120 protein-coding genes (3 of these 120 only partly in view) are annotated in these 114,449 nt (G+C 44.0%); 47 read left to right on the top strand and 73 right to left on the bottom strand.

The window, feature by feature from the left end; translation table 11 throughout:
- On the top strand, position 1 holds a 1-nt sliver of the coding sequence (locus H4K34_RS13445; RefSeq protein ID WP_210757906.1) for a C40 family peptidase. Its footprint begins 578 nt before the window's first position; only 1 of the gene's 579 nt is visible here; the start codon falls outside the window, past its left edge; the stop codon is cut by the window's left edge — 1 of its three bases falls inside, at position 1.
- On the opposite strand, the gene H4K34_RS13440 is transcribed toward H4K34_RS13445, so the two are convergent.
- From H4K34_RS13440 to rpsA, 8 genes are all read right to left on the bottom strand, one after another.
- Positions 1-420: the 5' portion of a YciI family protein gene (locus H4K34_RS13440; protein WP_210757905.1), read on the bottom strand. Its footprint begins 3 nt before the window's first position; only the first 420 of its 423 coding nucleotides appear in the window; its start codon is at positions 418-420; the stop codon falls past the left edge of the window. The genes H4K34_RS13445 and H4K34_RS13440 overlap by 4 nt on opposite strands.
- 4 nt (positions 421-424) lie before the next feature.
- Positions 425-955 (bottom strand): DUF192 domain-containing protein, encoded by a 531-nt coding sequence (locus H4K34_RS13435; RefSeq protein ID WP_210757904.1) that lies wholly within the window; start codon positions 953-955, stop codon positions 425-427.
- On the bottom strand, positions 942-2,021 hold the full coding sequence (locus H4K34_RS13430; RefSeq protein ID WP_210757903.1) for a prolipoprotein diacylglyceryl transferase: 1,080 nt from the start codon (positions 2,019-2,021) through the stop codon (positions 942-944). The genes H4K34_RS13435 and H4K34_RS13430 overlap by 14 nt, the downstream gene beginning before the upstream one ends.
- Before the next feature lie 34 nt (positions 2,022-2,055).
- Positions 2,056-3,519, bottom strand: a complete 1,464-nt coding sequence (locus H4K34_RS13425; protein ID WP_210757902.1) for a tetratricopeptide repeat protein — start codon at positions 3,517-3,519, stop codon at positions 2,056-2,058.
- Positions 3,520-3,562: 43 nt separating this feature from the next.
- On the bottom strand, positions 3,563-4,339 hold the full coding sequence (locus tag H4K34_RS13420; RefSeq protein ID WP_210757901.1) for a zinc ribbon domain-containing protein: 777 nt from the start codon (positions 4,337-4,339) through the stop codon (positions 3,563-3,565).
- Between the two features lie 4 nt (positions 4,340-4,343).
- Positions 4,344-5,435, bottom strand: coding sequence for a Nif3-like dinuclear metal center hexameric protein (locus H4K34_RS13415; RefSeq protein WP_210757900.1), 1,092 nt, complete (start codon positions 5,433-5,435; stop codon positions 4,344-4,346).
- A gap of 23 nt (positions 5,436-5,458) precedes the next feature.
- Positions 5,459-7,183, bottom strand: a complete 1,725-nt coding sequence (locus tag H4K34_RS13410; protein ID WP_210757899.1) for a sensor histidine kinase — start codon at positions 7,181-7,183, stop codon at positions 5,459-5,461.
- Between the two features lie 162 nt (positions 7,184-7,345).
- Positions 7,346-9,253 (bottom strand): 30S ribosomal protein S1, encoded by a 1,908-nt coding sequence (gene rpsA / locus H4K34_RS13405; protein ID WP_210757898.1) that lies wholly within the window; start codon positions 9,251-9,253, stop codon positions 7,346-7,348.
- Between the two features lie 217 nt (positions 9,254-9,470).
- Here rpsA and H4K34_RS13400 point away from each other — a divergent pair, with 217 nt between their 5' ends.
- Positions 9,471-10,838 carry a hypothetical protein gene (locus tag H4K34_RS13400; RefSeq protein WP_210757897.1) on the top strand — a complete coding sequence of 456 codons (1,368 nt, stop codon included), beginning with the start codon at positions 9,471-9,473 and terminating at the stop codon, positions 10,836-10,838.
- Between the two features lie 50 nt (positions 10,839-10,888).
- Here H4K34_RS13400 and H4K34_RS13395 read toward each other — a convergent pair whose 3' ends face one another.
- The 37 genes from H4K34_RS13395 to H4K34_RS13215 all read right to left on the bottom strand — a co-directional run bounded on the left by H4K34_RS13395 (position 10,889) and on the right by H4K34_RS13215 (position 35,196).
- Positions 10,889-12,193: a citrate (Si)-synthase, eukaryotic gene (locus tag H4K34_RS13395; protein ID WP_210757896.1), complete on the bottom strand. Its 1,305-nt coding sequence runs from the start codon at positions 12,191-12,193 to the stop codon at positions 10,889-10,891.
- Between the two features lie 9 nt (positions 12,194-12,202).
- The gene (eno, locus tag H4K34_RS13390) at positions 12,203-13,486 is read right to left on the bottom strand and encodes a phosphopyruvate hydratase (RefSeq protein WP_210757895.1); all 1,284 of its coding nucleotides are present in this window, start codon (positions 13,484-13,486) and stop codon (positions 12,203-12,205) included.
- 3 nt (positions 13,487-13,489) lie between these two features.
- Positions 13,490-14,599, bottom strand: coding sequence for a glutamine-hydrolyzing carbamoyl-phosphate synthase small subunit (carA, locus tag H4K34_RS13385; protein WP_210757894.1), 1,110 nt, complete (start codon positions 14,597-14,599; stop codon positions 13,490-13,492).
- Between the two features lie 103 nt (positions 14,600-14,702).
- Positions 14,703-15,275, bottom strand: a complete 573-nt coding sequence (gene rplQ, locus H4K34_RS13380; protein WP_210757893.1) for a 50S ribosomal protein L17 — start codon at positions 15,273-15,275, stop codon at positions 14,703-14,705.
- A gap of 7 nt (positions 15,276-15,282) precedes the next feature.
- Positions 15,283-16,275, bottom strand: a complete 993-nt coding sequence (locus H4K34_RS13375) for a DNA-directed RNA polymerase subunit alpha (RefSeq protein ID WP_210757892.1) — start codon at positions 16,273-16,275, stop codon at positions 15,283-15,285.
- Positions 16,276-16,299: 24 nt separating this feature from the next.
- On the bottom strand, positions 16,300-16,905 hold the full coding sequence (gene rpsD, locus H4K34_RS13370) for a 30S ribosomal protein S4 (RefSeq protein WP_210757891.1): 606 nt from the start codon (positions 16,903-16,905) through the stop codon (positions 16,300-16,302).
- Between the two features lie 23 nt (positions 16,906-16,928).
- Complete coding sequence (gene rpsK, locus H4K34_RS13365) at positions 16,929-17,321, bottom strand: 30S ribosomal protein S11 (RefSeq protein ID WP_210757890.1); 393 nt, start codon at positions 17,319-17,321, stop codon at positions 16,929-16,931.
- 12 nt (positions 17,322-17,333) lie between these two features.
- Complete coding sequence (rpsM, locus tag H4K34_RS13360; RefSeq protein ID WP_210757889.1) at positions 17,334-17,711, bottom strand: 30S ribosomal protein S13; 378 nt, start codon at positions 17,709-17,711, stop codon at positions 17,334-17,336.
- Between the two features lie 12 nt (positions 17,712-17,723).
- Positions 17,724-17,840 carry a type B 50S ribosomal protein L36 gene (gene ykgO, locus H4K34_RS13355; protein WP_210757888.1) on the bottom strand — a complete coding sequence of 39 codons (117 nt, stop codon included), beginning with the start codon at positions 17,838-17,840 and terminating at the stop codon, positions 17,724-17,726.
- A 4-nt stretch (positions 17,841-17,844) separates the two neighbouring features.
- Positions 17,845-18,060, bottom strand: a complete 216-nt coding sequence (infA, locus tag H4K34_RS13350; protein WP_210757887.1) for a translation initiation factor IF-1 — start codon at positions 18,058-18,060, stop codon at positions 17,845-17,847.
- Between the two features lie 13 nt (positions 18,061-18,073).
- Positions 18,074-19,417 (bottom strand): preprotein translocase subunit SecY, encoded by a 1,344-nt coding sequence (gene secY, locus H4K34_RS13345; RefSeq protein WP_210757886.1) that lies wholly within the window; start codon positions 19,415-19,417, stop codon positions 18,074-18,076.
- A gap of 9 nt (positions 19,418-19,426) precedes the next feature.
- The gene (gene rplO / locus H4K34_RS13340; protein ID WP_210757885.1) at positions 19,427-19,876 is read right to left on the bottom strand and encodes a 50S ribosomal protein L15; all 450 of its coding nucleotides are present in this window, start codon (positions 19,874-19,876) and stop codon (positions 19,427-19,429) included.
- Between the two features lie 24 nt (positions 19,877-19,900).
- Positions 19,901-20,083, bottom strand: coding sequence for a 50S ribosomal protein L30 (rpmD, locus tag H4K34_RS13335; protein ID WP_210757884.1), 183 nt, complete (start codon positions 20,081-20,083; stop codon positions 19,901-19,903).
- Between the two features lie 11 nt (positions 20,084-20,094).
- Complete coding sequence (rpsE, locus tag H4K34_RS13330; protein WP_210757883.1) at positions 20,095-20,619, bottom strand: 30S ribosomal protein S5; 525 nt, start codon at positions 20,617-20,619, stop codon at positions 20,095-20,097.
- Between the two features lie 9 nt (positions 20,620-20,628).
- Positions 20,629-20,982 (bottom strand): 50S ribosomal protein L18, encoded by a 354-nt coding sequence (gene rplR / locus H4K34_RS13325; protein ID WP_210757882.1) that lies wholly within the window; start codon positions 20,980-20,982, stop codon positions 20,629-20,631.
- A gap of 7 nt (positions 20,983-20,989) precedes the next feature.
- Positions 20,990-21,541: a 50S ribosomal protein L6 gene (gene rplF, locus H4K34_RS13320; protein ID WP_210757881.1), complete on the bottom strand. Its 552-nt coding sequence runs from the start codon at positions 21,539-21,541 to the stop codon at positions 20,990-20,992.
- A gap of 10 nt (positions 21,542-21,551) precedes the next feature.
- Positions 21,552-21,950, bottom strand: coding sequence for a 30S ribosomal protein S8 (gene rpsH, locus H4K34_RS13315; protein ID WP_210757880.1), 399 nt, complete (start codon positions 21,948-21,950; stop codon positions 21,552-21,554).
- A 12-nt stretch (positions 21,951-21,962) separates the two neighbouring features.
- Positions 21,963-22,232, bottom strand: coding sequence for a 30S ribosomal protein S14 (rpsN, locus tag H4K34_RS13310; RefSeq protein WP_210757879.1), 270 nt, complete (start codon positions 22,230-22,232; stop codon positions 21,963-21,965).
- Positions 22,233-22,235: 3 nt separating this feature from the next.
- Complete coding sequence (gene rplE / locus H4K34_RS13305) at positions 22,236-22,784, bottom strand: 50S ribosomal protein L5 (protein WP_210757878.1); 549 nt, start codon at positions 22,782-22,784, stop codon at positions 22,236-22,238.
- Complete coding sequence (rplX, locus tag H4K34_RS13300; RefSeq protein WP_210757877.1) at positions 22,784-23,104, bottom strand: 50S ribosomal protein L24; 321 nt, start codon at positions 23,102-23,104, stop codon at positions 22,784-22,786. The genes rplE and rplX overlap by 1 nt, the downstream gene beginning before the upstream one ends.
- A gap of 11 nt (positions 23,105-23,115) precedes the next feature.
- A complete protein-coding gene (gene rplN, locus H4K34_RS13295; protein WP_210757876.1) occupies positions 23,116-23,484 on the bottom strand; it encodes a 50S ribosomal protein L14 in 369 nt (122 codons plus the stop codon).
- A 3-nt stretch (positions 23,485-23,487) separates the two neighbouring features.
- Positions 23,488-23,748 (bottom strand): 30S ribosomal protein S17, encoded by a 261-nt coding sequence (gene rpsQ, locus H4K34_RS13290; protein WP_210757875.1) that lies wholly within the window; start codon positions 23,746-23,748, stop codon positions 23,488-23,490.
- Positions 23,749-23,762: 14 nt separating this feature from the next.
- Positions 23,763-23,963 carry a 50S ribosomal protein L29 gene (rpmC, locus tag H4K34_RS13285; protein ID WP_210757874.1) on the bottom strand — a complete coding sequence of 67 codons (201 nt, stop codon included), beginning with the start codon at positions 23,961-23,963 and terminating at the stop codon, positions 23,763-23,765.
- A 13-nt stretch (positions 23,964-23,976) separates the two neighbouring features.
- A complete protein-coding gene (gene rplP, locus H4K34_RS13280) occupies positions 23,977-24,399 on the bottom strand; it encodes a 50S ribosomal protein L16 (protein WP_210757873.1) in 423 nt (140 codons plus the stop codon).
- A 24-nt stretch (positions 24,400-24,423) separates the two neighbouring features.
- On the bottom strand, positions 24,424-25,149 hold the full coding sequence (rpsC, locus tag H4K34_RS13275; RefSeq protein WP_210757872.1) for a 30S ribosomal protein S3: 726 nt from the start codon (positions 25,147-25,149) through the stop codon (positions 24,424-24,426).
- 4 nt (positions 25,150-25,153) lie between these two features.
- Positions 25,154-25,588, bottom strand: coding sequence for a 50S ribosomal protein L22 (gene rplV / locus H4K34_RS13270; RefSeq protein ID WP_210757871.1), 435 nt, complete (start codon positions 25,586-25,588; stop codon positions 25,154-25,156).
- A gap of 9 nt (positions 25,589-25,597) precedes the next feature.
- On the bottom strand, positions 25,598-25,879 hold the full coding sequence (gene rpsS / locus H4K34_RS13265; RefSeq protein ID WP_210757870.1) for a 30S ribosomal protein S19: 282 nt from the start codon (positions 25,877-25,879) through the stop codon (positions 25,598-25,600).
- Between the two features lie 6 nt (positions 25,880-25,885).
- A complete protein-coding gene (rplB, locus tag H4K34_RS13260; RefSeq protein ID WP_210757869.1) occupies positions 25,886-26,710 on the bottom strand; it encodes a 50S ribosomal protein L2 in 825 nt (274 codons plus the stop codon).
- A 2-nt stretch (positions 26,711-26,712) separates the two neighbouring features.
- On the bottom strand, positions 26,713-27,003 hold the full coding sequence (rplW, locus tag H4K34_RS13255) for a 50S ribosomal protein L23 (protein ID WP_210757868.1): 291 nt from the start codon (positions 27,001-27,003) through the stop codon (positions 26,713-26,715).
- Between the two features lie 6 nt (positions 27,004-27,009).
- The gene (gene rplD, locus H4K34_RS13250) at positions 27,010-27,636 is read right to left on the bottom strand and encodes a 50S ribosomal protein L4 (protein WP_210757867.1); all 627 of its coding nucleotides are present in this window, start codon (positions 27,634-27,636) and stop codon (positions 27,010-27,012) included.
- Complete coding sequence (gene rplC, locus H4K34_RS13245; RefSeq protein WP_210757866.1) at positions 27,636-28,262, bottom strand: 50S ribosomal protein L3; 627 nt, start codon at positions 28,260-28,262, stop codon at positions 27,636-27,638. Before rplC ends, rplD begins: the two co-directional genes overlap by 1 nt.
- Before the next feature lie 31 nt (positions 28,263-28,293).
- A complete protein-coding gene (rpsJ, locus tag H4K34_RS13240; protein WP_210757865.1) occupies positions 28,294-28,599 on the bottom strand; it encodes a 30S ribosomal protein S10 in 306 nt (101 codons plus the stop codon).
- A gap of 13 nt (positions 28,600-28,612) precedes the next feature.
- The gene (gene fusA / locus H4K34_RS13235; RefSeq protein WP_210757864.1) at positions 28,613-30,715 is read right to left on the bottom strand and encodes an elongation factor G; all 2,103 of its coding nucleotides are present in this window, start codon (positions 30,713-30,715) and stop codon (positions 28,613-28,615) included.
- Positions 30,716-30,740: 25 nt separating this feature from the next.
- A complete protein-coding gene (gene rpsG / locus H4K34_RS13230; RefSeq protein WP_210757863.1) occupies positions 30,741-31,214 on the bottom strand; it encodes a 30S ribosomal protein S7 in 474 nt (157 codons plus the stop codon).
- 21 nt (positions 31,215-31,235) lie between these two features.
- Positions 31,236-31,616, bottom strand: coding sequence for a 30S ribosomal protein S12 (rpsL, locus tag H4K34_RS13225; protein ID WP_210757862.1), 381 nt, complete (start codon positions 31,614-31,616; stop codon positions 31,236-31,238).
- A 178-nt stretch (positions 31,617-31,794) separates the two neighbouring features.
- Entirely contained in the window at positions 31,795-32,484 is a 690-nt protein-coding gene (locus H4K34_RS13220) for a hypothetical protein (RefSeq protein ID WP_210757861.1), read from the bottom strand.
- Between the two features lie 243 nt (positions 32,485-32,727).
- Entirely contained in the window at positions 32,728-35,196 is a 2,469-nt protein-coding gene (locus H4K34_RS13215) for a T9SS type A sorting domain-containing protein (RefSeq protein WP_210757860.1), read from the bottom strand.
- A gap of 123 nt (positions 35,197-35,319) precedes the next feature.
- Here H4K34_RS13215 and H4K34_RS13210 point away from each other — a divergent pair, with 123 nt between their 5' ends.
- The 6 genes from H4K34_RS13210 (at position 35,320) to H4K34_RS13185 (ending at position 46,174) form a co-directional block, all read left to right on the top strand.
- On the top strand, positions 35,320-35,991 hold the full coding sequence (locus tag H4K34_RS13210) for a hypothetical protein (protein WP_210757859.1): 672 nt from the start codon (positions 35,320-35,322) through the stop codon (positions 35,989-35,991).
- 83 nt (positions 35,992-36,074) lie between these two features.
- Positions 36,075-38,417, top strand: a complete 2,343-nt coding sequence (locus H4K34_RS13205; RefSeq protein WP_210757858.1) for an ATP-dependent helicase — start codon at positions 36,075-36,077, stop codon at positions 38,415-38,417.
- A gap of 208 nt (positions 38,418-38,625) precedes the next feature.
- Positions 38,626-39,261 carry a DUF4290 domain-containing protein gene (locus tag H4K34_RS13200; RefSeq protein WP_210757857.1) on the top strand — a complete coding sequence of 212 codons (636 nt, stop codon included), beginning with the start codon at positions 38,626-38,628 and terminating at the stop codon, positions 39,259-39,261.
- 4 nt (positions 39,262-39,265) lie between these two features.
- Complete coding sequence (murA, locus tag H4K34_RS13195) at positions 39,266-40,573, top strand: UDP-N-acetylglucosamine 1-carboxyvinyltransferase (RefSeq protein ID WP_210757856.1); 1,308 nt, start codon at positions 39,266-39,268, stop codon at positions 40,571-40,573.
- A gap of 9 nt (positions 40,574-40,582) precedes the next feature.
- Entirely contained in the window at positions 40,583-41,137 is a 555-nt protein-coding gene (locus H4K34_RS13190) for a peroxiredoxin family protein (RefSeq protein ID WP_210757855.1), read from the top strand.
- A gap of 306 nt (positions 41,138-41,443) precedes the next feature.
- Positions 41,444-46,174, top strand: a complete 4,731-nt coding sequence (locus H4K34_RS13185) for a T9SS type A sorting domain-containing protein (RefSeq protein ID WP_210757854.1) — start codon at positions 41,444-41,446, stop codon at positions 46,172-46,174.
- 79 nt (positions 46,175-46,253) lie between these two features.
- On the opposite strand, the gene H4K34_RS13180 is transcribed toward H4K34_RS13185, so the two are convergent.
- Both H4K34_RS13180 and H4K34_RS13175 read right to left on the bottom strand, forming a co-directional pair.
- The gene (locus tag H4K34_RS13180; RefSeq protein ID WP_210757853.1) at positions 46,254-47,855 is read right to left on the bottom strand and encodes a tetratricopeptide repeat protein; all 1,602 of its coding nucleotides are present in this window, start codon (positions 47,853-47,855) and stop codon (positions 46,254-46,256) included.
- Positions 47,852-48,790, bottom strand: coding sequence for a hypothetical protein (locus H4K34_RS13175; protein ID WP_210757852.1), 939 nt, complete (start codon positions 48,788-48,790; stop codon positions 47,852-47,854). The genes H4K34_RS13180 and H4K34_RS13175 overlap by 4 nt, the downstream gene beginning before the upstream one ends.
- Positions 48,791-48,879: 89 nt before the next feature.
- On the opposite strand from H4K34_RS13175, the gene H4K34_RS13170 reads away from it, so the two are divergent.
- The 8 genes from H4K34_RS13170 to H4K34_RS13135 are packed head-to-tail and all read left to right on the top strand — an operon-like array spanning position 48,880 to position 56,030.
- Complete coding sequence (locus tag H4K34_RS13170) at positions 48,880-49,461, top strand: nucleotide exchange factor GrpE (protein WP_210757851.1); 582 nt, start codon at positions 48,880-48,882, stop codon at positions 49,459-49,461.
- Positions 49,462-49,469: 8 nt separating this feature from the next.
- Positions 49,470-50,609, top strand: a complete 1,140-nt coding sequence (gene dnaJ, locus H4K34_RS13165; RefSeq protein ID WP_210757850.1) for a molecular chaperone DnaJ — start codon at positions 49,470-49,472, stop codon at positions 50,607-50,609.
- Position 50,610: 1 nt separating this feature from the next.
- Entirely contained in the window at positions 50,611-51,504 is an 894-nt protein-coding gene (locus H4K34_RS13160) for an ABC transporter ATP-binding protein (RefSeq protein WP_210757849.1), read from the top strand.
- The gene (locus H4K34_RS13155; protein ID WP_210757848.1) at positions 51,501-52,814 is read left to right on the top strand and encodes an ABC transporter permease; all 1,314 of its coding nucleotides are present in this window, start codon (positions 51,501-51,503) and stop codon (positions 52,812-52,814) included. The genes H4K34_RS13160 and H4K34_RS13155 overlap by 4 nt, the downstream gene beginning before the upstream one ends.
- Positions 52,814-53,665 (top strand): mechanosensitive ion channel family protein, encoded by an 852-nt coding sequence (locus H4K34_RS13150; RefSeq protein ID WP_210757847.1) that lies wholly within the window; start codon positions 52,814-52,816, stop codon positions 53,663-53,665. Before H4K34_RS13155 ends, H4K34_RS13150 begins: the two co-directional genes overlap by 1 nt.
- On the top strand, positions 53,662-54,606 hold the full coding sequence (locus H4K34_RS13145; RefSeq protein WP_210757846.1) for a Ppx/GppA phosphatase family protein: 945 nt from the start codon (positions 53,662-53,664) through the stop codon (positions 54,604-54,606). The genes H4K34_RS13150 and H4K34_RS13145 overlap by 4 nt, the downstream gene beginning before the upstream one ends.
- Positions 54,585-55,748, top strand: a complete 1,164-nt coding sequence (locus H4K34_RS13140; protein WP_210757845.1) for a sigma-54-dependent transcriptional regulator — start codon at positions 54,585-54,587, stop codon at positions 55,746-55,748. The genes H4K34_RS13145 and H4K34_RS13140 overlap by 22 nt, the downstream gene beginning before the upstream one ends.
- A 51-nt stretch (positions 55,749-55,799) precedes the next feature.
- Positions 55,800-56,030, top strand: coding sequence for a hypothetical protein (locus H4K34_RS13135; protein ID WP_210757844.1), 231 nt, complete (start codon positions 55,800-55,802; stop codon positions 56,028-56,030).
- Here the strand turns inward: H4K34_RS13135 and H4K34_RS13130 are convergent.
- From H4K34_RS13130 to H4K34_RS13120, 3 genes are read right to left on the bottom strand one after another with little or no spacing between them, the layout of a single operon-like run.
- The gene (locus tag H4K34_RS13130) at positions 56,027-56,401 is read right to left on the bottom strand and encodes a DoxX family protein (protein WP_210757843.1); all 375 of its coding nucleotides are present in this window, start codon (positions 56,399-56,401) and stop codon (positions 56,027-56,029) included. The genes H4K34_RS13135 and H4K34_RS13130 overlap by 4 nt on opposite strands.
- Positions 56,402-56,411: 10 nt before the next feature.
- The gene (locus H4K34_RS13125; protein ID WP_210757842.1) at positions 56,412-56,873 is read right to left on the bottom strand and encodes an SRPBCC family protein; all 462 of its coding nucleotides are present in this window, start codon (positions 56,871-56,873) and stop codon (positions 56,412-56,414) included.
- A 2-nt stretch (positions 56,874-56,875) separates the two neighbouring features.
- Positions 56,876-57,205, bottom strand: coding sequence for an ArsR/SmtB family transcription factor (locus H4K34_RS13120; protein WP_210757841.1), 330 nt, complete (start codon positions 57,203-57,205; stop codon positions 56,876-56,878).
- 1,851 nt (positions 57,206-59,056) lie between these two features.
- Between H4K34_RS13120 and H4K34_RS13115 the strand changes: the two genes are divergently transcribed.
- The 16 genes from H4K34_RS13115 to H4K34_RS13040 all read left to right on the top strand — a co-directional run bounded on the left by H4K34_RS13115 (position 59,057) and on the right by H4K34_RS13040 (position 70,997).
- Positions 59,057-59,485, top strand: coding sequence for a hypothetical protein (locus H4K34_RS13115; RefSeq protein ID WP_210757840.1), 429 nt, complete (start codon positions 59,057-59,059; stop codon positions 59,483-59,485).
- A gap of 118 nt (positions 59,486-59,603) precedes the next feature.
- Complete coding sequence (locus tag H4K34_RS13110) at positions 59,604-60,335, top strand: hypothetical protein (RefSeq protein WP_210757839.1); 732 nt, start codon at positions 59,604-59,606, stop codon at positions 60,333-60,335.
- A gap of 46 nt (positions 60,336-60,381) precedes the next feature.
- Positions 60,382-61,218 carry an RHS repeat domain-containing protein gene (locus H4K34_RS13105; protein ID WP_210757838.1) on the top strand — a complete coding sequence of 279 codons (837 nt, stop codon included), beginning with the start codon at positions 60,382-60,384 and terminating at the stop codon, positions 61,216-61,218.
- 178 nt (positions 61,219-61,396) lie between these two features.
- On the top strand, positions 61,397-61,912 hold the full coding sequence (locus tag H4K34_RS13100) for a hypothetical protein (RefSeq protein ID WP_210757837.1): 516 nt from the start codon (positions 61,397-61,399) through the stop codon (positions 61,910-61,912).
- Between the two features lie 27 nt (positions 61,913-61,939).
- Positions 61,940-62,227, top strand: a complete 288-nt coding sequence (locus H4K34_RS13095; protein WP_210757836.1) for a hypothetical protein — start codon at positions 61,940-61,942, stop codon at positions 62,225-62,227.
- A 108-nt stretch (positions 62,228-62,335) separates the two neighbouring features.
- Positions 62,336-62,749 carry a hypothetical protein gene (locus H4K34_RS13090; protein WP_210757835.1) on the top strand — a complete coding sequence of 138 codons (414 nt, stop codon included), beginning with the start codon at positions 62,336-62,338 and terminating at the stop codon, positions 62,747-62,749.
- 644 nt (positions 62,750-63,393) lie between these two features.
- On the top strand, positions 63,394-63,648 hold the full coding sequence (locus H4K34_RS13085; RefSeq protein WP_210757834.1) for a ribbon-helix-helix domain-containing protein: 255 nt from the start codon (positions 63,394-63,396) through the stop codon (positions 63,646-63,648).
- The gene (locus H4K34_RS13080) at positions 63,626-63,916 is read left to right on the top strand and encodes a type II toxin-antitoxin system RelE/ParE family toxin (protein WP_210757833.1); all 291 of its coding nucleotides are present in this window, start codon (positions 63,626-63,628) and stop codon (positions 63,914-63,916) included. Before H4K34_RS13085 ends, H4K34_RS13080 begins: the two co-directional genes overlap by 23 nt.
- A 36-nt stretch (positions 63,917-63,952) precedes the next feature.
- Positions 63,953-64,315 carry a hypothetical protein gene (locus tag H4K34_RS13075; RefSeq protein ID WP_210757832.1) on the top strand — a complete coding sequence of 121 codons (363 nt, stop codon included), beginning with the start codon at positions 63,953-63,955 and terminating at the stop codon, positions 64,313-64,315.
- Between the two features lie 812 nt (positions 64,316-65,127).
- Complete coding sequence (locus tag H4K34_RS13070; RefSeq protein WP_210757831.1) at positions 65,128-66,486, top strand: MATE family efflux transporter; 1,359 nt, start codon at positions 65,128-65,130, stop codon at positions 66,484-66,486.
- Positions 66,464-67,021: a biotin transporter BioY gene (locus H4K34_RS13065; RefSeq protein WP_210757830.1), complete on the top strand. Its 558-nt coding sequence runs from the start codon at positions 66,464-66,466 to the stop codon at positions 67,019-67,021. The genes H4K34_RS13070 and H4K34_RS13065 overlap by 23 nt, the downstream gene beginning before the upstream one ends.
- Positions 67,008-68,075, top strand: coding sequence for a glycosyltransferase family 4 protein (locus tag H4K34_RS13060; protein ID WP_210757829.1), 1,068 nt, complete (start codon positions 67,008-67,010; stop codon positions 68,073-68,075). The genes H4K34_RS13065 and H4K34_RS13060 overlap by 14 nt, the downstream gene beginning before the upstream one ends.
- Positions 68,072-69,172 carry a DUF1972 domain-containing protein gene (locus H4K34_RS13055; RefSeq protein ID WP_210757828.1) on the top strand — a complete coding sequence of 367 codons (1,101 nt, stop codon included), beginning with the start codon at positions 68,072-68,074 and terminating at the stop codon, positions 69,170-69,172. The genes H4K34_RS13060 and H4K34_RS13055 overlap by 4 nt, the downstream gene beginning before the upstream one ends.
- Entirely contained in the window at positions 69,169-70,047 is an 879-nt protein-coding gene (locus H4K34_RS13050) for a cation diffusion facilitator family transporter (protein WP_210757827.1), read from the top strand. The genes H4K34_RS13055 and H4K34_RS13050 overlap by 4 nt, the downstream gene beginning before the upstream one ends.
- A gap of 53 nt (positions 70,048-70,100) precedes the next feature.
- Positions 70,101-70,733 carry a Crp/Fnr family transcriptional regulator gene (locus H4K34_RS13045; protein ID WP_210757826.1) on the top strand — a complete coding sequence of 211 codons (633 nt, stop codon included), beginning with the start codon at positions 70,101-70,103 and terminating at the stop codon, positions 70,731-70,733.
- Between the two features lie 63 nt (positions 70,734-70,796).
- Positions 70,797-70,997: a YgaP family membrane protein gene (locus H4K34_RS13040; protein ID WP_210757825.1), complete on the top strand. Its 201-nt coding sequence runs from the start codon at positions 70,797-70,799 to the stop codon at positions 70,995-70,997.
- Between the two features lie 36 nt (positions 70,998-71,033).
- Here the strand turns inward: H4K34_RS13040 and H4K34_RS13035 are convergent, their stop codons facing one another.
- The 4 genes from H4K34_RS13035 to recG all read right to left on the bottom strand — a co-directional run bounded on the left by H4K34_RS13035 (position 71,034) and on the right by recG (position 77,450).
- Positions 71,034-72,392 carry an exopolysaccharide biosynthesis polyprenyl glycosylphosphotransferase gene (locus tag H4K34_RS13035; protein WP_210757824.1) on the bottom strand — a complete coding sequence of 453 codons (1,359 nt, stop codon included), beginning with the start codon at positions 72,390-72,392 and terminating at the stop codon, positions 71,034-71,036.
- Positions 72,393-72,394: 2 nt separating this feature from the next.
- The gene (locus H4K34_RS13030) at positions 72,395-74,707 is read right to left on the bottom strand and encodes a M1 family metallopeptidase (protein ID WP_210757823.1); all 2,313 of its coding nucleotides are present in this window, start codon (positions 74,705-74,707) and stop codon (positions 72,395-72,397) included.
- A 29-nt stretch (positions 74,708-74,736) separates the two neighbouring features.
- Positions 74,737-75,282, bottom strand: a complete 546-nt coding sequence (locus H4K34_RS13025; RefSeq protein WP_210757822.1) for a hypothetical protein — start codon at positions 75,280-75,282, stop codon at positions 74,737-74,739.
- Between the two features lie 65 nt (positions 75,283-75,347).
- On the bottom strand, positions 75,348-77,450 hold the full coding sequence (gene recG, locus H4K34_RS13020; RefSeq protein WP_210757821.1) for an ATP-dependent DNA helicase RecG: 2,103 nt from the start codon (positions 77,448-77,450) through the stop codon (positions 75,348-75,350).
- 89 nt (positions 77,451-77,539) lie between these two features.
- Between recG and H4K34_RS13015 the strand changes: the two genes are divergently transcribed.
- From H4K34_RS13015 to H4K34_RS13005, 3 genes are all read left to right on the top strand, one after another.
- On the top strand, positions 77,540-79,585 hold the full coding sequence (locus tag H4K34_RS13015) for a T9SS type A sorting domain-containing protein (RefSeq protein WP_210757820.1): 2,046 nt from the start codon (positions 77,540-77,542) through the stop codon (positions 79,583-79,585).
- Positions 79,586-79,657: 72 nt separating this feature from the next.
- Entirely contained in the window at positions 79,658-80,455 is a 798-nt protein-coding gene (locus H4K34_RS13010) for an ABC transporter permease (RefSeq protein ID WP_210757819.1), read from the top strand.
- Positions 80,452-81,582 carry an ABC transporter ATP-binding protein gene (locus tag H4K34_RS13005; protein ID WP_210757818.1) on the top strand — a complete coding sequence of 377 codons (1,131 nt, stop codon included), beginning with the start codon at positions 80,452-80,454 and terminating at the stop codon, positions 81,580-81,582. Before H4K34_RS13010 ends, H4K34_RS13005 begins: the two co-directional genes overlap by 4 nt.
- Here the strand turns inward: H4K34_RS13005 and H4K34_RS13000 are convergent.
- Both H4K34_RS13000 and H4K34_RS12995 read right to left on the bottom strand, forming a co-directional pair.
- Positions 81,579-81,872, bottom strand: a complete 294-nt coding sequence (locus H4K34_RS13000; RefSeq protein ID WP_210757817.1) for a hypothetical protein — start codon at positions 81,870-81,872, stop codon at positions 81,579-81,581. The two genes, H4K34_RS13005 and H4K34_RS13000, sit on opposite strands and share 4 nt — an antisense overlap.
- Positions 81,873-81,941: 69 nt before the next feature.
- Positions 81,942-82,658 (bottom strand): sulfotransferase family 2 domain-containing protein, encoded by a 717-nt coding sequence (locus H4K34_RS12995; RefSeq protein WP_281384588.1) that lies wholly within the window; start codon positions 82,656-82,658, stop codon positions 81,942-81,944.
- A gap of 8 nt (positions 82,659-82,666) precedes the next feature.
- Between H4K34_RS12995 and H4K34_RS12990 the strand changes: the two genes are divergently transcribed.
- Genes H4K34_RS12990 through H4K34_RS12980 form a run of 3 tightly spaced genes read left to right on the top strand, consistent with a single transcriptional unit; the run spans position 82,667 to position 85,208 of the window.
- Entirely contained in the window at positions 82,667-83,314 is a 648-nt protein-coding gene (locus H4K34_RS12990) for a sulfotransferase family protein (RefSeq protein ID WP_210757815.1), read from the top strand.
- Complete coding sequence (locus tag H4K34_RS12985) at positions 83,314-84,342, top strand: glycosyltransferase family 2 protein (RefSeq protein WP_210757814.1); 1,029 nt, start codon at positions 83,314-83,316, stop codon at positions 84,340-84,342. The genes H4K34_RS12990 and H4K34_RS12985 overlap by 1 nt, the downstream gene beginning before the upstream one ends.
- The gene (locus tag H4K34_RS12980) at positions 84,339-85,208 is read left to right on the top strand and encodes a glycosyltransferase family 2 protein (protein ID WP_210757813.1); all 870 of its coding nucleotides are present in this window, start codon (positions 84,339-84,341) and stop codon (positions 85,206-85,208) included. Before H4K34_RS12985 ends, H4K34_RS12980 begins: the two co-directional genes overlap by 4 nt.
- Here H4K34_RS12980 and H4K34_RS12975 read toward each other — a convergent pair.
- Positions 85,205-87,106: an O-antigen ligase family protein gene (locus H4K34_RS12975; RefSeq protein WP_210757812.1), complete on the bottom strand. Its 1,902-nt coding sequence runs from the start codon at positions 87,104-87,106 to the stop codon at positions 85,205-85,207. The genes H4K34_RS12980 and H4K34_RS12975 overlap by 4 nt on opposite strands.
- Positions 87,107-87,184: 78 nt before the next feature.
- On the opposite strand from H4K34_RS12975, the gene H4K34_RS12970 reads away from it, so the two are divergent.
- The gene (locus H4K34_RS12970) at positions 87,185-87,769 is read left to right on the top strand and encodes a YqaA family protein (RefSeq protein WP_210757811.1); all 585 of its coding nucleotides are present in this window, start codon (positions 87,185-87,187) and stop codon (positions 87,767-87,769) included.
- 51 nt (positions 87,770-87,820) lie between these two features.
- A complete protein-coding gene (locus H4K34_RS12965) occupies positions 87,821-89,008 on the top strand; it encodes an aspartate aminotransferase family protein (RefSeq protein WP_210757810.1) in 1,188 nt (395 codons plus the stop codon).
- Between the two features lie 72 nt (positions 89,009-89,080).
- On the opposite strand, the gene H4K34_RS12960 is transcribed toward H4K34_RS12965, so the two are convergent.
- From H4K34_RS12960 to H4K34_RS12945, 4 genes are all read right to left on the bottom strand, one after another.
- A complete protein-coding gene (locus tag H4K34_RS12960; protein WP_210757809.1) occupies positions 89,081-89,791 on the bottom strand; it encodes a hypothetical protein in 711 nt (236 codons plus the stop codon).
- A 198-nt stretch (positions 89,792-89,989) separates the two neighbouring features.
- Entirely contained in the window at positions 89,990-90,358 is a 369-nt protein-coding gene (locus tag H4K34_RS12955; protein ID WP_210757808.1) for a response regulator, read from the bottom strand.
- A 2-nt stretch (positions 90,359-90,360) separates the two neighbouring features.
- On the bottom strand, positions 90,361-92,310 hold the full coding sequence (locus H4K34_RS12950; protein WP_210757807.1) for an ATP-binding protein: 1,950 nt from the start codon (positions 92,308-92,310) through the stop codon (positions 90,361-90,363).
- Between the two features lie 106 nt (positions 92,311-92,416).
- Entirely contained in the window at positions 92,417-93,826 is a 1,410-nt protein-coding gene (locus H4K34_RS12945; RefSeq protein ID WP_210757806.1) for an FAD-binding oxidoreductase, read from the bottom strand.
- A 47-nt stretch (positions 93,827-93,873) separates the two neighbouring features.
- On the opposite strand from H4K34_RS12945, the gene H4K34_RS12940 reads away from it, so the two are divergent.
- The 7 genes from H4K34_RS12940 to H4K34_RS12910 all read left to right on the top strand — a co-directional run bounded on the left by H4K34_RS12940 (position 93,874) and on the right by H4K34_RS12910 (position 101,135).
- A complete protein-coding gene (locus H4K34_RS12940; protein ID WP_210757805.1) occupies positions 93,874-96,054 on the top strand; it encodes a S9 family peptidase in 2,181 nt (726 codons plus the stop codon).
- Between the two features lie 60 nt (positions 96,055-96,114).
- Positions 96,115-98,019: a peptide MFS transporter gene (locus tag H4K34_RS12935; protein ID WP_210757804.1), complete on the top strand. Its 1,905-nt coding sequence runs from the start codon at positions 96,115-96,117 to the stop codon at positions 98,017-98,019.
- A gap of 163 nt (positions 98,020-98,182) precedes the next feature.
- Positions 98,183-98,674 (top strand): hypothetical protein, encoded by a 492-nt coding sequence (locus tag H4K34_RS12930; RefSeq protein ID WP_210757803.1) that lies wholly within the window; start codon positions 98,183-98,185, stop codon positions 98,672-98,674.
- A 35-nt stretch (positions 98,675-98,709) separates the two neighbouring features.
- Complete coding sequence (locus H4K34_RS12925) at positions 98,710-99,429, top strand: SIMPL domain-containing protein (protein ID WP_210757802.1); 720 nt, start codon at positions 98,710-98,712, stop codon at positions 99,427-99,429.
- A gap of 70 nt (positions 99,430-99,499) precedes the next feature.
- Entirely contained in the window at positions 99,500-100,054 is a 555-nt protein-coding gene (locus H4K34_RS12920) for a DUF4738 domain-containing protein (RefSeq protein ID WP_210757801.1), read from the top strand.
- A gap of 166 nt (positions 100,055-100,220) precedes the next feature.
- Complete coding sequence (locus tag H4K34_RS12915; RefSeq protein WP_210757800.1) at positions 100,221-100,691, top strand: Dps family protein; 471 nt, start codon at positions 100,221-100,223, stop codon at positions 100,689-100,691.
- Positions 100,692-100,745: 54 nt separating this feature from the next.
- Positions 100,746-101,135: an acyl-CoA thioesterase gene (locus H4K34_RS12910; protein ID WP_210757799.1), complete on the top strand. Its 390-nt coding sequence runs from the start codon at positions 100,746-100,748 to the stop codon at positions 101,133-101,135.
- Here H4K34_RS12910 and H4K34_RS12905 read toward each other — a convergent pair.
- From H4K34_RS12905 to H4K34_RS12850, 12 genes are all read right to left on the bottom strand, one after another.
- A complete protein-coding gene (locus tag H4K34_RS12905; RefSeq protein ID WP_210757798.1) occupies positions 101,132-102,190 on the bottom strand; it encodes a cytochrome-c peroxidase in 1,059 nt (352 codons plus the stop codon). The genes H4K34_RS12910 and H4K34_RS12905 overlap by 4 nt on opposite strands.
- A complete protein-coding gene (locus H4K34_RS12900) occupies positions 102,174-102,971 on the bottom strand; it encodes an MbnP family protein (RefSeq protein ID WP_210757797.1) in 798 nt (265 codons plus the stop codon). The genes H4K34_RS12905 and H4K34_RS12900 overlap by 17 nt, the downstream gene beginning before the upstream one ends.
- A gap of 49 nt (positions 102,972-103,020) precedes the next feature.
- Positions 103,021-103,389 (bottom strand): hypothetical protein, encoded by a 369-nt coding sequence (locus H4K34_RS12895; RefSeq protein ID WP_210757796.1) that lies wholly within the window; start codon positions 103,387-103,389, stop codon positions 103,021-103,023.
- Positions 103,390-103,551: 162 nt separating this feature from the next.
- The gene (acs, locus tag H4K34_RS12890; protein WP_210757795.1) at positions 103,552-105,456 is read right to left on the bottom strand and encodes an acetate--CoA ligase; all 1,905 of its coding nucleotides are present in this window, start codon (positions 105,454-105,456) and stop codon (positions 103,552-103,554) included.
- Between the two features lie 2 nt (positions 105,457-105,458).
- The gene (locus H4K34_RS12885) at positions 105,459-107,351 is read right to left on the bottom strand and encodes an acetate--CoA ligase (RefSeq protein WP_210757794.1); all 1,893 of its coding nucleotides are present in this window, start codon (positions 107,349-107,351) and stop codon (positions 105,459-105,461) included.
- A 4-nt stretch (positions 107,352-107,355) separates the two neighbouring features.
- Positions 107,356-107,712: a response regulator transcription factor gene (locus H4K34_RS12880; RefSeq protein WP_210757793.1), complete on the bottom strand. Its 357-nt coding sequence runs from the start codon at positions 107,710-107,712 to the stop codon at positions 107,356-107,358.
- Positions 107,705-110,389 carry a sodium:solute symporter family transporter gene (locus H4K34_RS12875; RefSeq protein ID WP_210757792.1) on the bottom strand — a complete coding sequence of 895 codons (2,685 nt, stop codon included), beginning with the start codon at positions 110,387-110,389 and terminating at the stop codon, positions 107,705-107,707. Before H4K34_RS12875 ends, H4K34_RS12880 begins: the two co-directional genes overlap by 8 nt.
- A complete protein-coding gene (locus H4K34_RS12870) occupies positions 110,389-110,565 on the bottom strand; it encodes a hypothetical protein (protein WP_210757791.1) in 177 nt (58 codons plus the stop codon). The genes H4K34_RS12875 and H4K34_RS12870 overlap by 1 nt, the downstream gene beginning before the upstream one ends.
- A gap of 127 nt (positions 110,566-110,692) precedes the next feature.
- Positions 110,693-112,480, bottom strand: a complete 1,788-nt coding sequence (locus tag H4K34_RS12865) for a sodium:solute symporter family protein (RefSeq protein ID WP_210757790.1) — start codon at positions 112,478-112,480, stop codon at positions 110,693-110,695.
- A 17-nt stretch (positions 112,481-112,497) separates the two neighbouring features.
- On the bottom strand, positions 112,498-112,758 hold the full coding sequence (locus H4K34_RS12860) for a DUF4212 domain-containing protein (protein WP_210757789.1): 261 nt from the start codon (positions 112,756-112,758) through the stop codon (positions 112,498-112,500).
- A gap of 106 nt (positions 112,759-112,864) precedes the next feature.
- Positions 112,865-114,181: a hypothetical protein gene (locus H4K34_RS12855; protein WP_246452120.1), complete on the bottom strand. Its 1,317-nt coding sequence runs from the start codon at positions 114,179-114,181 to the stop codon at positions 112,865-112,867.
- Between the two features lie 127 nt (positions 114,182-114,308).
- A protein-coding gene (locus H4K34_RS12850) for an IS1/IS1595 family N-terminal zinc-binding domain-containing protein (protein ID WP_210757788.1) crosses the window boundary here: on the bottom strand, positions 114,309-114,449 show its final stretch. 279 nt of this gene lie beyond the right edge of the window; 141 of the gene's 420 nt are visible here — the last part of the coding sequence; its start codon lies beyond the right edge, outside the window; it ends in the stop codon at positions 114,309-114,311.

Below are 114,449 nucleotides of genomic sequence, written 5' to 3'. Positions count from 1 at the left end.
ACGCAATTTACTTCCTACCGCTGCCCACCAAGGGTGAATTTCATAGCTCAATCGATTGGCCCTTACGGCAGGATCTGCCTTTACACAGGCTTCGGCAGCTTCCATAGTAGGAACTCGTAAAACCACGATTCCTCTTAAATCCGTATCATCGCCCATGGGGCCAGCCAAATCCAACTGACCAATATTGGCCAGCGAATCCATGTGGGCTAAATGGGCGGTCTGAATTTTCAACGCTTCGGCTTGATCTTGACTGCGCTCCGTGCCTCTTTTCAAAAAAACTAAGAAGTACTTTTTCATGAGGTAAGTGGTATCTCCTTCTTGCATTTTAAAGGTTTCGAAACCTTCTGCATCCACTTCTACCTGAGCCTGCCCCGCAATGCTAAAGAGCATCAAGGCCAATAATATACCGAGCTTTTTCATGCCCTTAATGTAGGCGATTCCAGCGAATTTTTTGGCCTTTCACTAAAGCCAGCTCATCACTTAGGCCACCTTTCACTTCTAAAACCAAAGAGGCAGGACCTTCACTAGGCAAGGAAGTTTCATCTAAAGGCTTCGCATTTTTTTGGATACTTACAATCTCCATATCATCATTAATGAAGATGATATCCAGAGGAACATAGGTGTTCTTCATATAGAAGGAACGTGGGGCCTCGCTACCCATAATGAAAAGCATTCCCATATTGCGATCCATGCTTTTGCGGTACATCATACCATACTGGATTTCAGCTACCGATTCGGCTAATTCAATATCCAGGTTCATCAAGACATCGGTACCGGAAGTATCAAGAATAGCTAATTCCGCTTCCTTGGTAAAAGGAGGTTCTGCCTTGGAAGGTGCTACCTGGCGATCACTGGAGCGACCACTTGTTCCTTTAGGAATTACCGAAATTACAATCCACAAGCCCAGGGCGATTAATAGTACAATCGCAATGATGCGCTGCTTATTCTTTTTCATTCTTCAATTTTTTAGCGAAAATGCTGAAATACAAACCGGCAATCACCAGCGGTATACTTAAACTCTGACCAATATTAAAAGCACGTCCTTCTTCGGCGCTTACTTGATTCTCCTTCAAAAATTCGATTGCAAAGCGGAAGCCAAAGACCAAGATTAAGAAAAGTCCGAAGAGCATACCTACCCTTTGACGAACATCGGCCACCAAATACAAACGAGCCAGGATAAAGAAGATGGCCAGATAGGCCAGGGCTTCAAAAATTTGGGTGGGTCGGCGAGGATAACCGCGAGCCTCAATGGTTCCTACGAGAGTTTCAGACTCGTCCCATTCGAATTCATTTCCGGTAATCACCAAGTTTTTATCCTCTTTACTAGCGCTTGCCAATAAGGGTTTTATATGATCTAAAAAGCTCTCTTGCGCCCTTGCTCGGTTGCCGATCTTAGGATTGAAATGAACTTCTACATCGTAAATGGGATAGGTAATCGAATCGGTAATCTCATATTCCTCTTTTTCGATGAATTCTACCCCATCAATCCACTGTCCATTGGTATTTAAAATACGATCACGCACCGGATTGGTAAAGACCATTTCCCAAGCGGAGTTAGAGACATCCCCATAAATTTCGGAGTTCGCAAAATTGCCTAAACGAATAAAACATCCGGCCAAAGCCACGGTAATAACCACCCGATCTAATATCCATAAAGTAGACTTATCCAGTACTTTCTTAGAATAGATAATCATGGCGATAATAATGGCTACCGCCGCTCCATGACTGGCTAATCCACCTTCCCACACTTTAATAATATCCCAGGGATGCTGCGAATAATAATCCCATTGGTAAAAGAAAACATGGCCTAAACGAGCACCTACAATCGTGGCCACCACGGTATAGGTAAGCAGGGTATCCAGCTTTTCGATGGGAATACCTTCACGCTTAAATATTCGCTTCATGATGAAGTATCCCAGCACGAAGCCTAATGCAAAGAGCAGGCTATAATAGCGGAGGGTAAAAAATCCCAGGTCAATTCCGCGACCCGCGTCCCAAGTGATACTCAGCAGTTGATCCATCTTTATGATTTGCTGGGGAAATTATGAAATTCATCTAAGGCAAACGCTCTAATCCGGCTTTTGCTTTTTGTTGTACACCTTCGTGAAATGGGTAGCCTTCTAAGGCCAAAGCCTCTTTGAAATAGCGCTTGCTTTGGGACCAATTTCCCTTATGCTCAAACAAAATGGCAACCTGCAAGGTACTATTGGCCAAACTAAAGCTTACCGGATCCTGATATTCCATTGCCTTTAAAAAGGCCGGAATCGCCTGATCAATCAATCCTAATTCCTGTAAGGCTCGCGCTCTGCGGTAATGGTATTCTTGTCGCTCCCAATTTTTACGGCAGCAATCTTCCACTCCTTCGGGTTTGAGGTTCTCTACGATTCGCGCATAGCGACCCGCATCAAAATCCAATCGAGCTTTAATCAGTGCTAAGTTAAAGCCGCGAATCGCCTCATCAAGCGCCTGCTTATCGGAGCCCGTAAGGGTTTCCGGTTCCTGCATTATCTTTTGTCGATAGGCCTCAGCTTCCGACTTCTGTCCATTTAATAAATGATACCAAGCTAGATAGCGATAAGCTGATTTGCGATGTTCCTCATCCTTGGCCGTCTTTAAAAATAAGGTCAGGTGCTTATAAGCCTCTTCTGGCTTGATCATTAAAGCGACCTTACCAGTATAGTATTCAAAGAATGGAACTTCTAAATAATCTTCGCTTAGAGGACGATTTTGCAATAGCTTTAAAGCTTCACTGGCATCGCCCGATCGAAGTTTCTGCTGAGCCTCCAAATAGGTGAAGAAGGAGGAAGCTTCTACATCCATACCTAGGGTGTACAAACTAACCTGCTCTTCGGTCTCGAGCTCGTAGTTCACATAGGCATAAACAAAGCCAAAATAATCGCGATGGAATTTCAATTTAGGATCGGCCAGGCTATAGTAATAAGCCTTGCGGATCATTTTTAATCCTTCTTCGATATTGCCTTTAAAGCCAAATAAGGAAGCCACCGATTTATAATCCGAAGGCAAGCTACCTACCGCGGTTTGAAGAACCCCAAAGGGAATAAGCGTGGGAATAAAATTGGGAAATTCACGGAGGTTATCATCCAATAAATTATAGGCGCGGTAAAAACCCCATGCCGCCTTAATATTGTTTTTGTACTTACCGTGAATGCCACTGCGTCCCAAAGCCATTTCGGCTAAGAATACACGCTTGTAGGGCTCTGTATCCGAGAGTTCTTCTACCCGACCAAAGAGCTTATCCAGTCGAGCCTCATTATTGGAATACCATTCTTCATTCTCCACGAAAAAACCACGGATACAAAGAGCAGCCGCTTCCAAATAATCCGGAACTCGATTGCCGGGATTAGCCTTGCGCTCCCGAGTCAAGATTTGATGGAGATCGCCATAGCGAAGTTCGGCAATCGCCTTGATGCCGTCTTCCATAGCCTTATTGAATTCCACCTTTTGTGCGGTGCCTGAAAACAAGGCCAGGCTAAAAATGAGTAGGTAAAAATGTCGCATAAAAAAAGGGATCGCTAAGGATCCCTCAAAGATGCAATATGATTTACTTTTTAGAAGTAAAAAGCTTCTCCATTTTCTCTTCCTCTTCCCGAGCTAATTCGGGGTCAACCAGAATACGACCAGAGTGCTCATCGGTGATGATTTTCTTCCGGGCGGCAATTTCTAACTGACGTTGGGGAGGAATGGTAAAGAATGAACCACCGGAAGCACCACGCTCAACCGGCACAACGGCCAAGCCATTGCGAGCACTGTTACGCAAACGAGTATAGGCTTTCAATAAGCGCTCCTCGATTACTTTTTGTTGCTTGGTAGACTCTTTTAAAAGAAGATCTTCTTCCTCTTGAGTTTCCTTAAGAATGCTATCCAACTCACTTTTCTTGAACTCCAAGTGAGATTTTCGCTCGGCTAATTTCTCATCAGCACCGGCAATAGCTTCTTTCTTATTATCGATTTTGGCTTTAAACTCTTTAATGCGTTTTTCAGCCAATTGAATTTCCAATTCCTGGAATTCGATTTCTTTAGAAAGTGCATCAAACTCGCGATTGTTGCGAACGTTTTTCTGCTGCGACTCGTATTTCTTGATCTTCTCCTCAGAGTCTTTGATCAGGTTTTTCTTGGCTTTCACCTCCTGGTCCAACTCGTCGATATCGACGTTTAACTTTTCGACACGGGTTTCCAATCCACCAATCTCATCCTCAAGGTCTTCTACCTCTAAAGGTAGTTCCCCGCGGATGCTGCGGATTTTATCAATTCGGGAATCAATGAGCTGAAGATCGTAGAGAGCGCGTAACTTTTCTTCAACAGTAACTTCTTTAGCCATAGAGCTATAAATAATTGATCGGGTTGGTACTGTTTTCCGTTAAAAGAACGGCAAAATTAGGGAATTTTTTCCGCAAATATTCGGCAATCAGGCCGATAGTGTATTGTTCATTCTCATAATGACCAATATCAGCAATAAGTATCTGGTTATCAGCCTCAAAAAATTGATGATATTTAAAGTCGGAACTTAGAAACAAATCGGCTCCAATTGCTTTTGCTCTGGATAAGAGGAAACTACCGCTTCCTCCGCACCAAGCAATTCTTTTGATTTCATCCTTATGAGCTTGAGTATAGCGTACTACACCGCCAAAAGTTTGCTTGATTTGCTTCAAAAATTGTTCGCTTGAAATGGCTTCTGCTAAATCGCCATACATCCCGGAACCAATTTCCTGATGGGCATTTTCAATGGCATAGATCTCATAAGCTACCTCCTCATAGGGATGATTCAGCTGCATAGCTTTTAAAACGCCAGATAGCTTTGCTTCTTCCACCAAAACTTCTAATCGAAACTCCTCTTCTTGATGCAAGCTTCCGATTTCACCTATGCTAGGATTGGCTTTTGCAGAAGCTCGAAAAGTCCCCTTCCCTTCCGATCGAAAACTACATTGATCATAGTTTCCAATATTTCCAGCCCCAGCCGCCCATAAAGCTTCGCTAAGTGACTGAACACTGCTGTTAGGCACGAAGACTACCAATTTCTTTAAAATGCCAGTACGTGGCGCTAAAATCTTGGGATTAGCAATACCCAACCTACGACCAATCTCCGCATTCACTCCACTAGATACATTATCCAAATTGGTGTGTAAGGCGTAAATGGCAATATTATTCTGAATGGCCTTAATCAGTGCTCGCTCTGCATCGTTCTTGCCGGTAAGAGACTTCAGGCCTCCGAAAATCAAAGGATGATGACTAACAATCATCTGCGCCCCTTTTTGCAGGGCTTCATCCACAATGGCTTCGGTTATATCGAGAGAAACCAATACCTGATCCAGCTCACTCTCCTTTTGACCAAATAGTAATTTGCTGTTATCATAGGACTCCTGATAAGCTAAGGGAGCCCAGTCTTCTAAAACACGAATAATTTCCGCTATTTGCATCTTTCTAATCTTGCTCTGCGAAGCTAGAAAACTATTCGGCAATTAGTGCCCTGACCTTCGATGCTGTCTATTTCGAAATCCGCTTCCAGCTTATGACAGGCATCGCGAACAATGGTTAAACCAAGTCCACCTCCGCTTTCGCGATGAGTTCCCTGGGTGCTGATGCGCATCTCCCAGCGAATAATCTCCAAATTCGCCTCACTAATTCCACGGCCATTATCGGATACCTCCAAAACCTTGCGGTCCTTTCGCTGATAGTTCTTCAAGACTAAGCGTCCGCCCTTCTCACTGAATTTAAGGGCATTGCTTATTAAATTGAAAAGGGTGGTTTGTACCAAAAAGCGATCGGCATACAAGTTCTTTAATTGAATATCCAGCTCAAAACTCACTTCCTTGGCACGAGCCACTGCTTTAAAATGACTTAATACATCTTCATAGAAAGCATGTACGTCAAAATTGATAGGATTCAGTTTAAAATCAGCGCGGTTCACATTGATCCAAGCCACCGTATTATCCAATAGTTTATTGGTACTCTCTGCTGCTGCTTTGATAGGACCCAACATTTCCTTCAGCTCGGTCACATTCAAATCCCCTTCTTCAAAAGCATCCAGGGTTCCTATTAATTGCCCAAGAGGAGTACGGATATCATGCGATAAAATGGAAAGCATTCGACCACGCGTAGCCGCCACTTCGGCGATGGCTCTATTGCGTTCGCGGGTATTGCGATTAATGCGGTATATCAAAAAGATGATAATGCCCGCCAATACAATAATGACAATTAAAATATAGGTCTGACGCTTACTGTCCTGCAAGGCTATGCTAAGTTCTTGAGCATTAAGTTCGGCATCTTTCAGTCGAACCTGAGTTTCAAGTTTTTGCAAGTCTGATGCGCCTCTTATCGAATCCATTTGCGCCAAATGCTTGGTATAGTCCTTCATTAAATTGAAGGCAGAGAGATAATCTTTTTGATAGGCCTTGGCATCCGCCTGAAGCTTGTAAAAACGAGCCTTTTGGGTAATTGACACATTTCGACCGCCGTCCTTCATTAGGCTTTCCAACTTGGGCAGATAGCGCACAATGATATCCTGTCGACCAATTTCATTGGCCCGCATTAGCACTTCCTCCAAAGCTTTAATTCGATAAACTACTGAGAACTTTGACCTTTCTATATGAAGAAGAATATCAGGGTACCGCACTAAAAACTCCATCGAATCCATAAGATCGATACTCGCCACATTCACCTGGGCATATAGGTATGAGTTTGTTCGAAGATGCGGAATCAGGCTATCAATCAGCTCCAAGCCACGTTCTGGAGTGCCAAATTTCTTATAGAGCAAACCTAATATATAGGTATGACGCATCTCTTCGGTTTTGGAAACCGAATCAGGATAATAGGAACGAGCCCAATTTAAATTGGCGAAAGCTCCAGCGGAGTCTTCAGTGCTATAGTAAATGGAAGCCAGATAAGTATAGGCATTTACCACACCGGAGGAATCTGAAATCTGTTTGTAGACCGACAGTGCTCGGCGATGATATTGCATAGCCACAGAATAGACCTCTAACTGACCAAAGGCCTTGCCCAGGTTTAATAAGGTACGACCATAATGCCTGTTTAGAGTGTCCCCCAAGGGCCAGTCGGCAATATTGGACTGCCCCATATAAATAAGCTCTTCATACAATCCTTTTGCATAAAGATTATTCAGGGAATCCACATTCTCCTCCATGCTAAGTTGAGCCTGCGAACTCAAGCTAAACAGGAGCAAGAATGAACGAAGAAAAAAGAGATTGACTTTCAAGTTAAAACAGATCCGAATCCTATCAGAGCCCTAATATATCTCAATTTTAGCCATAAAAAAACCCCGGTTCAAGTATAAAACCAGAACCGGGGTCGAATATGACTTAAATCGGTATTAACCGTTCTTTTCGTCGTCTTCCATTTGCTCTTTCAGCTTGCTTAAAGCATCAAGGTCACCTAAGGTAGAACGCTCTACATTAGAGTTGATCACTTTAACGGCTTTCTTAGCTTGAACGCGATCGGCTTTCTGCTTATCGGCTTTCACTTGTTTGTGAAGCTCGGTATGAGAAGCTACCACGCGACGGGCATCTGGATTAAATTCGATGATTTTGAAATCGATACGCTCATCAGCAGCCACTTCACTTCCATCTTCTTTCACCATGTGACGAGAAGGAACGAATGCTTCTACTCCGAGGTTTTCGAATACGATCTCAGCACCTTTGTCAACTTTGCGAAGTACTTTACCTTCGATTACGCTACCTTCTTCTAATAAGGTGGCATAAGTTTCGAATGGATTGTCTTCAACTTGTTTGTGACCAAGGCTTAAGCGACGATTTTCAACATCGATATCCAATACAACCACTTCCAATTTAGCACCTACAGAGGTAAACTCACTTGGGTGTTTAATTTTCTTGGTCCAGCTTAAGTCGCTGATGTGGATCAGACCATCAATACCTTCTTCCAATTCTACGAACACACCGAAGTTGGTGAAGTTACGTACGGCACCTTCGTGCTTAGAACCAACAGGATATTTGGTAGTGATATCAGTCCAAGGATCAGTGCTCAATTGCTTGATACCTAAAGACATTTTACGCTCTTCGCGGTCGAGAGTTAAGATAACTGCTTCAACCTCGTCACCAACTTTCATGAAGTCTTGAGCAGAACGCAAGTGAGTGCTCCAGCTCATTTCACTAACGTGAATCAAACCTTCAACACCGGGGATGATTTCAACGAATGCACCGTAGTCAGCTAATACCACTACTTTACCTTTCACCTTATCACCTTCTTTCAACTCGCTATCGAGGTTATCCCATGGATGAGCCTCAAGCTGCTTCAGACCTAATTGGATACGGGTTTTGTCTTCGTCGAAGTCCAAAATTACCACGTTCAAAGTCTGGTCCAATTCTACCACTTCGCTTGGGTGGTTGATACGGCTCCAGCTCAAATCGGTAATGTGGATCAAACCATCTACACCACCCAGGTCGATAAATACTCCGTAAGAAGTGATGTTTTTCACCACACCTTCGAGTACTTGACCTTTCTCGAGTTTGCCAATGATCTCGCGTTTTTGTTCTTCGAGGTCGGCTTCGATAAGGGCTTTGTGAGATACTACCACGTTCTTGAATTCGTGATTGATCTTAACAATCTTGAATTCCATGTTTTTATCTACATAGGCATCGTAATCGCGGATAGGCTTCACGTCGATCTGAGAACCAGGCAAGAAAGCCTCAATTCCGAATACGTCAACGATCATACCACCTTTAGTACGACACTTAATGTAACCTTTCACTACTTCCTCATTGTCGTGAGCTTCGTTCACACGATCCCAAGCCTTGATAGAGCGGGCTTTACGGTGAGAAAGTACTAACTGACCTTCTTTATCTTCAGTTTTGTCAACCAAAACTTCAACCTGGTCACCTACTTTCAAATCAGGATTGTAACGGAACTCGTTCAGGGAGATTACCCCTTCCGACTTGTAACCGATATCTACGATAGCTTCGCGATCGGTCATGTTGATCACCTTACCTTCGGTAATGGTGTGCTCATCGATGCTAGTGAGGCTTTCCTCATACAACTTGGTGAGCTCTTCGCGCTGAGCTTTTCCTTTAGAAGCGATTCCGTATTCGAATTCGTCCCAATCAAACTCAGTGCTTTCCTCAACTACTTCAGGAGCTACTTCTTTAGCAGGAGCTTCTTCAACAGTTTCGGTCTTAGTTTCAGCAGCAGTCTCAGCAGCCGCCTCCTGGGTAGTTTCCGGAGTATTTGCTACTTCCTCTTCTACTTTTTTGTTTTCTTCTGACATGCAGAAATCATTTGTATTTCGCGCCGGTAAGATCATTAGGGAAACCCGCAACGAAAGAATTTTTACATCATTTTGATTCTAAGCCTTTTCCTGATCCATTTCACTCCCCAGAAAAAGGAGCGCAAAGGTAAAGTTATTTTTTTGAAACTCAGAGAGTATAGAGTGATATTTCGAAAGCGAAATAGGCCAATTCAAATTGAGGAATTACCTTAGCCTTATGCGCATTCTGATTCTCCTATTATTTTGTTCTACCTTATACAGTCAAAGTGCTGTTTGGCAGAACTTTGGCCCAAATCAAAGCTTGGAAACTGCTGCTAAACTTTGCTTGGATCCCACAGGCAATATCTACTACCTGGCCAATGGCGATACCAACCAATTTCCCGGTAACAAATGGCAGCTCTATAAGCTCAATTCTCAGGGACAGGTTCTTTGGAAAAAAGTATTCGGGACCACCGGAAACTATGCCGCATCTCAAATCATTTTCTTGCAAGAAAAACTCTTTGTAGCGGGTGAAAGATCATGGAATGACACCAATCAAGCCTGGGTAAGTATCCTTGATACCAGTGGAACCCTCCTACAAGAAAAGCGCTTTGGTTCCGGTGATACCATTTTAGCGGGTCAGGATATAGCAGCCAACCAACAAAATCAAATTGCCCTACTTAGTCAAATGCGCAGCCAGAGTGGCGCGGAGCAAAGTGCCCAGGTTTTGATTCTGGATACCGCTTTAAACATCCTGCACCGCCATACCCAAATCGATACCCTCTCTTTTGTGGCGCAGGAAATTATTGCTTTGCCTTCCGGCGGATGGGCCTATACCTCCGATTATGAGCTCGCCACTCGCTTTGATTACCTAGTAACTAAAATCAATAATCAAGGTCAACAGGTCAATCGTAAGATTGTCTCCAGTGGTTTTACCCGAGGAGGAAATGCTATTGGCGTTAATTCCAAAGGGCAAATTGCCATTGGTGGTGAAGGTGCCTCTGCCCTATCCGTGTACTTCGACATTACCCTAACCCTTCTGGACAGCAATCTCAATGTGCTTTCTGATGTCTTTGTTCATCCCGGAGTGGTAAAGAATGATGCCTGCTTTGATATGGCCATTAGCCCCTACGATACTTATCTCTTTACTGGCTATCGTATTGCACCGGAAAACGGTCAAACTGAAATGATTGTGGTGGAAAGTGACTCAGCCGGTAATCGCCTTTTTATTGATAGTCATTCTAGTTCCCCCACCTGTATTGGTAGTGGCCTAGTTTGCGATGATCAAGGACAGTTCTTTGCCGCGGGTTCAGACTTCAATCAGGCGCCCAGTCTTATTTTGGCTCGAGGTCAGGCCAAAGGACTTTCTCAAAATCAGTATTCTTCTACTCCCCTTTTATCGGCCTATCCCAATCCTTCAAAAGGTCTATTTCATCTTAATCAGGAAGTGATTTCTGATGATTGGACGCTTACTGATGCCTACGGCAGATCACATCCCTTTAAGCTAAGAGGTCGTAATTTAGAGATTGATGCTCCAGCCGGAATCTATTTTCTGAATTCACTTAAGAGCAAGAGCTCCCTAAAGCTTCAAATTATAGCCCAATAAAAAAGGCTGCTCAATTTGAACAGCCTTTTTCTATATCGATAAAGAAGGGACTAAGCGTCGTATTCTTCTTTCAACAATTTAGTGGTAGTGGATCCAGGACGCTCGATAGGCATTCCTAATGCACGATCCCAGATTAAGCTGGCCAGGGTTCCCAAAGAACGACTTACCCCGAACAATACGGTATAGAAGTCATACTCGGTTAATCCGTAATGCATCAATAACTGTCCACTATGGGCATCCACATTAGGCCATGGGTTTTTCACCTTGCCTAATTCTTCCAATACCGCAGGAACTACTTCGTAAATACGGCTAATCACCTGGAATAACTCATCCTCGGGCATGTGCTTTAAGGCGAATTCACGTTGAGCAGTGTAACGAGGGTCAGTCTTACGCAATACAGCGTGGCCGAATCCTGGAATTACTTTGCCTTCGTCTAAGGTCTTGCGCACATAACCTTCAATGGCATCTTTGCTAGGTAAGCCGCCACCTAATTCGTCGCGCATGGCTAAGGTCCAGCGAATTACTTCCTGATTTGCCAATCCATGCAATGGTCCGGCTAAACCGTTCATTCCGGCAGCGAATGACTGATAAGCATCACTCAAGGCGGATCCTACCAAGTGAATGGTATGACCGGATACATTACCACCTTCATGATCAGAGTGAATGGTAAGGTATATGCGCATTAATTCGCGGAATTCCTCATCATTAAATCCAAGCATATGAGCGAAGTTACCTCCCCAATCCAAGCTTGGATCCGGAGCAATATGATCGCCATTATGGTAAGTACGACGGTAGATATAAGCAGCTACACGGGGAAGACGAGCAATGAGGTTCATTACATCTTCGAAGGTAGGTTGCCAATAATCTTTCTTATTAATTCCATCGCGGTAAGCGGTGTGGAATTCACTCTCAGTACGTAAGGCCATGATGGCAGATACGAACTGAGTCATAGGATGAGTATCGGTTGGCAAAGCATCTAATACCTTAAATACGTGAGCCGGTACATCCGCTCTCTTTTGCCATTCCTTGGTAACCGCTTGCACGGCTTCTTGAGTAGGAAGCTCATCGAATAACATCAGATAAAAGATGCCTTCGGGAAGTGGTTCGTTTCCTCCGGGAGCCTTAGGTAAAAGATCTTGCAATTCAGGGATTGAATATCCGCGGAAGCGAATACCCTCGGCCGGATCTAATTTGGAGGTTTCGGTGATCAGAGCTTTTACACCGCGCATACCGCCGTAAAGCTGACTGATTTTCACCTCACCCACTACTTTATCTCCATGCTTAGCAAGGAAATCTTTGATCTCAGCTGCAGCTGAATCTATTTTAGTAGAAAAGTGCTGTTTTAAATTTTCCATTTACGAATACTATTTTTTAATGAATTTGAATTGGGTACCGAGGTATTTGGCACTCTCGCCTAACATCTCCTCGATACGAAGCAATTGATTGTACTTTGCCATACGATCACTGCGTGAAGCTGAGCCGGTTTTAATCTGACCGGTATTAAGAGCTACTGCCAAATCAGCGATGGTAGAGTCTTCTGTTTCTCCACTACGGTGACTCATTACACAAGTCATATTATTGGCTTGTGCCAGACTCACGGTTTCAATGGTTTCTGTTAAAGTTCCAATCTGGTTCACTTTAATTAAAACAGAATTAGCCGCTTTTTGATCAATCCCCTGCTGAACACGCTCCACATTGGTTACGAATAAATCATCACCAACTAATTGTACGCGATCACCAATAGCTGCATTTAATTGTGTCCATCCGGCCCAATCATCTTCATGCAATCCATCTTCAATCGAAATAATGGGGTATTTGTTCACCCATTCGGTCCAATAAGCGACCATTTCTTCACTGCTGCGCTTGGCACCATCGCTAAAGTGATACATTTTATCATCTGCATGATAAAACTCGCTGGCGGCGGCATCCATGGCAATGTAAATCTCTTCTCCAGCTTTAAAGCCTGCTCTTTCTATCGCAACCAATACCGTTTCGATAGCCTCTTCATTTGATTGAATATTAGGAGCAAAACCTCCTTCATCTCCAACATTGGTGCTGTAACCTTTTTCCTTCAACACACTTTTCAGGTGATGGAAAATTTCTGTTCCCCAGCGTAATCCTTCAGAGAAGCTAGAAGCACCGAAAGGCATAACCATAAATTCCTGAAAGTCGATAGCATTATCAGCATGCTCACCACCATTCAGGATATTCATCATGGGCACGGGTAAGGTGCGAGCATTTACCCCACCTACATAATTGTACAAAGTTTGGCCGGTTTCACTAGCAGCAGCTTTGGCCACGGCTAAGGAAACAGCTAAAATGGCATTCGCTCCTAATTTGGCTTTATTGGGGGTGCCATCCAGATCCAACATACGCTGATCGATGTCAGCCTGGTCAGTAACGAACATCCCGATAATCTCCGGGGCGATCAATTTATTTACGTTATCCACGGCATTCTGCACGCCTTTACCCATCCACTGATCTCCACCATCGCGAAGCTCTACCGCTTCATGAACACCGGTGGAAGCTCCTGAGGGAACTGCTGCACGCCCCAGGGCGCCACTTTCAGTGATTACGTCGACTTCTACTGTAGGATTACCGCGACTGTCGAGAATCTGACGGGCGTGGATGCCGGAAATAATTGCCATTTCTTAGGATTTAGATTGTTTCAGTTGTTCTACGAATTGATCAAAAAGGTATTCAGAATCGTGCGGCCCGGGGAATGCCTCGGGGTGATATTGCACGCTGCTTACCGGTTTATTTTTCAGGCGAATGCCTTGCACGCCATCATCATTTAAATGACGGTGAGTTAATTCTATTTCTGCATGCTCCTCAACGGCATCCATGCTTACCACAAAGCCGTGGTTCTGAGTGGTGATTTCTCCCTTACCGGTTAAGATATTAAGTACCGGGTGGTTAATTCCACGGTGCCCCTGATGCATTTTATAGGTATTTAAGCCCTGTGAAATGGCAATCAGCTGATGCCCAAGACAAATACCAAATACGGGATATCCTGAGTTTACCATATCATTTACGATACTTACCGTGTTTTGCATTGCGGCGGGATCTCCAGGTCCATTGGAAATAAATAATCCATCCGGGGCCCAGGCTTTCATTTCTTCCAAAGAAGTATCCATTGGGAATACCTTCATATAGCAACCGCGATTGGCAAAATGGCGCAAAATATTGCGCTTTACACCTAAGTCGAGAACGGCTAATTTATAAGTGGCATTTTCATCTCCGAAATAATAAGCTTCGGTCGTAGCCACTTTAGAGGAAAGCTCCAGGCCTTCCATTGAGGGCACTTCATTGAGTAGTGCTTTCAGCGCTTCAAGATCATCGGTCTCGGTGCTGATAATAGCGTTCATGGCTCCCTTGCTGCGGATATGACGCACAAGTGCACGAGTATCCACATCAGAGATTACCAGTTTGCCATTCTCTTCGAAGTATTTCAAAAGGGAATTGTTGGCTCCTACCCGACTGTGATCGAAACTAAAGTTCTTACAGATCAATCCGGCAATTTTAATAGAGTCGGACTCTACTTCATCGTCCTTCACTCCATAATTACCGATATGGGCATTGGTAGTAACCATTAACTGACCATAGTAGCTGGGATCAGTGAAGATCTCCTGGTAGCCGGTCATGCCAGTGTTAAAACAAATTTCGCCGGTAGAACTTCCTTCTAAACCGACAGATCTTCCCCAAAATGTAGTTCCATCTTGCAGGACTACAACTGCTTTCTTACGTGTAAAATTGGCCATCTTTCAAAAACTCTTCAAAGTTAATTCCTAAAGCAATCACCCACAAAAAAAGGGATAAGAACTAATGCTCTTATCCCTTTTGTATACGTTAAAAGAAATTCAATTACTCGCCTTTCTTTTCTTCTTCATTCGATTCTTCAGCAGGTGCTTCAGGAGCTTCGGCTTTTGGAGCCTCTTCTACTGCTGGAGTTTCCTCAACTACTACTTCTTCAGCAGCCGCTTCAACAGCCGGAGATGCTTCTTTCTGAGCTTTTCCGGAACCGCCACGACGACTACGCTTAGACTTAGTAGCTTCTTTCTTGGCACTGGTGTAGATTTCGTTGAAATCAACCAGTTCGATCATACACATCTCGGCGTTATCACCTAAACGAGTACCGGTTTTAATGATACGAGTGTATCCACCGGGACGATCACCAACTTTGGCAGCCACTTCACGGAACAATTCAGTAACCGCATTTTTATTCTTCAAATAAGAGAATACAATACGACGGTTGTGAGTGCTGTCGGTTTTTGATTTAGTGATCAACGGCTCCACAAACAATTTCAAAGCCTTGGCTTTGGCAACGGTGGTGTTAATACGCTTGTGTTCAATAAGGCTGTTTGCCATATTGGCCAGCATAGCCTTGCGGTGTGCTGACTTTCTACCGAGATGATTTATTTTCTTTCCGTGTCTCATCGGTTAACTAGTCCTTGTCTAATTTGTATTTAGAGATATCCATACCGAAGTTTAATCCCTTGCTTTCCACTAATTCGTCAAGTTCTGTAAGAGATTTCTTACCGAAGTTGCGGAATTTCATCAGATCGCTCTTGGTGTAAGTTACCAAATCTCCCAAGGTATCAACTTCAGCTGCTTTCAAGCAGTTCAACGCACGAACTGAAAGATCCATATCTACCAATTTGGTTTTAAGCAATTGGCGCATGTGAAGGATTTCTTCATCGTACTTATCAGCCTCAGAAGAGGAATTGTCTTCTAAAGAGATCTTTTCATCGCTCACCAACATAAAGTGTTGGATCAAGATTTTAGCGGCTTCAGTAAGTGCTTTCTTAGGATGAATAGAACCATCAGTGGTGATGTCTAAGATCAACTTTTCGAAGTCGGTCTTTTGTTCCACACGATAGTTTTCGATGCTGTACTTCACATTCTTGATGGGAGTATAGATAGCATCTACAGCGATGGTTCCGATGGGAGCACCACTTTTCTTGTTTTCCTCAGCAGGCACGTAACCACGACCTTTCTCAACGGTGATGTCCATGGTAATGGTCACTGAAGGATCGAGATTACAAATTACCAAGTCTGGATTCAGTACCTGGAAAGAGCTGGCAAATTTACCGATATCACCGGCGGTGATACGTTCTTGGCCGCTAATGCTCACATTGATATTCTCAGTTTCGTTCTCCTCAATCTGACGCTTAAAGCGTACTTGTTTAAGGTTAAGAACGATTTCAGTAACGTCTTCTACCACACCTTTAATGGTGGAGAACTCGTGGTCCACTCCTTCGATGCGAACAGAAGTGATGGCGAAGCCCTCCAGTGATGACAAAAGAACCCGACGCAGCGCGTTTCCTACGGTGAGACCGTAACCGGGCTCCAAAGGCCTGAACTCAAATTGACCTTCAGTGTCGGTCGCTTGATTCATAATAACCTGATCAGGCTTCTGGAAATTTAAAATCGCCATAAGGGTAGGGATTAAGATTATTAATTATTTAGAGTACAATTCTACGATGAGCTGCTCCTTGATGTTTTCAGGAACTTGAGCTCTCATAGGTACGCTCAGCATTTTACCGCTGTGTGAAGACTCATTCCATTCTAACCATTCTAATGGTTCTTTGCGAACGGATAATGAATCAGATACCACTTGAAGTGATTTGGATTTCTCGCGCACAGCGATGATATCTCCAACTTTCACGTGGTAAGAAGGAATATTGTTCACCTCACCATTTACAGTGACATGACGGTGACCTACCAACTGACGTGCAGCACGACGGGTTGGAGCAATCCCTAAACGGTACACGATATTGTCTAAGCGGCTTTCACATAATTGAAGTAATACCTCACCGGTAATACCTTTTGCACGTGAAGCACGATCAAACATATTCGCGAACTGACGTTCCAGAATACCGTAAGTGTATTTTGCCTTTTGCTTTTCAGCTAACTGAATAGCATATTCCGATTTCTTCCCGCGACGACGGTTAGGACCGTGTTGACCGGGAGGATAGTTTTTTCTTTCTAAGGCACGATCAGGACCGAAAATAGGGTCTTGGAATTTACGTGCGATCTTGGAAACGGGGCCTGTGTATCTAGCCATTACTCTTTAATCTAAATCGGTGATTAAACTCTTCTTCTCTTGGGTGGACGACATCCATTGTGAGGAATTGGGGTTACGTCAACAATCTCAGTAACCTCTACTCCACTGTTGTGGATGCTACGGATAGCAGATTCACGACCATTACCTGGTCCTTTAACGTAAACCTTTACCTTTTTCAATCCGTATTCTGCAGCTTTAGTTGCACAGTCCTCGGCTGCCATTTGAGCAGCGTAAGGAGTGTTTTTCTTAGAACCACGGAATCCCATTTTACCGGCGCTAGACCAAGAAATAACTTGACCGCGAGTATTGGTAAGCGAGATAATGATGTTATTGAATGTAGCGTTGATATGCGCCTCTCCGGCCGCTTCAACCACCACATTACGCTTCTTAGTAACTTTTCCTTGCTTCTTTGCCATGATGCGTCAATATTATTTAGTGGCCTTCTTCTTGTTGGCAACGGTCTTACGACGACCTTTACGCGTACGAGAGTTATTCTTGGTGCGCTGACCGCGAAGTGGCAAGCCGGCACGATGACGAATACCACGATTGCAACCAATATCCATCAAACGCTTGATGTTCAATTGGATCTCAGAACGCAGTTCACCTTCCACGGTGTAATTTTCAGAAATAACTCGACGGATGGTGGTCAACTGATCGTCGTCCCATTCGCTAACCTTGATATTTGGGTCGATTTCGGCCTCTTCGAGGATCTTTACAGCACGGCTGCGGCCAATGCCGAAGATATAGGTAAGGCCAATCTCGCCTCGCTTATTTTTCGGTAAATCAATACCAGCAATTCTCGCCATATCAGCTAAATATTAACCTTGTCTTTGTTTGAACTTGGGATTCTTCTTGTTGATCACGTACAGCTTGCCTTTACGACGTACGATCTTGCAATCTGCACTTCTTTTTTTCAATGATGCTCTTACTTTCATAATCTTAGTAGCGGTAAGTAATACGACCTTTGCTTAAATCATAGGGTGACATTTCAAGTTTCACTTTGTCACCGGGTAAAAGTTTAATGTAGTTCATTCGCATTTTTCCGGAGATGTGCGCAGTAATAACGTGTCCATTCTCCAATTCAACCCGGAACATTGCATTGCTCAATGCCTCTACAATAGTTCCGTCTTGTTCAATTGCCGATTGTTTCGCCATAGTGTTCTTCTCCTTAGAATGCGCTAACTGCTCTTCCTTTTAATTTTCCGTTTTTCATCAAACCATCATAATGACGATTCAATAGGTAGCTCTCTATTTGCTGTAGAGTATCCAATACTACACCCACCATAATGAGTAAGCTTGTACCTCCATAGAAATATGCGAACTGAGTATTTACACCAGCGATCATCGCGAAGGCTGGTAAAATGGCCAAAATGGCCAGAAAAATGGATCCCGGTAAGGTGATACGAGACAGTACCGTGTCCAAGAATTCTGCAGTCGATTTACCCGGTTTAATACCCGGAATAAAACCACCGTTGCGCTTCAGGTCTTCAGCCATTTGATTAGTGTTAACCTGAATTGCAGTATAGAAATAGGTAAATAAGATAATCAGTACGGCAAACACAAAGTTGTACCAGAATCCCTGAATATCGCTGAAGGCTGTAATTAACCATCCGCCGCTCGCATCTTCACCAGCCGCGGTGTAGCTAAGGATGGTTACCGGAATAAACATGATTGCTTGCGCAAAAATGATCGGCATTACACCAGAAGCATTCACCTTAAGAGGAATATATTGACGAGCCATATTACCGGTAAAGGTGCGTCCTCCAGTAGTACGCTTAGCATACTGTACAGGAACACGACGTACCGCTTGTACTAGGGCAACCGCCAAAAGAATAACAATAATCAATGCTGCGATCTCTACCACAAAGAGTACCATACCACCACCACTGCGTTCCAATTTAGAAACGAGTTCTTGTAAGAAGGCCTGAGGTAAGCTGGCGATAATACCCACCATAATAAGAAGGGAGATACCATTACCAATTCCTTTGTCAGTAATACGCTCACCTAACCACATGGCGAAAATGGTACCAGCAGTAAGAACTACGATACTCAACAACCAGAAAGTTTGACCACTTACGGTTGTTTCCACACCTTGTGCCATCAGGTTGGCAACATAACCCGGAGCCTGTGCCATGGTAATCCCTATGGTTAAGATCCGAGTGATTTGATTCAGTTTACGACGGCCACTCTCTCCTTCCTTTTGCATCTTTTGGATGGTAGGAACGGCCATACCGAGAAGCTGAATTACGATACTGGCAGAGATATAGGGCATAATTCCCAATGCCAGAATAGAGGCATTTGCGAAGGCTCCTCCGGTGAAGGCATTCAAAATACCAATTAAACCACCATCAGCTTGACTTTGCAAAGATGTAAGGGTTTCGGTATTAACGCCAGGAAGAACCACGTTGGAACCTAAGCGATAAATAAGCAAAAGACCTAAGGTTAAAAGAATCTTTTCCCTTAGTTCTTGGATTGCCCAGATATTCTTGATCGTATCGATAAATCGCTTCATGCTCCGGTTTTATACAGTTTTAGCTTCGCCTCCTTGGGCCTCGATCGCTGCTTTAGCGCTGGCAGAGAAAGCGTGTGCTTCTACGTTCAACTTTGCGGTCAATTCGCCACGTCCAAGAATCTTAACGCGATCATTCTTAGCGATCAATCCGTTATCGATAAGGCTTTGTACGGTTAAATCACCACTAATTTTACCGTTGTCTACTAAAGACTGTAAAGTATCGAGGTTAATACCATTATACTCTACACGATTAGGGTTTTTGAAACCGAACTTGGGTACACGACGCTGTAATGGCATCTGACCACCCTCAAAACCAATCTTGGACTTATATCCACTGCGAGACTTGGCACCTTTGTGACCACGGGTAGAAGTACCACCATGTCCACTTCCCTCACCGCGGGCGATGCGCTTTGTGTTCTTTACAGAACCTTCCGCAGGTTTTAAATTATTCAAGCTCATTATACTATCTTTCTATGCGTTAGCTTAGTTCAACTCTTCCACTTCCAATAGGTGGGCTACTTTACGCACCATACCTAAAATTTGAGGAGTGGCTTCATGTTCAACCACTTGGTTCATCTTACGCAGGCCTAAGGCCTCCAAGGTACGTTTTTGATCCTCGGGACGCTTGATTTTGCTGCGTACTTGTTTAACTCTGATCTTAGCCATGAAACTATATCTTAACCGTTAAATACTTTATCCACGCTAATACCGCGAGTCTTAGCAATCGCACCAGCATCACGCAATGAAAGCAATGCGTCGAAGGTAGCTTTTACCACGTTGTGAGGGTTAGAAGAACCTTTAGACTTGGCAAGTACATCATGTACACCAAGGCTCTCTAAAACCGCACGCATCGCACCACCGGCAATTACTCCGGTACCGTTTGATGCAGGACGTAGGAATACGCGAGCTCCTCCGAATTTACCATCCTGCTGATGAGGAATAGTATTCTTCACGAGCGGAATACGTACCAAATTCTTCTTGGCATCTTCAATACCTTTCTGAATGGCTTCGGATACTTCCTTGCTTTTTCCCAATCCGTAACCGGCAACCCCGTTTTCATCTCCTACCACAACGATGGCAGAGAAACCGAAGGTACGTCCACCTTTGGTCACTTTGGTTACCCGTTGAATGCCTACTACGCGGTCAGTTAATTCCAGACCACTCGGCTTTACGCGTTGAATATTTTTGTGTCCTTTAATCATGGGATTTTCTTAAAATTTTAATCCACCTTCGCGAGCACCTTCAGCTAAAGCTTTAACCCGTCCGTGATATAAATACCCACCACGGTCGAAGGTGCAAGTTTCGAGGCCTGCTTCTGTGGCTTTCTTAGCCAAGGCAGAGCCTACAGCTTTCGCCATATCCGACTTGGTTCCTTCTTTGCTGATCTCTTTATCCAAAGAAGATGCAGCAGCCAAAGTTTTACCACTCACGTCGTCGATTAACTGAGCGTAAATTTCTTTATTGGAACGGAAAACCGACAAGCGAGGAATACTATTAGTACCGCTTACTTTTTTACGAATCCGGTTGCGGATTCGGGTTCTTCTTTCTGTTTTAGTCAGTGCCATGTCTTAATTATTTACTAGCAGTTTTACCAGCCTTTCTACGGATGTACTCACCTACAAAGCGAACACCTTTTCCTTTGTAAGGCTCTGGCTTACGGAAAGAACGAATCTTAGCCGCTACCATACCAACCAGTTGCTTGTCGTGACTCTTAAGGATTACAATCGGGTTCTTACCTTTTTCAGCTACGGTCTCAATCTTAACCTCTTGAGGCACCTCAAGAACGATATTATGAGAGTATCCTAAAGAAAGATCCAAAAGTTGTCCCTGGTTGGTTGCACGATAACCTACACCTACCAGTTCTAATTTCTTTTCGAAACCTTCAGAAACACCAATTACCATATTGTTGATTAAAGCACGGTACAAACCATGGTCGGCACGCGATTGCTTTTCATCATTCTTACGGCTCACAGTGATGGTATTATCTTCGATGCTCAACTCCACACTGTCAGAAACAGTCTGCTGAAGCTCACCTAATTTACCCTTCACGGCAACCACACCATCCTTGAAGCTTACTTCAACTCCGGCTGGGATACTAATGGGGGCTTTTCCTACTCGTGACATCTCTTAAATTTTAGTATACGTAGCAAAGAACTTCGCCACCTACATTCTCTTTACGGGCCTCTTTATCGGTCATCACTCCTTTCGAAGTAGATACGATAGCAATACCCAAACCATTGATTACCCGTGGCATGTTTGCACTGCCGGTATAAGTACGTAAACCTGGCTTACTAACACGCTTCAAAGAACGGATAGCGGGCTCATTGGTAATACGATCATATTTCAAAGCAATTTTGATAGTGCCTTGAGGTCCTTCTTCCAGGATTTTGTGGTTCAGGATATAACCCTGATCCTGAAGAATTTTAGTGATTTCCTTCTTCAAGTTAGAAGCAGGGATTTCCACTACTTTGTGTCCGGCCAAAATGGCGTTACGAACACGGTTCAAATAATCTGCAATTGGATCTGTAATCATCTCTAAACCTTTTTACCAACTGGCTTTTTTAACTCCTGGGATCAGACCATCATTGGCCATCTCTCTAAAGGTTACCCGGTTAATTCCGAACTGGCGCATGTATCCACGTGGACGACCGGTAAGCTTGCAACGATTGTGCAGACGCACAGGAGAAGCATTCTTAGGAAGCTTTTGTAAAGCTTCATAATCACCGGCTGCTTTGAGCTCGGCACGCTTCTGAGCGTATTTGGCTACCAGCTTTTCGCGTTTGCGCTCGCGCGCTTTCATTGATTCTTTCGCCATGTCTTATTTTTTGAAGGGTAAACCAAAGTTCTTCAACAATGCCAAAGCTTCTTTATCGGTTTCAGCGGAAGTCACAAAAGTGATATCCATACCGGTAATGCGTGGCACTCTGTCAATATTCATCTCGGGGAAGATGATCTGCTCGGTAATACCTAAGGTATAGTTACCACGACCATCAAAACCATTATTCTTGATTCCGTTAAAGTCACGAATACGTGGTAATGCAGACCACAATAAACGCTCGAGGAATTCGAACATGCGCTCGCCGCGAAGAGTCACTTTAGCTCCGATAGGCATGCCTTTACGAAGTTTAAAGTTTGAGATATCCTTGCGGGAATAAGTAACGATCGCTTTCTGACCAGCAATCATAGACATTTGCTCAACCGCTTGCTCAACCAGTTTCTTATCTCCGGTAGCTTCACCTACACCTTGAGAAAGAACGATCTTTTTCAAGCGAGGAACTTCCATGCGATTCTGATATCCGAATTCTTCGGTAAGAGCCGGAACGATCTGCTCCTGGTACTTATCTTTTAATTTGGTAGAAAAATCCATTACTTAATAATCTCTTGAGTTTTCTTTGAATACCGTACTAGCTTACCATTCTCGTCAGCTTTACGACCTACGCGGGTGGGCTCACCATTAGCGGGATCGATCAACATCAATTTTGATAGGTAAACAGGAGCTTCTACTTCTTCGATTCCTCCCTGAGGATCGGTAGCGCTAGGTTTCTTGTGTTTCTTAACCACATTGATACCTTCCACGATCGCCTTTCCTTTTTTAGGAAGCATCTCTAGTACTGTACCCTCCTTGCCTTTGTCTTCGCCGGAGAGAACAACTACTTTATCACCTTTTTTGATATGAAATTTGGCCATTGTTCTTTCGTTTAAAGTACCTCAGGGGCTAGTGATACAATCTTCATATACTGCTTATCGCGAAGTTCACGAGCAACGGGTCCGAATACACGGGTACCACGCATTTCATTATTCGCATTCAGTAATACACAAGCATTATCATCAAAACGGATATAAGATCCATCAGGACGACGAACCTCTTTTTTTGTGCGAACCACTACCGCTTTGGATACTTGTCCTTTCTTGGCATTACCGGAAGGAGTAGATTCCTTGATAGAAACCACGATGCGGTCTCCAACGGAAGCATAACGACGACCGGTACCTCCCAACACACGAATTACCAGAACTTCCTTGGCCCCGGTGTTATCCGCTACTTTAAGTCTAGATTCCTGTTGTAACATCGCTTACTTCGCTCTTTCAATGATTTCTACTAGTCTCCAGTTCTTGGTCTTGCTCAGGGGACGAGTTTCCATAATGCGTACGGTATCACCGATATTGCACTCATTCTTCTCATCGTGAGCATGAAACTTCTTGGTAAGCTTAATAAACTTACCGTACATAGGGTGCTTTTGCTTTTTCTCTACCGACACCACGATGGACTTGGCCATTTTGTTGCTGGTAACTACCCCGATACGTTCTTTACGCAAGTTTCTTTTGTGTTCCATTTTGAACAGTCTTATTAAGATGCGCTTTCTTCAGAACGAGCACGAAGCTCAGTACTCAAGCGAGCGATCAACTTTCTTTTTTCTTTCAATTCCACAGGATTCTCTAAGGGAGAAATGTGGTGCGCCATACGCAACTTGTCGTAATTGATCTTCTCCTCAGCTACTTGATCGGAGATTTCTTGCGTGGTCATTTCTCTAATTACGGATGCCTTCATCTTTCAATCTTAATTAGGCACCGGTATAATCCCGGCGAACGATAAACTTACATTTAACGGGAAGCTTCTGAGCGGCCAAACGCAATGCCTCTTGAGCGATCTCTTGGTTCACACCATCAAGTTCGAAGAGGATACGTCCGGGACGAACAACAGCAACCCAGTGATCCAAGGCACCTTTACCTTTACCCATCCGTACTTCGGCTGGCTTTTTGGTAATGGGCTTATCGGGGAAAATACGGATCCACAACTGACCTTCACGTTTCATATAACGGGTAGCTGCAATACGTGCTGCCTCGATCTGACGTGAGGTGATGAAAACCGAATCCATCGCTTTCAGACCGAAACTACCGAAAGCAATCTCTACACCGCGCTGGGAGTTACCCTTCATGCGGCCTTTAAACTGCTTTCTGTGTTTTGTTTTCTTAGGTTGTAACATCTTTCAATATTTTAAGCGGTCTGCTTATTTTCTTTTTCTTCTGTTACGTCCGCCACCTGCATTGGCTCCACCAGCCGGTCCATTGCTCTTCTTAGCAGTACCGAATGGGTTGCTCAGGTCGCGTTTTCCGTATACTTCTCCTTTCATGATCCATACTTTGATCCCCAAACGACCATAGGTAGTGTGAGCTTCTGTCAAAGCATAGTCAATGTCTGCGCGGAAAGTGTGCAAGGGTGTACGTCCGTCTTTATACATTTCGGAACGCGCCATTTCCGCACCGTTCAAACGACCAGAAACCATAATCTTAATCCCTTCAGCTCCCATACGCATCGAAGCGGCAATAGCCATTTTCACAGCACGACGGTAAGAGATACGTCCTTCAATTTGGCGGGCGATAGAATCAGCCACCAGTTTGGCATCTAGTTCAGGACGCTTGATCTCGAAAATGTTAATCTGAACTTCTTTCTTGGTGAGCTTTTTAAGCTCCTCCTTCAATTTATCAACTTCCTGACCACCTTTACCGATGATAATACCAGGACGACTGGTAGTAATGGTAATGGTAACCAGTTTAAGGGTACGCTCAATAATGATACGGCTAACGCTGGCCTTATTTAAACGTGCGTACAAGTAATTGCGGATTTTGGCATCTTCCGCGATCTTGTCGCCATAATTACGGCCACCGTACCAATTGCTATCCCAGCCGCGGATAAATCCTAATCGGTTTCCTATTGGATTAGTCTTCTGTCCCATGCGGTTATTCGTTTACTTCGTTAGATTCTGCGGCTGCTTCGTCGTTGCTACGAGCATCTACCACAATGGTTACATGATTACTGCGTTTGCGAATGCGGTGAGCACGTCCTTGTGGGGCGGCTTGAATACGCTTCAACATACGAGCGGAGTCAACCTGAATGCTGGAAACAAATAATCCGGCATCTTCGATACGCTCTCCTTCATTCTTCTGCTCCCAGTTGTTAATCGCTGAGCGCAATAATTTTTCCATGGGGATACTGGCATGCTTAGGGCTGTACTTCAAGAGGTACAAAGCTTTTTCAACATCCATTCCACGTACCATATCAGCTACCAAACGCATCTTGCGAGGGCTGGTTGGGTAATTGCGCAGCTGAGCAATCGCCACGTTCTTACGGGCTTCCTTTCTTGCTTCAGCAGATTGTTTCTTTCTAGATCCCATAACCTATTCTTAGCGCTTACCTTTATCTTTCTTATTACCACCGTGTCCACGGAAGGTACGAGTCAATGCAAATTCACCGAATTTGTGACCTACCATGTTTTCAGTTACAAAAACAGGAACAAAGGTTCTTCCGTTGTGTACAGCTATAGTCTGACCTACTGCTTCAGGAAAGATCATGGAGGCACGGCTGTAAGTCTTAATTACCGACTTCTTACCGCTATCGGCTTGTGCCAATACTCGCTGCTCCAGCTTATGGTGAATAAAAGGACCTTTTTTTAGTGATCTCGCCATAGCTAATTACTTTTTACGTCTTTCAATGATATACTTGTTCGAAGCCTTCTTAGGAGTACGAGTTTTGTACCCTTTGGCTGGAATACCAGTACGTGAACGTGGATGGCCACCGCTGGCACGACCTTCACCACCACCCATGGGGTGATCTACTGGGTTCATCGCTACACCACGAACGCGAGGACGACGGCCTAACCAACGGCTACGACCTGCCTTACCACTACGCTCTAACTGGTGATCTGAGTTTCCGATAGCACCAATGGTAGCTTTACAAGTAGTCAAGATCATACGGGTTTCACCGCTAGGCATTTTCACGATAGCATACTTACCATCGCGAGCCGCTAATTGGGCAAAAGATCCGGCAGAACGTGCAATGATTGCTCCTTGTCCAGGACGCATCTCAATGCAACTGATTACTGTACCTAAAGGAATATTCTCTAGGAACATGGTGTTACCGATTTCAGGAGTAGCATCTTTACCACTTAATACCTGCTGCCCAACTTGTAAACCGTTAGGAGCGATAATGTAACGCTTCTCTCCATCTGCATAAAACAACAAAGCCACGCGAGCTGAACGGTTAGGATCATACTCGATTGACTTTACAGTTGCAGGAACGCCGTCTTTTTCGCGTTTGAAATCGATCACACGATAACGACGTTTATGACCACCACCTAACTGGCGAACAGTCATTTTACCACTATTGTTACGTCCGCCCGACTTAGACTTCCCTTTTACAAGAGACTTCTCAGGCTTGCTGGCGGTTACAGTTTCAAACTGACCTACAACCTTAAAACGCTGTCCGGGAGTAACCGGATTTAACTTACGTACAGCCATGATTATATTTCGCTATAGAGGTCAATAGTTTCACCACTGCGAACCTGCACAATGGCTTTCTTATACTTACCAGTGTTACCACGGGTAATACCTTGTTTGGTATAGCGGAACTTGCTCTTACCTGGCATTACCATAGTTTTTACACTTTCTACGTTTACACCGTAGAGCTCTTCCACTGCCTTGCGGATCTCAACCTTGTTGGCATCCACCGCAACTTCGAAAGCAAAACGATTATTGTCTTCGCTATCAGCGGTAGCCTTCTCAGTGATGATTGGTTTGATCAAAATGCCCATGGTTTACTATCTTAAAACAGTTTCAAGCTTCTCCAACGAATCTTCAGATAAAATCACAGTTTGCGCCTTCATTACAGCGTAAGTGTTTAATTCTGAAGCACTTAACACGTCGGAACCCTTAAAATTTCGGGACGACAAATATACAGCTTTATTTGACTCACCAAGCACCAGTAAAGATTTTTTGTCTTGGAGGCCTAATGCGCTCAAAATCTGTACGTAGCTTTTAGTGTTTGGCTTGTCCATTTGAAGGGCTTCCAAAACGATAATATTTTGGTCAGCGGCCTTCTGTGCTAATGCAGAACGACGGGCCAAAGCTTTCAACTTTTTGTTGAGTTTGAAACCGTAGTTACGAGGACGGGGACCGAATACGGTACCACCACCACGTTGTACAGGACTCTTTAAAGATCCTACACGGGCATTACCGGTACCTTTCTGACGGAAGAACTTCTTAGTTGTACGAGAAATCTCATCTCGTTCTTTCGCTTTGTGAGTACCTTGACGCTTATTGGCAAGATGTTGCTTAACATCTAAATACAGGGCGTGCTCATTTGGCTCAATCGCAAAAATGTCATCAGCCAAGGTCACTTTACGTCCGGTATCCTTACCTTCTTTATTTAATACTGCTAATTCCATTACTTGGTGATAATTAGGATTGAGTTCTTAGGACCGGGAACCGACCCTTTAACAACCAAAAGGTTCTTATCGGCATCTACCTTAATTACACGGAGATTCTCTACCATAGTCATGGCTCCTCCCATGCGTCCAGCCATTCGCATACCTTTAAATACACGTGATGGATCCGAACCGGCACCAATTGAACCAGGAGCACGTAAGCGGTTGTGCTGACCGTGGGTAGACTGACCTACACCACCAAAGCCATGACGCTTTACTACACCCTGAAAACCTTTTCCTTTAGATACACCGGAGATATCAACGAATTGTCCTTCGGCAAAAAATTGGTCTACGCTAATTGCTACACCTTCCTTCAATTCCACTTCTTTGAAGTTGGTATCGAATTCTTTTACTTTTTTGCGAGGGCTCACTCCAGCCTTCTTGAAGTGTCCTACCATAGCTGCAGGTACACGACTCTCTTTTTGCTCGCCGTAAGCTAACTGTACGGCTTCGTAACCGTCTTTCTCAGCGGTCTTGATCTGGGTTACCACGTTGGGTTCCACTTCGATGACGGTACACGGTAAGTTTTTACCGTTTTCGTCAAAGAGGCTTGTCATCCCGATCTTTTTACCGATCATTCCAGGCATTTGACAATCTATTTAAATTAATACTCTAAACTCAGACTTTAATCTCTACTTCCACTCCACTTGGCAACTCCAATTTCATCAAGGCATCAATGGTCTTAGATGAAGAACTGTAGATGTCGAGCAAACGCTTGAAGGAAGACAACTGGAACTGCTCACGTGACTTCTTGTTCACGTGAGGAGAACGCAATACTGTGTAGATACGCTTGTTGGTCGGAAGCGGAATTGGACCGTTCACGATCGCACCGGTACTCTTAACAGTCTTTACGATTTTCTCAGCACTCTTATCCACCAAATTATGGTCGTAAGACTTAAGCTTAATGCGGATTTTCTGACTCATCTTCTTAATAAACTTATTCTTTGTTACCCTTAACCTTTGCAATAACATCCTCGGCGATGTTCTTAGGAGCCTCAGCGAAGTGAGAGAATTCCATAGTTGAAGTCGCACGACCAGATGAGTTAGTACGCAGGTCAGTTACATAACCAAACATTTCAGACAGTGGCACTTTGGCTTTGATCGCTTTTGAATTATTACGATCGCCCATGCCTTCTACCACACCACGACGACGGTTCAAGTCACCTACGATATCACCCATATACTCTTCTGGAGTTAATACCTCCAATTTCATAATAGGCTCTAATAATACCGGGTTGGCTTTAGGAACTGCGTGACGGAATGCCATTTTGGCTGCAACCTCGAAAGAAAGTTGATCCGAATCCACAGGGTGGAAAGATCCGTCTTTCAAAGTCACTTTAATACTATCTACAGGGTAACCAGCTAAAACGCCAGTAGACATAGCTTCTTTAAATCCTTTCTCTACAGAAGGGATAAATTCTTTAGGTACGTTACCACCTTTTACCTCGTTAACGAATACCAATCCTGGCTCTTCGCTTTCGCTTGGCTCAATGGTTACGATGATATCGGCAAACTTACCACGACCACCAGTTTGTTTCTTGTAAACTTCACGGTGATCTACAGAACCGTTGATCGCTTCTTTGTAAGATACCTGAGGAGCACCTTGGTTAACCTCAACCTTGAATTCACGCTTCAAACGGTCGATGATAATATCCAGGTGAAGCTCACCCATACCAGAGATTACAGTTTGACCAGTATCCTCATCTGTGTGTACACGGAAGGTTGGATCCTCTTCGGTCAATTTGGCCAAAGACATACCTAACTTATCCACATCAGCTTTAGATTTAGGCTCAACCGCTAATCCGATTACTGGCTCTGGGAAGTCCATTGATTCAAGAATGATAGGAGCATTCTCTGCACAAAGGGTATCACCAGTTTTAATGTCTTTAAATCCTACCAATGCACCGATATCTCCTGCACCTAGCTCATCAATTTGATTCTGCTTGTTAGCATGCATTTGGAAGATACGTGAGATACGCTCTTTCTTACCGGTACGAGTGTTCAACACATAAGAACCGGAAGGAAGAACACCTGAATAGGCACGGGTAAAGCACAAACGACCTACGAATGGATCGGTTGCGATCTTAAATGCCAAAGCACTGAAAGGCTCCTCGAAAGAAGGCTTACGCTTCTCTTCAGCATCGGTATCTGGGTTAGTACCTACGATAGCTTCAATATCTACCGGAGCAGGCATTAATTCCATTACCATATCAAGCATGGCCTGAACACCTTTGTTTTTAAAGGCAGAACCACACATCATAGGCACTACTTTGTTAGCGATAGTCGCTTCACGTAATGCATCAAGGATTTCACGCTCGGTAAGAGACTCTGGATCCTCGAAGTATTTTTCCATTAAGGTATCGTCGAACTCAGCTACGGCCTCGAGTAATTTCTCGCGGTACTCAGTAGCTTCGTCTAACATATCAGCTGGGATTTCAACTTCTTCGAAAGTCATACCCATATCTTCCTCGTTCCAAACGATTCCGCGGAAGTTGATCAAATCAACCACCCCTTTAAAGTCGGCCTCAGCACCAATAGGTAACTGAAGAGGAAGAGCATGAGAACCCAACATTTCTTTAACCTGACCACAAACGTTCAGGAAGTCGGCACCCTGACGATCCATCTTGTTTACGAAACCAATACGTGGAACGTTGTAGTTATTAGCCAAACGCCAGTTAGTTTCAGATTGAGGCTCAACACCATCAACCGCAGAGAACAAGAATACCAATCCGTCTAATACACGAAGAGAACGGTTTACCTCAACGGTAAAGTCAACGTGTCCGGGAGTATCGATAATGTTAATATGGTAGTTATCGCCACGGTAAGGCCAGTTAAGGGTGGTAGCAGCAGAAGTAATGGTAATACCACGCTCTTGCTCTTGCTCCATCCAGTCCATGGTAGCGGCACCGTCGTGCACCTCACCAATCTTATGACTTACCCCACCGTAATAAAGGATACGTTCGGTGGTAGTGGTTTTTCCCGCGTCGATGTGCGCTGCAATACCGATGTTACGGGTGTATTTTAAATCTCTTTTTGCCATGATTTATCTTTCCTATTTGAGGGATTTAGAATCTGCCAAAGTGAGCAAAAGCCTTGTTAGCTTCCGCCATTTTATGAGTATCCAAACGCTTCTTAACTGCAGCACCTTCTTCTTTAGCAGCGGCCATAATCTCAGCTGCTAAACGGTTCGCCATAGATTTCTCATTACGCTTACGAGCATAAGAGATTAACCATTTCATGGCTACAGAGATTTTACGATCTGGACGAATCTGAACAGGAATCTGGAAAGTAGCACCACCCACACGCTTAGAACGTACTTCTACGTGAGGCATAACATTGTTTAAGGCTTCTTTCCATAATTCTAAACCATTACCCTCTCCGGTTTTCTCGGAAACGATATCAATGGCCGAATAAAAAATGCGGTAGGAAGTACTCTTCTTCCCATCCAACATCATCATATTTACAAAACGAGTTACCAGTGGCTCACCGAACTTGGGATCTGGTAATAAGGGTCTTTTTTTAGCTCTTGCCTTTCTCATGAATCTTTTTCTCTAACAGGATTATTTTTTCGCTTTAGGACGTTTCGCGCCGTACTTAGAACGACGTTGCATCCGACCATTAACACCAGCGGTATCCAATGCACCGCGCACAATGTGGTAACGCACACCTGGCAAGTCTTTCACACGACCACCGCGAACCAATACAATGCTGTGCTCCTGCAGGTTGTGACCCTCACCAGGAATGTAGGCATTCACCTCATTTCCATTGGTTAAGCGTACACGCGCTACTTTACGCATGGCTGAGTTAGGCTTCTTAGGAGTGGTGGTATACACACGCGTACATACTCCACGACGCTGTGGTGAAGACTGCAGGGCTGCAGACTTACTCTTCTTAGTAATCTTAGTACGTCCTTTTCGTACTAATTGCTGAATCGTTGGCATACACCTTTATATATAAGCTATTTAATAAATTCGCTACCCCACTTTTTTGGGGACTGCAAATGTAGAACAATTCAACAACGTAGCAAGCCCTTGAGAAAAAATGTTTTAGGCTTTTGTTCAGATACTTAGAAAACGATGCGCAGCTTGAGCTAAGGAAGTCTATTTCCCTCCTTTTCAATCAATATTCCAGCTTCACAATTTTGGACTTGTGAACACTATCTTGGGTGATTTCGTAAAAAACACCTTCCCGATTAAAATATCCCTCCATTATTAAGGTGTCGAAAAACATCGGCGCAAAGCCCCCACTATCTGCATCAAAATCGAGATAAGTTTCTTGCTTTAGACGCAACCAAGAGCTATCACTTAATACCTCCAATACATCCTCTTCGGTCCAACCGCCATCACCCCCTTTAAGAGCTAATACTTGCGCATCTATAATATGCAGGCTATCCCGCGTACTGGTAAATCCATATAAAGTGATGCAGCAAACCTCATCTTCCTTTACCAAGCTAAAGAAACAAAGGCTATCGTCTTCCCAATACGCATCCCAATAAAAAGGAAGAAAGGATTCGTGGTACAATCGCTCGCCATCCGGTTTTACTGGCACGCCTTTTAGATATCGATTTACAAACCAGGCCGGAACTGAATCCGATGCATCATTCTTATCAATGTCCTTAATCCCTGGTCGCCAATCCTGACTTGAATTTTTAATTAGAGCCAAGACATCTTCTGGAAAAGATTCTAGCTCTTGCTCCGTCGAATCTTCAGAGATGCTAAACTCAGCTTCTGAAATCTGAACTTGCTCTGTATTAGAACTTGGGTATTCAGACTCAGCTATCTGAGTACATGCCCAAGAAAGGCAAGACAAGAAGCAAATTAGCAGTATTGATTTTAAGGATTGAGCCATGATCTGCATTAATCAGATCGCGAAATTAGGAAACGAACCCAAGCCAAGGATTTAGCATTGCTTAATTGAGTGAAATCCATTGCTAGAAAGCTAAGCTATTTGGATCCCAAGGAATACCTCCTACTATGATCGACCCATGTATATAATTGAAATCCTATAAGTAATCAATCCTGCAAACTTCCAAATTTGAGTTAACCACCCAGTTTAATGCATAACCTGAAACTTCACTTGTTGCCCAGCAACATGAAGCAAATACACACCATTTGGCAATTGATCAAGACCTATTTTAAACTTTGATTCAATAACTTCAAAATTATTTTCCAGCATCAATTGACCTTGGCTATTATACACCTTACAATATTCAATTTCCTTTGAATCAACCAACTCCACTTCAATATAATCAGAACCAGGATTGGGAAACAACCGGATTCCCGTCTGAGCAATTTTATCCTCATCTAAACCAATTGTACCTTTAAACTTATAGCCCAAAGGCAACCTATAATTACTCAAGGCAATGGGAGTATTTGGCATTATCTCATTAAACTCGTAGTTCTCCACCAAATTTACAGCTAGGCTCGAACCAGTGTTTTCCAATAACTGAATACCGAGGTTCTCCAGGAAGTGGACCTCCAACCTAATGAAATCCCAATTCTGCAGAACAATATCCACGGGAATCTTTAGATAAGACTCCTTACCGACATAACAGATGGTATCCAGGTAAGGTCCGCTATTAAATACACGTACTCTAACTTTTCTTGGCACATCTGGCTTAATGTTTTCAAGCCCCAGGATGTATAGGTATTCAAACTCACGAACGCTAGAAGGAACTCTAATTTTACATTCATACATTCCTAAAATCGAATCCGTAGATAAAACAGACGCTGTAAAACGTCCATCATCCGCCATATTGGAACCCCAAATAAAATCCTGCCCCACCCTTAAAGTATCTGAATAGTGATCACAATTATTGACCCCATAGACTTCGCTTTTCGCACTGTAGGAACCCGCACCCACAATAGGGAACTGATCCTCCTTAACTCCATTCATTTCCACGCGCCCCGCCATGGTCCATACTTGACTAAGGGAATTATCAGCATCCAGCTTCTGAATGCTTGAGCCAGTTGATTGCAGAGAATAGATTGAGTCGGCAGGTACTCTCCTTAAAAAAATGGAATCCCTTTTACTTCCGTTCGCAGCCATCCAGTAAATCCATTGAGAGCTAAGCGGGTTTATTTCCGTCTTTATAGCTGTAGAATCATCAGCTAAGATTCCGGGGCTCCAGTAATCGCCCTGTGAAAAGCCCAGCGAAGTAAGTTGTACACTTTTAGTATCGCAGAAATTCGCAGTATCCAAACGAAGTGTATTAACTGTAATTCCAGGACTTCCAATTAACTGAATGCGCACCCTAACTCCGTTAACAACGCCTCCGCAAGCGTATAACCTCCAAGTGATCGGACAAACCCAGAATTCTCCTCCATTCCAAAAGTTGGCCGGACCAGGTATAAAACTTAACTCCACCAGATTCGTGTCAATTGCCTTCCATTGCCCTCCAGGGTTATGGGACTTTAACTCGGGAAATTCATATCCAGAACTAACAAAAGCAGGAATACGACTTGAATCAACAAAGCTTTGCTGCGAATACACATACAAACTATCACCAGGTTGCCCTACCCCAACCTTAAATTGCAATCTCAAAGTATCGCCATACTCTAAATTGTATTGGAGCACCTCGGGGTTATCTGATATAATCCAACTAGTATCCTTATCACTTACCTCAACGGTAGGAATTGACTTTGTTCCATCAAACATCTTAAAATACACCATTCCTAAAGTGACATCCTTAAATATCAAATTCCCGGCGAGATAATACCGCTTCTCGAATGCCATCACATAATAGCCCGGTTGGTAGCCTCCTGGCACTACTGTAGAACTGATAATGTTTTGTTGCGGAAAGTAAGTACATGGCCCATTTAAAGTATCCTCGGTATAATCCGGTAATGGCGCTAAAGCACTATATCCAGCCGCAAATCCAATGTTCTGGGATGGAGTCGACTTTGGATTCACTAATTCATAGGCCACAGAATCTGCACCTTGCATACCTGGAAACATCTTAAAAGAAGTGTAATTAATGGTATAAGCAAAAGCAGCTTGTAAAGGCACGGGGGTTGTGCCAATATTGTCAAAATACTCCAAGGTTAGCTGACCATTTACCCCCACCTTCGGATATACAGTTACAGATGTACTAGTGTTATAGGTATTTAAAGCATCTATATTTTTATAATCAGCGACACAACAAGCAACATTTCCTATTGTAAACTCAAGAGGAGTCAAGGAAGAATTTAAAGGAAGACTAGAAATTGGAATGATAGCCGTATACAAATTCTCTTCGTATGCAAAGCCCCCGCATGCAAAATCTTCAACTTCGACAGTATCTAAAGGGGCATTACCTACGCGGTTCAAGACAATTGATATTGGCCCATCCAAAGTGACATGAGTAGGTGCCGGAATTGGACTGAAACCGTAAATATTTTTAAATAAATGATATTGAACCTCCCAAGTATTATTAACAGGATCGACTCTATGTTCGTAATAAGAACCAAAAACATGTGCTCCACTCGCGTTGAAAGAAAGTAAAGCACACAAAAACAATAAGCTAAGGTTTAAGCTGCGCATGATTTTTCAGATTTGGAGCAAACTTAATTCATAACGAGAGATAAAAGACTAATTTCATAATCCTTAGACTAAAATACAGAGACTAAAAATCCCCCTCTAGTTTAATTTTGATAACCAAACTTCATGTTCCGAAACCTTTCTCTCCCCATTTTTATTCTTCTTTGCCTTAAAGGATATAGTCAAAAAGATTACCAGCTCTACATGAGCACCCGGCTTTCCGTTTATTCACCTATCGGAACGCCCCTTATAACTGGCGGCAACTATTCCTTACACGGAATGGGAATAGGTATAAACCAGACCTATGAATACTTTATTAAAAAAACTCAAATCGGCTTAAGCCTTGCTGGTGGATACATGCGGAGTGAGGTTCCAGCCCCCTACCTCTATAATGTTAGTTCAGTTCCTCAGTCTATAATTGCCAACCCTAGTGGAGCCCTCAACTGTTTAAACCTTATGCTGGAGGTATATCGACGATTCGGTGAATCAGATAGCAAGATATTTTTCCAACCAAGTTTTGCCTACGGTGTCAATTATGCGTTATTAACTGAATTACCTGAAGGAGTTAGAACACCTACACAAAGGCTTTTTGGAGGTCAAACAGCCCTAAATGATTTTGTGAAAGTTGGCGTTGATTTTGCCATCCCGGTTAACGATGAAGTGAAAATTCTAATCGGCTTCGACTTATATATTACTCAATTTCGATTCCAACCTTTTCGGATCACCGGCGTTTCCGAAATCTATAACTACTACAATGCAGGTATTCATTTTGGCTACCAACATGCGATCAACTACTAATATATTAGGTAGCCAGCTTATTCATTAGGCCCTTGCCGCCTTACCATAATATACGCACCTTTGTCCCTCAAATTATTTTTACTGTGACGGACTTCCTCCAGGGACTCAACCCACCTCAAAAAGCCGCGGTAGAAGCTACCGAGGGCCCCATTATGGTTATTGCCGGTGCCGGCTCGGGAAAAACCCGGGTGCTGACCATGCGCATTGCTTACCTCATGGCAAATAAAGGTGTGGACCCTTTTAATATCCTTTCCCTGACCTTTACCAATAAAGCCGCTCGCGAAATGAAAGAGCGGATTGGTAAAATTGTTGGCCCCTCCGAGGCTAAGAATATTTGGATGGGAACCTTTCACTCGGTATTCGCTCGCATTTTAAGGGTTGAAGGCCACCTCTTAGGCTACCCTTCCAACTTCACTATTTACGATGCCGAAGACAGTAAGAAGGCCATTAATAATGTTATCAAGGAATTGAACCTTGATAAAGAGATTTATAAGACCGGCAATGTAGCCCGCAGAATCTCGGCCTTTAAGAACGGCTTGATCACCCCTCGGGAGTATTTCAACAGCCCTGACCTTCAGGAACAAGATGCCGCTGCACGCATGCCCCAATTAGGTGATGTGTTTAATGCCTATAATGAGAAAAACTTTAGGGCCGGAGCAATGGATTTTGATGATATCCTGCTTCAAACCTATACCCTTTTGCGGAACTTCCCAGAAGTATTAGCCAAATACCAGGATCGCTTTCGCTACATCATGGTGGATGAGTATCAGGATACCAACCACGCTCAGTACCTTATTGTAAAGGCCCTGGCCAACCGTTTTCAGAACATTTGTGTGGTTGGTGATGATGCTCAGAGTATCTATGCCTTCCGGGGAGCGAACATTCAGAACATCCTCAACTTCCAGCGCGACTATGACAATGTGCAAGTCTATAAGCTGGAGCAGAATTACCGCAGTACCAAAAATATTGTTGGAGCAGCGAATAGCCTGATTGCGAAAAACAAGAATCAGCTTCCTAAAAATGTATTCACCGAAAATGATGGCGGCGATCAAATCGTGGTTCATAAAACCGTAAGTGATTCCGATGAAGGAGCCTGGGTAGCACGCACTATTTTCGAAAGACAGATGAATGAGCATTTCGACTATTCGGACTTTGCCATTCTCTATCGCACCAATGCCCAATCTCGGGCCATGGAAGATAATCTTCGCCGCAAGAATATCCCCTATCGCATTTATGGCGGACTTTCCTTCTATCAACGTAAGGAAGTAAAAGACCTTTTGGCTTATTGCCGATTGGCTATTAACCCTAAGGATGAGGAAGCCTTGCGTCGCACCATAAATTATCCCAAGCGAGGTATTGGCGACACCACCGTTGAAAGGCTTACTGTAAAAGCCAATCAGGAGAATCGCGCTATCTGGGAAATTTTGGAAAACATCGACTTCTTCCCAGATTTAGATATTAATCGCGGGGCGATAAACAAGTTGAAAGACTATGTTACCAAGATCAATAGCTACCGCATCTTAGCGGAGAACTCCGATGCCTTTGAGGTGGTGAATCACATCTCCAAAACCTCTGGCCTGATGCGCACCTTGGGTGAGGATAAAACCCCAGAAGGAGTTAGTCGGGTAGAGAATATTGAAGAATTGCTGAACTCCGTAAAAGAGTTTGTAGAAGGTCAGGCTGAGATCGAAGAAGGAAACCCCAAACTGGAAGGTTTCATGCAAGATGTGGCCTTATTAACCGATCAAGATAAAGATGATCCCAATGATCGGAATAAGGTATCACTAATGACGATTCACTTGGCAAAGGGATTAGAGTTTCCGGTGGTATTTATCGTGGGGATGGAGGAAAACCTCTTCCCTAGCATGATGACCGTAAACAGTCGGGCTGACCTGGAAGAAGAACGCCGTCTTTTCTACGTTGCCCTCACTCGCGCCGAGAAGCAAGCCTATCTATCTTTTGCCCAAATGCGTTATCGCTGGGGTAAATTGGTCGATTGTGAGCCTTCACGTTTCCTAGAGGAAATAGACGATAAATATCTCAATCAAAGTACTCCTGAATTTAGCCCTTTCCTATCACCGGAAGAACTACAAGGCTTTCGCCAGAAACGCCCGAATACCGCAGCACAACGCAATCCCATGGCTGGTGGTGATCGACGCAGCGCTCGGCCGCAGCGCAATAGTCCCCGAAGCCCGGTACGCCCACCGGCTGGTATGAAGAAATTGAGCGATCAAGATTCTGTAAGCGGCAATTTCGAAATCCATACTGACCTTGATGCCGGACAAAGAGTAAAGCATCCACGCTTTGGTATGGGCGAAATTAAATCCATGGAAGGCAGCGGTGCCAACAAAAAGGCCATCATTCACTTTGAGAATGTGGGCGAGAAAAAACTGCTGCTCAAGTTCGCTAAGCTGGAGAAGATTTAAAAGCTGAACCTGATTAAGGTCAATGGCTGGTTTAAGTCGTTCTTTGCTCCAATTAAGGAGCTTGCCCCAGATTTTTTAAAGCTGGGCTCAATTCCTGTATGTGACATTGCCAACCTTCAAAGTACAATCTATCCCTATCTTTGTACTTTTAGGACTTCAAAGGCAATACTCTGCAATCTGATTTTTTATATTGCCTTCTCAATAGACTATGGAATACAATACTAGCAGACCCCGCATGATCATCCCTGAGTATGGTCGTAATGTTCAGCGCATGGTAGACTACCTGCTGACCATCGAAAATCGGGACGAACGCAATAAACAAGCTCGTAATCTAATCGCCATTATCGCGAACCTGAATCCTCAGGTATACGAGACCGATGATGATCCTGAGCACAAGTTATGGGACCATTTATATATTATGTCTGATTTCAAATTGGATGTAGATTCTCCCTATCCTCCTCCCGCGCCAGAAAGCTTATTGGAAAAGCCTCAGCCAGTGGAGTATCCTCAAACCAGTCGACGTTACCGTCATTACGGAAATATTACCCGTAAAATGATTGACTACGCCGTAGCGCTGGAAGAAGGTGACGAAAAAACCGCGCTTACTGAGGCCTTGGCCAATGTGATGAAGAAAAATTACATCGTTTGGAATAAAGACCATGTTGAAGATGATGTAATTCTGAACAACCTCAAGGAGATGTCGAACAACAAATTGCAGGTTGCAGATGTAAGTCTTTCCGAGAAACGGGATTTGTTGCAAAATCATGGTGGAAACAAACACAACCACAAAAACAAACGCAACAACAATAACCGTTCGAAGCGAAAAATCAACAAGAAAAAATAATTCCTTGGGAACTTTTCAAATCACCGGCGGACAACGCCTAAGCGGCTCCATCACTCCACAAGGAGCTAAGAATGAAGCCCTGCAAATAATCTGTGCCACCCTGCTTACCGCGGAGCGTGTTACCATTTCCAATATCCCGGATATTGTAGATGTAAATAAGCTTATCGACATCTTGGCCGACCTGGGTGTTAAAGTACAACGCAAGGGCCATGGCATTTACAGCTTTAAAGCCGATGACCTTAATTTGGATTATCTCGAATCGGATGAATTCAAAGTAAAGGGCGCTTCCTTAAGAGGAAGTATTATGATTGTTGGTCCTTTATTAGCGCGCTTTGGCAAAGGTTATATCCCAAAACCAGGAGGTGATAAAATTGGCCGTCGTCGTTTGGATACCCACTTTGAAGGTTTCCAGAAATTAGGCGCCAAATTCCGTTATAAACCCGGCGAGTCCTTTTATGGTGTAGAAGCTAAAAAACTTAAGGGCGCTTACATGCTTTTGGATGAAGCTTCAGTAACCGGTACCGCCAATATTGTAATGGCAGCGGCTTTGGCCGAAGGAACTACTACCATTTATAATGCCGCTTGCGAACCTTATTTGCAACAGCTTTGCAAAATGCTGAATCGCATGGGCGCTAAAATTTCCGGTATTGGTTCCAATTTATTAAGTATTGAAGGCGTAAGCGAATTAGGAGGCTGCGATCACCGTGTGCTTCCCGATATGATTGAGATCGGATCTTGGATCGGTATGGCCGCCATGACCTCCTCAGAATTGCGCATCAAAGACGTAAGCTTCGATGATTTGGGCGTAATCCCTACTGTATTCAGTAAAATGGGAATTAAGGTGCAGCGTGAAAACGATGACTTGATTGTACCCCAACAGGATCATTACGAGATTGAAACCTTTATAGATGGATCTATCCTTACCATTGCAGATGCTCCCTGGCCAGGCTTTACACCAGACCTATTGAGTATTGCCTTGGTAGTAGCCACTCAGGCCAGAGGATCGGTATTGATCCACCAGAAAATGTTTGAGAGTCGACTGTTCTTTGTCGACAAACTTATAGATATGGGTGCACAGATTATTCTTTGCGATCCACACCGTGCTACAGTTATTGGTATGGACAAGGCCACGCCGCTAAAGGCAACCACCATGACCAGCCCCGATATCCGCGCCGGAATCTCATTGCTGATTGCTGCCTTGAGCGCTGAAGGCACCAGCACCATCCACAATATTGAGCAAATCGACCGTGGATATGAGAATATCGATGAACGCCTCCGGGCAATTGGCGCACAAATTGTAAGAGTTAACTAAAAAGAGGAGATGAACATCTTTAGAAAACCCCTATTCATTATCGGACTAGCCGCTTTAAGCTTTGTTGGACTAAGCTTTGTGGAAGGTTTGAATAAAATGCCGGATGAGGAGCAAAGCCGCGGCCTAGGTATTGGCAGCAAAGCTCCAGAGATTGAAATGAATGATCCTAATGGACAAGTACGGAAGCTCTCCGACCTCCAGGGAAAAGTGGTATTGATCGACTTCTGGGCCGCTTGGTGTAAACCTTGTCGCCGAGAGAACCCTAATGTGGTAGCCACTTATAATGACTACAAAAATACCAGCTTTAAGGAAGGCGAAGGCTTTACCGTTTTAAGTGTATCTCTGGATCAAAACAAGAGTCAGTGGATTGCCGCCATCGAACAAGATAAATTGGCCTGGGAAAATCATGTGAGTGATCTGAAAGGTTGGAGCAATGCTGCAGCGGCCACTTACGGAGTTCAGTCCATTCCTGCCACCTTCCTAATAGGCGGCGATGGAACCATCCTTGCCAAAAACCTGCGCGGTCGTGCCTTGCGAAATGTGCTGGAAAAAATGAAGAAATAAGAAAAGGATAAGCCTTTTAGAAAGCGTCTCAATCGAGGCGCTTTTTTTTTGCCCTTTAGTCCTAAAAAAGCTATTCATACAATGCACTATCGACCTAAAAACAGAGCAAAAATTCAGGCTTATTCTTGAGTCCTGTTCCGATATAAGAGTAAAATACTTCCGATATAAAAACGGCTTACCACTCTTTTAACACCTGAAAAACAATTACTTATTTCCAACATATACATTCTGTCCATATTGAAAAATAGGGGAAGCGAAGCATATACTCTTAATTGGTCTTCGATTTAAAATTCTAAAGCCCTATACATGAAAAAGATCGTCACCCTGCTTTTTGCATCCCTGACGCTTAGTACCCTCGCCTGGGGAACCTGGCAGGTGCAATTAAAGCTCAGCCATGCTCCTACCGAAATGAAGGAGAAAGATGCCGGGGAAACAGAAACTAAAAAACCGGCTCATCCAAATGCTTCTAGCCTACAACAAGCTGCAGCCGCATGCAGCAATAGCTATTATATTGGATACGCCACTGGTTTTGAAAATGACACCCTCTTTCAAAGTCCACAATGCTGGGAATCCGGTTTAGTGAATACCATGGGCTTTGGTTCCGCCGCGCAAGTAGAAAATTACGATCCTTTTAGTGGTTCTAAGCATGTGGTACTCTTCAATGAATTTGGAGATACAACCATGCTGATCTCACCCCAATTTGGTGATCTCAGCCTAGGTCAAAAGCAAATCCGCTTTATGGCTGGCACCAGTGATACCAGCTCCACCTTGGTTATCGGATCTATGCCCAACCAAACTAATCTCTCGGCTTTTCAAGCATTCGATACCATTCATTTTACTGAAAGCTCACAATACCGAGAATATATAATTCCAGTTACAGCTGCCAATGGCTATAATATGCAAGATAGCCACCTCGCTTTCTTACATGGCAACGAATCTACTTTCACTACTCTCTTTATCGATGAAGTAGAATACGACACCATCCCTCCTTGCCAAAAGGTGACCAATCCCTTTTTGGTTTCGATTGGAGATACTAGCGTTGGTATCGACTTCAATGACAATACCGGCAACTTTCGCTTTCACTGGGGGCCACGTGGTTATACTCAGGGAACCGTTACCAGCCAAGGTGATTCGCTATTAAGCACCGCCCCGGCTCAAATTCACCCTTTACAAGCCAATACCGAATACGAACTCTACATCTTTAGAGATTGTGGTTCTGAAATTTCAGATTCTAGTCAAGCTTTCTTTTTCACCACCGGCTGTAGTCCTTTCCAAGCACCCTATTTTAATAACTTCGAAAATGAAGCCCTCTATGATGAACCCAATTGTTGGACACCCAGCTTAGCAGGAAATGGCGGCAATAGAACGGAAGTAAAATCCTATAACAATGGTAGCAGTGCCTTTAGTGGAACGCAACACCTAGAGTTTTTCCTCAGCGGAAGCACTAATGCTAGTCATCGCACCATGTTGATTAGTCCCTCCTTTTCAGACTTAAACCTTGGCGACAAACAAATCCGCTTTATGGCCGCCGCTACCAGAGGTGACGCCTCCTTCCTAATTGGCACGGTAGACAATCCCTTAAACCCAGGAAGTTTCCAGCAATTGGATAGCATTTTTATCCCGAGTAGCAGTCCCACTCGCGACTTCCCAAGCTATTCCGAATTCATCACCGAAATTAGCAGCAGCAATGGCTACAATGGAACGGACTCCTACATTGCCATTGTCCTAAGTAAAAGCAGTGCCTCCTATGGAAACATTTATATCGATGATTTCCACTATGAGCTCGTTCCTGCCTGTAATCCACCTTCATTCAATAGCCTAGCTTTAAACAATATCACCACCAATAGTGCACAGTTAAATTGGACTACTGGTCAAGGTATTCACAGTCAAATTAAATGGGGAAATGCTGGCTTCGATCCTAATATCGCTGGTGATTCCATCAACGATAACAGTGGCAGCTTCCTAATCAGCGGCCTAAATTCAAATACCGCCTACGAGGTCTATCTAAGAGACTCTTGTAGCAATGGATCTTACACCTATTGGTTAGGCCCCCTAAGCTTTAGCACCGCTTGTACCGAAATTGCCGCGCCCTATCTCGAGAACTTCGATGGAGCTAATTGGGCTATGGGTAACGGATTCGATAATGCTGGCGACACCATTGACAATTGTTGGTGGCGCAGTCCTGTAAATGGCGGTCAATACCGATGGACAGTTGGTAATGGCCCCTCACCCGGCTTTGGCACTGGACCGGATCAAGATGTGTCTGGTAGTGGTAACTATATATACAGTCATGGTTCTTATGGCTTTTCTGGAGACAGTGCCATTTTAGAGAGTCCACGTATCGACATATCGGCATTAAGCCAGCCCTTCTTGAGCTTTGCAGTTCATCGCTTTGGGCCTAATATGCCAGCGCTTGCCGTACTAATCGACTCCAGCGGAACATGGCGAGAAATTACTCGCATTAGCGGCAGTCCTCAAAATAGCAGTGTAGCTCCTTTCCAAAATATCGGAATTGATATCTCTAGCTATCCCGATACGGTGCAAATTCGCTTTGTAATTGTGAGTAATGGTCCTAATAGCGGTGATTGCTCCATTGATGAACTAAGCATTGACGAAGCACCAACTTGTCCTGATCCGGTAGGATTAGCAGCTGCATTGCAGAATGACAGTACCGCCAATTTAAGCTGGTCGGCCGTTGGTGCTGCTGGTTCCTATGAAATATGGTTTGGTCCCCAAGGATTTTATCAAGGAACTACCACTACCGGAGGCACTAAAACTACCTCCAACAATGCTCAAAAGCTTCTGGATAGTTTAACGGCAAATACTTTCTATGAATTTGTAGTTCGTGGAATTTGTGGCCCTGGCGACAGTTCAAACTGGGTAGGCCCCCACCGCTTTAAGACCCCTTGTACTTCATTTAGTGCTCCTTATTTCGAAGACTTTGAAAACTTCAATATGGGTAATACCCCTGATTGTTACGAGGGATTGCTTTCTGCTGCTGGGAGCATTGAAGTAACTGGCAATCAATTTTCCAGCGGAAGTCAAAGTGTTCAAATCTATAATGACTTCTTCCCTAGCGACCTAATTCTTGTGAGTCCCAATTTCAGTGACATGGATCTCGGCAATAAGCGCATCCGCTTTAAAGCGAGAAACAGCAGCGCTCCTAGCGAAGATTTAATTGTGGGCACCATCAGTAATCCTAGTGATATCAACAGTTTCCAAGCGTTGGACACCATTCACTTGAACACAAATTTTAATACCTATACCCTCAATTTTGATGCCTCTACCGGTTACAATATGACGGACAAGAACTTCGCTTTCAAGCACGGAGTTTTGAACTCATTCGAGCCTATCTATATTGATGAGTTGCATTATGAGCTCATTCCCAGTTGTGCAGAGCCCACCAACCTTAATTTGGTATCCTCTACTGCCACTTCAGCGGATGTTTCATGGAATGGCACTACCGGTCAATATGAATACGAATATGGCATTAAAGGCTTTAGCATAGGTAGTGGTACCCGAGTAAGTACTTCGGCCACTACTGCAACGGTAGGCTTACAAGCGGCCAATGTTCCCAATCAGGTATTTGTGCGTTCTATCTGTGCGCCTGGAGATACCAGTCTTTGGGCAGGCCCTATCGACATTTCAGTGAGCCCCATTCTCTGTGATGATTTCGAGGCCTATAATCTGGGTACCTTTAAGGGTCAATCCACCCTTTTTGAATCCCTGAGTATTAATGATGTTACCGAAATCAGCAATTTACAAGCTAGCTCAGGAACCCAATCTATGCACGTAGTTGCCTTTGGACTGGATGCCAGCAATACTGGTGCCTCTTTCAACCCAATTGACAGCGGGCAAATTGAGGTTTCTATGGCAGTTTATATTCCGATGGGGAACTCTGGCTTCATCAATTTCTTCAAGGATTATCAAAACTCCAATCTGGCTTTTAGCCTGGATTTCTTTGGAGGTACGGCGAATGTTTTAGCTCCCAATGGATTTGGACCACCTAATACCGTAGGTACCTTTAACTACAGCACTGGAGTATGGTTTGATGTAGATCAAATTATCGACTTCGATCTGGATACCTGCTATATTAAAATTAATGGTCAAGATCAAGGTATCGGCTGGAGCTACAGTCAGAACGCCTTTTTCCCACCTGCTCAATTAACCGGCTTAAGCTTTGTTGCCCCAGGAAGTTTCGGGGGTTCTAATGAATTTTTTATTGATGATTTCTGTATCACTGAATTACAGGATAATAATTGTGCTAGTCCATCCTTCACCCAAGTGGCATTTACTAGCTGCGATAGTGTGGTAGTAGAATTTGGAGATCTTGGGGACACCCTGATAGTGGAATACGGCCTTAATGGTTTTAATCCAGGAAGCGGAACTATTATTAGTGGTACAGATTCGCTGGTGAGTCTGGATCAATTGCTAGCTAATCATACTTATGAAGTTTATTATCAGAACATTTGCAATGGCGTAGATAGCTCTGACTGGGAAGGTCCGATTAGCTTCCAAACCGATTCGGTGCCCCTACCAAATGCTGCCTTCACCTATAGCATTGTAGACAGCCTGGGCATGCAATGGATCTCTGTAGACGCATCCGGCAGCAGCCAAAGCCATCAATACCATTGGGATTTCGGTAACGGACAACAAGATACCGGCATGATGGCCAGCAGCAGCTACAGTCAAAATGGCCCGGTTGATGTACAACTCATTGTAAGCAATGCTTGTGGTAGCGATACTTTGGTGCAAAGCTTTACGGTAAATATTGGATTGGCCGATTATCATATCCGGGCTCTAAGTATGTATCCCAATCCAGTAGAATCGATCCTCAATATTGAAGTACCAAGTGAAATGAGAGGTAAGATTCGAGTGCAACTATTTAACAGCTCTGGACAAGAGGTTTGGAATGAAAGCCTCATCCAAAACGATCCCATCCTGAAACTGCCGCTGCAATCTCTGCCGCAGGGTATGTACCACATCCGTCTGGAAGGTGGTCAATTACAAAGACAAGGTACTTTGGTGAAACACTAGGTATTGGGGACTTATCTTTTCTTAGGATAGTTACGGGAAAGAGTCGGCATAGGGCCGGCTCTTTTCTTTTTAAAGCCCTTTATATACTACTCCGAACCTCTCTCAACCAGGCTTCTAATTCTTGTCCCTTAGCTAGGTTCAACTTCTTCCGCAATTTATAGCGACGCATGTTCACCGTTTGATCCTGCACCTCTAAAAAGGCCGCTACTTCCTTAGTGGAGAGATTCAAATCAAATAAGATGATGTACTCCAAATCGCTATCCGTTAATTGGGCATAGCGCTCACTAAAGACTTTCAAGTAGCGCTGGTACACTATAAAGGCTTCCTTAATTAAAAGAGGGGCAGCATCTTGCTCGCGCATTAATTTTCGCAAAGAGCGGGCAAAATCCTTAAACTTTGGCGAGGCTGTTTTCCCCTTCCAATTCGAAGCCAGAGCTTCCATTTTCTGAATGAGGCTCTTATGCTTTACGATTCGGGCGGCCATCTGCGAAAGTTCACTTCTTTGCTGATTTAGCTTTTGCCGCATCACCTTCTCCTCAGTTTCCAACTTTAAAAGTCGCGCTCGATTAAGTTCATTACGCGCTTTAATCAGAGCACGATCTTGCTCCATTAAGATCTTAGTTTCTTTGGATTTGCGGCGCAAGCTCCAAAGAAAGAAGCCCAAATACAAAAGCACGCCAATCGCTAAAATCCCGATCCAAAGATTGATGCGCTTTTGCCTTTTCAGTTCCTCATACAAGAAATCGGCTTGCTGTCTGCTTTGAGCCAAATCAAACTCCGCTTCCACCTTAGTTACCAGATTGGCCCCATTGATCTGTACCTGCAAATCGGCAATGCTATCAAATTTGCGATGATAGCTTTGGGCCAGGGCATAGCGTTCTTGCCGCATGGCCAAATCTCTAAGGGTTTGATAGGCCAAAGCTTGAAGTTGCGGATAGTCTGTACCGGCCTCTTCAATAGCTTTTTGGGAATAATAAACGGCTGAATCATTTTGTTCCGGCCAGTAAAATTGCCCCAAATTGAAATAGCTGTATACCAAGCCAATGCGATTATTAGACTCCTGATAATGCTTTAAAACCGGATGGATCAATTCAATTGCCAGGTCCTTCTCTCCCATTTTATGCCTTAATATGGCTAGATTGAGGGAAGAACTTACCAGGGTCTTTTCAATCTTATGCTCCTGACTAAGGTCTCTGGCCTTCTGGTAAAAATCCGCTGCCCTTTGGAGCTTATTGCTATCCATATAGCTGGTACCCAAATTCACATAGTTCTTGGCCACCCCTTGAAAATTACCAATACTGCGGTATAAACCAATGCTCTTTTGATGCCATTCCCAAGACTGTTCCGAGCGATCTTCCACATTGGTAAGATTCAGGTAGATTGCGGCCATCCCGGCCGTATCCTTTGCTTCCTGATATTTGGCCAAAGCCTCAAAATAATAGCTAGCGGCCCGCTCATTATCCCCACTCTGCATATAGTAAGTACCTAACATTTTGTAGGTCCAAGCTGCTTGCTTCTTGGGTTTTAAACGAATTTGAGTTTCCAACCAGGTTACTGCAGAATCTGGCCGTGAGTCCATTAAGGCCTGGGCCTCTGCTTCCCGTAAAGGAGAAGGCATTAAATCATCCTTACTGCAAGCCCATAGCGAGAGCAAGGCAAAACCCATGACTATTTTCCTCATTCTTCGTTCAGGGATTTTTCAATGAATTCTTTAAAATCTGCTCCCTTTTCTAAGGCCAGTTTCTTACGGAGTCGATAGCGCCTTTTATTAATGCTGGCTGATTCCAAATGGTAGATCTCAGCAATTTCACTGAGACTTAAATCATTTAAAATGAAAACCAGCAATTCCATTTCTTCCTGCTTTAGGTCGATAAATCGCTGTTGTAAACGATGGGCCATCTCCGAATCTAATTTGGAAAGCTCCTCTTGATACCTTTCCAGATGTTCATTGCGGAAGCGCTCTTGCGTCATTTGCAAAAAGATCTCGCGCAGGGGTTCTGCTTCTTCGGGTTCTAATTCTTGAATCTGATCTTTCACAAAGTCTTTTAAGATTCCAGATGCTTGTTGTTGCTGCTTCAACACCGCTTCAAACTCCAAACGTCGTTCGTGATTCTGTGCTTGCTCGGCCTCTAATAAATCTTGTTCTAATTGACTTTGCTCTACTTGATTTGCCAATAAGGCTTCTTCCAGTTTGAGTTTTTCGGCCTTGGTTTCTAGCAAAGCCTTTTGCCTTAGAGCTGCAGACTTCCTACTGCGGTAAATACTGTATACCGAAACCAGAATTAAGAGGGCCATGGCCGATATCCACCAGGCTAATTTTCGTTGGGCCGCTTCCGCCTTAGCGAGTTCGACCAAATCTTGCTCCTGCAATTGCCTTTGTTGCTCTAGCTTTAAAATCGAAAGTTTATGGTCGCTTTCTACCTGCAGGGCCGCTCTCTCAGCAGAATCTCGCCGTATCTCCGACTTTAAACTTTGCAAACTATCTACTTGAGCCTGCACACTAAATCCTGCCAGGAGGAAAAGCCCAATCATTATCCAAAGAGGATGCCTAATCGAGAGAAGAAATCTTCCGCTTAATCCAGGGTTTTCGGGGCTCATAGCCCAAATGTAGGGCATAAAGCCCAAGCTTCCGTATACTGTGCCACTCTGACACTTTGCCCCCCCTTGGCAAACAATTTGCCTTTAATGGCACAAATTTGAGCAGGATGAGTACTAAGAACACAGTACAAGACCCAGATAAAGAAGCCTTGGATCCCAAAGAAAACTTAGCGGAAACCCAAGCCGAAAACACTGATAAAGAATCAGTTGAAACACAAGAAGAAATGAGCCCTGAAGAGCAATTAGAGGCTCGTATCGCAGAATTGGAAGAGGAGCTTAAAGCGGAGAAAGATCAAAAATTAAGGCTCTATGCCGATTTTGAGAATCATCGCAAGCGTACTGCAAAGGAAAGAGTGGAACTCTTTGGCAGTGCCAATCAAGAATTAATGTCAGCCCTTCTGCCAATTATCGATGATTTTAAACGTGCCCTGAGCAATTTAAAAAATGAAGAGGACCAAGAAGGAATCTCTTTGATTTTCAACAAATTTGAGAACACTCTCAAACAGAAGGGCCTGAAACCGATGGAAAGCACCATTGGTAAAGAATTTAATGTAGATACAATGGAGGCCATTACGCGCATCCCCGCCCCGAGCGAAGACATGAAGGGCAAAGTGGTGGATGAAATTGAGCAAGGCTTTCATTTGGGAACGAAAATCATCCGCTACGCCCGTGTAGTGGTTGGTGAATAAGAAAGAGCATGGCGAAGCGAGATTATTACGAAGTATTAGGAGTATCAAAGAATGCCACGGATGCCGATATCAAAAAGGCATACCGCAAACTGGCCATTCAGTATCACCCTGATAAAAACCCCGATAACCCCGAGGCGGAAACTAAGTTTAAGGAAGCGGCAGAAGCTTACGAGGTACTTAGCAACAAAGAAAAACGTCAGCGTTACGATCAATTCGGTCATGCCGGCATGAGCGGTGCGGCCGGTGGCGGTCGTGGTGGCTTCGGAGGCGGCATGAGCATGGATGATATCTTCGAGCAATTCGGAGACATCTTTGGTGGTGCCTTCGGAGGTGGCGGTGGCTTTGGTGGTTTTGGAGGTCGCGGCGGCGGTGGTCGTCGGGTGTTCAAAGGCTCCAACCTCCGGGTACGCGTAAAACTCACTTTGGAAGAAATTGCCAATGGCGCTACTAAAAAATTGCGCATCAAACGCCTGGTACCTGCCGAAGGACTAAGCTTTAGCACCTGTAATACCTGTGGAGGTCGTGGTCAGGTAAACCGCGTTACCAACACTATTTTAGGTCAAATGCAAACGGCCAGCACCTGTCCTACTTGTGGTGGCTTGGGTAAAACCCTCGATAAGAAGCCGGCTGGTGCCGATGAGCATGGCATGATCCGCAAGGATGATGTGGTAGAGGTGAAAATCCCTGCCGGGGTAGCCGAAGGCATGCAATTAAAAGTTTCCGGAAAAGGAAATGCCGGTCCATTGGACGGAGTTAATGGCGACCTGCTGGTTCAGATTGAGGAAGTTCCGCATGATGAGTTGCAACGCGACGGACAAAACTTGCATTACGAATTGTACATCAGTATTCCGGATGCAGTATTAGGTACCAAGGTAGATATCCCAACCCTTAACGGGAAAGCACGCATAAAGCTGGATGCCGGTACTCAAAGCGGAAAAATCCTAAGATTGCGAAACAAAGGATTACCCAGTGTGGAAAGCTATGGCACGGGTGATATCTTAGTTCACGTAAATGTTTGGACTCCCAAGCATATGGACTCCAAGTACAAGAAAATGTTCGAAGAAATGCAAGAGAATGAGGCCTTTCAGCCGAAACCCGATCGCAGTGAGAAATCCTTCTTCGATAAAGTAAAAGAAATGTTCAGCTAATATGATTGAAGCCCGGGGTATACGTAAAACATATGGCTCGCATCAGGCATTAAAGGGCCTGGACCTCAACATTAAAGAGGGTAGCATTTTTGGCTTACTGGGCCCTAACGGAGCAGGTAAAACCACCTTCATCCGCATCTTAAATCAAATATTAGCTCCCGACGAGGGCGAAGTTCTCATAAAAGGAGAAGCCCTATCGGGAAAACACATCAGCCGTATTGGCTACCTGCCAGAAGAGCGTGGTTTATACCCTAAAATGAAAATCGGGGAGCAATTGCTCTACCTCGCTCAATTGAAGGGTTTAAGTAAAAGCCAGGCCAAAGAGCGTATTGCCTATTGGCTGAAGCGCTTTGAATTGACGGATCGCGTGCAAACCAAGGTAGAAGAGCTCTCCAAAGGACTCGCGCAAAAGGTCCAGTTCATTGCCAGCGTCATCCACGAACCGGAATTACTCATTTTAGATGAGCCATTCACCGGTTTTGATCCGGTTAATACCGAGCATATTAAGCAGGAAATACTTCGCTTACGCGAGGAAGGCGCCACCATTATATTCTCTACCCACCGCATGGAATCGGTAGAGGAACTTTGTGAAGACATAGTGCTGATCAATAAAGGCAGTCGCCTCCTGGGAGGTCCATTGCATGAGGTTAAGGCCCAATATAAAAGTGGCTGGTATCAGGTGGAAACCGAAAAGGAATGGCAAATTCCCACTGGAAAAAACTGGCAGGTGGAAAAGCTTAATGCCCAATTGGGAGGTAAGGCGTATCGCATTCATCCGGAGCAAAACAGCCGGGCTGAATTATTAGAAAGCTTACTTTCCTCCGGCCTGATTGAGTTCCGCGAAGAAATTCCCTCCCTCAACGAAATATTCATTCAAAGCACCCGCAACGCATGAAAAACCTAGGCCTTATAATCCGCCGGGAATTTCTAACCCGGGTACGCAAACCATCCTTTATCATCCTAACCCTGCTAGCCCCCATATTAATGGCGGCAGTGATGTTTTTACCCGCCTATCTGGCCACCCTACCCGGTGATGAAAAGGTGATCACCATTTTGGATGAGTCCTATTTAATGGACATCTACGATAAAGGGAATGAAGAAATCAGCTTCAAATATCTGAATCCTAAAGATTTTGATTTTGAAACCGCGAAAGCATTGGTAGAAGGCCGTGAGGACTATGCCTTTGTGCATGTTCCTGTAAGCGAGGGTGGTGATCCTGATTTTATCGCTCGTAATATTCGGGTATTCCGAGCGGGCGATTTGAGCCTTTCTGTAGAAAGCTATTTAGAGCGCAGCCTTGAAAAATACATCCAAAAGGAAAAACTGAAAGCGGAAGGTGTAGACCCTGAAGTTGTGGCCCGCACCAAGACCCAGGTCAATCTACGCATCATCAATACCGAAGAAGGCCGGGAAACGGAAAATGCCACCATTGTAAAGATGGGTATTGGCTATGTAGCAGCTTTCGCGATTTACCTCTTCATTTTTATCTACGGTGCCCAAATTATGCGCGGAGTGATCGAAGAAAAGACCAATCGCATTATGGAATTGATGGTCAGCAGTATTCGTCCTTTCGAATTAATGATGGGCAAAATTCTTGGAATCGGCGCCCTAGCCTTATTGCAATTTGTGATTTGGATAGGATTGGGCTTATTGATCTTCACCATCTTCACCGCGGTATTCATTGACCCTAGTTTAAGCAGTGGTACTGCAGTGCAGATGGAAGGCATGAATGCCCTGCCCGATAATGCCGCTTTTGATATTTACCGCAGTTTACAATCCATACCTTTTACTAAGGTCTTACTAAGCTTCCTCTATTATTTCTTTGGTGGATACCTGCTTTATGGTGCTCTTTTCGCAGCTATTGGCTCGGCGGTGGACAAGGAAACCGACTCTCAGCAATTTATGCTTCCCTTGACTATTCCATTAATCTTAAGCCTCATTGTAATCTTAAGGGCTCTGGATAATCCGGATGGAAGTTTAGCGGTTTGGATGTCGATGATCCCTCTAACTTCTCCTTTGGTGATGATGGCGCGAGTACCATTCGATGTGCCTACTTGGCAATTGCTTTTATCCATGGGCATATTGGCCATCACCTTCTTTGGCAGCGTTTGGTTGGCCGCCAAAATATATCGAGTTGGAATCTTGATGTATGGGAAAAAACCTACCTTCAAGGAACTTTATCGTTGGACACGTTATAAGAACTGATGGATTCTCTGAAGGACTTTTTCGAACTGGAACTTATTAAGGTAGACGATTGGAGTCTTACCGTTGCCAATCTCTTATGGGTGGTGCTGGTGATCTTAGTCGCCATCCTCATGCGTTGGCTTTTTAAGAAATACCTGCGACGACTCGAAAAATTGGAGCGCCTAGATAGAGGTAAGTCCTATGCGATTTATTCCATCGGCACCTATATCATTTTCATCATTGCCATCATCTCCTCCATCGACTCCCTGGGCTTTAATGTCACCGTACTTTTAGCTTCTTCGAGTGGGGTATTGATTGGCTTGGGTCTGGGATTACAAGACCTCTTTAGAGATATGATTGCAGGATTTATCATCCTCTTCGAAAGAACTGTAACCGCCGGCGATATTGTAGAAGTAAATGGCACTATTGGCCAGGTTAAGGATGTAGGTTTACGCACTACTACCTTGCTTACTCGGGAGCAAATTATATTAATTGTTCCCAATGTGAAGCTTACTACCGATAATGTGATCAACTGGAGTCAGAACAATCATGTTACGCGTTTCTCCATTCCGGTGGGGGTTGCTTATGGAAGCGACACTAAATTGGTGGAGAAGCTATTATTGGAAGTAGCGGAAAAGCATCCCGATGTTTTGAAAGCCCCCAAGCCGATGGTTTTCTTCAAAGACTTTGGCGATAGCTCCCTAGACTTCCACTTGTATTTCTTTTCACGGAATTTGTTTCAGATCGAAAAAACCAAAAGCGAAATGCGCTACGAGATCGATCAGAAATTCCGCGATAATAAGGTGAGTATACCTTTCCCTCAAAGAGACCTTTGGTTTCGAAACGCCCCAAACACAGCAAACGAAGAATGAAAATTGCCATAATTGATTGCGGTACCAACACCTTTAACTTGTTGATCCGCTCTCAGGAAGAGAACCGCACCCTCTTTAACACGAAGATTCCGGTTCGCTTAGCGGAAGATGCCGATGATGAGCTCCGCATTAGTGATGCAGCGATGGAGCGTGCCATGGCCGCCCTTAAATCGCATCGAGAAACCGCCCTCGAATGGCAAGCCGAAGCCCTGTATGTGGTAGCTACCGCAGCGGTGCGCACTGCCCCCAATGGTCCGGATTTAGTGGCTCGGGCCGAAAGTGAATTGGGCATCCGTATTAATGTAATTACTGGAGATACCGAAGCTCGCCTCATTTACGAAGGGGTACAGCAAGGCATCGAATTTAAAGAAGCTCCTACCCTGATTATGGACATCGGCGGTGGCAGTACCGAATTCATATTGCTTCGCGATCAAAAACCCGTTTGGCAAGCCTCCTTCCCCATTGGCAGCAGTGTTATGCTAAATCGTTTTCGTCCTGCCGACCCTATCCAAAAGGAAGAGATTGATGCCATCGACGATTACCTCGATGAAAAGCTCATCTCCCTTAAGGAAGCCTGCGGTAAGGAATACCCCAGGGTATTAATTGGCAGCAGTGGTAGCTTCGACACCCTGGCTCAGATGTGTGCAGATAATTTCAAAACTTCTCGCTTTGAGGAAGACGAAACCAGCTATACCTTCTCCATGCATGAGTACATGCAGATTTCCAAGAAAATGCTGGAATCTACCTTCGAAGAACGTTTGAATACTCCGGGTATGATTCCCATGCGAGCCGACATGATTGTGATGGCTTGTATTGAGATCAATTTTATCATCAAACGCTTTGGGATACGTCTCTTGCAACAATGCAATTACGCTTTAAAAGAAGGCTTATATTACGCTCTCGAAAACGAAGCGGAGCAATGGCAAAGATCCTCCTTGTAGAAGACGAAAAAGCAATACGTAATGTCCTGAGAAACATCCTTCAGGACGAAGATAAATCCTATCAAATCTCCGAAGCAGAGCATGGCAAAGCTGCCATCGACCTGCTCGCAAACGAAGAACACGACCTGGTGCTCTGCGATATTAAGATGCCCGGCATGGACGGCATTGAGGTTTTAGAGCATATTAAAGCCAAATATCCAGAGACTACCGTGGTAATGATTTCCGGTCATGGTGACTTGGAAACCGCCGTAGACAGTATGCGTAAAGGAGCCTATGATTATATCTCTAAGCCCCCTGATTTAAATCGCCTGCTTAATACAGTGCGCAATGCCCTGGACCGTAATACTCTTGAAAAGGAGAATAAAACCCTCCGTAAAAAGGTCAGCCGTAAGTACCAAATGATTGGTACCAGTCAGGCCCTGGAAGACATCAAAGAGATTATCGAAAAAGTAGCGCCTACCGATGCCCGGGTTTTAATTACCGGCCCTAATGGAACCGGTAAGGAACTGGTAGCCCATTGGGTGCATCAGAAGAGCGAACGTAGCAAAGGCCCAATGATCGAAGTAAACTGCGCCGCCATTCCATCGGAGCTGATTGAAAGTGAACTCTTCGGACATAAGAAAGGAGCCTTTACCTCGGCCGTGAGAGATCGTGCCGGTAAATTTGAACAAGCCAATGGCGGTACCCTCTTTTTAGATGAAATTGGAGATATGAGTCTATCGGCCCAAGCCAAAGTATTACGCGCCTTGCAAGAAGGTCGGGTAAGCCCGGTAGGCAGCGATAAGGAAATAAAGGTGGATGTACGCGTATTGGCGGCCACCAATAAAAATCTGCAGGAAGAGATTGCCGCCGGTCGTTTCCGCGAAGACCTCTACCATCGCTTAAGCGTGATCCTGATTCAGGTGCCCGCATTGAATGATCGTAGAGAAGATATTCCACTATTAGCAGAGCATTTCGCACAGCAAATTGCCAGCGAATATGGCAATGCCCCCAAGCCTTTTAGCAAAGATGCGATGAAAGCATTAATGGAACTCGACTGGACCGGAAATATCCGGGAACTGCGAAATGTTATAGAACGATTGATCATTCTGAGCGCCGAAGAAGTAAGCGCGGATGATGTCCAAAAATTTGCACGAAAATAAAAAACAGCGCTACTGAAATTTTTTATATATTTCAGTATCAACCCCATAGCCATGGAACTACCTCACTTTTTACTCGCCGACAATACCGATACCCCTGATAATCTCTACATTATCCATACACAATACCCCCGCTTTATTTGGGACATCTACGGCGACGACGTAGAATGGCTCGATGAGCTGGAAGGGGAAGAAGAAGAATTGGTGAATGAAGTAGCCTCTTTGATGGAAACCGCCGAGGCCTTCTTCGAAAGGGAAATGCAGAGATTAGAGGCTGAGGCTTAAGCTTTAGGCCTCCGCGACTCCGGGCGGAAATACCAGGAAAGTACTGTTAAAACCAATAATAGGCTGGGACCGAAAGACTCCATTGCCGGATCATTCACGGCCCAATGGGAAACTAATGCCCCGGACATGGCGATGAAGAAGCCCGCATAGGCCCATTCCTTCAATAGCGCAGCTTTGGGTATTAATACTGCTATTACTCCCAGTAGTTTCCAAACCCCCAGAATTATCATGAAATAGTCAGGGTAACCCAAACGCTGCATCATGATTCTCTCTTCTTCTATTTGCAGGATTTGTACCAGGCCTGAGGATACCATGCCCATGCTTAGCCAGATAGTGGCAATCCAATAAATGATCTTATCTCTCTTTTTCATTTTACTTGAATTACTGAGTCATTAAATTTTGAAGACGGTCGTGGGCCATGCTTAAACCGGATGCAAAGGGCATTTGCAGCAATTGATTCCTAAAAGCCTCGGAGCGAAAGATGATTTGCATTTTCAAAAGACTGGAATGCTCTGACAGACTTTCAAATTCTAAGAATTCTAATTGAGCAGGAAAGGGAGTGCCCTCCATTTGAAAGGTGCGAACAATTTTACGGTTCACATCAATCTCATGAAAAGTACCATTGGCACTAAACACCACTTTGCCGCTAGGATCTGAGGTTTCAAATCGATAGCTACCATGATTTTCGGCTTCCAACTTTAGGACTTTGGTGCCCATCCATTGGGCAAAAAGATCGGCTTCGGTAAAAGCCTTGAACAAGAGTTCCAGCGGTAAATCAAATTGCCGACTAATTACAATTTCTTGTTGCCCCTGCCCCGCTTTAACCTGCGTTTTTAGTTCCATGCTTAAGATTTATTTTTGGATTGATATTGCTTCATCACTGCTTCCAACTGATCGAAACGCGCTTCCCACATCTTCCGGAAGGGCTCAATAAAATCGCTTACCTCTTTCATCTTATCCGGATTGAAGTAATAGAGTATTTCACGCCCCTGTTGCTTCTGCTCCAGCAGATCGCATTCATTTAGGATGCGGATATGCCGGGATATGGTTTGACGAGTAGCATCAAAATTTTCGGCGATAGTACCGGGTGTCATGGCGCCAGCTGCCACCAAACTAAGAATGGCTCTTCGTGTGGGATCGGCTATGGCTTGAAATACATCTCTTCGCGTTTCCATTGTGCAGCTATTTGACTGCGAATATACGCGAAGCTATTTAGCTGCGGAACAACATGTCTTGTTTTTTTGAAAAAACTCTTTCAAGATGGATTATGATCTAAGAATTGATGCTCAAATGAAAATCCGTAATCAGGTTGGCCCAAACCCAGACTCTGCGATCCAAAGGAATCGCCTCCCAAGGACCTTGATATTTTGTTCCGTTTTGGGTGAAACTTTTTGCATTGGCCAAAAAGTATCCAACCTGCCCGCCGCTGTTCCAGCTCCGGTAGGCGGGAAACCCTAGGCCTTTCCCTAGGTGATTTTTGATTCCTTCCAGTCTTCAAAATCGTTCGGCGCTTTTCGCTTCATGCTCTTTCCGCCTGCGGCGGACGCAATTCCGCGAAGCGCCGAACTATCACTGAGGAAAGGCCGAATCTTCCAAATGATGGTAGTCGCTACAGATAGAGTTCAGTCGAATCCTTCACTAAACATTGCCTCTACGCCAAAACATTTTTCGGAGCATGTGGCACCTGAGCAGCGATAGCCATTCGAAGGGTAGTACTTAGGACTCAAAATCGATTGTGGGTGAATTTCCAATCCAAAGAAAAACATCAATCAGGCTGGCCCGACCCAAGAAGCGGCGGTCCAAGGGAATCGCCTTTCAGGGGCCTTGATTTTTTGGATACTTTTTTATCAAGAAAAAAGTATCGTCAGTATTGAAGGAATTTGAGAGCTCAGGCCAGAAGCCTTCGGTTTTATCAAGAAAAAATGAAGCACTAAGTGCATCCACCCAAATTTTAAAGCCACAAATGCCCCAAGCTTCTGTGATCGAAAGAACCGACCGAAGGTCCAGGTAAATTCGAATCGCCTTCAAGCTTCCTTGATCTTTTGGATACTTTTTCAAATGCCTCTTAAACCTCCAATAGAATTTGAGAGCTCAGGCAAAAGCCTTCGGTTTTATCAAGAAAAAAGTATCAACCAAAGCATTATACAAAAACTTCATTTCAAAGAAAGCTCTGATACTTTTTGCATCGGCCAAAAAGTATCCAACCTGCCCGCCGCTGTTCCAGCTCAGGTAGGCGGGAAAGCCTAGGCCTTTCCCTAGGTGATTTTTGATTCCTTCCAGTCTTCAAAATCGTTCGGCGCTTTTCGCTTCATGCTCTTTCCGCCTGCGGCGGACGCAATTCCGCGAAGCGCCGAACTATCACTGAGGAAAGGCCGAATCTTCCAAATGATGGGAACTGCAAACTCCCGTATTTAGCCGAATCCTTCACAAATCATCACCCCAACCTTAAAACAATGTATCAGAGGCTCCGGCACCTGAGCAGCGATAGCCCTACACAGGGTAGTATTTAAGACTCAAATTCGCTTTAAAGAGAATTGTAACTCTAAGGAAAATCATCAATCAAGCTGGCCCGACCCAAGAAGCGGCGGTCCGAAGGAATCGCCTTTCAGGGGCCTTGATTTTTTGGATACTTTTTCAAATGCCTCTTAAACTTCCAATGGAATTTGAGAGCTCAGGCCAGAAGCCTTCGGTTTTATCAAGAAAAAAGTATCAAATAGAGCCTGGAACCCTAAAGTCGTGAGGACATTCCAGGATTCTATCCTTACTAAAATTAAGAACTTACCTTGCATGCTAAACTCTAAGCTGCACCATGTCCAAATTCCCCTTGAAATTAATCCTAGGCCTAATCATGATCACCTCCTTAATAGGCTTAGTCATAAATCCAATTGCTTTAAATACTGAGCAATCAGAAACGATGATCTGGCAGAGCGGAAAGCTAAATCTATCCTCCTTTTTATTCATCCTAATTTTTCTACTAAGCCTTCTTTGCTGGTTCATTGCACTGAAGCGAAAAAAAGCTTAGAAACTTGAAAACAAATTTTGAAATCGAAGACAACTATGCCGTTCTACTGGCTGGAACTCATCTTGACCTTCACAATAATTTCGACTTTCAAGGGCTCATAAAAAAGGGGGATGATATCCTAATCCGATTTCAGAAAACGAAAGGCGATTGGCTTAATGCTAAAGTTCCTGATGTCCTATACTTTCACTGCATGAATGTGTCCTACCAATATTATATTGAAGGAGATGAACAAGCTTTAAAGGAGGATGCCATAGGACTGAGCGACATCACTTTTTTTCCTTCTGAATCGAGAATGATCAATGACAGCCTAAGACTACAGTCTAATCCCGAAGACAAGGACGATTTAATATTATTTTTTCAAGATGGGAAGGTCATTCGGATTGGCTGCACCGAAATAAAGCTCATCACTGAAGATCTTGAACCTGAAAAATAACAAACCTATTAGCAATAAGGTTATGACGCGCACTTCCAAATTATCTTCAGCTTGAGTCACTTTGAAAAAAACAAATGCCTCCTTATTCAAAATCAAAAAGCCTGATCCTGAACCTGTGATGAAATTATTCTTAGTCCTTATTCTCTCCTGTTTCCTACTTCAAACTACTTGCGGACAATCCCTTCATCAAGAAATCTATGCCAGTCCCCGTGATTTTGCTCAAAAGCTAAATGCTTCATTCAAACAGGGTGATCAGCAAATTTTTGAATCCTTTTTTCAATCCTGGCATAAATGGTCTTTAGAAAAAGACTCCAAGGCAAAACAGCGCACAGCAAGCTTTGTGGACAGCATTTTTCAAATGGCTTACCAAGCTCATGATTATACCATTTACGGCTGGAAGTCAAATCGCAATCCAAAGGAATCTGAATATCTAATTCTGCCAAACCTTATTCCCATTTGTATTAAAGATTCCATTTACCTCAGCTCCTTAGATTCGCTGAAAACCTGTGGTCGCAATTCGAAATCACTGCAATACAGCCCCTCCCTAAGTTTTGATTCTACTAAGGTGATCTACGACAACCCTTACTATACCAGTGTACTACGGATTTTTCTAGAAGAAGACTATCTCGATAAATCATACTTTCTTTCAAGCTGGATTAATTGTCCACCGACCGCTAGTCCGAAAGAGTTTTCAAGTCCTCCCATGATTTTAGGTTGCCAAATCAACAAGAAAAAAGATAATGTGGTGGTGCACCTAAAACTATCCAACACTGAATTTTACTTGCATTTAACTAAAAATGATAAGACTTGGAATATGGAGGTATTACCCTTTAGAGAAATAAGGGATTAAAGCTCAATTTCGACTCCTGACATTATTTAATAGCTTTCAAGCTTTTATGAAAAAACTAATCGTAATAGTAATCTTGCTAGCCAGCTGTAAAAGTCCTTCACCAGAGGAAATGTTGGGAAAGCATCAGGCTAGCGATATTCCGGATTCGCTTTTTGAACAGACCTATCCCAGTGACCTAATCAATAACAACTACTACAAGCTGGTTCCACAGCAAATTAGAGAAAACCTGCCTAACAATTTCTCTCTCGGATTTCACCCTGACTCTATCCGTTCTCAGAAAATTCAGTCCATAACCAGTATACATTACAATGGCCAAGACAGCCTAATCGGAAGACTAGAGTTCGATGAATTTGGAAATTTACTTTTCGAGAAGGTTCCCTCCATTTTAGAAGGACATTATTATCGCTACAAATTTGATGAAAAGGGGCGCATTCAAATGAGACTTCAATATTCACAATCGAAAAAGCTCATTCGCACTGAACAATTTCATTACGACGAAAACAGTCGGCTTAATCTGGTAAGCATTGATTATCAAAACCAAATTGACTCTATTCTCTTCCAATATGACCTAGGTGGAAACTTAATTAAAGCAGGGGCTAAATCCTTCAAGTATGACGAGCAGGGAAACTGCACAGAATGGATTTTAAATATCGAAGAAGGAATTTGTGGTAATACAGCAACTCATTGGAAAGGAGAATATGATGAGGAAGGAAACTTGGTTACTAGCTGGACAAACACACCCGATTTACAACTGCTGAACAACACTCATTTCCGTTACGACAGTTTACTATCCAAAGATGGAAAACTAATAAGCCTGAAAACCTACACAGGAAAAGGCGACTTACTTACTAAAGAAGATTTCAAATACTACAAACCTTATTAGCCAATTACTTGCCCCCTCATCCACACCTATACCCAAGATTAGGAGCATGCTGATATTGGGGATGCCCATTTGCAGGATAAAAGCTTCTTAAACCATTGGAATCTCTAAAAGCTAATTTGCTACTAAACCCTATCTCCATAAAAAAACAATATTTACCTAAAACATATAAAACCTTTAAATGAAAGCAGTCCTTAGCCTATTCCTTCTTCTTCCCATTTTCGCTTATTGTCAGGGTGAAACAGCTTATGACTCCATTTTTAATGTACTGAAGAACAGTAGAGATATAGACAGTATATATACTGAAAACGAATTCGCTATAGTAATCCGAACTGGCTCTGTCAACCATCAATTTTACAGCAGCCATACTAAATGGGATAGCCTTAATACGGATTTCAAGGTCAAGTGGAAACAGCAAGAAAGCAGCCCGCTTGGTTATCGTATTTCCGGCTACCACAAAAATCAATTGCAATGCAATTGGTACTTTGACACCAATAAGCAACTCGAATCCAAAGTGTACTTTAGAAAAGGCAAAGCCCAAAAAGTCGAAATCTTTAAGTCAAACACTGAAATAGAATATTACCTCGAGTTGATTGAAGGAAAATGGCTAAGCTACTATCCTCAAAAACCGGAAGAAGGAATTGATGAGAAATGGAAAAGTTTTGAGATGATAAAGGCGATGCTTTTAAATCGCTAATATCATAGCACAAGTATTGTCTAGTCCATGGCTCAACTTAGCAAGAACAATAGAATTTTGGCCGGAGTATTGGAAATCACCCTATCCGCTATTTGGCTCATCGATAGTGCCTATCTCTTTTACGATCACACTCAGCACCCTAATTATCTCAGAATCTTCATCCTCCCGGATTGGTTATTAATTGTAAGGCTTTTAATCGGTTTAATTGGCATCTATTCCGGCATACAAATTATTCGTGGTAAATGGACCGTGCTAAAAGGATATATGACATTCATTATTCCCTGGATACTTTCGCATTTACCAGTGATGTTTTAAGCCAATTAGCTGAGACCCTATTAAAACGAAATCCAATTAAACTTGAACCAAGCAGAATTAATTTCCTATTGAAATTTGCTTCAAACTGGTTAATACCTTTTCACTAAAATGAAACGCCTTTTATACTGCATCTTTTTCATCCTAAGTGCTACACCAATTTTCGCACAGATTATTGTCATCGAAAATGTTGGAAGCTATGACAGAAAGCAGAAATATGAATTCTTGGTATCGAATGATTCCATTGATGTGAAAGTCATTGATGGCTCCTACTACGCTAACATTCTAGCTTCTGACTTCCAAAATTTCGCAAAGCGAGTTGAGCAACTCGGGATTCCAAAAGTTAGCCTAGCCAATTTAAGCAAGGCTTCTTTCCATACTTGGATGATTACGATAATAACTGGAACTAGATATCAGGAATATATCCTTATCGGAAAAGAGGATACCATTCATTTCGTCAATGAAATGAGAGAGGAACGAATATCCGCTCGTTTGAAGAGTGTTTTGGAAGAACTTAAGGATTAAAAAAACAAGGAATTATCCTTCCATAGTTTTATCATGAACTAAAATCTTAGCCTTCTATTTACTTAGCTCCAAGCTTAGCTGGTGATCGATCGAATCCTTCACCAAATAATACTCCTTCTAAAAACAATAATTCGGAACTCCCGGCACCTGAGCAGCGATAGCCGTTCGTAGGGTAGTACTTAGGACTCAAAATCGATTGTGGGAGCATCTCCAATCCAAGGTAAATCATCAATCTGGCTGGCCCGACCCCAGAAGCGGCGGTCCAATGGAATCGCCTTTCAGGGGCCTTGATTTTTTGCTTCGTTTTACAAATGATCTATATTAAATTCAAAGGAATTTGTGAGCTCTGGCTGCGCCTTCGGTTTTATCAAGAAAAAATGAAGCACTAAGTGCATCCACCCAAATTTTAAAGCCACAAATGCCCCATGCTTCTGTGATCGAAAGAACCGACCGAAGGTTCAGGTAATTTCGAATCGCCTTCAAGCTTCCTTGATCTTTTGGATACTTTTTCAAATGCCTCTTTACTTTTCAATGGAATTTGAGAGCTACAGCTTCGCTTCCGGTTGTATCAAGAGAAAAATCACTCAAAAAAATCACAGCATTAAAGGCAGGTTTGGTGTAAATTTACACCAAATAGAAAATCAATGGCTAGACAAAGTATCTCTCTTACAGAGCCCAATGATGAATGGCTGAAACGTCAAGTAGACAATCAAGAATACTCTAGCAAGAGCGAATTGGTTAACGACCTTATTCGTCAGGCTCGAAAGCAAGAAGAACAAATGGATTGGCTACGACTGAGACTTAAGGCAGCTGAAAACAGCGGTTTCAGCAATGACTCGAAAGAAGATATAAAACGCGCATCCAGAGAAGGTTTGAATGGCCAAGTACAAACTATCTAATATAGCCAAAGAAGATCTTGTTCGAATTCATCAATATGGCATGATCAAGTTCGGTGCATCACAAGCCGACAAATACATCGATGCTCTCTTTAATCAATTCGAAATAATTGCGGCGCGTCCATATTCCTTCGAATCCGTTGATCACATTAGAGCAGGATACCGCAGAAGTGTTTGTGGGGTAGATAGTATCTTCTTCCGCATCAATAATAAGGTCATTGAAATCATGATGATCATTGGACGACAAAACATTGATCAGATTTTCAAATAAAAAAATGTAAGCCTTTAAAAATCAAGAAGAATCCTCATGAACCAATTGAAAGCAATAGCAATCCTAGGCCTTCTACTCATCCTTTCATCTGCTTGCCATAGGAACTCATGGACAGAAACTAATAAAAAGCAGATCCGAGAGAAAATAGAGCTCGACGACTTACGAAAGATGTTCTTTAGTGAGGAAGCAACTAAGGATTATGCGGATTGCTGTATGCAGAAAATTGTGACTGATTTTGAATATTCCCAAGTACAGAACATAAACCTGGAAATACCAAACACTGATATAGAGCATAAGATAATTTCCATCCGAGAAAGCTGCTGGGAAGAACTATTAAAATCAAGCCCATTAGATCCAAATATCAAAGGTGTTGAAATTGTGACTCCCGAATCCGAATAGAATGAATAGCCTTTCAAGGGCCTTGATTTTTTGCTTCGTTTTGGGTGATACTTTTTGCATCGGCCAAAAAGTATCCAACCTGCCCGCCGCTGTTCCAGCTCCGGTAGGCGGGAAACCCTAGGCCTTTCCCTAGGTGATTTTTGATTCCTTCCAGTCTTCAAAATCGTTCGGCACTTTTCGCTTCATGCTCTTTCCGTCTGCGGCGGACGCAATTCCGCGAAGCGCCGAACTATCACTGAGGAAAGGCGGATCTTCCAAATGATGGTAGTCGCTACAGATTGAGTTCAGTGGAATCCTTCACTAAATATCACTTTTACCAAAAAAACAATAATTCGGAGCTTGTGGCACCTGAGCAGCGATAGCCGTTCGCAGTGTAGTCCTCAGAACTTAAATTCATTTGAAAGGTAATTTCCAATCCAAGGTAAATCATTAATCAGGCTGGCCCGACCCCAGAAGCGGCGGTCCGAAGGAATCGCCTTTCAGGGGCCTTGATTTTTTGAATACTTTTTCAAATGTCTTTTTAATTTTCAATGGAATTTGAGAGCTACAGCTTCGCTTCCGGTTGTATCAAGAAAAAAGTATTGAGGAACCCCATCAAACGTCTCTTTATTCCCAAAAGGATTTGAGTGCTCAGGCTAGAAACCTTCGGTTGTATCAAGAAAAAAACATCAACAGAAATAAAGAATTTTAATAGCTAGCCCTAAGCTTTCACCAATCCCTTCGTCTAAGACCTGCCATTAGCAATTTCTTAAAACCTTAATCCGGCCGCAAGGGACATCATTTAACTACTTTTGCAGGCTTTCTTTTTTCCCATGACCTATAAAGAGCACTTCCGAAAAAACATCGAACTCGCCTGGCCAGTAATGTTGGGTCAGATAGGCCACGTTATGGTAGGCCTGGCGGATAGCATTATGGTGGGAGCTTTGGGAACGGTGGCTCTGGCGGCAGGTGCCTTTGCCAATTCGGTATTTGTAGTCCCCATGGTTTTTGGAATTGGTTTGGCATTTGGACTCACCACCCCGGTAGCCAATGCCGACGGAGAAAAGAAACCCGAAAAAGCCCGGAGCTACCTTAAACATGGCATTTACCTGAATACCGGCATTGCCCTGCTCATCTTTTTCCTTCTATTAGGACTGGAGCATTTCCTGCATTTTATGGGTCAAGAGAAAGAGGTATTGGACACCGCCCGACCTTATTACCGCATTATCTGCCTCAGCTTAGTTCCCTTACTAACCTTCCTCACCTTTAAGCAATTTGCCGAAGGTCTGAGCGATACCCGCATGGCCATGCTGATTAGCCTGGGTGCCAATCTCCTCAATATTGGTCTCAACTATCTTTTAATTTACGGCCATTTTGGATTTCCAGCCATGGGATTAGCCGGAGCTGGCCTAGCTACTTTAATTGCGCGAATTATCATGGCCCTCACCATGGCGATCTACGTGTTCCGTAAACCTGCATTTAAGGTCTATACTCAAGGAATTCAATGGGCTCAAACCCAATGGAGTCACTTTAAGAAATTGCTGGATATAGGCGTTCCCTCCGGTTTACAGTTTATCTTCGAAGTATCGGCCTTCGCCATTGCCGCAGTCATGGCCGGTTGGATTAGTGCCGAATCTTTGGCTGCGCATCAAATTGCGATCTCCCTGGCCTCTGTAAGCTATATGGCCGCCAGTGGCATTGGCGCCGCTGCGAATGTGCGGGTAAGTAACCAATTGGGAGCCGGTAATATTCCTGCTCTACGCATGGCGGCTCATACCAATTTTGCCTTGATGCTCATTTTAATGTCCATTGCCGGACTGGTATTTTTCTTTGGTCGTCACCTGCTTCCCACCTTCTATTCCAATGATCCGGTGGTAATTGATCTGGCAGCACAACTGCTCATTGTAGCGGTAGCCTTCCAACTTTTTGATGGTATGCAAGTCGCGGTGTTGGCGGCCTTAAGAGGATTATCCGAAACTCGTATCCCCACCTTAATTGTAATGTTTTCCTATTGGGTAATTGCATTGGGAAGCTCCTACTATATGGGCTTTGAACTAGAATGGGGTCCACTGGGAATTTGGTATGGATTGGCCTTAGGCTTGATAGTCGCCTCCAGCTTATTAACTTGGCGCTTTGAAATTAAGAGCAAACAACTCCTAGCCCTTCATCATGCTGAAAAACACCAATTATAAACTGGCCCTGGGCGTATTAATCGCCATCCTCATTCTGGCGCCCTGGAGTTTAGATTTAGGCTTTATCCCCCTTACCCTGCAAACCCTTATCATATTTATTGGGGCTAGCCTCCTGCCTTGGCGTACTGCCATTTTAGTGGTGGGGGCCTATTTGGCTTTGGGTGCTTTGGGCTTACCGGTATTTGGGCATCACACTTCAGGTTTCGCTAAATTATACGGGGCTACTGCTGGTTTTTTGTGGGGCTTTGTGGCTTGCGCCGGATATGTCGCCTATGCCAGTGCCCGACAAGAATTTCACTTTTTCCGCGCCATTCTAATTTTCCTGAGAGCCCATCTCCTATTATTGATCCCGGGCTTTGCAGTGCTCTATTACTATATGCCTGGGGCCGACCTTTGGAATACCCTTATTCACCTTATCCCCGGTCTTATTATTAAGAGCCTAGTAGGAGGAATTATTGCGGCACAATTAAGGGCTAAACTGGTTCCGGTTACTGATCAAATTGCTAGCTTAGAAGAGCCGAATGAAAGCGATTAAAGTTCTCTTTGTATCCCGTCCCAACCTCTACAGTCAAGCTGGAGGAGATACGGTCCATGTAGAGCAAAATCGTCTATTTCTGACCAAGGCTGGCGTGCAATGCGACTTTTGGGATGGCCATCAAAATCCCAAAGAATACGATCTTATTCACTTCTTTGGCTTAAGTCGACCCGCCATCCTATTGCCCCTTTTAAAGTCGGGGGTTCCACTTGTAGTATCCAGCATCTATGTCGACTACCAACAAGCCGATCGCAAAGCTTCCGGCCTCCGAGCCTTTTTGCAAAGAGCCTTTGGTCAGCATGCCCTAGAATATCTAAAACTTATTGCGCGGAGCTTAAAGGGCCGTGATAAAATGCCTGGCCTGGATTACCTGATGGAAGGGCAACGTGGAAGCATCCAAAAGATACTTAATCGCTGTGACCACCTCATTACCGCCAGTAATGCGGAACTTGAAATCCTGCGTAAGGATTTCAGCTATGAAGGAGCACATTCGGTGGTTAAATTAGGCACTGAGCATCTGCCCCCCTTAAACCCTCCACGGGAAAAGAAGGATGTTTTATGCGTAGCTCGTATCGAACCCCTTAAAAATCAATTAGCCCTGATCGAAGCCCAAAAAGGCAGCGATTGGAAATTACATATCATTGGTGATGCGGCTCCGGCCCATCAGGCTTATCTAAAAAAATGCAAGCGCGAAGCAGGTCCCAAAGTGTTATTCCAAGGGGCACGTAATCATGAAGAATGCGCCTCCATGTTCAATAAAGCCAAGGTACATGTATTGCCCTCCCACTATGAAAGTACTGGCTTATCCAGTTTGGAAGCCTTGCATTTTGGTTGTCAAATTGTGGTGAATGATCACCCTATCAACCGCGAGCTTTTTCAAGATCAGGCCAATTTTGCCAGGGTGGAGGATCCTGAAGATTTACGAAACGCCATCCATAAGGCCTTAAAGCAAAAGGAAGATCACAGCGAATGGCTTAAAGAAAACTTCAGCTGGGCTAAGGCTGCCCGAAGCATTCTGGCCATTTACCTAAAACATCAAAAAGGGGGCGCATGAAGATAGGAATCATCGGCACCCGTGGTATCCCCAACCTTTATGGTGGATTTGAAGAATGCGCCCAGCAATTAGGTTTGAGGTTGGTAGAAATGGGACATCAAGTTTGGGTCTACAATTCGCATCGTCATCCCTACGACCAAAAAAATTATCAGGGCATTGAGATCATCCACAAATACGATCCCGAACATCGCTATGGCACCATTGGGCAGTTCATCTACGACCTCAACTGTATTATCGATAGCCGTAAACGGAAGTTTGATGCCATCCTCCTTTTAGGATATACCAGCAGCTCCGTTTGGCAAAGACTGCTCCCCAAGCGCAGCCTCATCCTTTGCAATATGGATGGCCTGGAATGGAAGCGAAGTAAGTACAGTCCTCGAGTTCAGAAATTTTTGAAATACGCTGAGAAATGGGCCGCCAGACGCAGCGATATCCTCATTGCCGACTCTACGGTGATTCAAGAATACCTGGAATCGCAATACCCCAATGACACCGTTTTCATTCCCTATGGAGCGGATATCTTCAAAAAGGGAAATCCTGAAATTTTGGATGCTTATGGCTTAGATGCGGGAGATTACAATTTATTGGTAGCCCGCCTCGAACCGGAGAATCATATAGAAATGATCCTGCAAGGCGTGGTGCAAAGTGAAAGTCAACGCCTGATGTTGGTCGTTGGGAATCACGACACCCCCTATGGTGAATACCTCAAAGAAAAATTTAAAGATGCCCGCATCCGCTTTGTTCGTGGCACTTACAAAAAGGATAAGATCAATAATTTACGCTATTACAGCCATTTATACTTCCATGGTCATAGTGTAGGCGGCACTAACCCCAGCCTCTTAGAAGCCATGGCTTGCGGCTGTTCCATCGTGGCGCATCGCAATCGCTTTAATTATGAAGTATTAGGGGAAAACGCCTCCTATTTTAGTGATCATATTGATGTTGCGAATCACCTGGACCACATGGATACAGATGCAGTATTTAAGGAGCGGATTCAGGAAAATCGCCGTCGTATTGAGGAGCGCTACAATTGGCAGTTAATTGCTGAAGAGTACGAAATCACCATGCAACAAGGCCTAATTCGAAAGCGACCATGAAAAGTGATAGCCAAAAAGCAAAATCTGCCGCCTGGCTCAGTTTTACCGTAAATCTATTTATGGCCATCATTAAGGGTTTGGCCGGGATTTTCGGAAACAGTGCTGCCTTAATGGCCGATGCCACCGAAAGTATTAGTGATCTTTTTAGCTCCTTATTGGTGATTGCCGGACTTAAATATGCACAGCGACCGGCCGACGACAATCACCCCTATGGTCACGGAAAAATTGAAGCCCTGGTCACCTTTGGTATCACCTCCCTATTAATTGGCTCGGCGGTAATTATTGGTTTGCGCTCCATCGATTCTCTGCAAGGCGAAAATCCCGTACCGGAAGGATTCACCCTTTATGTGCTCCTATTTGTAATTGCTGTAAAAGAAGGCTTCTATCGCTATCAGAAAAGGCAAGGTGAAAAAACCGGTAGCTCTTCTTTAATTGCAGATGCCTGGCATCATCGTTCGGATGCATTGAGCTCCGTGGTAGCTTTGGTAGGGGTAGGCATAAGTCTTTGGGGTGGCGAGGCCTGGGCTATGGCCGATGAAATTGCCGCCATGCTTACCAGTGTTTTAATCATTTACAATTCCTACCTCATCCTTCGTCCCGCTTTGGGAGAGGTAATGGACGAACACCTTTATCCCGAACTCGAATCGGCCATTCGAAAATCGGCCCTGGAAGTTGATCAGGTTTTGGAAACTGAAAAATGCTTCATCCGTAAATATGGTTCCGGCTATCTGGTAGATCTGCATATTGAAGTAAATGGAGAATTAAGCGTTCGGGAAGGGCATGCCATCGCTCATAAGCTTAAAGATCACCTAACCAAGGTTTATCCCCAAATACAGGATGTGCTTATCCATGTAGAGCCCAGCTCATCTGATTAATATCATATTCTACCGCCCGGCTATTGCCTACCTTGGATCGCAAATCCATGCCCATGCATTTACGCGAGCAACTCAAACAAAGCTTAGCGGGTCTTAGCCCTCAATTAATAGATGAAATTAGTCATGAAGGAACCTATGCCTCCTACCCTGCCGGCACCGAATTACTGCGGGAAGGCCAATATGTAAAGGTCATCCCACTGGTAATAAAGGGCAGCATTAAGGTAATGGCCGACTTCGATGAAAAGGAGCTCCTCCTCTATTATATCCGTGCGGCCCAAAGCTGTGCTCTTTCTTTCTCCGCAGTTTTGGAGAATTCACCCAGCCAGATAAAAGCCTATACCACCGAAGAATGTGATGTATTGCTCCTGCCGGGAGATGCCGTAAAACGCTGGACCAAAGAATACGAGGACTTTAATAAGCTCTTTTTCAATCAATACCAATTGCGCTATTCGGAGTTATTAGAGACCATTCAATCCCTGCTTTTTGGCCGTATGGATCAACGATTAATGCAATACCTCAGCGATCATGCCCGAGCCCATCAAGGTCAGCCCATAAAAATGTCGCATCGCGAAATTGCCCGTGATTTGGGCAGTGCCCGTGAGGTTATTAGTCGCGTAATTAAGAAGCTCGAAAACGAAGGAAAAGTAGAACAGCGCAAAGAAGGCATTATAGTTTTGGAGCAGTAACTGCGGTTACTGCACAGACTTGACGAAGGTTCTAGTTTAGCTCTACAATCCAAATGAAATGTTATGAAAAAGAACATGAGCAACGCCGACCGTCTTATCCGCGTAATCATCGCCGCCGTAGTAGCCTACTTGTATTTTAGTGGTATTATTGGCTCCACCCTGGGCATCGTATTAATGGTATTGGCAGGTATTTTCGTCCTAACTAGCATCATTAGCTTTTGCCCGCTTTACCGCCTTTTCGGAATAAGTACTTGCAAAGTTTAAATATGGAAAAGCCAGATTCTTTAGGGTCTGGCTTTTTTAATTGGTTTTAGACCAGCTTGCCAAAGTTCGTAAGATGATACTCAGATCGAGCAGCAGGCTCCAATTCTCCAAATAATACACATCAGCGCGTACCCTTGCTTCCATGGAGGGTAAATCGTGCTCCCCCTTATAACCCTGCACCTGCGCCAAACCGGTTAATCCAGGTTTCACCAAATGCCTGAGCATATAGCGATCTACCAAATTGCGGTATTCTTCGGTATGGGCAATCATATGCGGCCTGGGTCCCACCATCGACATCTCTCCTCCTAAAACCTGAAAAAGCTGGGGCAATTCATCCAAATGCCAACGCCGAATAAATCGTCCGAAAGAAGTGATGCGGGGGTCTTCGGCTTTCGCCTGATGCGTATCCGATTGGGCATTCAAGGCCATACTTCGGAACTTGTAAATCACGAATTCCTCCCCACGATAACCACTGCGTTTCTGCTTAAAGAAAATGGGACCGGGTCCCGATAATTTCACCCCAATCGCTAGAATTGGAAATAAAAGGGGCAGGCAAATCAAAATTAAGAGCAAAGAAAAGAGGATATCAAAACTGCGCTTCAACCAGCGGTTATGCCATTGCTGTAAGGGCTCGGGCCGGAAGCTTAATACCGGCAGATGATCGTAAAAATCAATGCGCATGCTCTTCATGGGAGGCATACCTAAATCAGGCAGGGCTCGGAAATTCATTACATGCTGATCCGCCAAACGGTACAATTTCCCAAACGCAGCATGACCAGGATTTAAGGCTACAAATAATTCTTCACCGGGAGATTGCTCCAGATAGGATTCCAGATCTTCCAGGCTATCCGATTTATCGATGCGAAAGCTGCGAGATACCGCTATTCCTAATTCCGGATTGCGCCCCACCAATTGAATGAAATCATCAAAAGCCCGTCCCTCTCCTACCAAGACTACGGTGCGTAAAGGCCGTGATCGACGTCGAAAGGAGCGTAAAAATCGAAGGTAAAAGAAATGCCAGGGTAAAATAGTGAGAGCCACACCGCTGTAGAAATACACGAAGAACAAACGGCTGTACTGCTCACTTCGCTGCAAGGCCACTAATAATAGGAGCACCACAAAAAGGTGACTCACAAATACATTAAAGGTCTTGGATACCGATTGCCGAGGCTCGGGCTTTAAGGCCAAATCATAGGTTCGGAAAATCAAGCTCAATACCAACCACAGCAAATTAAGGATCAACCAGAGCTGTAGGTAATAGTCGTAATAGGGAGTATCGAAAAAAGGCAAATCCCGAAAGCGCTGCCAAGCCGCTCCGAAAAATGCAGCATTGAGGAGGGCAAAGTCTCCTAATAAAACCAGAAACTGGCTAAGTCGATTGTGATTGGCAGGCATAGCTATTCCTTCTCAAAAGTACGCTCTGCCTTTTGCTTTTGAAAATCATCCCAATCGCGCCTGGCCTTGCGGTAAGCCTTTTTAAACTGAGCAGCTTCCTTGCTTTGTAAATCAAGGAGTTTCTCACGTCCCATTTTACTAAGTTTCCAGTTTTTGTTTTGGAAGGCTTCAAACAATCGCTGCCAATACAAATCGGCATCAATCGGTAGATAAGACAAAAAGCTCAAGGCATTCATGCGGGTATTAAAATCGAAGGATGGTCCGGCAAAATCCAACATTTTGGCTAAGGCCTCTTGATCCCGAAAAAAGGCAAATCGATAAAAAAGAGTTTGCAAATAAAGATCGTGTCCTACTATTCCTGGTTGCTCCGCCCAATGTGCATCATTGAGCCATTTCATATTCGCCAAATTATCGGGATCAATACTGGCTTGTAAGGCTGAAGACCTCAATTCATAGGAGCCACCATACTGACGTAAATCCGCTAAGATCTGAGCATCAATGTCCATTTTCTCTTTCAAAACCACAGTCATAATCGCCTTTTGCAATTGTACATCCTTTGTGCTGCGGAGCAGGCTTTCTACCAAGGCCTTTTCTTGATTTCTGTCTTTTGAAATTCGAACAAAGGCTCGTATCGCTTCGGCGCGAAGCCAATGAAAATTCTGCTTATTCTCCGCTACTGACTTGATGAAATCTAAATCCTCCTCCCATTGCGGCCACTCGCGCATATAGCGACAGCGGGCGGCCAAGTCATCATTCGCCTCAAAAGCGATCCGATAGTATTCTGAGGTCATGCTTTCATCATCCAGCGTCAGAAGTAAATCATCCACCTTCGCCAGATAGTAGGCGGTACAAGAGTCTGGAATAAGGACCATCGAGCGCCCTTTGGGTATTTGATGTTTTTGAAAACGCCATTTACCATTCACCAAAAATGCGAACTCCAATTCCTGAGGCATGGCTTCACTTAAATCAGTTACCAAAGCCTCTTTAATAGGACTGTGCCTGATGCGTAAACTTGGTTCCTTCTTTCCATAAAGCCACAGATCAAAAAAAGCTCGGATATCTTTATCACTGTGCTTTTCAAATAGCGCAATCAAATCTTCATTGTGCACTACCTGATGAGTATAACGATGTAAATAATCGTCAATCACCACGCGGTATACCGAGTCGCCTACATAGTTCCTAAGCATGTGCAATAACCAGCCACCCTTTTGGTAAAAACGTTCCACTCCCGCCTTGGGATGTGCCAAGGGAAGGCTATCACGAGCAGCGGCCCCCTCAATTAATTCTCGAGCCTTAAACAATTCCCAATCATAATGATTGGAACCATAAAGCTCTTCCTCACTTAACCACTGATAATAAGTCGCAAAACCCTCATGCAGCCAATGATGCTCGGACCCTGCCGCAGTCACCAAATTCCCAAACCATTGATGCGCAAACTCATGGGCGTCTACATAGGTATAATTACGATCATTAAAGGCAATGGAATCCACCAAAAAGAAATCTCCAAAAATGGTAGCACAGGTATTCTCCATAGCCCCATGACGGAAGTCCATTACTGGCGCTTGCTTATAATTGCGCCAGGGATATTCATAATTAATTTCCCCCTCCAGAAAAGAAGCTATATGTTGATGTCGATAGTAGTACCAGGCACTATCTGCGATTCGATCGGGATAATGATATAAGATATGAGGTGTCCCCTTTATCATTTGAGCACTGGCAACATAGTTTCCTAAAGCCATGGCGATTAGATAGGAACTCATGGGCTTATCCATACTGTAATACCAGTGGCTCTCGCCTTCCTTGGTCACCATGGAATCCAGTTGACCATTGCTCATTATCTGATAATCGGAATTAAAAATCCACTCAGCCGAAAAAAGAATTTTATCAGTTTGATCATCATGATGAGGAATCCAATGTCGATGATCAATGCCCTGACCCTGCGTCCAGATTTGTCGGCGGGCCCGGCGGGTCTCATCTTGCCAGCCAATAAAGTAGATTCCTTTATTGGGCTTAGCTTCATACTCAATTCGCAATTGAAGCTCTCCCCTTTCAGCTTCCTTTATAGGAATGAAAAGAGCCGTATCATTCTGCTCAAAATCCCAATCCTCACCATCTAATTGCAAGGATTTAATCTCCATGCGAATGGCATTGAGCACCAATTGATCTACATCCTCGCCTACTGCCACTTGATGGTAAACGGTTCCTAAAACCTTTTCATCAATAGTGTCGAAGCGCGCCACCAAATGCAGGCTTTTAAAATCCTGAGCTTTCAGGCCAGATACGAACACAAAAAAAAGACCGATGCTTAGAAACATCGGTCTGTATATAGAGCACTTATTTAAGGTCATTTCTTTCGGGTAAGATTGATCTCGCGAGCCGATCCTTCGGCCTTCATCTCGCGAAGATACAACTCCAGTTCTGTTTGCGACATTCCACTGAGGTCGCGCTTACCACTGGAAGGATTTACGATATACACCTTAAAATATTGGTCAACATCAGGAGGAGTAGATTGTAAGTCGGAATCTTTACAGATAAAACCTACATAGCCAACACCGTAATACAAACTAAACTCGCGGGTATAACCATCGAAGTTAATGGTGTTTGGCAGTGTATAAGTAGTTCCTCCATCAATCTGATAACCAATCACCAATCCATTATCGAAGGTGTATTGATCAATTTCTGGGGCATTGAATTCCTGATAATATTGATAGTCGATTTCACCAGGATTATTAAAGGGCAACCAGTTCTCAAAAAGAGCGGTGGCATCAATAATACGATAACTCAATCCGGGTCCGGGAGGGCCTTGTGGACCTACTGGTCCGGGCACATTGCTTTCATAAGAACAAGAGGCTATGCTGAGGCCCAAGAGGAGTACAATTAGCTTTTTCATTGTGATGGTTTTTGCGTTCCATCAACAACATAAAAATATCATGCCAAAAAATGGGTAGCTTGCTTTTAGGCGATACGCCCCCAGTCGATTTTACCGGATTTTCGCTTGGCAAATTCCTCCAATATACTCTGATGCTCAGCTGCTTTTAAAGAAGGATCCGCATTGAATAAATCTTGTAAGGCCCGGCGCGATAAATCCATAATTGGAGTATCCTGCCTAAGGTCGGCTAGTTTAAGATTGAGCATGCCACTTTGCTGGGTTCCGGTTAAATCTCCCGGTCCACGTAATTTGAGGTCCACATCGGCAATTTCAAAACCATCCTGGGTACGCACCATGGTCTTCATTCGAACTTGAGCATCCCGACTTAATTTCGGACCAGTCATTAATATGCAATAGCTCTTTTCAGCGCCACGCCCTACCCTGCCGCGTAACTGATGCAATTGACTCAATCCAAAGCGCTCGGCGGATTCAATTACCATCACTGAGGCATTAGGTACATTCACCCCTACTTCAATTACCGTGGTCGCCACCATAATTTGAGTTTTACCCGAAGCGAAGCGCTGCATTTCAAAATCCTTATCCTCAGGCTTCATCTTTCCATGCACCACACTAACCTGATACTTGGGTCGAGGGAAAGCACGGCAGATACTTTCATAACCATCCATCAGGTCTTTATAATCCATTTTCTCCGACTCTTCAATCAGCGGATACACGATGTATACCTGACGACCCTTTTCTATCTCCGTCTCCAAAAAGCCAAAGAGCTTATTGCGATCCTTATCAAAAGCATGACTGGTAGTAATGGGCTTTCTACCTGGTGGCAATTCATCAATCACCGAAAGGTCCAAATTGCCATAAATACTCATGGCCAGGGTTCGTGGGATGGGAGTGGCCGTCATTACCAAAATATGAGGCGGTAATTTATTCTTCTTCCAGAGCTTGGCCCGCTGTGCAACGCCAAAACGATGTTGCTCATCCACTACCGCCAGGCCCAGGTTTTTATACTTCACCTTATCTTCCAATAAGGCATGGGTGCCAATTAAAATGTGAAGTTCCCCCGATTGCAAATTTTCATGAATTACCTTCCGATCAGCGGTCTTTACCGAGCCAGTTAGTAAGGCTACTTGCAAAGGAGAATCTTCCAATAATTCGCGAATACCTTGATAATGTTGTTGGGCTAAAATTTCGGTAGGCGCCATTAAGCAGGCCTGAAAACCATTGTCTATGGCAATTAACATCGCCATTAAGGCCACCATGGTTTTCCCGGATCCCACATCCCCTTGAAGGAGACGATTCATATGCTTACCATAGCGCATATCCTGTCGAATTTCCTTGAGCACCCTTTTTTGGGCTCCCGTTAATTCGAAGGGTAAAACCTTTTCGTAAAAATGATTGAAGTGTGCGCCGACTTCCGCGAAAGCGAAACTTTGAAATTCCCGGTGATGCTGACGCTTTTGGGCGGCCATCTCCATCTGAAAAAAGAAAAGCTCCTCAAATTTCAAGCGTAAGCGTGCGGCCTCCGCTTTATCAATACTACTAGGAAAATGAATTTGCATTAATGCTTCTTCCCGCGTCATTAAGGCATAACGATCCCGAAAATGAGCCGGGAAGAAATCCGGTAAAACCCCTTTTAACTGAGGCAAAAGCACCTTGGTTAATTTGGCTAAACCCCTATTATTCAATCCTTTTTGATTAAGCTTTTCTGTACTTGGATATAAGGGTTGCAATCCCCGCAAAGGGCTACGTTTAAAATCCGCCTCCAGGTCCAGTTCAGGATGTGGGAAACTCAAGCTGCCATTAAAAAAGTTCGGCTTTCCATAAAGCACATAGTCTTGATGCAATTTCAAGGATTTCTGAATCCACTGTACCCCCTTAAACCAAACCAATTCCACCTCTCCGGTGTCATCTTGGAAAGTAGCTTTTAAACGGCTGCCGCGACCTTTTGGTCCTTGCACCTCCATATTGGTAATGCGGCCTTTAATCTGTACCTCAGCTGCAGTGCCCCCTAACTCATTGATCTTATAAAAACGACTGCGATCTACATAGCGATAAGGATACAATTGCAATAAATCGGCATAGCGAAAAATCTGTAGCTCCTTCTTCAGTAAATCGGCTTTGGCCGGCCCTACTCCTTTCAGGTATTCTATGGCAGTGCTCAGGATGGACATAAAACAAATATAGAACGAGCACTCATTGCCCAGCCGATGTATACGGTCAATTTTTTAACTTGAGCGGTTTAATTCCCTATGCCCTTCGTATGAAGAAAACTTTACTTCTCTGCCTTCTCAGTTTGAGTGTAATGGGTCAAAGCCTGCAATTAGCTTGGTTCACCCAAAACGATCAGGTTAATATTATCGACAGCCAGATGGATCCCTTTGGGAATATTATTGTGGCTGGCACCTTTTCTGGCGTGGTTGATTTCGATCATGGCCCACATGCCCGAATCGACACCGCCGTAGGCCTTTACGATATGTTCGTTGCCAAATACGATGCTTATGGGAATTTAAAATGGGTTCACTCTCTTGGCAATAATAATCCCGAAAAAATCACTGCCATTACTACGGATATTAATGGCAACGTATATGCTGTAGGGGAATTTACGCGCACCCTGGATTTTGACCCGGGCCCTGGAATTACGAACCTTACCGCGGCTGGATATGTAGATGTTTTCCTTTGGGTTTTAAAGGCCAATGGTGATTTAATGTACGCCAAGGTTTTTGGCGATCGCTCTTATGAAAGCCCAAATGATATTGATGTGAATAGTAATGGCGACATTGTTATAGGCGGTTTCTTTTGGGGTAATGCCGATTTGGATCCCAGTGTGGGTGGCTATGCTCCTGTCTTTTCAAAAGGCAGAGCCGATGTCTTCATTATGCGATTACATCCCGGTGGCAACATCTGGTGGGCCCGCTCCGTAGGCTCTACTCTTGAAGATCAGGCATTAAATGTGAAGATTGCAGATAATGGAGATGTCTATGCCCAAGGCTTTTTCAGTGGTTCCGTAGATTTTGATCCCGATACTACCGCTGGCAAAGAGTACTGGCTTAGTCCTACTTCCGGGAGTGGCTTTTTCCTGAAACTTAATCCATTTGGTCTTTTCGTCTCGGCCTTCAACAGTCCGATTGTACCGCAGAAAATGGAAATGCAGAATAGCGAAACCCTATACTTTTCGGGGTATTTCACAGGCACCAAAGACTTTGACCCTGATACTTCCACAGTTTTAAGTTTAAGCGCCGTCGGTAATCAAAATCCCTTGTTCCTCTGGAAACTCGACACCAGCTGGTCGGTCGACTGGGCTCGAATGTGGGGTGATGCTGAAATCGGCAAAAACAGCCTTTTCCTGAATCGAGATGGTTCAGGTGGAGCGATTGTATCCGGACCATTTATGGGTAGCATCGACCTGGATCCCAGCTTGGGAGCCAATATGAAAACCTCCAATGGACTTCAAGATATTTTTATCGCGAAAGTGGATTCCGCAGGAAATTACCTTTATGGAGAATCTTGGGGAAGCAGTCAATTTGATTACCCGGCAATGGCGATGGTAAACAGCAGAGGTGAAGTTTATGTTGCCGGTAGATTCGACATCCAAATGGATTTTGACCCCGACCCAACTATTGTGGATAATGGTAACAGCCCAGGTATGGAGTCCTTTATGCTTAAGCTCACCTATTGCCAGGAAGGCTATGGCTATGATACCGTTCAGGCTTGTAATTCCTACACTTGGATTAATAGCTTTACCTATCGCGACAGTCGCAGTGGCGATCGCTATATTATCCCCAGCTCATCCGGCTGCGATTCCTTGGTCTACCTCACGGTATACATGAACTTTATAGATTCTACTGCAAGCCTAATTAACGACACCACCTTTAGAGCCAATCAATTTGGGGCCAATTACCAATGGTTGATTTGCGATAGTAGCTTCACCCCAATTCCAGGTGCCACAGGACGTGAGTTCTATCCCGATAGCAGCGGACAATACGCAGTGATTGTAGATAATGGCAATTGCATCGACACCAGTGCCTGCTTGCAATATTGGAAACCCATTGGCTTGGAAGAGGAGCAAGATTTCAAGCAAATTAGCGCCTACCCCAACCCGTCGAATGGCATTGTGCATTTGAATGCCTCTTATGAGCTGCATGGCACTCAAATTCTCCTTAGCGATTTACAAGGCCGCATCTTGTTTAGAGATCAGATTGAAGGCTCGGAGGACTATGAATTCCAATTGCCAGAACAGGCCGGTATTTACCTCTTGCATTTAAATCGCGAGGGAGAACGAACAACTTTAAGGCTGATCCGGAACTAGAAGCCCCGAGGCCGCTATATTTGTGACATCGCAAAGGATAGCTACATATTAATTAGGGCGGGCCGCCAAAATTTGGCCAGCCAATGGAAAGAGCTGATGCAATACCGCAGTTTGGGTATCAGCTTGGCACGTCGCGATTTTAAGGTACGCTATGCCCAAACCATGCTGGGCACACTTTGGGCCTTAATTCAGCCATTGCTTTCGCTGGCTGTGCTCTTTTTGGTTTTTCAAAGGGCTTTGCAGGCCGATACCCAGGGTATTCCCTTTTTAAGCTACACCCTTAGTGGCTTGATCTTTTGGGGCTTTTTCAATTACAATTTGAGTCAGGGAGCCGCCTCCCTCATTCAGGCTCGCAGTATGCTGCAGAAAATCTATTTCCCGCGCATACTCTTGGTGCTTTCCAAAAGTCTGGTGGCCTCCATAGATCTCATCTTCGTGCTTATACTGTTTGTTTTTGTGGCTTTCGCCGATGCGCATTTCACGCTGTTAAGTATGGGCAGTTTTGTGGCGGCCCTTTTCATGAGCTTCTTCGCTTCCCAGGGCCTAGCCCTATGGTTTGCCGCGCTGAGCTTACGATTCCGCGACCTCCAACAGATCATTCCCTTCTTTGCCCAAATGCTGTTTTTCCTCAGCCCCATTGCTTATAGCCCCGAATTATGGCAGTCCGCCCTCCATGAAAAATTTCAAATCTTTCTGTACTTGAACCCCATGATGGGCATCCTGGAAATATGGCGAGCCGGAATATTCGAATTGGGCTTTTCAGCTAATAGTAGCGGTATAGGCTTAAGCATTGTATTCTCATTACTTCTCTTCCTGAGTGGCTGGATATACTTTCAAAAAGTAGAACGAAAAATGGCTGATCTCCTGTGAAAAAGGCCCTCGAAATACAAGGCATTTCCAAGCAATATCGCATTGCCGGCAAGGAGCATTTTTGGGCTCTGGACGATATCCATCTCGACTTGAAGCAAGGTGAAGTATTAGGTTTAATTGGAGCCAATGGCGCTGGTAAATCTACCCTGCTTAAAATCCTCAGTCGTATTACGGCGCCCACCAAAGGACAGATTAAGGTGCATGGAAAAATGGCCTCCCTGCTTGAAGTAGGTACGGGCTTTCACCCTGAACTTAGTGGACGAGAAAACATCTTTCTCAATGGTAGTATTCTGGGCATGAGCAGAGCGGCTATTAAAGCGCGTTTTGATGAAATTGTAGATTTTGCCGGGGTTAGTCGATTTTTGGATATGCCAGTAAAACGCTATAGCAGTGGCATGTTTGTGCGTCTGGCATTTTCGGTAGCGGCTCATTTGGATTCAGATATTTTACTCATCGATGAGGTTTTAGCGGTGGGAGATGCCGACTTCCAAAAGAAGTGCTTGGCTCGCATGGAAGACATTTCCAAAGCCCAGGCTCGCAGCATAGTTTTCGTGAGTCATAATATGGGAGCCATTAATAGCCTCTGTGATCGCGTAGCCTGGATCAATCAAGGTAAACTGCAGGACACCGGAGCCCCCAATGAAATGATTGAGCAATACTTAGGCGGCCTGGAACAGCTAAACGCCGATAGAAATCCCGCGGAACGTAGCGATCGCGAGGGTGATGGACGGGCTCGATTCCAGCAGATTGAAGTTAAAGCCAAAGACGGATCCAAGCTTCTTAAAAATGGCGAGAGCCTCCAACTTGATTTGGCATGGGAAAGTTCCGCGCAAGCCAAGGAGATTCGCTTAGAACTGCACTTATTCAACAGTCGCGGCAATTACCTCAGCAGCTTTCAACATTATTTATCTGGCGATCAGCAAAGGGCGCAATTAAGCATTCCGGAACTGCCCTTAATGGCGGGACGCTTTTTCTTTAACGCTCATATTTATTTGGATGGCATTCGCGCCGATTTCCTGGGTAGAGCTTGTTATTTCGAAGTCCTTAGCGAAGAATGGCAGCAAAATGAAGTGGCGGTGCAAAGGCAAAATCCCGGGGTGGAGATTAAGAGTTCCTGGCAGTCTTAAGCCTTATACCAGATCAGGTAATAGTAGAGCCCAAAAATATCCACGATAAAAACCATCAGTACTCCAGCTTTAAAGAACTGTGTTTCCACTTTCTTAAAATCCAAATCCAGGCTCCATAAACGATGGTAAATCCACTCATAAATTAATCCCAGATTATAAACCCAATTCATCAGCACAAAGCCGGTCATGAAAAGGAAAAAAGGGAATTGAAAATCAGAAAGTGGAATTTGCTCAAATGCCAAACGAGCAAGCACCAAAAGACAGGCTAATCCCAAATTAATAGCATTCAAAAGGCCTAGCTTAAAAATCCAGCGCAGAATACGAAGCAAAATTTGACTTGAAAACGCAGATTTCATTAATCAGGCCAGCAATCCTTTTAGTTTCAGCTTTAATCTTTTAGCAAGAGGAAGCTCCTTATTCCGATTAAAAAGCGCCCTAGCCTCCACTACCAATTGGGCATCAAAGCGATTTAAGTCGGCAATTAAATCACGGTATTTTGCATTGAGCTCCTGCCACAATTCTTCCGAGGCGCGGGTATTTAAATGGGGATGGTAGTAGCTCTCAAAGCCTAGCTTCAAACTTAAATCCAGAGCGGCCTTCGCCATTTGATCGGCCGTGGCCACCCAATCCATGGCATAAAGCTGATCGACTGCCTTAACAAAGCTCTCTTCATTTACGCGCCCCTCATGCCATTGACCAGCGAGCATGCGCACTTGCCAATTATCGGCATAAGTACTTTGCAGAAAATCTTCGAAGCTCAAATAAGATGCAAACTCTTTTTGCAGGCGCTCTTCTTTAGAATGCGCTAAATGCACATAGCGAGAAATCACTCGGTCGCTGGCCTCCCTTAAAATGGTGGCCTTCAAATAAGCTGGGCCTGTCTCCAGGAGATGGGCACTAAAATGCCCATGAATAAAGGGAATCCCCGCCTGAATCGCATCAGCCAAAGCTACTTTATCATCACCGGCAATGAGGGCAGATTGCTCCAAACCGTAATGTTGATGTAAAATATTCACCAGAGTGCTGCCTCCTGTTTTAGGCAAGTGCAGAAAAATTATCTTTCTTTGATCACTCATTGAATGCAATGCGTCCTCCTTTCATCATTATTGGCATGCACCGAAGCGGCACCTCCATACTCACAAAAGTACTGGAGAAATCCGGCATCTTTATGGGTGTGGTGAAGGATCATAATTATGAGGCCATGCATTTCCTTAGCATCAACCAGCAGGTTTTATGGAAAAGCGGTGCCGATTGGCATAAGCCCAAAGTTCCTGAAAAGCTGCACTGGCATGAGATTCCCGCCCAAGAACTTTTTAGAGAACACTTCCGCTTAAACGGTCGATTGGCTCAATGGCGACAAGCCCTTCGCCATGAAAAGTGGGGCTGGAAAGATCCGCGCAATACCTTCACCTTAGATATGTGGCTGGCCAAATTTCCGGGGGCCAAGGTTATTCATTTACTGCGCAATGAAGATGATGTGGTAGCCTCCCTGCAAAAACGCAATGAGGTGAATGGCGAGGTTTTCGCCCCTGAGCTCAAAGATCAGGATTACTGCCATCAATTATGTCAGGACTATGTGAAGCAAGGTCGCAGCTATGCCCAAAAGTTAGGAGATCGGTATCTGGAACTGGAATATGAAAAGCTCCGTGCTCAAGACCCCGCCAGTATCGAGGCCCTCCAAAAATTTACCGGCTTAGCCCTCAAAGCCAATTTCAAGAAATACCTGCATTAATGCCCAAGCTCACGATTATTGTTCCCAATTATCAGCATGAGGCCTATTTGGCGCAGCGCCTAGAAAGCATTAAAAAACAAAGCTTTCAGGACTATGAGGTGATATTATTGGATGATGCTAGTAAAGATGGGAGTGCCGCGATACTCCAAGCTTATGCCGACGAGAATCCCGATTGGCAACTCATCCTCAATGATCAAAACAGTGGCAGTCCTTTTAAGCAATGGAACAAGGGCGTAGCTCTGGCTCAGGGCGAATACATCTGGGTAGCCGAAAGCGATGATTTGGCCCACCCTGATCTCCTGGCGGCCTTAGTGCCCTTATTGGATGAAAACCCGCAGGTAGGCATTGCCTATGCTCAATCGATGTTGATTGATGAGGCCGGCAATGAATTGAATAGCTACGAGGAAAATTTGCGCTTCCTCTATAAAACGGAGGCCTGGCAAAAAGACTTCATCATCAGCGGAAAGCAGGCTTGCCAGCAATGGCTGTTTTTTCACAACCCTATACCTAATGCCAGTGGAGCTCTCTTTCGGAAATCGGCCTATCTGGCGGTTGGCGGCGGTGATCCTGAAATGCGTTTAAATGGTGATTGGCATCTTTATGCTAAAATCCTCTTGCAATACGATCTGGCTTTTAAAGCCGATATCCTCAATTATTTCAGGGTACATACCCAAACCCAAAGAAGTCGTTCCCGTAAACAGGCCTCAGTATACAAAGAGCTTATTGCGATAAACCAACTCTTAAGAGCGGGGATCCCCGAAGCAAAAGAAGAGGCGAATAAGTCCATGGATGAATTTGCGAACTGGTGGATTGGCAATTTGCCCTACCATAGTATTAATGCCGAGAACAGAGCGCTTAACAAAGTGCACTATCGCATATTTGGGCAGTATAAAAACAATTTGGCCTGGCGTATCTTTATTACCTATGTAATATCCTATCTGCGTGATTTTTTAAGATGGACCGGACTTTTAAAGCCCCTTAAAAAACTGCGTGGCCGAATCTTCCCCGGTAAATATTGGAACGCATGAAGCAGCCCTTCTTTTCAGTCATCATCCCGGCTTACGAAGCCATCGACACCCTCGAAGATTGCCTAGACTCGGTTTGGTCTCAGAGCTTTAGCGATTATGAGATCATTTTAACGGATGATGGTAGTAGCGATGGTTCAGGAGCCTTTGCTGAAAAATGGCTGGAAGAAAAGGCCGTATTGCGCTATCATATTATTGAGCAGGAGAACAAAGGCTTGGGAGCCGCCCGTAATGCGGCAATCGCTGCGGCCAGCGGTAAATTTTGCGCTCTATTGGATGCTGATGATCTCTGGCATCCTGAAAAACTAAGTGCCTGCTATGATTTTCTAAAATCCGCTCCGGAAACGGCGGTACTCTATCACAGTGTCGAGAATTTTGGCCGCAATCATAATCGCCGTCCAACCTTCCCGATTAAATCTCTTAAAGACCTGATTTTACTAGGTTGCCCCCTGGTTCCTTCCGCCAGCATCATTCGAAGGGATTTGGCGCTGGAACACCCTTTTCAAACAAATTTAGATTATCATGGTGCCGAGGATTTATACCTCTGGCTGGAATTGCTTATCGCCGGAGAGCAATTGCATTATTGGCCCGAGGCCCTCTCCTACTATCGCGAAGAAGGTGGTATGAGCAGCAATATTGATGAGCATCTCTTTAAGGTGAATAATGTGTACGAGCATTTTTACCAGGAGAATCATATCAGCAAACAAGATTTCGAGCGAGCGACCCAAAGGAAATACTATGAAGCTGCGCGCTTTTACCAAAAGGGTGGTAAGCATGATAAGGCCCAGCAATTCTACTCGGTGGCAGATGCTAAAAGCTTAAAGATTTTGGGCCTTCGTATTCTTAATGCCCTCGGCCTGAGTATTTAATTAAGGAGACCGCGCTTTCGGCGATAGGCCCGCACATAATCCACTGGATTCACCAATTGTCCACTTTGCTTCAAATGCTCCATCATAGGTGCAAATCGACCATGCTGTGGATAGGTTTCTAGGCTGCCACGTAAAGCCTGCGCTAAATCCTGCATATAGCGTGTATCATTGCTGGTAGGTGGGTACAAGTTTAAGGTCTCTAGGGCATCAGGATAATCTTTATGCTTGAGATGAATCTCAGCCTTCATCAGCAATAATGACTCAAAAAGAGGTGAGATTTCCAGAATGCTATCGGCCAAAGCCAAGGCTTTATCATCTTGATCTTGACGGGCATAATACTGGGTAAAAGCTTCCAAAACCAAAATATTATAAGGTGCATAGGAACGGGCCATATCCAAATCCACCTTGGCTTGCGGTAAGCGATCGGTGAACATATAGGCTTTGCCACTATAATAAGGTAGTGGATTGGCATAATTATCCAAAGTATACCATTGCGGATCAAAGGCTGCTTGGGTAGCTGCAATTAAGCTCTCGGGCTTACGATTGGCATTGGCTGCCATTACTGCATCCATTTTCGATTCTCCTTGGTAGCGTTGATAATTCACAAAGAGGCTCAAGGCTAACATCGGAATAAGAGCATAAGCCAAATAACCTTGCTGCTTTCCTGCAGGGGCAGAGGCAAAAGCGATGGCCAAAATCAACATAAAGAAGAAGGTATGACTGGCTCTTTCGAAAGGAAAATCACTAAAAGAGAAAATTGCCAGGGCTGCCAAGCCAAAGAAGGCCGCTAAATTCACAATCTGCATTTCTTTATTCAGGCCTGCACCCAAATTTCGAATCAATTGCAGGAATCCCAGAATGAACAAGCCCAAATACAGCGCTAAACCCAGCGGTCCGGTTTCGGCCCAAAGCCAAAGGAAGTCATTATGCGGTCTTTGAATGTGGGTAATGCCCTGCATGGTTTCTCGATCCACCTTACCTAAGCCATATTTCGGGAAGATGATCTTCCAGTTTCCAGCACCTACTCCGGTAACCGGATGCTCCTGAATCATATCCATGCTGTTTTCCCAAAAAACCAAACGCTTTTGAACGTTGCTGCTATTGGTAAAACCCGCTTTAATTTGAGGCGACAGGAATAAAGCTACCAGAATCACTATGGCTCCACCACTAAAAATGAAAAGCCATTTGCGAGGAATGCTAATGCCCTTGGGTTTCTTCACTTGAAGTACTATCGCACTAAAGAGAGCCGCACCAAATAAGGCTAACCAAACCCCACGTGTTCGCAAAACAAACATTTCGATCAGCATTAAAAGCGCGATAACCATTGCCAAGCGTGACCAAAGCCCTTTCAGCAAAGCCCAGGAGGCCAATACAAAGGGGAAGCTCAACATTAAGGCTGAAGCTAATAAGTTCTTATGCCCGAAGGTGCCGGTAATTTGATAGATATCATCGAAGAAATCGCCGCTCCCCATGGCTTTTAGTAAATAGAAGGCGGCTGGTAAAGCTGCGGCCATGGCGAAAATCAATAGGCCTTTCAATAAATCGGTCCAAGTGAATTGGGCCTCCTTAAGCTGATAATAAAGAATGAAGAAATAAGGACTAAAGGCAAATACCCTCGCGGCTACTCCCCAACTTTCAGAAGGGTTATAAGCCCAGCTTAGACTAACCAATTGCAAGAATCCAAAGACCAATACTAAGATGCTGATTAATCGTGGAAAGCTGCTTTTGAGAATCTTACGATCCAGCACTAAAATACCTGCGGCAAAAACGGCTAAAAGCAAATAGCGCGATACCAAAGTTTCATCTTGCAAGGCTTTCAGACGAAACAAAGGCAAGACTAACATCAATAACCAAAACAACCAGCTAAAGGCCTTATTCGAATTTGGGGATTTTGCCATCTATAATTGGAATTTGCGCTAATGTAAAGTTTTCGCCTTTTTCAGAGCGATGCATAGAGGCGCTAAATTTGCCGCCAGATGTCCGAAAATTCCACACCAAACGAAAGCAGTAAAAGCAGCAAGCAATTTATTCGTGAAAATATCGCGAAGCTTATCTGGACATTCGTGATTTTCATGGGGCTTATTTGGGCCGTGAATTACTTCTTTATCGATGTAAATGAGCTCAGTTTTTGGCTCAATGAAAAAATGCCGGTATGGAGTGTGTTCCTGCTTTTCTTCTCCAGCGAAAGCTTATTGGGGATCCTACCTCCCGACTTATTCATTATTTGGTCTAAGTCCCTGGCAGATCCCTGGACTGCCCTCAGCCTATTAGCCCTTTTAAGCTATGCGGGCGGAATAATTTCCTTTGCTATCGGCAGATTATTAAATCGCATTCCGGCGATAGATCGTCTGGTTCATAAACGCTACACCAAATTGAGCACGGAATTTAGAACCTTTGGGGCCCTAGCCATCTTTTTGGCGGCTTTAACGCCCTTGCCCTTCTCTCCTGTTTCGATCATTGCCGGTAGTCTAGACTATCCCTGGACTCGTTATGCATTGGTGGCCCTAAGCCGTATTTTACGCTTTTACCTTTACGCTACTTTTCTATATTCCCTCTATTGAATTATTCAGGAGGCGGCCATTCTAATTGGTGCTCTGTTCTAAATTTGCCTTATGAACAGAGAGGAGGAAATTTTCCGTACCCACCTGGCAATGACTACCCCTTTTCCCATTGCCATCGAAATTGAAAAAGCTGAAGGATCCTGGTTATATGGGCCGAAGGGCGAAAAATACCTAGATTTTATTTCCGGGGTATCGGTAAGTAATCTGGGGCATGGTCATCCTGCTATTAAGCAAGCCATCCATGAGCAGGTGGAAAAGCACCTCCACATTATGGTTTATGGGGAGTATGTGCAGTCGGCGCCCAATCGCCTGGCGGAGCGCTTAGCTAAAATTTTACCGGAGACCTTAAACTGTTCCTACTTTGTAAATAGTGGTGCTGAAAGTATTGAAGGCGCCTTAAAACTAGCCAAAAGGTATACGGAAAGAACCGAGCTTATTGGCTTTCGCGGCTCTTACCATGGCAGTACCCATGGCGCTTTAAGCCTAAGTGGCAACGAAACTAAGAAAAGAGCCTTTCGTCCATTACTCCCTGATGTTCGCTTTTTGAATTTCAATAAGATGGAGGACCTGCAGCAGATTACAGAGCGCACCGCTGCAGTTTTAGTGGAAACCATTCAGGGTGATGCAGGGGTTCGTATTCCTGATAAAGCCTATATGCAAGCCCTGCGCGCGCGGTGTACGGAGGTAGGTGCATTACTTATTTTGGATGAGATTCAAACCGGCATTGGTCGTTGTGGAACCTGGTTTGCCTTTGAGCAATTTGATATAGTACCGGATATCCTTTGCACAGCCAAAGCTTTGGGTGGAGGTCTACCATTAGGAGCATTTATCAGTGATCAGAAAATTATGCAATGCCTAACTGAAAGACCCATGTTAGGTCATATCACCACTTTTGGCGGTAATCCAGTAGCCTGCGCTGCGGCGGATGCGACCTTAAAGGTGATTGAAGATGAGAAGCTTTTAGATTCGATTGAAACAAAGGGAGCTCTGATTGAAAGTCTTCTACAAAATCCGCGCATCAAAGAAGTTCGCCGACGCGGACTCTTCTTCGCCATCGATTTTGAAAGTGCGGAGGAAGTAATGCAGATTGTGGAAGGATTACAGAAAAAAGGGCTTTTAAGCTTTTGGTTCTTGAGCTGTCCTCATAGTTTCAGGATTGCGCCCCCACTCAATATTTCGGAGGAAGATATTCGCTGGGCTTGTGCCCTAATTCAGGAGGAAATTGCGAAGCTCGATTGATACCTCTATCTGAAACATCAATAACTAGATATCCATTAGATTAGAGTACTAATAAGCTCTCCCTTTAGAAAACTAATTGAGGCTTTGCACTTTAGTTTGAGCGCCTACTTGCCAACTTAGGGTAGTTGCTATTTTCTGATTTGGGTTTCCTCCAAGTGAAACCAGCTGTTCACAAGATTGACTAATCCAAATGGTAATTTCCCCACCATCTGGAATTTGGGCCAAGTCACTCGACTTTATGATGTAAGAGCCCGAATTTTCCGCTTCAATTGGAACTTCAATGGATCGGTTTTCAAACTGAAAATTAGCTGGATTGTTTCCATTATACCATAATTGAATATGAGCTTCGATTCCATTTCTTGAATCACTTTCCCAAGTAAGCTCTGTACCTTCTTTAATTTCTGAAGGGACTTGGATTAAAAATGGTTGAGGACCAAGAACCGAAATACTAGCACGGGATAATGAATCGCTCGAGTTCTTGTTTGACATCTTAAATTCCAAGGAAACAGAATCCCCATCAAAAACATCGCACAAATCCCCTGCATAGGAAAACACTTTATTTACAGATGAAAGCACATGTGAATTAAGGAGTAAATCGCCATTAAAAAGGACCGGATTTTCACCCTCCGGAGAATGCGGTTCAAGACTTAGAGCAATCTGCCCATGGCAATTTTCATTTGCATTAAAAACAGATGACCTTGCTTGAATTAATAAACGACCAAGGATTCTTTCCTCCTTTTGAATCAAATCAGCATCCGAATTAAAATCGGAATTAACAGTCATTAACCTAGTCTTGCCAAGTCCTGCACCAAGAAGAAGTAGGATGAGCGGGGCCAATAAAACTTTCTTAAAACCTATCATTTAGCAAAGCGAATATCCCTCCAAGTTAAAATTATTCATCCAAGCCAACAAATAGAGATTCTATTCCCAGACCTTATAATAGGATTCTGGAGGCAAGGAAATAAAATAAGATTAATTAACTTAAAGCTGAATCTTTTCGAGCTTAGGCGCAGATAGTGGCTTTTCGATATAGCTCTTTACGATGGGGCTTTGTTCAGCTTGCTGTAAATCGGATGGATCGATACTGGAAGAAAGCATGTGAATATTAAAATCCACTTTCATTCCGCTGGTGATAAGAGCATCCAAAAAGTCGAAACCATTCATTACCGGCATCTTGATGTCCAGCAAAATACAATTGGGTTTACAAGCCCCAGACTTTAACATTTCCAAAGCATGTTCTCCTCCATTAGCCTTATAGATCTCGATTTCGGAATCATAGCGTTCCAAAGTCTTTTCATTGATCATAAGGTCAATGGGATTGTCATCAATGAGGAGGACAACTTTCGACATTGTTAGTTCTTTTTGGGTAATAGGAGAGTAAAGGTACTACCTTTTTTCTCTTTGGAGTCTACAATTATTTCTCCATTTAAATTATCCATAACTTCTTTTAAAATGTACAGTCCTAATCCAGATCCCGGATGTTCAGATTTCACTTTAAAGAACATATCAAAAAGATAAGCTTGCTTTGCTTTAGGTATTCCCAGCCCATTATCAGAGACGCTAATTTCCCAATGATTCTCACGGCTAGAAACTTTAAGCTTTACCCAAGACTCAGGTTTGGAGACATCTCTATATTTTATCGCATTAGAGATTAAATTATTAAGTATAATTTCAATACGATAAGAATCACTTTTTATAGTCGAAACTTCGAATTCTTTACTGAATTTTAATTCACGGTAGCCGGGTATGAAACGAAATTTTTGCTCCATTTCCTTTATCAAGTCTTCAAGGTCAATTTCCTCTTCCTCAATAACAAAGCGTTTGTTCCGTGAATATTCGAGGGTATTGCGGATATAACTATCCATACTCTCGGTCGCATCCAACAGCATTTTCCCATACAATTTGGTTTCAGGTAAATGCTGCGAATTTTCGATCAGGTTAACCAATCCCATTATGCTGGATAAGGGAGCTCGTAAATCATGAGATATACTGTACACAAATTGATCGAGTTCTTTATTGCTCTTTTCGAGATCCGAATTCTGAGTGCGAAGGGCACGGTTAGCATTGTATAGAGCGGATACATCTTCCACCAGCATGGTTAAGCCAAAAATTTGACCTTCACGATCCTTGGCGGGTGCAAAATTGATCTTCAATTGAAAATCACGATTGCGATGCTTCCAACTTAAATACTCTTCGGAGTGATTACCATTCAATGCCTTTGCGGCCATTTGCTTAAAGTGCTCGCTAAAATCCTTGGGAATTAAGCTGCGGAAGGAGCGCCCTTCTTTAATATTAACTCCGGTAAATCTACGCCAGGCGCGATAAGCAGCCGAATTGCATGACATCAATTCGAACTTATCGTTAAAAAGCAAAAAGCTATTAGGCGTGGAGTTAATAATCGCCAAATGCCGCTGCTCTAATTGCGAAAGTTCCTCACGTGAGGTCATTTCTTCAATACGAACACTGAGCACTTCGGCGGTTCGTTCCAATAAATCCTGATGAATGGGTCGGAAATAATTGAGTTTATCACTTTCGCAGTCGATCACTCCAAAAACCTTCCCTCTTACCATAATCGGGACGGCAACCTCCGAACCTGCTTCGAAGTGTTGTTGAATATAGCGTGGATCAGTACGACTGTCGGCCGTCATATACGATACGGCAGAAGTGGCCACATATCCGGTAATACCGGCTGAGAAAGGCACTTTTACCCCCACCGCTACTTCGCGCTCAGCAATACGTTGATTACCATGAGCGGCCACCGGAACCAGAACATTACCCTTACGTAGGAGTATCATTGCATCCGGCAAATAAAGCTTGGATAGCAATTCATCAACTACAACCCACATCAGTTCATCTACATCCTGAACTTTGATTGCCTTGGCCAAAAACTCAATTTTCAATTGATTAAAACGATGCTCCAGAAAGGTATCGCTGAGCTCATCAAAACCAATGGCATAATATTTCACCTCGCCCGACTCCATTACCATTTGCACCTCCGCATCGATACGAGTTTCTTGTTTGGGCCAATGGTCAAGGGTTGAAAACTGATATTGCAGATGAGCGGCATTCAATTTTTTAAATGCATCCAGCCAAATACGACTATGTCCTTCGGTGTCGTTATTAAACAAGTCCAATAGGGAAAGACCACGCTTAGGATTATAACCCATCGACTCCATCAGATTTCGATAGGAGCGATTCAGGTAGAGGAAATTAAACTCAGCATCCAAAATCGCGCAATATTCACGATTCAGATCGCCCAGCAGTTCCAACAGTGACGAATCCAGAGGTAAAGTAGCTTTCATAAAGTTCCGTCCCTAAAGTACAAATTTGACTACACTAAGTCTGTAAATTCTAGATATTCAGTCGCTTTTATTCGACGAGCTTATTTTTAGTTAGAAGCTATCCATCTCATTGATTTGGAAATAGTTTCCCCGGGTTGAGAATTTCTTGGGGATCGAAAATCTTTTTGATAGAGCGCTGAATTTGCAGTTCTGCCTCTTGAAAAACTACATCCATATAGTCTTTCTGTACATAACCAATACCATGCTCCCCGCTAATGGTACCCCCCAATTCTTTTACAATTTGAAATAATTCGCGAATCCCCTTGGGGAGGTCTTCCTTCCAGGCTTGATCACTCATTTCATTCTTAAGAATATTAACGTGCAGGTTGCCATCACCAGCATGACCGTAGCATACCGAATGGAAACCATAGCGAGAACCTAATTCTTTAACTGCGCGTAAAAGTTTGGCCAATTCGGCTCGAGGCACAACCGTATCTTCCTCCTTATAAATGGAATGCGACTTTACCGCCTCTCCCACTTTACGACGTAATTTCCAAAGGGCTGCCTTTTCTTGCGCACTTTCAGCAAAGAGTACTTCCCCGGCCTCAAAGTTTTCGACGATATCGGCAATAGCCATGCAATCCTGCATTAGCACTTCGGCATTATTACCATCTACTTCAATCAGCAAATGGGCCTGCACCTCCGGGCCAATAGGCAAGCTTACATCATCTACATATTGCAGAGTATAGTCAATGGCATCCCTTTCCATAAACTCCATAGCCGAAGGGGTTATTCCGGCTTGAAAAATAGCGGAAACCGCCTCGCAGGCCTTTTCGGCCGATTGAAAGGGAATCAACATTAGGCGATCCTGTTGGGGATATGGAATCAAGCGAAATACAGCCTTGGTAATCACTCCGAGGGTTCCTTCACTGCCCACCATTAATTGGGTGAGATTATAGCCGGTGCTATTCTTTAATACCCGAGCTCCGGTGCGGATTAATGATCCATCGGCCAAAGCCACTTCCAAATCCAAAACATAGGCATTGGTAACCCCATACTTCACGGCCTTAGGCCCACCAGCATTCAGGGCTAAATTCCCGCCTAAGCTGCAAGAGCCCCAGCTACTGGGATCGGGAGGATAAAAAAGCCCCTTCTCCTTACAGGCCTCGTGAAAAACCTGATTAATAACACCTGGTTCCACGGTGGCTTGCAAATTTCGCTCATCGATTTCTATAATGCGATTCAGCCTTTCGGTTGAGAGAACTACTCCACCATAAACAGGTAAAGCCCCACCACTTAATCCGGTACGAGCTCCGCTGGTATACACCGGAATCCGGCGATCATTACAATGCTTTATAATTTTTGCTACCGCTTCTGCACTGGAGGGCTTCAAAACTAAATCAGGACTAAATTGATAGTCTTCAGTTTCATCGTGCCCATAAGGCTCTCGCTCTTCGGGATTTGTAATTATTTCCGACTCCTTCAAAAAGGATGCAAAGTGTTTCAGATCCTCATTATCCAACCGGCGATAGTCCATAGGTGTCTCTAAAATATTCTAATTTAGGCGCGCTTAAAATTCAGGCAATGTTCTATCGCAACTTAGTTATTGTTTTTGTAATTCTCATCGCCCCTGGCAGCCTTCTGGCCCAAAATCGCGATGTTACCGTTCAGGATGTTTGGCGTGGTACTTTTTACGCACGTAGTACCAGCGGTTTACGCAGTATGAACGACGGTTTGCACTTTACCGTTTTAAATGGTGCTGATGGCAGTATTGATAAATACAGCTATGAAAGTGGTGAAAAAGTAGCCACTCTCCTTTCCTCCAAAGAAATTGAAAAGAAAACTGGTCAAAGCATCCAATTTGATAGCTACCAGTTTAATGCCACCGAAGACAAGGTATTGCTAGGCACTGAATCGGAATCCATCTACCGCCACTCTTCCAAGAGTTATTATTTCATTTACGACTTAAAACAAGGCAGCTTAAGCAAGGTAGATGCGGAAGGCAAACAACAATTAGCCGACCTCTCTCCCACCGAAAACAAGGTGGCCTATGTATACCAAAACAAAATGCATGTGCAGGATTTGGATGGAGAATCTGAGTCGATCAGTTTTGGTGAAGGCAAAGAAAATGCCTTAATCGCCGGTGCCGTAGATTGGGTGTACGAAGAAGAATTTAGTTTCCACAAAGGTTTCCACTGGTCGCCAGACGGACAGTATATCGCCTATTATCAATTTGATGAATCTGAAGTACCCACCTTCTCTATGGATGTGTACGGACAAGCCCTATACCCTTCTCAAGATGTATTTAAATACCCCAAAGCGGGCGAGGTGAACTCCAAAGTGAGCATCCATATTTATGATCTTAAAAGTCAGAAAGACCATAAAGTAGAACTACCCATGGCAGTAGAATACTACCCTCGTATTAAGTGGACCAGCGAAGCCGATGAATTGGTGATCACCACTTTGAACCGCCATCAGGATCATTTGATCTTATGGGAAGTGGAAGTAGAAAAGAAGGGTCTGGAAGTGGAAAAGCTCTACGAAGAAAAGGCACCTGCTTATTTAGAGATCCATGATAACCTTCGTTTTTTAGATGACAATAGTTTTATCTGGACCAGCGAAAAAGACGGCTATAATCATATTTACCACTATGGTGAAGATGGTAAACTGATCCGTCAGATTACCAAAGGAGAATGGGAAGTAACCGAGTTTTACGGCTATGAGTCTGGCAGTGGTTATTTATACTATCAAAGTGCCGAAGAGTCGCCCATCCGCCGCAGCGTTTTCCGCGTGAAATTAGATGGAACAGGCAAAGAAAAACTCAGCACCAAAAAAGGTTGGAACGACGCAACCTTCAGCAGTGGCTTCCAGTTTTACATTAATCGCTACTCCAGCGCCAGCACACCTACACTGGAGACCTTACATCGTTCGAACGGAAAAGAAGTGCGGGTGATTAATGACAATGAGGGCACGCAAAAACGAATGGAAATGTTCCGTTTGTCGCCCAAAGAATTTATTCAAATCCCTAATGAGGAAGGCACCCAATTAAATGCCTGGATGATTAAGCCTCAGGATTTTGATGCTTCCAAAAGCTATCCGGTATTAATGTTTGTATACGGTGGCCCTGGATCGCAAACCGTGGAAGACAGCTATGATGCCTTTAACGGATTCTGGTATCAGGCCTTAGCCGCTAAAGGATACATTGTAGTAAGTGTGGATAATCGCGGTACCGGAGCCCGTGGACGTGATTTCCGTACCCAAACTTATCAGCAATTAGGAAAGCTAGAAACTGAAGATCAGATTGCTGCCGCCAAATGGTTAGCCAAGCAAAAGTATGTAGATGGTGAGCGCATTGGCATTTGGGGATGGAGCTATGGTGGCTATATGAGCAGCTTAGGTATTACCAAAGGAGCCGATGTATTTAAAATGGCTATTGCAGTAGCACCGGTTACCAACTGGCGTTTTTACGATAATATTTATACCGAGCGCTATATGCGTACGCCTCAGGAAAACCCTGATGGATATGACGATAATAGCCCTATTAATCACGTAGATAAATTAGAAGGCGCTTACTTCCTGGTGCATGGTAGTGCTGATGATAATGTGCATGTACAAAACACCATGCGCATGATTAGTGCTTTGGTTAAAGCGGATAAGCAATTTGATCTTTTCATTTATCCGGATAAAAATCACGGGATTTACGGGGGCAATACCCGTAATCACCTGTACACCAAGATGACTGAGTTCATTGAGGAGAACCTTTAAAAAGCCAATCACCTTTGGATTAATTTTTGTTAATTCGACGGTCAAATTAAACTCCAGTATATGTCAAACGCTGATCTAGCAAAACAAGGACACCCCAGAGGTCTGTACATCCTCTTTTTCTCCGAAATGTGGGAGCGATTCTGCTACTACGGAATGCGGACCCTCTTAACCTTATATTTAGTAAAAGCGCTTTTTAAAGGCGATGCCGATGCTGCTCTTATTTATGGAGCTTATACCGGATTAGTTTATGCCGCCCCTGTTTTGGGAGGTCGTATGGCTGATCAATTTTTAGGCTATCGTTTTGCCATTATACTAGGAGCGATATTAATGTCAATTGGCGAGTTCCTCATTTTGGGCGGAACGGAGTCTTGGCTATTCTTAGGAATGGGGGCCATTATTATTGGTAATGGCTATTTTAAAGCTAATATTTCCACCATTGTAGGGAAGCTTTATAAGGAAAATGACCCTCGACGAGATTCAGGTTTTACCATATTCTACATTGGAATTAACGTAGGTGCCTTATTAGCCACTTCTGTGGTAGCCTATGTAGGTGAAACCTATGGATTTAAATACGGATTTGGCTTGGCCGGTATCGGTATGCTTCTCGGTATGCTTATATTCTGGTTTGGACGCGATCGTTATGCCGAGGCTGAAGGTTTGGACATTACCCCAGCAGGAAAGAAAAAAATTGTTGGCCCTATCAATTACGTTTTCTTAATCACTCTGATCAGCATCGCTTTAGTACCGGTATGCTACGTACTTATTAGCAAAAACGAAATTCTCCAATACCTCCTTTTAGGACTCTTCGTACTGGTTTCTTACAACTTGATTAGCTCTGGAGCAAAAGAAGGTAAGGTTTGGAGAGATCGTATGATTGCATTGGTGATTTTCATTCTCATCAATATTGTATTCTGGGCCTTCTTTGAGCAAGCTGGTACCTCCCTCACTCTATTTGCCGATCGTAATGTAGATCGTGAAATTTTTGGATGGGTGATGCCCGCTTCGATGACTCAGTTCTTCAACCCCTTCTTCATTGTAGTCTTTGGATCTATATTTAGTGTAATGTGGGTGAAGCTATCAGAAATGGGTAAAAACCCCAGCATCCCCATGAAGTTTGCTTTCGGTATCCTGCAATTGGGATTAGGCTTCTTGGTAACCTTACTCGGCTTAACCTTCGCTGATGGTTTCCAAGTTCCTCTATTAACCTTGGTTTTCCTTTACTTACTGCACACAACCGGTGAGCTTTTCCTTTCTCCGATTGGATTAAGCATGGTAACCAAATTAGCACCATCTAAAATTTCAGGTACTGCCATGGGTGGTTGGTTCCTAAGTTTTGCGATTGGCAACTTCTTAGGTGGTCAGATTGCAACTTTAACTGGTACCCACGGTTCTGAGGAAGGCCCTCAATTAGAGTTCCCAATGACTACCACAGTGATGCAAGCTTCGGATGATGTAGCCAGCATAAACTTTACCGACTGGAAATCCTTAACTGAGGAAATGCCAGTAAACATCACAGTAGGGAAATATATGGACATCCAAGATTGGGTTGAATTCCGTTTAGCATTTGCTGGAGACATGAACTTTGTGGATTGGAAAACCCAACGTAGCTTGAATAGCCCTTTCACCTCCGCTCAAGATTGGCTAAATAAAGAGCAGTGGAATAAGTTAGGCAGTACTTATGACTCCATACTCAAAGCAGACAAAGAGTTATTGGAGCAAGATCCAAAAGCCAATGTAATTAACATTGAAACCTGGCTCTATTTCCGTGAAGCCATCGAGGAGATGGAAGGAGCAGGCCTGAGTTTACCCGATGCCTATAAGCAGCATAAAATGGAACGCATGGAAATTGGCTTAAACAAATACACCGATGTATTCTCAAATATTGGTTTTATCCTAATCGGTTTCTCAGTGGTTATTATGATCTTCAATAAGCCTTTGAAAAAGCTTATGCATGGAGTAGAATAAAATGCATTGAATTAAAAATTCTAAAGCCATCAATCTTCAGGTTGATGGCTTTTTTTGTTTTGATATGTACCTCATTAAATTCTAAAAATCCCGACCTTCAAAGCTTAAGCCTGAACTAATACTTCAGGAGAATTATCACCTTGAATGAAACATCTCCATAAGTATGATCGATCTTAAGGAAAGATACTTTCTGGTTTCCTTTCAATTTAACAAAAGGACGCCCGCAGATTTTAAACTTACCAAAGTAAAGGGTGAGGAATATTGTCTTGATAAATCCGGAAACAAATGGACTCAGGCCTATCTCTGGGATAAAGGTTGGGGACAGGAATATGGATTTATCCGTTTTCCAGAACCCAATTTCAAAGAATTATGGAGCTTGCTTTTGGAATCAGAAATTAGCGATAACCAACAAGGTGCAGCTGAATTGTTAAAAGCGAAATACCCCGAAGAATTAAAACTTGCATTAAAAGAACTTTTCAAATCAAGTCAGGCCTTAGACAGCAATATGTCGAATCGCATTAATTGCTTGCAATTGGGAATCAATTGCTCTCCAATCGAAGGCAAGCCCCACACGGAAGTGGAAAAAGACTTCCAAGATTGGAAATACCTCAAGGCAGAGTTTGAAAGACTCAGATCAAAACCCTATCGTTTCTAAAGCACCACCATAACGAATCAATAATAAAGAGAATAATGAAAAACCTCATCGCCTTATTCAGCCTCCTCCTTTTAGTTAGCTGTCAAAACAACTCAACACCTGCCCATTCCAAATTCAAAACCATTCTCCTTAGATCAGAAGGAGAAGTGGAAACCCTGCCTAATCAAGCTTCCTTTTATATTAGACTGGAATGCCTTGACTTCTCCATTAAAAAATCCAAGCAGTGTTTAATTGATAAGTCGAATGAGCTCAATGATAAATTACTGGCCCTGGGAGTAGATCAGGATGACATTCTCACCACCGCAGTTGATTTGGATAAGAGCTACCGCTGGCAAAATAGCTCCCAAATTTTTGAGGGATATAAGAGCTCTACCCGGATTTACCTTACGGTTAAGGATATTGATAAATTGGATGAAATCTATACTGAGCTCTTAGAGAATCGAAACCTCGACTTGGGCGGATTAAGCTATTCGCATTCCGAGATTGACAGCTTAAAAAATGAAGCCTATCTCAATGCTCTGAAAAAAGCAGGAGAACTATCCGATAAACTATTGGAGCAAATTCCAGAAACCAAAAAAGAAATACTAAAAATTGGCAATGTTGAGATCTCGGCCTCTCAGCCTGATGCCAATCAATTCCTTAAACAAGAAGCGGATAATTTCGCTAATAGTGTTGCTAAGTTCAAGTCAATAGCCATCAGTAAAGGCACGGTAAAAGTGACCGCAAGCTTATATGTAGAATATCAGATTAAATAATTTTTATGAGGAATAGCCTAAACACATTCATATATCCCTAAGTTTAATCCATATCCACAGACCATAATAGATGAGACCTTATTTCCTCCTAGTCCCAGCCTGCCTATTATTAGCTTGTAATGAGAAAATAGGAAATGATGCCAATGTTCAAAACTCATCACAGGTACTCGAAGAAACAAACATAGACACCTTGACCAATTATTGGCCTTGTGAATATGACACCATTAAAAGTGACATAAGCATCCGTATTGATAATGATTATTTCCAACTGAACACCTACGTCTACTCACTGAATGACAGCTCTATTCATAGATTCAATGAAGCCTATCAGAAAAAGGTTTATCAGGATATCTATCACAACTACGAATCCTCAATTTATCTAACAGGATCACAAGACACTCTTTTAATGCAAATTCTCAAAAAGGAAATTTTTAAGGATATTTTTCCACCTGAATTCTACCAACAGGCCGTTATTAAAAGTGTTGAATACAAAGCTGTACGATCCAATCAATTATTCTTCCATGTAGAACTGATCGTACCGGATACCGATTGGATCAAGTCCGCCGAAATGTCCATTTTCTTTAGAACTTCAAAAAAAGGACGGCTTTCTGTAATTTCCTCTTGAGGTTCAAAGTAAAACAAATCGCATCCTTGATATTCTCTTAGGCCAAAGATCTCCGGCTATCCCTAAAATTCATCGCTCAATAACATATAGTTATCGACTATCCTTATTAACTTTACAATAGTGATAATTAATAGCTATTTTTGAACAGAATTTAAAAACCATAGTCATGAGCAATAATCAAATCGGTTTACCTATCAATGAAGCCAGCAAACTGGCTGACAAACTGAATATCCTCCTTGCCAATTACCAGCTTTTCTACGCTAATAGCCGTGCCCTGCATTGGAACATTAAAGGCGAAAAATTCTTTGAATTACATGTGAAGTTCGAAGAGCTCTATATGGACTCCTTCCAAAAGGTGGATGAAATTGCCGAGCGTATCCTCACCTTAGGTTATACGCCCCTGCACACCTTTACCGACTATCTTAAAGAAGCCAAAATTGCCGAAGCCGCTAATATCAGCGAAGCTCGTCCGGCAGTAGAAGCAGTACTTTCCGGCTACAAAACTTTATTAGAGCTGGAGCGCGAAATCCTTGACCTTTCCGGTGAAATGAATGATGAGGGTACCAATGCCCTAATGAGCGACTACATCCGCGAACAAGAAAAAAGCGTTTGGATGTACAGCGCCTTTTTGAAATAAAACAAAAGCAAAGGGAGTTGGGTTAAATACCTGACTCCCTAAAATTTTACGATTATGAATTTCCATACCCGCAAATGGGTAAAACCCGAAGACCTCAACCCTAACCTAAGCCTTTTTGGTGGTCGCTTACTTTCTTGGATCGATGAAGAAGCGGTAATCTACGCCATCGTTCAATTGGAGAACAAGCATGTTGTAACCAAGTATATCTCTGAGATCAATTTTATCTCGGCTCCCAAGCAAGGGGATATCGTAGAGCTAGGGATTGAAGCCACTCACTTCGGCAAAACTTCCATTACCATGCGCTGTGAGGTCCGCAATAAATTAACTCGCGAGCCTATCCTTAAGATTGATAAACTGGTTTTTGTAAACCTCGACGATCAAGGCAAACCGGCCGCTCACGGTAAAACAGAAATCACCTACGTTAAAGATCGCCTCGATTCTTAAGGCATATAAGCTTTGTAGCTAGTGGTATCGGTCAATGCCTCCAAGAAGGAAATTAAATCTGCCTTTTCCTGAGCGCTGATACTAAAGCCTGTAATTAGGGAACTCTTTAAGCGATGATTACTTCCCCCTGAAGCATAGTGATCTACCACTTCCTCTAGGCTTCCCAAACTACCATCATGCATATAGGGGCCGGTTAAGGCGATATTGCGCAAAGTCGCCACCTTAAACTGCCCTTCATGCTCGGGAATATTATTGGTCACTCGGGCCCGACCGGGATCCTCATAAACCTCATAAAGGCCATTATTCTGAAAGCTAAAATCTGTGGTCAGAGGCAATACATGGCAAGCTACACAATTAAGCTCCGCACTTTTAAAAAGCGCCAAGCCTCTTTTCTGGGCTGGGCTCAGGGCCGATGCGTCTCCAGCGTATTCATAGCGATCGAAAGGTGAGTTAAAGGAGACCAAAGCTCTTTCATAAGTGGCCAGTGCCAATGCCAGGGTCTTCGGATTCACATCCTCCTTAAAAGCCCTTTGAAACAGTTCTTGATAATAGTCTACCGCTGCCACCCGAGTTATGGCCTCCGAATAGGGCAAATCCATTTCCCGATGTTCTTCAATAGGGCCAATCACCTGACTTTCTAAAGTAGGATTCCCCCCATCCATAAATAGATAGGGCTGCCAGGCCACATTAAATAAGGTGGGCGAATTACGATTGTGTAGCCTTCCCTCCGTTCCTATCGCCACTGCTCTACCATCCGAAAATGCCAGATGGGTTAAGTGGCAGGAGCTACAAGATAAATCCCGGTTCCGACTCAAGATAGGATCAAAAAACAGAGCCTTACCTGCAGCAATAGCTTCTTCTGTAAGTTCCTTCCCTTCTTCAAGGGACATTTCAGGGAAATGATTGATGCTAATCAGTAGCGGGCTAGGCTCCGATTGAATATTTAATTCGGTATCCGGCTGACAAGCCTGAGTCAAGAAAAAAAGCATTCCCATCGCGACTAAGATCTTCGCGATGGGGAATGCTCCAATTTCTATTTTACTTTTTGTGTCCATGATCGCTACCCAATTCAAAGCTGGTAGCGGCATCGAACTGATTCATCATTTTCTCTGCCAAAGGACGAGCATCGCCCATAGACATGGTAAGAACTTCAGAATGCAAATCGATTCCGTGCAGGAACTGCTGATAATCTACGGTCATGGTGATATCCAAGGTATCTCCCTTTTCTACCGAAGTATGAAGCATGGTACTGCGATCTTTACGGAAAGGATCAGTACCTAAGTGATACTTGAAGCTTTGATCATAGGTACCATCACCTTCATAGTCGATTTCACCTTCAATCTTCACGAAGATATAACCTGAAGCCCAAGACCAGTACATGCCTTCCGGCTGAGGAGCCAAAGGATGGTTTACATCACTAAAGTCGGTAGGTTGCATTCCATTGCCTCCGGTTTCAGTATTGGTTTCGGCATCTACACCGATGCTTAGATTGAACATATGGGCATGACCTGCTTCGATGGTTCCCATATTGCTCATCATCACATCCGGACGAATGATATAATACTCAGGATTCAAAGCGGTAGAATTTCCCGCATCATCCATAATCACTGGCTTTGCCAAATAGAAAGAGGCCAAAGTATAGCGAATGGTATAACCGCTATCGCTGGTAAACTCCTGATTTAAGGCAAAATCTGTGGTTCCGTATTTAAAGTCATAATGCAGAATTACGGGAACTTCAGAAGTTGTGGTACTAGGATTCTGACTGGGGGTATCGTCCTCACAAGAGGTCATGAAAGTAACAAGCGCTAAGGCAGCTACGAAATATTTAAGTTTCATTATTTGATCTGATTTAGAGTTGATTATATAGGGATTCTATGAAGGGAACCTATACAATCGGAGGACGCCAGATCATTTTCAATGCACCGCTGGAAAGCAATGCTTGATTGCTTAGAGGATAATCTAAAGTAAGGCTATGAATTTCTATTGGATTTTGATCCGACTCAAAGTCCGTCAAGAATAAAGAAAGCTCTTCTCTATACTCAGGCAAGGCAGGCTTATCCGGCTCATCATCTGCTTGTAGCAAGGCTTTCAGCTGACAGTGACCCTGACAATCATTATCCTTAATTTCCTTTTTCACACAGAGTTGAGTGGCATAATAGTCTTGCTGTACCTCAAACTGCATCCAAACTATCGAATTATAGAGGCTGCTGGCGAGGGTACCCAAACTGATTAGTATAGCATAGAGCCATCTCATGTTACAAAGGTAATTCTGGCGATGCTATTAGAATGTATCCTAAAGCACCTAATTAGTATACGAAGGAAAATTCTGTGGGTTGGCTGATCAATTTTTTTGGTGGCATAAAAAAAGCCATCCTGAAAATTCAGAATGGCTTTTACCTTATAAATGAGCTTAAATCTACAAAGCCCCGGCTTTGATTTCATCCACTACGTCTGGATCCAATAAAGTTGAAGTATCTCCTAAATTAGAGGTATCTCCTTCTGCAATCTTGCGTAGAATACGACGCATAATCTTTCCAGAGCGAGTTTTAGGCAATCCACTCACAAATTGGATTTTATCGGGCTTGGCGATTTTACCAATCTCTTCTACCACCGTTTCCACGATTTCCGCTCTCAGCTTATCAGGATTTGTAGGAGGTTCCTTGGTAATCACATAGGCATAAATTCCTTGCCCCTTAATATCGTGAGGATAACCTACCACCGCAGATTCCGAAACGATATGGTCATTGGAATTAATAGCATTTTCAATTTCGGCCGTTCCAAATCGGTGACCAGATACATTGATTACATCATCCACCCGACCAATAATCCGATACATGCCCTTATCATCTCTACGTGCGCCATCACCAGTGAAGTAATAGCCATTGTAATGAGAGAAATAGGTGTTCTTGCAACGTTCATGATCACCATAGGTGGTACGCAACATAGATGGCCAGGGGAAGCGCATCGCTAAATAGCCTTCCTGATCATTACCGTCAATCTCCTTTCCTTCTTGATCGAGCAGCACAGGCTGAATTCCCGGTAAAGGATATCCTGCATGCGAAGGTCGCATTGGACTATGTCCACCTAATCCCGAAATCATAATTCCACCAGTCTCAGTTTGCCACCAGGTATCTACAATGGGGCATTTCTCTTTCCCTACGTGGATATGGTACCATTCCCAGGCTTCCTCATTAATGGGCTCACCCACGGTACCTAATACTTTTAAGGAATAGAGTCCATAACTCAATACATGATCCTCACCCTTGGCCATTAAAGCCCGAATAGCGGTGGGAGCAGTATAGAATTGATTTACACCATGCTTATCACATACCTGCCAGAAACGACCCGCATCAGGATAAGTGGGCACCCCTTCGAACATCAAAGTGGTAGCACCATTTAAGAGAGGACCGTAAACGATATAAGAATGACCGGTAATCCAACCAATATCGGCGGTACACCAGTACACATCACTCTCATCGTATTGGAACACATTGGCAAAACTATATCCGGCATACACCATGTATCCACCGCAAGTGTGCACTACCCCTTTGGGTTTACCGGTAGATCCGGAAGTATAAAGGATAAAGAGCATATCCTCGCTATCCATAGGCTCAGCGGGGCAAAAACGATCTACGTCCAATAATTCCTGATGCATCCAATAATCACGACCTTCCTTCATCTGCACATTCCAACGGGTACGTTCGGTAACCAAAACCGTTTCCACGCTGGTACAGCTTTTCAATGCTTCGTCTACCACTCCCTTACAAGGGATCTCTTTGGCACCACGGTAAATACCATCGGCGGTAATTACCATTTTGCAAGATGAGTCATTGATGCGATCGGCCAAGGCGTGGGCTGAGAAACCTGCGAATACCACGGAATGCACTGCACCAATGCGGGCACAAGCCAAAACGGCAATCGTTAATTCGGGTATCATAGGCATATAAATCGCTACACGATCCCCTTTACCAACCCCGTGCTTTTTTAACACATTGGCGGTACGACAAACCTCTTCATGCAATTCGCGATAGGTCATCCGTACAAAGCGTTCTTTGGGATCATTAGGTTCCCAAATCAAGGCTAGTTTATTGCCACGCTTTTCCAGGTGACGATCTAAACAGTTCTCTGTAATATTGAGCTTGGCATTGAGGAACCACTTTACATCGGGGCTATCGAATTCCCATTCCAGGGTTTTATCCCAGGGCTTTTGCCACTGGTAGTTGGAGGCAATTTGCCCCCAAAAATCTTCAGGTCTTTCAGTACTGAGCTTGTATTGCTCTTCGTATTCTTCGAATGAATTAATTCGGAATTTTGCTTCCATTCTTAGCTGGTTATTTGTTTAACACTTGGATGAACAATATCATTGATCTCCTCTACAATGGCAGGATCATCAATGGTTGAAGGTATTTTTAACTCCTCAGCATTTACAATGGCACGGAGTAATTTTCGTAAGATTTTTCCCGAGCGGGTTTTAGGTAAGCGGGGTACCTGATATACTTTTTTCAAAGCAGCCACCGCTCCGATCTCAGAACGAACCGAAGCTACAATTTCTTCCGCTACTTCAATGAAGGGCCTACCGGTTTGATGACAAACCACCAGAGCTAAAGGAATTTGTCCCTTCAAGCTATCATCCGCACCAATCACAGCACATTCCGCTACATCAGGATGGGCGGCCACCACTTCTTCCATTTCAACGGTCGACAATCGATGTCCGGCCACATTGATAATATCGTCTACCCTACCGGTGATATAGGTAAATCCTTCAGCATCCTTAAAGCCGCCATCTCCGCTGAAATAATAGCCAAGGAAGCGCTCTAAATAAGAAGATTTAAAACCTTCTACATTATTCCAAAGGGTAGGCAAGCATCCGGGAGGTAGGGGCAATTTCACCGCTACATAGCCTTCTTCTCCGGCTGGAGATTCTTCGCCTGCTTCGGTAAGGATTCTTAAATCGTAGCCCGCAACTGGCTTACTAACAGAGCCAGGCTTCACTTCGAGCAATTCTATTCCCGGGAAGTTTGATAGCATGGGCCATCCACTTTCAGTTTGCCACCAGTGGTCCACTACGGGAATACCCAACTGACCTTGCAGCCAGGTAAGGGTATCGACATCGCAGCGCTCACCAGCCAAGAACTGAAATTTTAAAGATGACAGATCGTATTGCTTAATAAACTGTCCCTTGGGATCTTCCTTACGTATGGCCCGAATAGCGGTAGGTGCGGTAAACATCACCTTCACCTGATATTCAGAAATCACCCGCCAGAAGGTGGAGGCATCTGGAGTGCGGATGGGTTTACCCTCAAATAAAACGGTAGTTGCTCCGGTTAATAAGGGGGCATAAACAATGTAGGAATGCCCTACTACCCAACCAATATCCGAAGCGGCCCAATACACATCACCGGGCTTAATACCATAAATAGCTTCCATGCTGTAGCGAAGGGCCACTGCATGACCGCCATTATCCCGCACCACCCCTTTGGGTTTTCCGGTAGTGCCGCTGGTATAGAGAATATAGAGTGGATCGGTAGCGTAAACTGGCGTACAACCTACATACTCGGCCTGTTCCTCCATTTCCTCGAAATCGACATCGTAATCTTTGCTGGGCACCAATGCGCCAAGCTTCCGCTGAAAGATCACCACCTTCTTAGGTTTATACTCCGCCAGTTCCATGGCTTTGTCTACCATAGGCTTGTAAGGAATAATGCGATCTACCTCAATACCGGAAGAGGCGGTGATTAATACTTTGGGACGGGCATCATCAATACGGATAGCCAGCTCATGAGGAGCAAAGCCGCCAAACACTACCGAATGCACGGCTCCTAAGCGCGCGCAGGCTAGCATCGACATTACCGCTTCGGGAATCATGGGCATGTAGATAATCACGGTATCTCCTTTGCAAACCCCTAGTTTCTTAAGTCCACCGGCAATTTTCGCCACCCGATCTCGCATCTGGCGATAGCTAAACTGAGCTTTAGTTTGAGTTACTGGTGAATCGTAATACATCGCCACCTGATCGGCTCTACCGTTTTCTACATGGTAATCTAGGGCCAGGTAAGCGGTATTGGTCATCGCACCTTTAAACCAGCGATATAGTCCATCCTCATCGGTAGACAGTACCTCATCGGCTGGGCGATACCAGTCTAATTTCTGCGCTTGCCGGGCCCAAAATCCCTCCGGATCCTGCAAGCTGCTTTGATATTCGGTTTGGTAAGACATGGTTTTAGATTAGTTCTTCTATATGTTGTAATAAATTTTTGTTTGAGAAGGGTTTTAGAAGATAGAGATCGGCGCCATGTCCATAGCCTTTTTGCACATCGTCTTTCTTGCTTTTAGCGGAAAGGAAGACCACTTTGGGTGGAGTAGATTTTGATTTCAGATAGTCGCATACTTCATATCCATCTACATCCGGCATCATAATATCCAGGAGCACCAAATCCGGCTCATAACGATCGGCCAAATTTTTGGCTTCGTTGCCATTTCGGGCGATGTACACCTCATAGCCTTTGCGTTTAAAAAGGTATTCCAGCGACATCAGGATATTGATCTCATCATCAACTATTAAAATTTTGCTACGCATCAATGTGGGGTTTCGAATTCTTCATTTGCGCCTCTTGCAGATACAATGGCAGGGTAAAGCTAATCTTTGCTCCTCCTCCAGGGTTATCTTCTATCCATATTTTCCCCTTATGCATCTGTATAATATTCTTGCTAATTGCTAAGCCCAATCCACTGCCACTGGGCTTTCGACGGGTTTGATTTCGTACCTGATAAAATTTATCAAATACCAGTTCCCGGTCACTTATGGGTATTCCATTGCCATTGTCATGGATGTTCACCTTTAAGTCTTGATCCAAACGGTAGGCTGTTACCCATACCGCTCCATTATCATGGCGAGCATATTTTAATGCATTGCCAATTAAATTGTGTAATACCTGGGCGATCCGATCTTCATCTGCATAAGTAGCGGTAAGGGGCGCCGAAATTTCACAGCGCAGGCTATGTCCTTTTTTGGCTGCCAAAGCCTGAAACTGCATTACTGTATCCTCTATTAACTGGCCCAGATCCAAGCGGTTCAGAGAAAGTTTCTGACTGCCGCTTTCAAATTTTTCCAAATCCAGCACATTGCTAATTAAGCGGGTTAGGCGCTCACAGTCTTGCACCATATTGCCAATAAAGCGCTGGCGATCTTCTTCGGGCATTTCCGGATCATCGTGCACCAATTCTGCCTGGGTGCGAATGGCCGTTAAAGGTGTGCGCAGCTCATGAGTTACTGTATACAAGAACTCATCCTTCAATTCGGTTAATTCCTGGAGCTTATAATTGGCTTGTCGTAAATCCTCGGTGGCCTTACGCAGTTCCTCACTTCGGGTGCTCAATTCGCGGTTTAATCGTAGTACTTTCTGACTTTCTTCTAAGATTCCTAAAACCTCCGAACGACTTAATTCTTCCCGCTGCACTACCGAGGAGATCATAATCTTCGCGCTGGCCGGACCAATAGCCTCGGAAAGCAGGCGCTCGGCATAACTGATCACCCGGCTATCGGCAGTGGGCGATACACTCCAATCAATATTATTGAGGCGGGCATAACGGTCGAGAACTTTTTCGGTACGTTCATTTCCCAAGAAATTGTTGAGCAGACTTTTAATATCCGGAAAGGGTGCTGAGCCTCGATAAATTTCCGGAGCCTCATTTCCACTTAAGAGGCTACTGGCCTTCACAAATAAGGTGGCTTGATTTTCTTCTTCCTGCGTGGCTTCCAAATTCAAGCTCCAGGCAATAAAAATGCTGGTATTCACCAATAAGCTAAAGATGGTGGCCGCACTAAGCACACTCACCCCCATAGAATTGGCAATGAGCTGTGGAGAGGCCCAGCCTAAAAGCTGAGGGTCACCACTCACCAGATTCAATATTTCGGGCAATACCAAGAAATAGAACCAAATAGCAAAGCCGGTGGCGATTCCGGCGAATGCCGCTTTACGATGCGCTTGTTTCCAAAATAAGGCTCCAAAAAAGGCTGGTGCAAATTGACTAATGGCCACAAAAGACACCATGCCAATGCTTACCAGCGATTCTTTAACCGCGATATAGTGATAGTAGAAATAGGCTAAAATGAGGATCCCGAAAATGGCCCATCGCCTTAAGCCGATAATACGCCGATCCAAGGGTTTGTCTTTATCCCAAACAATTTGAGGTACCAGTACATGGGTGCTAAACATATTACCCAGGGCCAGTGTAGAAACAATGATCATGGATGTAGCTGCGGAAAGTCCCCCTAAAAAGGCCAGAGCAGCAGTGGCCGGTCCACCACTCTGGAGGCTGAGACTCAAGAGGTAAAAATCGGCTTTAGTACCCGGTGCTAATTCAGGGCCCATCAAGGCAAAAGGCAGGACCAATAAGTTGAGGATAAGCATGTACAAAGGCACTAACCACAGGGCCTTTGGAATATTTTTTTCGCTGGTGTTTTCTACCACCCCCATTTGAAACTGGCGTGGAAGCAGCATAAACGAGAGGCCGGAAATCAACAAAATAGAAGCCCAATCGGCAGTGGGTAGCTCGAAGGATTGATGGCTAAATCGATCGAGCGCGGAATAGAAACGATCGTCCCTTAAAAAGCTGTTCAGGCCTATCAGACCTACTATTAAAAAGGCTAAAAGCTTAAAAAGACTTTCAAAAGCGATGGTACCAATAAGCCCGGCTTTGGGTCGGTTATTTTGAACATAACGAGTTCCGAAGAAAATGGTAAAAGCAAACATGATCAGGCTTACATAGAGGGCCGGATCACTAAGGCTAAAGCCTGTATTTATAGGAGAGGCACTTCCACTCAGGGTGGTAAAGCTTTCGCTGATGGCCTTGATCTGCAATGAAATATAGGGCAAGACTCCGATAAGCGACAGAGCGGCTACCAATTTGCCTATGGCGGCATCTTTGCCATAACGCGATGAAAGTAAATCGGCCAGGGAGCCAATCCCTTGATTCACTTTAAGGTAATAGAGTTTACGAGCGATGGGATACCACAGGAACATTACCAGGGTAGGCCCGATATAGATTAAGAGGAAATCGAAGCCCGATTCGGCGGCCCGCCCAATGCTACCGTAAAAGGTCCAGGCGGTACAATATACTGCCAATGCCAAAGCATAGATATAGGGCATCCATCGGCGGAAGCCTACATTACTGAGTCGCTTTTCAAAATACCAGGCGGCACCAAAGATGAAGCCCAGGTAAGCGGTTGCTATGACAATGAGTAAGAGTGTCATTAGGGGTTCTCAATCTTTTTAGCAGTTCGATACAAGAAGAAAACCCAGATTACAAAAAGGCTAAAGAGGTAAATGATAAACGAAAGTGATCCTTCGAAGAAGGACCAAAAGAGCGGAGAAATTACAGTAAGGCTCAGGACTACAATCAGGGCATTTTTAGTTAACAGCTTCTCCATCTTTCAAATATTGCAAATTCCAAAAACTGTGCGGCTGACAATTATCATAAAGAAGGATCGCCCGGCCAATAAAAGAGGGGTACGGCCGGGCAATCTTCTTAAGCTTAGGTTTGGTCAGCTTTTTTAATTAGTGTGCATGAGCATCTCCTGCTCCGGATGGGATACGAATATCTTCCACCAACTCCTGAACATCTTCTGGGGTTTCAGGGGTAAATCGCATCACGATTAAACTCACCGCCAGGTTAAACAACATGGCAATAGTTCCAAATCCTTCAGGACTAATACCGAACCACCAGCTTTCTTTCAAGCCTGCGGTTGCCGACATGCCGCCGTCGAATACTCCGAACTTAAATTTAAGAATATAAAATATCATTAAGCCTAAGCCGGCGATCATTCCAGCCACAGCCCCTTCTTTGTTCATCTTCTTCATAAAGATTCCCAGAATGATAGCCGGGAAGAAGGAAGCCGCTGCCAATCCAAAGGCCAGCGCCACCACTGCCGCTACATAATCGGGAGGATTGATTCCGAAATATCCAGCCACACAAACTGCGATGAAGGCGGAGAAACGAGCAGAAAGTAATTCACCGCGCTCAGAGATATCGGGCATCCATTGCTTCTTCAATAAATCGTGAGAAATAGAAGTAGAAATTACCAATAATAAACCAGCAGCAGTAGAAAGAGCCGCAGCTAAACCACCGGCCGCCACTAAGGCAATTACCCATACGGGAAGGTTGGCGATTTCCGGATTGGCCAATACGATGATATCACGATCCACGAATAACTCATTATCATTGCTGTTATCGGGATTGCTTACAATCAAGTTTCCTTGCTCACCTACTTCATTGGAAAACTCAGGAGCCTTGCCTGTAACTGCGGCACCAGGACGGTATTGAACTTTTCCATCTCCGTTTTTATCGGTCCAGGCCAATAAGTGAGTTTGTTCCCAGTTGGAAACCCACTGTGGTAATTCTGAATAGGATTTACCTTCAACGGTTTGAATCAAATTGGTACGCGCAAATACTGAAATTGCAGGAGCAGTAGTGTAAAGGATGGCAATGAATAATAAGGCATATCCAGCCGATTTACGGGCATCACGCACCTTAGGCACAGTAAAGAAACGTACAATTACGTGGGGTAATCCTGCCGTTCCCAGCATAAGGGCTGCGGTGATGAAGAATACATCTACCTTGCTCTTAGAGCCATCGGTATAGGAGGCAAATCCCAGTTCTTGGTTGAGCTGATTGAGCTTATCCAGCAGATAAGTATCATCCGCGAGTTTACCCCCCATTCCAATTTGAGGAATGAAGTTATCGGTCAACATCCAAGAGATAAAGAAGGCAGGCACCATAAAGGCGAAAATCAATACACAGTACTGAGCCACCTGAGTATAGGTAATCCCTTTCATACCACCGAGTACAGCGTAGATCAGTACGATTACCATTCCGATGATTACACCGGTAGTTACGTCTACTTCGAGGAAGCGTGAGAACACCACCCCTACTCCACGCATCTGTCCGGCTACATAGGTAAAGGACACGAAGAGCGCTGCGACGATAGCTACGGTACGAGCAGTATTACTGTAATAACGGTCGCCAATAAAATCGGGCACGGTAAACTTTCCAAATTTCCGGAGATAGGGTGCCAGCAGTAAGGCCAGAAGCACATATCCTCCGGTCCATCCCATCAGGTAAACCGAGCCATCATAGCCCTGGGTTGAGATAATACCGGCCATGGAAATAAAGGAGGCCGCACTCATCCAGTCGGCCGCGGTGGCCAAACCGTTAGCCAGAGGTGAAACTCCACCACCGGCAACATAAAATTCTTTGGTAGAACCGGCGCGACTCCAAATCGCAATACCGATATACAAGGCAAAAGTGATCCCTACGATGATGTAGGTCATAATTTGAATATCCATTTCCTTAAGCTTTTAGATTATTCCTCGGTATAGCCGTATTTGGCATCGAGCTTATTCATTTTCCGAACGTAGACGAAGATCAAAATCACGAAAGTGACAATGGATCCCTGTTGTGCAAACCAGAATCCCAGCGGGAATCCGCCAATGTGGAACTGATTAAGGAAATCGACGAAGATGATTCCGGCCCCATAGGACACCAGGAACCAAATGCTTAATAGTATAGCTAGGAGCTTGAGGTTTTCGCGCCAGTATTTATGCGCTTCGGTGTGATCTTTCATGCTAAATAGGTATTAGAATTTTTTGGCAGAGCCGATTGGAGTTAAATGGGAAGCAGGTGATAGATCGGCCTGCTTTCCCATTAGATCACTCCAGAATCTTTGCTCCTTATAGATAAATCATTGCTTGCAGGGTGATCTCCGATTTACGGGTCACATCATCAGGATTGGTAAAATCCGGACGACTGCGATAATTGAGGGTCAATTTGGAATGGTGACCGGCCATGTACATGTTCAGACCTAAGTCGAAAACACTTACCGGCACCTTATCGCCATTGGAATCTTGCACACCTTCAAAATCGTTGTAGATCAGAGCTACATAGGGTTGCCAGATCAGATCATCGCGTTTTTTAGGCAGCATATAGCCTACCTGAGTATAGATGCTGGTTCCGGTTCCTAAGGTGGGGAAAGAGTTTCCACGTAAACCTGCGCTAATGGTAGATCCATCCGCAGGGTTTAGGATACCAATGCTACGCACATTGTTAGGACCGAAATCATTAAAGTAACCAGCCGCATAAGCAGTTAAGGCACCGCCATTTTTCAAGGGTAAATCCAGGAAGGCATCTACAGAAAAGAGATTCATTCCGCTGGTTACAGTATCGCCCGCAGTATTGGTATACCACATAGCATCAGGATTACTCATGAATCCCGCTCCGATATTGAATACCTTCTTGGTACCTAAATAAGTACCTACGCGATAGGGTAAAAGGTTTCCTTCGGCATCGAAGAACTCATATTGGAAATAACCCTCATATACTTTAGCACTATTCTGAGGATTGTAATTGGCGCGTTCTACCGCGATAGCTCCTCCGGTATTAGTTTCAAAAGGATCGTTCACCGCTACTTGATAGGCCAATTTGCCAATTTTACCTTTAGCGAAGATGCCCAGTTTACGAGCAAATTGATCGGTAGCCTCAATGGTAGCCCAGTTTAAGATTGGGGCATCATAAGCCATTAAGTTTAAGGTAGAGGCATTGGTCATCCGGCTTAAGCCATTCCAATAATGCAAGCCACCACCCAGGTTTAAATATTTGGGGATTACGGTATAGTCTACCCAGGCATCGTGCATATAAAGCTGAGGCTTCTTACCATCAACCCCAAGATAACCTCCGCTTACTGCATTTTGGTTATTGATTCCGAAATGGGTAACAATTAAGAAACGCTTATTAAGTTGACTAAACATCAGAAAGCGAGAACGACGCAAACCCACATCGGTGGTCGCATCTTGAGGAGCGCCTGCGCGCAAACTCCCTTCATTGTTTTGATTGTAGCGTAACCACACCTGATGCCAGGTTAAGAGTCGGAAATACTTAGAGCCATCTTCGTTTAGCTTAACCTTCAGTCCGCCATTATAATCGGCGAAACCTTGTGCCATTAGCGAGCCTGAGCCAATCAGGAGCAGCACTAAGAGTATTGTTTTTTTCATCGTCTAAGAGTTTGGTTATGGGTACCATAGCATCGCGCTTTGGTATTGCCAAGGTTCTACAAATCTCTCTCAGAATGAAAAATGGTATAGTTTTTCGCTAAGGATTAGTATTCCGATTCGCTAAGTATCAGTCTCTGAAACGCTCCCAGCGTATGAGCATATATTTATCACCCAATTCTGTTACTACCATCCCTGCTCCTTTCAAATTATCAGCATTCTGGTAAAACTTAAGCAGTTCATCATGGGTTAAAATTCGGTAGGTAGGATG

It is taken from the genome of Croceimicrobium hydrocarbonivorans (assembly GCF_014524565.1).
GTDB lineage: Bacteria > Bacteroidota > Bacteroidia > Flavobacteriales > Schleiferiaceae > Croceimicrobium > Croceimicrobium hydrocarbonivorans.
Note: the sequence above shows the minus strand (reverse complement) of the source record. Positions and strands in the feature narration are given on the sequence as shown.

Bases quoted from the DNA above. Each gene is read 5' to 3' on its own strand.
- H4K34_RS13435 (WP_210757904.1), bottom strand. From the start codon at position 955: ATGAAAAAGAATAAGCAGCGCATCATTGCGATTGTACTATTAATCGCC.
- H4K34_RS13430 (WP_210757903.1), bottom strand. From the start codon at position 2,021: ATGGATCAACTGCTGAGTATCACTTGGGACGCGGGTCGCGGAATTGAC.
- H4K34_RS13425 (WP_210757902.1), bottom strand. From the start codon at position 3,519: ATGCGACATTTTTACCTACTCATTTTTAGCCTGGCCTTGTTTTCAGGC.
- H4K34_RS13420 (WP_210757901.1), bottom strand. From the start codon at position 4,339: ATGGCTAAAGAAGTTACTGTTGAAGAAAAGTTACGCGCTCTCTACGAT.
- H4K34_RS13415 (WP_210757900.1), bottom strand. From the start codon at position 5,435: ATGCAAATAGCGGAAATTATTCGTGTTTTAGAAGACTGGGCTCCCTTA.
- rpsA (WP_210757898.1), bottom strand. From the start codon at position 9,253: ATGTCAGAAGAAAACAAAAAAGTAGAAGAGGAAGTAGCAAATACTCCG.
- H4K34_RS13400 (WP_210757897.1), top strand. From the start codon at position 9,471: ATGCGCATTCTGATTCTCCTATTATTTTGTTCTACCTTATACAGTCAA.
- H4K34_RS13395 (WP_210757896.1), bottom strand. From the start codon at position 12,193: ATGGAAAATTTAAAACAGCACTTTTCTACTAAAATAGATTCAGCTGCA.
- eno (WP_210757895.1), bottom strand. From the start codon at position 13,486: ATGGCAATTATTTCCGGCATCCACGCCCGTCAGATTCTCGACAGTCGC.
- carA (WP_210757894.1), bottom strand. From the start codon at position 14,599: ATGGCCAATTTTACACGTAAGAAAGCAGTTGTAGTCCTGCAAGATGGA.
- rplQ (WP_210757893.1), bottom strand. From the start codon at position 15,275: ATGAGACACGGAAAGAAAATAAATCATCTCGGTAGAAAGTCAGCACAC.
- H4K34_RS13375 (WP_210757892.1), bottom strand. From the start codon at position 16,275: ATGGCGATTTTAAATTTCCAGAAGCCTGATCAGGTTATTATGAATCAA.
- rpsD (WP_210757891.1), bottom strand. From the start codon at position 16,905: ATGGCTAGATACACAGGCCCCGTTTCCAAGATCGCACGTAAATTCCAA.
- rpsK (WP_210757890.1), bottom strand. From the start codon at position 17,321: ATGGCAAAGAAGCAAGGAAAAGTTACTAAGAAGCGTAATGTGGTGGTT.
- rpsM (WP_210757889.1), bottom strand. From the start codon at position 17,711: ATGGCGAGAATTGCTGGTATTGATTTACCGAAAAATAAGCGAGGCGAG.
- ykgO (WP_210757888.1), bottom strand. From the start codon at position 17,840: ATGAAAGTAAGAGCATCATTGAAAAAAAGAAGTGCAGATTGCAAGATC.
- infA (WP_210757887.1), bottom strand. From the start codon at position 18,060: ATGGCGAAACAATCGGCAATTGAACAAGACGGAACTATTGTAGAGGCA.
- secY (WP_210757886.1), bottom strand. From the start codon at position 19,417: ATGAAGCGATTTATCGATACGATCAAGAATATCTGGGCAATCCAAGAA.
- rplO (WP_210757885.1), bottom strand. From the start codon at position 19,876: ATGAGCTTGAATAATTTAAAACCTGCGGAAGGTTCTGTAAAGAACACA.
- rpmD (WP_210757884.1), bottom strand. From the start codon at position 20,083: ATGGCTAAGATCAGAGTTAAACAAGTACGCAGCAAAATCAAGCGTCCC.
- rpsE (WP_210757883.1), bottom strand. From the start codon at position 20,619: ATGATTAAAGGACACAAAAATATTCAACGCGTAAAGCCGAGTGGTCTG.
- rplR (WP_210757882.1), bottom strand. From the start codon at position 20,982: ATGGCACTGACTAAAACAGAAAGAAGAACCCGAATCCGCAACCGGATT.
- rplF (WP_210757881.1), bottom strand. From the start codon at position 21,541: ATGTCACGAGTAGGAAAAGCCCCCATTAGTATCCCAGCCGGAGTTGAA.
- rpsH (WP_210757880.1), bottom strand. From the start codon at position 21,950: ATGATTACAGATCCAATTGCAGATTATTTGAACCGTGTTCGTAACGCC.
- rpsN (WP_210757879.1), bottom strand. From the start codon at position 22,232: ATGGCGAAAGAATCAATGAAAGCGCGCGAGCGCAAACGCGAAAAGCTG.
- rplE (WP_210757878.1), bottom strand. From the start codon at position 22,784: ATGGATTTTTCTACCAAATTAAAAGATAAGTACCAGGAGCAGATCGTT.
- rplX (WP_210757877.1), bottom strand. From the start codon at position 23,104: ATGGCCAAATTTCATATCAAAAAAGGTGATAAAGTAGTTGTTCTCTCC.
- rplN (WP_210757876.1), bottom strand. From the start codon at position 23,484: ATGTTACAACAGGAATCTAGACTTAAAGTAGCGGATAACACCGGGGCC.
- rpsQ (WP_210757875.1), bottom strand. From the start codon at position 23,748: ATGGAACACAAAAGAAACTTGCGTAAAGAACGTATCGGGGTAGTTACC.
- rpmC (WP_210757874.1), bottom strand. From the start codon at position 23,963: ATGAAGGCATCCGTAATTAGAGAAATGACCACGCAAGAAATCTCCGAT.
- rplP (WP_210757873.1), bottom strand. From the start codon at position 24,399: ATGTTACAACCTAAGAAAACAAAACACAGAAAGCAGTTTAAAGGCCGC.
- rpsC (WP_210757872.1), bottom strand. From the start codon at position 25,149: ATGGGACAGAAGACTAATCCAATAGGAAACCGATTAGGATTTATCCGC.
- rplV (WP_210757871.1), bottom strand. From the start codon at position 25,588: ATGGGATCTAGAAAGAAACAATCTGCTGAAGCAAGAAAGGAAGCCCGT.
- rpsS (WP_210757870.1), bottom strand. From the start codon at position 25,879: ATGGCGAGATCACTAAAAAAAGGTCCTTTTATTCACCATAAGCTGGAG.
- rplB (WP_210757869.1), bottom strand. From the start codon at position 26,710: ATGGCTGTACGTAAGTTAAATCCGGTTACTCCCGGACAGCGTTTTAAG.
- rplW (WP_210757868.1), bottom strand. From the start codon at position 27,003: ATGGGCATTTTGATCAAACCAATCATCACTGAGAAGGCTACCGCTGAT.
- rplD (WP_210757867.1), bottom strand. From the start codon at position 27,636: ATGGAATTAGCAGTATTAAATAAAGAAGGTAAGGATACCGGACGTAAA.
- rplC (WP_210757866.1), bottom strand. From the start codon at position 28,262: ATGCCTGGAATGATCGGTAAAAAGATCGGGATGACAAGCCTCTTTGAC.
- rpsJ (WP_210757865.1), bottom strand. From the start codon at position 28,599: ATGAGTCAGAAAATCCGCATTAAGCTTAAGTCTTACGACCATAATTTG.
- fusA (WP_210757864.1), bottom strand. From the start codon at position 30,715: ATGGCAAAAAGAGATTTAAAATACACCCGTAACATCGGTATTGCAGCG.
- rpsG (WP_210757863.1), bottom strand. From the start codon at position 31,214: ATGAGAAAGGCAAGAGCTAAAAAAAGACCCTTATTACCAGATCCCAAG.
- rpsL (WP_210757862.1), bottom strand. From the start codon at position 31,616: ATGCCAACGATTCAGCAATTAGTACGAAAAGGACGTACTAAGATTACT.
- H4K34_RS13215 (WP_210757860.1), bottom strand. From the start codon at position 35,196: ATGCGCAGCTTAAACCTTAGCTTATTGTTTTTGTGTGCTTTACTTTCT.
- H4K34_RS13210 (WP_210757859.1), top strand. From the start codon at position 35,320: ATGTTCCGAAACCTTTCTCTCCCCATTTTTATTCTTCTTTGCCTTAAA.
- H4K34_RS13200 (WP_210757857.1), top strand. From the start codon at position 38,626: ATGGAATACAATACTAGCAGACCCCGCATGATCATCCCTGAGTATGGT.
- H4K34_RS13190 (WP_210757855.1), top strand. From the start codon at position 40,583: ATGAACATCTTTAGAAAACCCCTATTCATTATCGGACTAGCCGCTTTA.
- H4K34_RS13185 (WP_210757854.1), top strand. From the start codon at position 41,444: ATGAAAAAGATCGTCACCCTGCTTTTTGCATCCCTGACGCTTAGTACC.
- H4K34_RS13180 (WP_210757853.1), bottom strand. From the start codon at position 47,855: ATGAGGAAAATAGTCATGGGTTTTGCCTTGCTCTCGCTATGGGCTTGC.
- H4K34_RS13175 (WP_210757852.1), bottom strand. From the start codon at position 48,790: ATGCCCTACATTTGGGCTATGAGCCCCGAAAACCCTGGATTAAGCGGA.
- H4K34_RS13170 (WP_210757851.1), top strand. From the start codon at position 48,880: ATGAGTACTAAGAACACAGTACAAGACCCAGATAAAGAAGCCTTGGAT.
- dnaJ (WP_210757850.1), top strand. From the start codon at position 49,470: ATGGCGAAGCGAGATTATTACGAAGTATTAGGAGTATCAAAGAATGCC.
- H4K34_RS13160 (WP_210757849.1), top strand. From the start codon at position 50,611: ATGATTGAAGCCCGGGGTATACGTAAAACATATGGCTCGCATCAGGCA.
- H4K34_RS13155 (WP_210757848.1), top strand. From the start codon at position 51,501: ATGAAAAACCTAGGCCTTATAATCCGCCGGGAATTTCTAACCCGGGTA.
- H4K34_RS13150 (WP_210757847.1), top strand. From the start codon at position 52,814: ATGGATTCTCTGAAGGACTTTTTCGAACTGGAACTTATTAAGGTAGAC.
- H4K34_RS13145 (WP_210757846.1), top strand. From the start codon at position 53,662: ATGAAAATTGCCATAATTGATTGCGGTACCAACACCTTTAACTTGTTG.
- H4K34_RS13140 (WP_210757845.1), top strand. From the start codon at position 54,585: ATGGCAAAGATCCTCCTTGTAGAAGACGAAAAAGCAATACGTAATGTC.
- H4K34_RS13135 (WP_210757844.1), top strand. From the start codon at position 55,800: ATGGAACTACCTCACTTTTTACTCGCCGACAATACCGATACCCCTGAT.
- H4K34_RS13130 (WP_210757843.1), bottom strand. From the start codon at position 56,401: ATGAAAAAGAGAGATAAGATCATTTATTGGATTGCCACTATCTGGCTA.
- H4K34_RS13125 (WP_210757842.1), bottom strand. From the start codon at position 56,873: ATGGAACTAAAAACGCAGGTTAAAGCGGGGCAGGGGCAACAAGAAATT.
- H4K34_RS13120 (WP_210757841.1), bottom strand. From the start codon at position 57,205: ATGGAAACGCGAAGAGATGTATTTCAAGCCATAGCCGATCCCACACGA.
- H4K34_RS13110 (WP_210757839.1), top strand. From the start codon at position 59,604: ATGAAATTATTCTTAGTCCTTATTCTCTCCTGTTTCCTACTTCAAACT.
- H4K34_RS13105 (WP_210757838.1), top strand. From the start codon at position 60,382: ATGAAAAAACTAATCGTAATAGTAATCTTGCTAGCCAGCTGTAAAAGT.
- H4K34_RS13100 (WP_210757837.1), top strand. From the start codon at position 61,397: ATGAAAGCAGTCCTTAGCCTATTCCTTCTTCTTCCCATTTTCGCTTAT.
- H4K34_RS13095 (WP_210757836.1), top strand. From the start codon at position 61,940: ATGGCTCAACTTAGCAAGAACAATAGAATTTTGGCCGGAGTATTGGAA.
- H4K34_RS13090 (WP_210757835.1), top strand. From the start codon at position 62,336: ATGAAACGCCTTTTATACTGCATCTTTTTCATCCTAAGTGCTACACCA.
- H4K34_RS13085 (WP_210757834.1), top strand. From the start codon at position 63,394: ATGGCTAGACAAAGTATCTCTCTTACAGAGCCCAATGATGAATGGCTG.
- H4K34_RS13080 (WP_210757833.1), top strand. From the start codon at position 63,626: ATGGCCAAGTACAAACTATCTAATATAGCCAAAGAAGATCTTGTTCGA.
- H4K34_RS13075 (WP_210757832.1), top strand. From the start codon at position 63,953: ATGAACCAATTGAAAGCAATAGCAATCCTAGGCCTTCTACTCATCCTT.
- H4K34_RS13070 (WP_210757831.1), top strand. From the start codon at position 65,128: ATGACCTATAAAGAGCACTTCCGAAAAAACATCGAACTCGCCTGGCCA.
- H4K34_RS13065 (WP_210757830.1), top strand. From the start codon at position 66,464: ATGCTGAAAAACACCAATTATAAACTGGCCCTGGGCGTATTAATCGCC.
- H4K34_RS13060 (WP_210757829.1), top strand. From the start codon at position 67,008: ATGAAAGCGATTAAAGTTCTCTTTGTATCCCGTCCCAACCTCTACAGT.
- H4K34_RS13055 (WP_210757828.1), top strand. From the start codon at position 68,072: ATGAAGATAGGAATCATCGGCACCCGTGGTATCCCCAACCTTTATGGT.
- H4K34_RS13050 (WP_210757827.1), top strand. From the start codon at position 69,169: ATGAAAAGTGATAGCCAAAAAGCAAAATCTGCCGCCTGGCTCAGTTTT.
- H4K34_RS13045 (WP_210757826.1), top strand. From the start codon at position 70,101: ATGCATTTACGCGAGCAACTCAAACAAAGCTTAGCGGGTCTTAGCCCT.
- H4K34_RS13040 (WP_210757825.1), top strand. From the start codon at position 70,797: ATGAAAAAGAACATGAGCAACGCCGACCGTCTTATCCGCGTAATCATC.
- H4K34_RS13035 (WP_210757824.1), bottom strand. From the start codon at position 72,392: ATGCCTGCCAATCACAATCGACTTAGCCAGTTTCTGGTTTTATTAGGA.
- H4K34_RS13030 (WP_210757823.1), bottom strand. From the start codon at position 74,707: ATGTTTCTAAGCATCGGTCTTTTTTTTGTGTTCGTATCTGGCCTGAAA.
- H4K34_RS13025 (WP_210757822.1), bottom strand. From the start codon at position 75,282: ATGAAAAAGCTAATTGTACTCCTCTTGGGCCTCAGCATAGCCTCTTGT.
- recG (WP_210757821.1), bottom strand. From the start codon at position 77,450: ATGTCCATCCTGAGCACTGCCATAGAATACCTGAAAGGAGTAGGGCCG.
- H4K34_RS13015 (WP_210757820.1), top strand. From the start codon at position 77,540: ATGAAGAAAACTTTACTTCTCTGCCTTCTCAGTTTGAGTGTAATGGGT.
- H4K34_RS12995 (WP_281384588.1), bottom strand. From the start codon at position 82,658: ATGAGTGATCAAAGAAAGATAATTTTTCTGCACTTGCCTAAAACAGGA.
- H4K34_RS12990 (WP_210757815.1), top strand. From the start codon at position 82,667: ATGCGTCCTCCTTTCATCATTATTGGCATGCACCGAAGCGGCACCTCC.
- H4K34_RS12985 (WP_210757814.1), top strand. From the start codon at position 83,314: ATGCCCAAGCTCACGATTATTGTTCCCAATTATCAGCATGAGGCCTAT.
- H4K34_RS12980 (WP_210757813.1), top strand. From the start codon at position 84,339: ATGAAGCAGCCCTTCTTTTCAGTCATCATCCCGGCTTACGAAGCCATC.
- H4K34_RS12975 (WP_210757812.1), bottom strand. From the start codon at position 87,106: ATGGCAAAATCCCCAAATTCGAATAAGGCCTTTAGCTGGTTGTTTTGG.
- H4K34_RS12970 (WP_210757811.1), top strand. From the start codon at position 87,185: ATGTCCGAAAATTCCACACCAAACGAAAGCAGTAAAAGCAGCAAGCAA.
- H4K34_RS12965 (WP_210757810.1), top strand. From the start codon at position 87,821: ATGAACAGAGAGGAGGAAATTTTCCGTACCCACCTGGCAATGACTACC.
- H4K34_RS12960 (WP_210757809.1), bottom strand. From the start codon at position 89,791: ATGACTGTTAATTCCGATTTTAATTCGGATGCTGATTTGATTCAAAAG.
- H4K34_RS12955 (WP_210757808.1), bottom strand. From the start codon at position 90,358: ATGTCGAAAGTTGTCCTCCTCATTGATGACAATCCCATTGACCTTATG.
- H4K34_RS12950 (WP_210757807.1), bottom strand. From the start codon at position 92,310: ATGAAAGCTACTTTACCTCTGGATTCGTCACTGTTGGAACTGCTGGGC.
- H4K34_RS12945 (WP_210757806.1), bottom strand. From the start codon at position 93,826: ATGGACTATCGCCGGTTGGATAATGAGGATCTGAAACACTTTGCATCC.
- H4K34_RS12940 (WP_210757805.1), top strand. From the start codon at position 93,874: ATGTTCTATCGCAACTTAGTTATTGTTTTTGTAATTCTCATCGCCCCT.
- H4K34_RS12935 (WP_210757804.1), top strand. From the start codon at position 96,115: ATGTCAAACGCTGATCTAGCAAAACAAGGACACCCCAGAGGTCTGTAC.
- H4K34_RS12930 (WP_210757803.1), top strand. From the start codon at position 98,183: ATGATCGATCTTAAGGAAAGATACTTTCTGGTTTCCTTTCAATTTAAC.
- H4K34_RS12925 (WP_210757802.1), top strand. From the start codon at position 98,710: ATGAAAAACCTCATCGCCTTATTCAGCCTCCTCCTTTTAGTTAGCTGT.
- H4K34_RS12920 (WP_210757801.1), top strand. From the start codon at position 99,500: ATGAGACCTTATTTCCTCCTAGTCCCAGCCTGCCTATTATTAGCTTGT.
- H4K34_RS12915 (WP_210757800.1), top strand. From the start codon at position 100,221: ATGAGCAATAATCAAATCGGTTTACCTATCAATGAAGCCAGCAAACTG.
- H4K34_RS12910 (WP_210757799.1), top strand. From the start codon at position 100,746: ATGAATTTCCATACCCGCAAATGGGTAAAACCCGAAGACCTCAACCCT.
- H4K34_RS12905 (WP_210757798.1), bottom strand. From the start codon at position 102,190: ATGGACACAAAAAGTAAAATAGAAATTGGAGCATTCCCCATCGCGAAG.
- H4K34_RS12900 (WP_210757797.1), bottom strand. From the start codon at position 102,971: ATGAAACTTAAATATTTCGTAGCTGCCTTAGCGCTTGTTACTTTCATG.
- H4K34_RS12895 (WP_210757796.1), bottom strand. From the start codon at position 103,389: ATGAGATGGCTCTATGCTATACTAATCAGTTTGGGTACCCTCGCCAGC.
- acs (WP_210757795.1), bottom strand. From the start codon at position 105,456: ATGGAAGCAAAATTCCGAATTAATTCATTCGAAGAATACGAAGAGCAA.
- H4K34_RS12885 (WP_210757794.1), bottom strand. From the start codon at position 107,351: ATGTCTTACCAAACCGAATATCAAAGCAGCTTGCAGGATCCGGAGGGA.
- H4K34_RS12880 (WP_210757793.1), bottom strand. From the start codon at position 107,712: ATGCGTAGCAAAATTTTAATAGTTGATGATGAGATCAATATCCTGATG.
- H4K34_RS12875 (WP_210757792.1), bottom strand. From the start codon at position 110,389: ATGACACTCTTACTCATTGTCATAGCAACCGCTTACCTGGGCTTCATC.
- H4K34_RS12870 (WP_210757791.1), bottom strand. From the start codon at position 110,565: ATGGAGAAGCTGTTAACTAAAAATGCCCTGATTGTAGTCCTGAGCCTT.
- H4K34_RS12865 (WP_210757790.1), bottom strand. From the start codon at position 112,480: ATGGATATTCAAATTATGACCTACATCATCGTAGGGATCACTTTTGCC.
- H4K34_RS12860 (WP_210757789.1), bottom strand. From the start codon at position 112,758: ATGAAAGATCACACCGAAGCGCATAAATACTGGCGCGAAAACCTCAAG.
- H4K34_RS12855 (WP_246452120.1), bottom strand. From the start codon at position 114,181: ATGAAAAAAACAATACTCTTAGTGCTGCTCCTGATTGGCTCAGGCTCG.